Origin of the sequence: Ureibacillus xyleni (assembly GCF_900217795.1) — a bacterium.
Classification (GTDB): domain Bacteria; phylum Bacillota; class Bacilli; order Bacillales_A; family Planococcaceae; genus Ureibacillus; species Ureibacillus xyleni.
This window is the reverse complement of sequence record NZ_OBMQ01000018.1, coordinates 1-81,930: the sequence shown is the minus strand read 5'-3', so window position 1 is coordinate 81,930 and position 81,930 is coordinate 1. Positions and strand designations below refer to the sequence as shown.

At 36.6% G+C, this 81,930-nt stretch carries 85 protein-coding genes and 3 pseudogenes; 57 read left to right on the top strand and 31 right to left on the bottom strand.

Features of this window, described 5'->3' with window-relative positions:
• Window positions 1–232: 232 nt before the first annotated feature.
• Together CRO00_RS18715 and CRO00_RS18710 are read right to left on the bottom strand one after the other, a co-directional pair.
• Window positions 233–415, bottom strand: coding sequence for an aspartyl-phosphate phosphatase Spo0E family protein (locus CRO00_RS18715; protein WP_097075200.1), 183 nt, complete (start codon window positions 413–415; stop codon window positions 233–235).
• An 85-nt stretch (window positions 416–500) separates the two neighbouring features.
• Window positions 501–1,598 carry a two-component system sensor histidine kinase NtrB gene (locus CRO00_RS18710; protein ID WP_237658478.1) on the bottom strand — a complete coding sequence of 366 codons (1,098 nt, stop codon included), beginning with the start codon at window positions 1,596–1,598 and terminating at the stop codon, window positions 501–503.
• Between the two features lie 184 nt (window positions 1,599–1,782).
• On the opposite strand from CRO00_RS18710, the gene CRO00_RS18705 reads away from it, so the two are divergent.
• Window positions 1,783–2,772 carry a hypothetical protein gene (locus tag CRO00_RS18705; protein WP_097075198.1) on the top strand — a complete coding sequence of 330 codons (990 nt, stop codon included), beginning with the start codon at window positions 1,783–1,785 and terminating at the stop codon, window positions 2,770–2,772.
• 50 nt (window positions 2,773–2,822) lie between these two features.
• Here the strand turns inward: CRO00_RS18705 and CRO00_RS18700 are convergent, their stop codons facing one another.
• From CRO00_RS18700 to CRO00_RS18685, 4 genes are all read right to left on the bottom strand, one after another.
• Complete coding sequence (locus CRO00_RS18700; RefSeq protein ID WP_097075197.1) at window positions 2,823–3,086, bottom strand: hypothetical protein; 264 nt, start codon at window positions 3,084–3,086, stop codon at window positions 2,823–2,825.
• Window positions 3,087–3,090: 4 nt separating this feature from the next.
• Window positions 3,091–3,894 (bottom strand): ParA family protein, encoded by an 804-nt coding sequence (locus CRO00_RS18695; RefSeq protein ID WP_161946747.1) that lies wholly within the window; start codon window positions 3,892–3,894, stop codon window positions 3,091–3,093.
• Between the two features lie 154 nt (window positions 3,895–4,048).
• Window positions 4,049–4,429, bottom strand: coding sequence for a hypothetical protein (locus CRO00_RS18690; protein ID WP_097075195.1), 381 nt, complete (start codon window positions 4,427–4,429; stop codon window positions 4,049–4,051).
• Window positions 4,422–5,228, bottom strand: coding sequence for a HipA domain-containing protein (locus CRO00_RS18685; protein WP_097075194.1), 807 nt, complete (start codon window positions 5,226–5,228; stop codon window positions 4,422–4,424). Before CRO00_RS18685 ends, CRO00_RS18690 begins: the two co-directional genes overlap by 8 nt.
• 416 nt (window positions 5,229–5,644) lie before the next feature.
• Between CRO00_RS18685 and efeO the strand changes: the two genes are divergently transcribed.
• The 3 genes from efeO to CRO00_RS18670 are packed head-to-tail and all read left to right on the top strand — an operon-like array spanning window position 5,645 to window position 9,473.
• On the top strand, window positions 5,645–6,508 hold the full coding sequence (efeO, locus tag CRO00_RS18680; protein WP_097075193.1) for an iron uptake system protein EfeO: 864 nt from the start codon (window positions 5,645–5,647) through the stop codon (window positions 6,506–6,508).
• 6 nt (window positions 6,509–6,514) lie between these two features.
• Window positions 6,515–7,771, top strand: coding sequence for an iron uptake transporter deferrochelatase/peroxidase subunit (gene efeB, locus CRO00_RS18675; RefSeq protein WP_097075192.1), 1,257 nt, complete (start codon window positions 6,515–6,517; stop codon window positions 7,769–7,771).
• Entirely contained in the window at window positions 7,746–9,473 is a 1,728-nt protein-coding gene (locus tag CRO00_RS18670; protein WP_097075191.1) for an FTR1 family iron permease, read from the top strand. The genes efeB and CRO00_RS18670 overlap by 26 nt, the downstream gene beginning before the upstream one ends.
• A gap of 66 nt (window positions 9,474–9,539) precedes the next feature.
• On the opposite strand, the gene CRO00_RS18665 is transcribed toward CRO00_RS18670, so the two are convergent.
• Window positions 9,540–9,827, bottom strand: coding sequence for an AbrB/MazE/SpoVT family DNA-binding domain-containing protein (locus CRO00_RS18665; RefSeq protein ID WP_097075190.1), 288 nt, complete (start codon window positions 9,825–9,827; stop codon window positions 9,540–9,542).
• A 279-nt stretch (window positions 9,828–10,106) separates the two neighbouring features.
• On the opposite strand from CRO00_RS18665, the gene CRO00_RS18660 reads away from it, so the two are divergent.
• A complete protein-coding gene (locus CRO00_RS18660) occupies window positions 10,107–11,048 on the top strand; it encodes a tyrosine-type recombinase/integrase (RefSeq protein WP_097075189.1) in 942 nt (313 codons plus the stop codon).
• A gap of 220 nt (window positions 11,049–11,268) precedes the next feature.
• Here the strand turns inward: CRO00_RS18660 and CRO00_RS18655 are convergent, their stop codons facing one another.
• Together CRO00_RS18655 and CRO00_RS18650 are read right to left on the bottom strand one after the other, a co-directional pair.
• Window positions 11,269–11,934, bottom strand: coding sequence for a hypothetical protein (locus CRO00_RS18655; protein WP_161946746.1), 666 nt, complete (start codon window positions 11,932–11,934; stop codon window positions 11,269–11,271).
• Between the two features lie 24 nt (window positions 11,935–11,958).
• Window positions 11,959–12,399: a DUF4879 domain-containing protein gene (locus tag CRO00_RS18650; RefSeq protein WP_097075187.1), complete on the bottom strand. Its 441-nt coding sequence runs from the start codon at window positions 12,397–12,399 to the stop codon at window positions 11,959–11,961.
• Between the two features lie 662 nt (window positions 12,400–13,061).
• Between CRO00_RS18650 and CRO00_RS18640 the strand changes: the two genes are divergently transcribed.
• On the top strand, window positions 13,062–13,565 hold the full coding sequence (locus CRO00_RS18640; RefSeq protein ID WP_097075185.1) for a site-specific integrase: 504 nt from the start codon (window positions 13,062–13,064) through the stop codon (window positions 13,563–13,565).
• Here the strand turns inward: CRO00_RS18640 and CRO00_RS18635 are convergent.
• The 4 genes from CRO00_RS18635 to CRO00_RS18615 all read right to left on the bottom strand — a co-directional run bounded on the left by CRO00_RS18635 (window position 13,463) and on the right by CRO00_RS18615 (window position 16,408).
• Entirely contained in the window at window positions 13,463–14,131 is a 669-nt protein-coding gene (locus tag CRO00_RS18635; RefSeq protein WP_097075184.1) for an SDR family NAD(P)-dependent oxidoreductase, read from the bottom strand. The two genes, CRO00_RS18640 and CRO00_RS18635, sit on opposite strands and share 103 nt — an antisense overlap.
• Window positions 14,132–14,140: 9 nt before the next feature.
• Window positions 14,141–15,526: a sigma-54 interaction domain-containing protein gene (locus CRO00_RS18630; protein WP_097075183.1), complete on the bottom strand. Its 1,386-nt coding sequence runs from the start codon at window positions 15,524–15,526 to the stop codon at window positions 14,141–14,143.
• Between the two features lie 244 nt (window positions 15,527–15,770).
• A complete protein-coding gene (locus tag CRO00_RS18620) occupies window positions 15,771–16,100 on the bottom strand; it encodes an FCD domain-containing protein (RefSeq protein ID WP_097075181.1) in 330 nt (109 codons plus the stop codon).
• The gene (locus tag CRO00_RS18615) at window positions 16,097–16,408 is read right to left on the bottom strand and encodes a GntR family transcriptional regulator (protein WP_097075180.1); all 312 of its coding nucleotides are present in this window, start codon (window positions 16,406–16,408) and stop codon (window positions 16,097–16,099) included. The genes CRO00_RS18620 and CRO00_RS18615 overlap by 4 nt, the downstream gene beginning before the upstream one ends.
• Window positions 16,409–16,638: 230 nt before the next feature.
• On the opposite strand from CRO00_RS18615, the gene CRO00_RS18610 reads away from it, so the two are divergent.
• The gene (locus CRO00_RS18610) at window positions 16,639–17,856 is read left to right on the top strand and encodes a M24 family metallopeptidase (protein ID WP_097075179.1); all 1,218 of its coding nucleotides are present in this window, start codon (window positions 16,639–16,641) and stop codon (window positions 17,854–17,856) included.
• A 318-nt stretch (window positions 17,857–18,174) separates the two neighbouring features.
• Window positions 18,175–18,366: a hypothetical protein gene (locus CRO00_RS20025; protein WP_141396988.1), complete on the top strand. Its 192-nt coding sequence runs from the start codon at window positions 18,175–18,177 to the stop codon at window positions 18,364–18,366.
• Between the two features lie 52 nt (window positions 18,367–18,418).
• On the opposite strand, the gene rpoN is transcribed toward CRO00_RS20025, so the two are convergent.
• Window positions 18,419–19,678: an RNA polymerase factor sigma-54 gene (rpoN, locus tag CRO00_RS18600; RefSeq protein ID WP_097075177.1), complete on the bottom strand. Its 1,260-nt coding sequence runs from the start codon at window positions 19,676–19,678 to the stop codon at window positions 18,419–18,421.
• 201 nt (window positions 19,679–19,879) lie between these two features.
• On the opposite strand from rpoN, the gene CRO00_RS18595 reads away from it, so the two are divergent.
• The 15 genes from CRO00_RS18595 to CRO00_RS18520 all read left to right on the top strand — a co-directional run bounded on the left by CRO00_RS18595 (window position 19,880) and on the right by CRO00_RS18520 (window position 30,322).
• Complete coding sequence (locus tag CRO00_RS18595) at window positions 19,880–20,266, top strand: aconitase X (protein WP_097075176.1); 387 nt, start codon at window positions 19,880–19,882, stop codon at window positions 20,264–20,266.
• 196 nt (window positions 20,267–20,462) lie between these two features.
• Window positions 20,463–20,672, top strand: a complete 210-nt coding sequence (locus tag CRO00_RS18590) for an alpha/beta-type small acid-soluble spore protein (protein WP_097075175.1) — start codon at window positions 20,463–20,465, stop codon at window positions 20,670–20,672.
• Between the two features lie 231 nt (window positions 20,673–20,903).
• Entirely contained in the window at window positions 20,904–21,533 is a 630-nt protein-coding gene (locus CRO00_RS18585; protein ID WP_161946745.1) for a TetR/AcrR family transcriptional regulator, read from the top strand.
• Between the two features lie 191 nt (window positions 21,534–21,724).
• A complete protein-coding gene (locus CRO00_RS18575; protein ID WP_097075172.1) occupies window positions 21,725–22,252 on the top strand; it encodes an isochorismatase family protein in 528 nt (175 codons plus the stop codon).
• A 222-nt stretch (window positions 22,253–22,474) separates the two neighbouring features.
• Window positions 22,475–23,095, top strand: coding sequence for an NAD(P)-dependent oxidoreductase (locus CRO00_RS18570; protein WP_097075171.1), 621 nt, complete (start codon window positions 22,475–22,477; stop codon window positions 23,093–23,095).
• 114 nt (window positions 23,096–23,209) lie between these two features.
• Window positions 23,210–23,632, top strand: coding sequence for a FosM family fosfomycin resistance protein (fosM, locus tag CRO00_RS18565; protein WP_097075170.1), 423 nt, complete (start codon window positions 23,210–23,212; stop codon window positions 23,630–23,632).
• A gap of 63 nt (window positions 23,633–23,695) precedes the next feature.
• Window positions 23,696–24,157, top strand: coding sequence for a 2-thiouracil desulfurase family protein (locus CRO00_RS18560; protein ID WP_097075169.1), 462 nt, complete (start codon window positions 23,696–23,698; stop codon window positions 24,155–24,157).
• Between the two features lie 485 nt (window positions 24,158–24,642).
• The gene (locus tag CRO00_RS18555; RefSeq protein ID WP_161946744.1) at window positions 24,643–25,104 is read left to right on the top strand and encodes a VOC family protein; all 462 of its coding nucleotides are present in this window, start codon (window positions 24,643–24,645) and stop codon (window positions 25,102–25,104) included.
• Window positions 25,105–25,131: 27 nt separating this feature from the next.
• A complete protein-coding gene (locus tag CRO00_RS18550) occupies window positions 25,132–25,884 on the top strand; it encodes an SDR family NAD(P)-dependent oxidoreductase (protein ID WP_097075167.1) in 753 nt (250 codons plus the stop codon).
• A gap of 9 nt (window positions 25,885–25,893) precedes the next feature.
• Window positions 25,894–26,109 (top strand): 2-hydroxymuconate tautomerase, encoded by a 216-nt coding sequence (locus tag CRO00_RS18545; RefSeq protein ID WP_337189427.1) that lies wholly within the window; start codon window positions 25,894–25,896, stop codon window positions 26,107–26,109.
• A 6-nt stretch (window positions 26,110–26,115) separates the two neighbouring features.
• Entirely contained in the window at window positions 26,116–26,874 is a 759-nt protein-coding gene (locus CRO00_RS18540; RefSeq protein ID WP_097075165.1) for an SDR family NAD(P)-dependent oxidoreductase, read from the top strand.
• 18 nt (window positions 26,875–26,892) lie between these two features.
• Window positions 26,893–27,951, top strand: a complete 1,059-nt coding sequence (locus tag CRO00_RS18535; RefSeq protein WP_097075164.1) for a TRAP transporter substrate-binding protein — start codon at window positions 26,893–26,895, stop codon at window positions 27,949–27,951.
• Window positions 27,952–28,066: 115 nt separating this feature from the next.
• Entirely contained in the window at window positions 28,067–28,549 is a 483-nt protein-coding gene (locus CRO00_RS18530) for a TRAP transporter small permease (RefSeq protein ID WP_097075163.1), read from the top strand.
• Entirely contained in the window at window positions 28,549–29,838 is a 1,290-nt protein-coding gene (locus CRO00_RS18525) for a TRAP transporter large permease (protein WP_097075162.1), read from the top strand. The genes CRO00_RS18530 and CRO00_RS18525 overlap by 1 nt, the downstream gene beginning before the upstream one ends.
• A gap of 16 nt (window positions 29,839–29,854) precedes the next feature.
• Window positions 29,855–30,322 carry a VOC family protein gene (locus CRO00_RS18520; protein WP_161946743.1) on the top strand — a complete coding sequence of 156 codons (468 nt, stop codon included), beginning with the start codon at window positions 29,855–29,857 and terminating at the stop codon, window positions 30,320–30,322.
• Between the two features lie 34 nt (window positions 30,323–30,356).
• Here CRO00_RS18520 and CRO00_RS18515 read toward each other — a convergent pair whose 3' ends face one another.
• Window positions 30,357–31,997, bottom strand: coding sequence for a sigma-54 interaction domain-containing protein (locus CRO00_RS18515; RefSeq protein ID WP_097075160.1), 1,641 nt, complete (start codon window positions 31,995–31,997; stop codon window positions 30,357–30,359).
• Window positions 31,998–32,235: 238 nt separating this feature from the next.
• Here CRO00_RS18515 and CRO00_RS18510 point away from each other — a divergent pair, with 238 nt between their 5' ends.
• The 8 genes from CRO00_RS18510 to CRO00_RS18475 all read left to right on the top strand — a co-directional run bounded on the left by CRO00_RS18510 (window position 32,236) and on the right by CRO00_RS18475 (window position 41,411).
• Window positions 32,236–33,168, top strand: coding sequence for a thiamine pyrophosphate-dependent dehydrogenase E1 component subunit alpha (locus tag CRO00_RS18510; protein WP_237658479.1), 933 nt, complete (start codon window positions 32,236–32,238; stop codon window positions 33,166–33,168).
• 15 nt (window positions 33,169–33,183) lie between these two features.
• Window positions 33,184–34,164 (top strand): alpha-ketoacid dehydrogenase subunit beta, encoded by a 981-nt coding sequence (locus CRO00_RS18505; protein ID WP_097075158.1) that lies wholly within the window; start codon window positions 33,184–33,186, stop codon window positions 34,162–34,164.
• 13 nt (window positions 34,165–34,177) lie between these two features.
• Entirely contained in the window at window positions 34,178–35,464 is a 1,287-nt protein-coding gene (locus CRO00_RS18500; RefSeq protein WP_097075157.1) for a dihydrolipoamide acetyltransferase family protein, read from the top strand.
• 4 nt (window positions 35,465–35,468) lie between these two features.
• On the top strand, window positions 35,469–36,857 hold the full coding sequence (lpdA, locus tag CRO00_RS18495; protein ID WP_337189426.1) for a dihydrolipoyl dehydrogenase: 1,389 nt from the start codon (window positions 35,469–35,471) through the stop codon (window positions 36,855–36,857).
• Window position 36,858: 1 nt separating this feature from the next.
• Window positions 36,859–37,605, top strand: a complete 747-nt coding sequence (locus CRO00_RS18490; RefSeq protein WP_097075155.1) for an SDR family NAD(P)-dependent oxidoreductase — start codon at window positions 36,859–36,861, stop codon at window positions 37,603–37,605.
• A complete protein-coding gene (locus CRO00_RS18485; RefSeq protein WP_097075154.1) occupies window positions 37,602–39,023 on the top strand; it encodes an aldehyde dehydrogenase family protein in 1,422 nt (473 codons plus the stop codon). The genes CRO00_RS18490 and CRO00_RS18485 overlap by 4 nt, the downstream gene beginning before the upstream one ends.
• Before the next feature lie 6 nt (window positions 39,024–39,029).
• Window positions 39,030–39,851, top strand: coding sequence for a shikimate dehydrogenase (aroE, locus tag CRO00_RS18480; protein WP_097075153.1), 822 nt, complete (start codon window positions 39,030–39,032; stop codon window positions 39,849–39,851).
• 351 nt (window positions 39,852–40,202) lie between these two features.
• Window positions 40,203–41,411, top strand: a complete 1,209-nt coding sequence (locus CRO00_RS18475) for an MFS transporter (RefSeq protein WP_097075152.1) — start codon at window positions 40,203–40,205, stop codon at window positions 41,409–41,411.
• Window positions 41,412–41,743: 332 nt separating this feature from the next.
• Here CRO00_RS18475 and CRO00_RS18470 read toward each other — a convergent pair whose 3' ends face one another.
• The 5 genes from CRO00_RS18470 to pdxS all read right to left on the bottom strand — a co-directional run bounded on the left by CRO00_RS18470 (window position 41,744) and on the right by pdxS (window position 45,721).
• Complete coding sequence (locus tag CRO00_RS18470) at window positions 41,744–42,139, bottom strand: Fic family protein (protein WP_161946742.1); 396 nt, start codon at window positions 42,137–42,139, stop codon at window positions 41,744–41,746.
• A complete protein-coding gene (locus CRO00_RS18465) occupies window positions 42,108–42,320 on the bottom strand; it encodes a hypothetical protein (protein WP_097075150.1) in 213 nt (70 codons plus the stop codon). The genes CRO00_RS18470 and CRO00_RS18465 overlap by 32 nt, the downstream gene beginning before the upstream one ends.
• Before the next feature lie 94 nt (window positions 42,321–42,414).
• Window positions 42,415–44,088, bottom strand: coding sequence for a beta-N-acetylhexosaminidase (gene nagZ, locus CRO00_RS18460; protein WP_097075149.1), 1,674 nt, complete (start codon window positions 44,086–44,088; stop codon window positions 42,415–42,417).
• A gap of 174 nt (window positions 44,089–44,262) precedes the next feature.
• Window positions 44,263–44,835, bottom strand: a complete 573-nt coding sequence (pdxT, locus tag CRO00_RS18455) for a pyridoxal 5'-phosphate synthase glutaminase subunit PdxT (protein WP_097075148.1) — start codon at window positions 44,833–44,835, stop codon at window positions 44,263–44,265.
• Between the two features lies 1 nt (window position 44,836).
• Complete coding sequence (gene pdxS / locus CRO00_RS18450) at window positions 44,837–45,721, bottom strand: pyridoxal 5'-phosphate synthase lyase subunit PdxS (protein WP_097075147.1); 885 nt, start codon at window positions 45,719–45,721, stop codon at window positions 44,837–44,839.
• Between the two features lie 327 nt (window positions 45,722–46,048).
• Between pdxS and CRO00_RS18445 the strand changes: the two genes are divergently transcribed.
• The 5 genes and pseudogenes from CRO00_RS18445 (at window position 46,049) to CRO00_RS18425 (ending at window position 49,150) form a co-directional block, all read left to right on the top strand.
• Window positions 46,049–46,384, top strand: coding sequence for a PadR family transcriptional regulator (locus CRO00_RS18445; protein WP_097075146.1), 336 nt, complete (start codon window positions 46,049–46,051; stop codon window positions 46,382–46,384).
• Window positions 46,377–46,988: a DUF2812 domain-containing protein gene (locus tag CRO00_RS18440; protein ID WP_097075145.1), complete on the top strand. Its 612-nt coding sequence runs from the start codon at window positions 46,377–46,379 to the stop codon at window positions 46,986–46,988. The genes CRO00_RS18445 and CRO00_RS18440 overlap by 8 nt, the downstream gene beginning before the upstream one ends.
• Before the next feature lie 216 nt (window positions 46,989–47,204).
• Window positions 47,205–48,410 (top strand): class I SAM-dependent rRNA methyltransferase, encoded by a 1,206-nt coding sequence (locus tag CRO00_RS18435; protein ID WP_097075144.1) that lies wholly within the window; start codon window positions 47,205–47,207, stop codon window positions 48,408–48,410.
• Window positions 48,407–48,595 (top strand): hypothetical protein, encoded by a 189-nt coding sequence (locus CRO00_RS18430; protein WP_097075143.1) that lies wholly within the window; start codon window positions 48,407–48,409, stop codon window positions 48,593–48,595. The genes CRO00_RS18435 and CRO00_RS18430 overlap by 4 nt, the downstream gene beginning before the upstream one ends.
• A 113-nt stretch (window positions 48,596–48,708) precedes the next feature.
• Window positions 48,709–49,150: pseudogene (locus CRO00_RS18425) on the top strand (RidA family protein).
• 297 nt (window positions 49,151–49,447) lie between these two features.
• On the opposite strand, the gene CRO00_RS20230 reads toward CRO00_RS18425, so the two are convergent.
• Window positions 49,448–49,615: a hypothetical protein gene (locus CRO00_RS20230; protein ID WP_161946741.1), complete on the bottom strand. Its 168-nt coding sequence runs from the start codon at window positions 49,613–49,615 to the stop codon at window positions 49,448–49,450.
• A gap of 106 nt (window positions 49,616–49,721) precedes the next feature.
• Here CRO00_RS20230 and CRO00_RS18420 point away from each other — a divergent pair, with 106 nt between their 5' ends.
• From CRO00_RS18420 to CRO00_RS18405, 4 genes are all read left to right on the top strand, one after another.
• A complete protein-coding gene (locus CRO00_RS18420; protein WP_097075142.1) occupies window positions 49,722–50,546 on the top strand; it encodes an alpha/beta fold hydrolase in 825 nt (274 codons plus the stop codon).
• A gap of 127 nt (window positions 50,547–50,673) precedes the next feature.
• Window positions 50,674–51,180: an RNA polymerase sigma factor gene (locus tag CRO00_RS18415; protein WP_097075141.1), complete on the top strand. Its 507-nt coding sequence runs from the start codon at window positions 50,674–50,676 to the stop codon at window positions 51,178–51,180.
• Window positions 51,173–52,114, top strand: a complete 942-nt coding sequence (locus CRO00_RS18410) for an anti sigma factor C-terminal domain-containing protein (RefSeq protein ID WP_097075140.1) — start codon at window positions 51,173–51,175, stop codon at window positions 52,112–52,114. The genes CRO00_RS18415 and CRO00_RS18410 overlap by 8 nt, the downstream gene beginning before the upstream one ends.
• Window positions 52,115–52,507: 393 nt before the next feature.
• Window positions 52,508–53,128 (top strand): FMN-binding negative transcriptional regulator, encoded by a 621-nt coding sequence (locus CRO00_RS18405; protein WP_097075139.1) that lies wholly within the window; start codon window positions 52,508–52,510, stop codon window positions 53,126–53,128.
• Window positions 53,129–53,291: 163 nt separating this feature from the next.
• Here CRO00_RS18405 and CRO00_RS18400 read toward each other — a convergent pair.
• The 4 genes and pseudogenes from CRO00_RS18400 to CRO00_RS18385 all read right to left on the bottom strand — a co-directional run bounded on the left by CRO00_RS18400 (window position 53,292) and on the right by CRO00_RS18385 (window position 57,279).
• Window positions 53,292–54,624: pseudogene (locus tag CRO00_RS18400) on the bottom strand (IS3 family transposase).
• 154 nt (window positions 54,625–54,778) lie between these two features.
• Window positions 54,779–55,135, bottom strand: a complete 357-nt coding sequence (locus CRO00_RS18395) for a hypothetical protein (protein ID WP_097075138.1) — start codon at window positions 55,133–55,135, stop codon at window positions 54,779–54,781.
• Window positions 55,110–55,913, bottom strand: coding sequence for a ParA family protein (locus CRO00_RS18390; RefSeq protein WP_097075137.1), 804 nt, complete (start codon window positions 55,911–55,913; stop codon window positions 55,110–55,112). Before CRO00_RS18390 ends, CRO00_RS18395 begins: the two co-directional genes overlap by 26 nt.
• Before the next feature lie 388 nt (window positions 55,914–56,301).
• Entirely contained in the window at window positions 56,302–57,279 is a 978-nt protein-coding gene (locus CRO00_RS18385; RefSeq protein WP_097075136.1) for a threonine ammonia-lyase, read from the bottom strand.
• Between the two features lie 112 nt (window positions 57,280–57,391).
• Here CRO00_RS18385 and CRO00_RS18380 point away from each other — a divergent pair, with 112 nt between their 5' ends.
• The gene (locus tag CRO00_RS18380) at window positions 57,392–58,231 is read left to right on the top strand and encodes a LysR family transcriptional regulator (RefSeq protein ID WP_161946740.1); all 840 of its coding nucleotides are present in this window, start codon (window positions 57,392–57,394) and stop codon (window positions 58,229–58,231) included.
• A 196-nt stretch (window positions 58,232–58,427) separates the two neighbouring features.
• Here the strand turns inward: CRO00_RS18380 and CRO00_RS18375 are convergent, their stop codons facing one another.
• Window positions 58,428–58,805 (bottom strand): hypothetical protein, encoded by a 378-nt coding sequence (locus CRO00_RS18375; RefSeq protein ID WP_097075134.1) that lies wholly within the window; start codon window positions 58,803–58,805, stop codon window positions 58,428–58,430.
• 166 nt (window positions 58,806–58,971) lie between these two features.
• On the opposite strand from CRO00_RS18375, the gene hutP reads away from it, so the two are divergent.
• From hutP to CRO00_RS18345, 6 genes are all read left to right on the top strand, one after another.
• Entirely contained in the window at window positions 58,972–59,415 is a 444-nt protein-coding gene (gene hutP, locus CRO00_RS18370) for a hut operon transcriptional regulator HutP (protein ID WP_097075133.1), read from the top strand.
• A 117-nt stretch (window positions 59,416–59,532) separates the two neighbouring features.
• Window positions 59,533–61,071, top strand: coding sequence for a histidine ammonia-lyase (hutH, locus tag CRO00_RS18365; protein WP_097075132.1), 1,539 nt, complete (start codon window positions 59,533–59,535; stop codon window positions 61,069–61,071).
• Window positions 61,055–62,731 (top strand): urocanate hydratase, encoded by a 1,677-nt coding sequence (hutU, locus tag CRO00_RS18360; RefSeq protein WP_097075131.1) that lies wholly within the window; start codon window positions 61,055–61,057, stop codon window positions 62,729–62,731. Before hutH ends, hutU begins: the two co-directional genes overlap by 17 nt.
• Window positions 62,731–63,987: an imidazolonepropionase gene (hutI, locus tag CRO00_RS18355; RefSeq protein ID WP_097075130.1), complete on the top strand. Its 1,257-nt coding sequence runs from the start codon at window positions 62,731–62,733 to the stop codon at window positions 63,985–63,987. Before hutU ends, hutI begins: the two co-directional genes overlap by 1 nt.
• A gap of 1 nt (window position 63,988) precedes the next feature.
• Window positions 63,989–64,960: an agmatinase family protein gene (locus CRO00_RS18350; RefSeq protein WP_097075129.1), complete on the top strand. Its 972-nt coding sequence runs from the start codon at window positions 63,989–63,991 to the stop codon at window positions 64,958–64,960.
• A gap of 93 nt (window positions 64,961–65,053) precedes the next feature.
• Complete coding sequence (locus CRO00_RS18345) at window positions 65,054–65,410, top strand: hypothetical protein (protein ID WP_097075128.1); 357 nt, start codon at window positions 65,054–65,056, stop codon at window positions 65,408–65,410.
• Window positions 65,411–66,246: 836 nt separating this feature from the next.
• Here CRO00_RS18345 and CRO00_RS18340 read toward each other — a convergent pair.
• A complete protein-coding gene (locus tag CRO00_RS18340; RefSeq protein WP_097075127.1) occupies window positions 66,247–66,795 on the bottom strand; it encodes a hypothetical protein in 549 nt (182 codons plus the stop codon).
• 210 nt (window positions 66,796–67,005) lie between these two features.
• On the opposite strand from CRO00_RS18340, the gene CRO00_RS18335 reads away from it, so the two are divergent.
• The 3 genes from CRO00_RS18335 (at window position 67,006) to CRO00_RS18325 (ending at window position 70,222) form a co-directional block, all read left to right on the top strand.
• The gene (locus tag CRO00_RS18335; protein WP_097075126.1) at window positions 67,006–67,929 is read left to right on the top strand and encodes a LysR family transcriptional regulator; all 924 of its coding nucleotides are present in this window, start codon (window positions 67,006–67,008) and stop codon (window positions 67,927–67,929) included.
• Window positions 67,930–68,117: 188 nt separating this feature from the next.
• Window positions 68,118–69,638 (top strand): succinate CoA transferase, encoded by a 1,521-nt coding sequence (locus CRO00_RS18330; protein ID WP_097075125.1) that lies wholly within the window; start codon window positions 68,118–68,120, stop codon window positions 69,636–69,638.
• A 74-nt stretch (window positions 69,639–69,712) separates the two neighbouring features.
• Window positions 69,713–70,222, top strand: a complete 510-nt coding sequence (locus CRO00_RS18325) for a YfiT family bacillithiol transferase (RefSeq protein ID WP_097075124.1) — start codon at window positions 69,713–69,715, stop codon at window positions 70,220–70,222.
• A gap of 43 nt (window positions 70,223–70,265) precedes the next feature.
• Here the strand turns inward: CRO00_RS18325 and CRO00_RS18320 are convergent, their stop codons facing one another.
• Entirely contained in the window at window positions 70,266–70,952 is a 687-nt protein-coding gene (locus CRO00_RS18320; RefSeq protein WP_097075123.1) for a YjjG family noncanonical pyrimidine nucleotidase, read from the bottom strand.
• Between the two features lie 132 nt (window positions 70,953–71,084).
• Here CRO00_RS18320 and CRO00_RS18315 point away from each other — a divergent pair, with 132 nt between their 5' ends.
• On the top strand, window positions 71,085–72,173 hold the full coding sequence (locus tag CRO00_RS18315; protein ID WP_097075122.1) for a serine hydrolase domain-containing protein: 1,089 nt from the start codon (window positions 71,085–71,087) through the stop codon (window positions 72,171–72,173).
• A gap of 89 nt (window positions 72,174–72,262) precedes the next feature.
• Here CRO00_RS18315 and CRO00_RS18310 read toward each other — a convergent pair whose 3' ends face one another.
• Entirely contained in the window at window positions 72,263–73,027 is a 765-nt protein-coding gene (locus CRO00_RS18310; RefSeq protein ID WP_419865891.1) for a sulfite exporter TauE/SafE family protein, read from the bottom strand.
• 168 nt (window positions 73,028–73,195) lie between these two features.
• On the opposite strand from CRO00_RS18310, the gene CRO00_RS18305 reads away from it, so the two are divergent.
• Complete coding sequence (locus tag CRO00_RS18305; protein WP_097075120.1) at window positions 73,196–74,080, top strand: LysR family transcriptional regulator; 885 nt, start codon at window positions 73,196–73,198, stop codon at window positions 74,078–74,080.
• Between the two features lie 160 nt (window positions 74,081–74,240).
• On the opposite strand, the gene CRO00_RS18300 is transcribed toward CRO00_RS18305, so the two are convergent.
• Entirely contained in the window at window positions 74,241–74,783 is a 543-nt protein-coding gene (locus tag CRO00_RS18300; RefSeq protein ID WP_097075119.1) for a cysteine hydrolase family protein, read from the bottom strand.
• A gap of 112 nt (window positions 74,784–74,895) precedes the next feature.
• Here CRO00_RS18300 and CRO00_RS18295 point away from each other — a divergent pair, with 112 nt between their 5' ends.
• Window positions 74,896–75,336, top strand: a complete 441-nt coding sequence (locus CRO00_RS18295; RefSeq protein ID WP_097075118.1) for an Lrp/AsnC family transcriptional regulator — start codon at window positions 74,896–74,898, stop codon at window positions 75,334–75,336.
• 589 nt (window positions 75,337–75,925) lie between these two features.
• Here CRO00_RS18295 and CRO00_RS18290 read toward each other — a convergent pair.
• Complete coding sequence (locus CRO00_RS18290) at window positions 75,926–77,473, bottom strand: primase C-terminal domain-containing protein (protein ID WP_237658476.1); 1,548 nt, start codon at window positions 77,471–77,473, stop codon at window positions 75,926–75,928.
• Between the two features lie 1,124 nt (window positions 77,474–78,597).
• On the opposite strand from CRO00_RS18290, the gene CRO00_RS18285 reads away from it, so the two are divergent.
• The 4 genes and pseudogenes from CRO00_RS18285 to CRO00_RS18270 form a co-directional block, all read left to right on the top strand.
• Complete coding sequence (locus CRO00_RS18285; RefSeq protein WP_097075117.1) at window positions 78,598–80,352, top strand: RNA-binding protein; 1,755 nt, start codon at window positions 78,598–78,600, stop codon at window positions 80,350–80,352.
• A gap of 499 nt (window positions 80,353–80,851) precedes the next feature.
• Complete coding sequence (locus CRO00_RS18280) at window positions 80,852–81,109, top strand: hypothetical protein (RefSeq protein ID WP_097075116.1); 258 nt, start codon at window positions 80,852–80,854, stop codon at window positions 81,107–81,109.
• Complete coding sequence (locus CRO00_RS18275; RefSeq protein ID WP_097075115.1) at window positions 81,106–81,489, top strand: retropepsin-like aspartic protease; 384 nt, start codon at window positions 81,106–81,108, stop codon at window positions 81,487–81,489. Before CRO00_RS18280 ends, CRO00_RS18275 begins: the two co-directional genes overlap by 4 nt.
• A gap of 77 nt (window positions 81,490–81,566) precedes the next feature.
• A pseudogene (locus tag CRO00_RS18270) lies at window positions 81,567–81,776 on the top strand (hypothetical protein); the annotation flags it as partial.
• Window positions 81,777–81,930 lie beyond the last annotated feature (154 nt).

Genomic DNA, 81,930 nt, shown 5'->3' with positions numbered 1-81,930 from the left:
CAAAAATTAATCAAAAGTCAACTACAGCAGTGGATTAACGGTCTGCCTAACTATATCAAGGCTTATTTGTCGATTTCAGTCTGCGAAGTTTGAGTAAATTATATAAATCTTATATAACTTATATATTATACTTAAATGATATATGGGAGTTATCCATATATTCGTATATCCATTTCGCCGATAAAAAACAGTGCATAGAAATTCCTTATGCACTGTTTATATATAATAATCGTTACTTTTCTTCAGTAAAATGACTTATTTTTTGAAAGCTGTTCATGATCATGTCGAGTTCTTGACTGTATTTGATCGTTTCAGGATGTGTGAGACCTTTTGAAAGCCCAATATGTATCATGCGTGTTTGCAGTTTATGATATTGATCTTTAAAGTCTAAATCCGTGATATATTCTACCTCCATACTTTTTCCTCCAACTTAATAAACTTAGACTATTATAGTATAGAGTGACAATTAATGGAATAATTTCTTTCACTAAATCACTAAATTATTCTTTAAGAGCAGGCAGCTTCACATGAAAGGTCGTTCCTTTTCCAACTTCACTTTGAACGGAAATATCGCCACCCTGATCATAAATAGTTGTATACACTTGGGTAAGGCCTAAACCCGTCCCATGGTCTTTTGTCGTGAAAAAGGGTGTCCCAAGCATTTTCAGCTGTTCTTGCGATACACCTACTCCACTATCCGACACTTTGACATGGACCCACCCGTTCTGGTAGTAGTGCTCAACTTTAATTGTCCCTTCTTCTGAAATTGCCTCAATCGCATTTTTAATCAGGTTAAAAATTGCTTTTAACAAAGAATTTCTTTTTCCAACTACTTTTTTATTTGAATCCCTGATTTGTATGACCAGTTTCACGTTCTCCAGCTTTTCTTGAAATAAAGATAACGTTGATTCTATTTCCTTAGATAACTCGATGGAAACAAAAGGCTCGTCGGTTAAATCCGGTTTTGATACAAACAATAAGCTGTGTAAAATGGTGAGCGCCTTTTCTAATTCTGAGTCCATTGTATCTAAAAAATTGTGGGGTTGGTCTTGTTTTAATAATTGTAAAAACCCTTTAACTCTTGTAAGTGGATTTTTCACTTCATGAACAATACTCGCAGCTATTTGGCCAAGTGAAGCTAATTTCTCTCTCTCGCTAAAAAGCTTCACCGCCAACTTCCGATCCGTAATGTCTTGAATCACAACTTGTGCAAACACCTCGTTCCCCAGTTTTAAAGGGGCGGTTTTCACTTCAACATCAATGATCTCCCCATCTTTTCGAATCATTTGTGCTTCGATGCAATCAATGGCTTGTTGGTTGAGTAGTACATTATTTAACCGTTCTTTACATACCCCATGGATATATGTCGGAATAAAGTTGTACAAACTGTTATGTAAGATTTCTTCAATGGAAGTTAGCTTTAGTAATCGTAGAACTGCTTTATTACAATAATGAATCTTGCCTTCTTCCCCGAGAATAAAAATCGCATTCAGAGAATTTTCGATTAACTTATGAAAGTCTATATCAATGGAGTCTATTGTCTCAATCATTAAAATCACCTGTTCTTCCTTGTAATTATATATTCTAGCAGTATTCATATTTCTTACAAGTAAGATAGTTTTAAAGGTGTTATTCATGGTAGAAATAATGTATATTAGTAAAGTACTTGTCACTTAAGAGCAAGAAAAGCCGAGGCGATTTGGTTTGCTTCGGCTTTTCCTATATAATTTTATATAAAAGTTATATAAGAACTATATAAATCTATTTTAAGGAGGGGGCTAAATGATTGAACCTCTTTCACAAAAAGAAAGAAATGAATTGTTAAAACTTGTTTCGGATGAGCAAAAAGAGTTTCTTCTGAATCAGTTAAAACGTAGCCGGGAAACAATTTTTGGCAACTTTATGTTATCCGAAAAAGTTCATGCGATTCAATCCGCAGATGAAATTGAATTGCTTGATGATGAACAAGATGTGGTCGATTGGATGATTGTCGAATACGTTGATCACGGTTTAGGGAATCGCCACGGAAAGTGTGCATGTGGCCGTTCTTTACGATACGAATTTACTGTGCAACATACGAAAACGAAAAAGACCATTATCTATGGGAAAGATCATCTAGCGGAATTTTTAAATTTAAATGTTCGTGATATTGATGGTGTGATCTACGAATTAAATACAATCGATTTTGAACTAGATGAACTGTTAATCAAAATAAAAGAAGCGGATTATGGCTACGAACTTTTAAACGGGCTATCCCAATACCCAAAAGATATTCAAAACCATGTAGAGCATCACATTCCTCTATTGAATCGCCAAATGAAACGACTATTTAAAATGATTGAAGAGATAAAGATAGTAGAACAATTAGAAGCTTATAAGAAAGCAAATACGCAAATTATGAAGCGGTTTGAAAAAGAGAAGAAGGTAAAACAATCCCGAGAACAAGAAATCATGGAAATTGTCCATGCCAGGCTCCCTACAAACGCATCATTAGGCGAGATTGCTTTTCGCTTTGTACAAAATGGCCTCTCTAGCGCAACTGAAATTAGTCACCACATCCGAAATCATTTTCATGTGGAGAAAAGAATGTCTACTGGAGTCATGGAAAGACCTTATATTTACATCGATGTGGTCTCGTCTTTAATGGAGTATGTGAAGCAAGATTATTTACTATTTGATGAGGAATCTTCTGGATTAGAGGATTGTTTATTTTTCATCAATCCCCACGCACAGCTAGAGAACTGTACTGAAATTCAAGAAACCCTTTTTTAGAAAATAAAAGTTATATAATTCTTATGTAAAAATTATATAACTTTTAACTATTAATATTCAGTATCTAAATCTTCTCGTTTTAGCTTTTCGCGAGCTGCTTGGGAGAAGAAGGATGCTTTTGAAATGCCCGTTTTCTCGCAATAATCATTAATTGCACGAAGAAGTGGGGTTGGAACAGAAATGGACGTAACGGTTTTTCGTTTTTCCTCTTTGAAACGATCTGTGACATTGCGTCGTTTCTTCTCAAGTTTAGCCTCCGTATGTTCTACTTGATCTAATGCATCTAACGCATTTAAGTCAATTTTTTTACTCATTTTCTTACACCCCTACTTTACTTAAAACTGCATCAATTTCCGTTGCGACTTGTTTAAAATCGCCCATAATTTTTTTGGCATATTTATTTTCTTTGTAGTCCGATAACAAAGTTTTTTCATTTTTTGAGCTCGAAATTACATCCGAATAGCGGATTGTTGATAAAAACTTTTCTTCCGGAATTCCTTCTTCTTCTAATTCTTTTAAAAAGTTTTTCAATTGTCTTTTCAGTTTGAAGTTCGTTTGAGAAACTTTGTTTGGCACAATGCCGTAATCCAGTTCTTGCAGGTCCATAAATTCTTTTATAATTTCGACGCTGCGTTTTGTTCCGAGTACAGAATCGAGATCTGTCTCTAGTGGGATTAAACAATAGTTGCTCGCTGCAATGGCATAGGACACCAAATCACTATTTTCAGATGGATGGGTATCAAAAATGATGACATCAAACATTTGTTTTAGTGGGATGACTTTTTCTTTAATGGCATTTAATCTTTTCGCTGCGGTGAATTTCTTTTCCGCATATCGTTCAAAGTCATCGATTGTTTCATTACTTGGGATATAGTAAATACCCGATTCCTCAAATTGTTGAATAACTTCAGAGGGTTTACAAGCGCCTGTTAACCAATCGTATGTTGTATGTTCAAAGGAATCACGGTCTCTTAAAAAACCTGTTGAAACACTTCCATTTTGGCATAAGTCAATCACACACACACTTTTGCCCATTTCTTCAAAGGTAATCGCTAAAAACTTCGATACGGTGGACTTCCCCACACCGCCTTTTGTACTCATGATGGAAATGATATAACTCATTCTCATTCCTCCTTGGTTGTAAACTCTCTATTTTATATATAAAATCTATATATTTATTATATAACTTTTATATTTTTTGGACAACATTGTTAGACTTTCCAATAAAAAAAGGCTTCCTACATGAGTTTGTAGAAAGGCCACTAGTCTAGCAATATTAATCTTCCGGATAAAAATATTCCTTACGCAAACAAACATCACGATGGGTGAGCGTTTCTCCTTTAAAGCGAAGCCAAATTTCATCATCCGCCATAACGCCATGGGTTTTGCGGACAATGCCCCATCTGTTATACGCATTTAGTCCTAGTGAATCAAGTAACTCATCTGCATTTACACGGGTAGAAGGAAATACGCGCCATTTCAGCCAAGCTTCAAGTTCTTCTAACGTAATATGACCCTCCATATTCGGTGAAAACTGTTTATTAAACCCCGTAATATAGTTTTTCACATAAGGAGTACCGCCATTTTCAGGTTTTAGATCAACCGTTGCAATGACTTCATCAAACAACATTACATCAAATTGCATATAATCAATCATGGTTTGTACCTCGTATCAAAATTTTTTCATACATTGGATCATTAAGCTGCAGTTCTAAAAGTTCTGGAATCCGACCTAATGGATATGGGGATGAGAGAATGTCTTGTTTAAGGGACTCTACTTTGATAAAAGGAGGTCCATCATATACTGCAAGTTGTTTTTTAAAACTTGAATTAAATGGTTTCGCTTTAATTTTTCGTTTCAGAATCTGTAAGTCCATGTTCATCGGATAATCTTTCACATCAGATAATAGGCTTAGGCCATGGTCGAACAATGGAGCGAGTTTCCATGAATTTTCCCTTATATCATAAAGAAATACAATATTATTTGTATGGCGATCTTCATTTAAAATGAATGCATCAAATGCTAACATTCTCTTAAGTGGTATGGCGATATCAAGATTTGTGAACTCATACACTTTTTCAATAATATGTGTTACTTTTTCTGATGTAGACAACTTAGCATTATTTATAATACTACTTGTTAATGTAAAATTTTTCTCAAATAACCGTTCAAGAGAGATTTCCTGCTCGTACTTCCCTCGAAAGTCAGATGATATACAACCATCTTCAATTTTCCCATTGCTAAGACCAATTTTACAAGGTGTGTATGTCACATATTCTGTTAATGGTAGAGTAGAATTGACTAAAATCAAAGAAGCTACATATTCAGCGATTCCCTCATAACCTCTTGCGTTTTGTTTTACCCATTTGTTTCCGATCTGCCACTTTGATTGATCGCCTTTACTAGAGGTACTAATAATACGTTCGGCTCCATTTGGAATATTAACTATTTCCATCTCATCACATCCATTTATACAGTTTTTTCCATCCGTCGCACAGAAAGTCGTACATTCTTCTTCACAGTACATTTTTTAATAGACTCTGAGATTTCTTTTATATTGTTTTCAGCGTCACGTGGTTTAATTGTAAGTTTAACTCTTTCCCCTTCTTCTATTATTGTTCATTTAAAACATTAAATTAGAGTTTCTACTTATTATATTGTACTATCCATTAAGTGTTTTTTCACTTCTCCTGTTATTTTGCCAACGTTTTCCCCCGCCCTTATTTCCAATATGAACCATAGTTTGTTCCTATTTTATCTTCAATTGGCTACTGATTCAAAAGTCATACTACTTTTAAAAATATACATTGAACTTGAAGATGATAATCGTTATCATATGAATATAAAACTATTCGGAAGTAGGTAAAGATTTTGAAAAACGCATCACTATACGCTGCATTAATCGCTGGAGGCATCCTATTAACTGGGTGTGGAAATACAGAGAAAGTCAAAAATGAGGAGTCCCCTGCAACAGAACAAAATGAAGCACCAGAAGTGGATTTAACTACTGAACTATCAAGCTATCAACAATTTGCATTAGCGCAAATGGACCAATTTTTAATTGAAACGGAAAATTTTGTCAACCTCTTCAAAGCAGGCGACATTGAAGGAGCAAAAGCCGCTTATGCACCTGCTCGTATGTACTTTGAGCGTTCAGAACCAATCGCAGAAAGCTTTGGAGACCTTGATCCACGTATTGACGGACGTTTAGCAGATATTCAAGAAGAAGGTAAAGGCGAAGAAGAATGGACGGGCTATCATAAGCTTGAATACGCATTATGGGTAGAAAATAAAACAGAGGGCTACGAAGCAATTGCAGATCAACTACTAGCAGATGCGAAAGAATTGCACGCACTAGTTCAAACCGTTGAAGTAACACCGGACTTAATGATTACGGGTGCTGTTGACTTATTAAATGAAGTTTCAACATCGAAAATTGCGGGTGAAGAAGAAATCTATTCTCACACAGACCTTTATGACTTTAAAGCAAATATTGAAGGGGCCGAAAAAATCTTTGAAATTCTACGTTCAAAATTAGAAGCAAAAGATAAAGACCTCGTAGCAACAATCGATGAAAAATTCAAAGCAGTAGACGATTTATTAGCACAGCACGAAACAGCTAATGGTGGATACATTTCATATGAGGAATTAACAGAAGACAACACGAAAGCACTAGCAGCAGCTGTAAACCAACTAGGCGAACCATTAAGTCGACTAGGCATTATTTTGGAGTGAGCATAGATGAAAACACCAAATGATGAAAAATGGACGAACAAAAAAATTTCTAGACGTGATCTTTTAAAGTATACAGGAATTGGAGCTGCAGGTGTCGCCATTGGTACATCTGGCTTAGGTGGTGTTATGAAAGCAATGGGTTATGATGTTTTTGAACCTTTTGCAGATAACAACATAGCGAACAAAGTTAATTTCTATGGCAACCACCAATCTGGGATTACTACCCCCGTACAAACCAATATATATTTTGCTTCCTTGGATGTTTTATTCTCATCTAAGGAAGAACTTCAAGAGTTGCTTCAGCTTTGGACACCTCTTGTTGTGCGTTTGATGAATGGTGAATTAATGGTTAATTCTTCAACGAATACTCGAATTCCAACAGGCGATACTGGTGAAGCAGAGGGATTAGGTGCTTCTAATTTATCAATTACGATTGGTGTAGGACCTTCTTTATTTGAAAAATTAGGGATGGAGCACCTAAAGCCTGCAGAGTTAAAGGACTTACCACATTTCCCGAAAGACCAGCTTCAAAAGGAATTTACAGGTGGCGATTTATGCATTCAAGCTTGTGCGGATGATCCACAAGTCGCGTTCCATGCTGTGCGCAATTTAGTACGTGCAGCATCTGGTAAAGTAGCAATCAAATGGTCTCAAGCTGGGTTTAACTCGTTCCCTGTTGACGGAGGAACACCACGTAATTTATTTTCGTTCAAGGATGGTACAGTAAACCCATCCATAACGGATGAAGAGGATTTAAATAAGGTTGTTTGGGTGGATAAAGGTTGGTTAAAGGGTGGCACTTACTTAGTTGTTCGCAAAATTCAAATGCATCTTGAAACATGGGATCGTACATCTTTAAAGGATCAAGAAGCTACGTTTGGACGTTACCGGGATAGTGGCGCGCCATTTGGGAAAACAAAGGAATTTGACGATTTCGATGTCGAAGTAAAAGATAGTAACGGCGAATACATCATGCCAGATACGTCACATGTTCATTTGGCACGCAAATCAGGTGCTCGTATGTTGCGTCGCTCTTATTCTTACGCGTCAGGTGTGATGTCAAATACTGGCGTACATGACGCGGGGTTAATTTTCATCTCGTTTCAAAAGGACCCTTTACAATTTACAACGGTTCAAAACAGTTTAGGACGTATGGATAAAATGAATGAATACATTACACATCGAGGCAGTGCAGTGTTTGCTTGTTTCCCTGGTGTACAAAAGGGGAGTTATTTAGGTGAAGCACTTTTTAAGGCGCTGTAGCATCATTTTTTGTTTAATCCTTACACTTGCGATACCAGTGCAGGCATCGCAATCTTATAGTCACTTATATATTTCAATTAGTGATGCTTTAATCAATACAAAGCAGGATAACGTCGATGCGGCAGAGCTAGCACTTGAACAGTTTGCGAAGGATTGGGCAACTGTTTCATCCGAACAACAGGAAGCAAAAGAACATGTGGATAAAATTCTTGCTCAAGCAATGGAAACATCGTCTAAAGAAGAACGGTTACAAGCACTTTCTGACTTATCCAATGCATTACGAGCATTAGAAAAGTTAGAAAACCCTGTGGATGAAGCGGCACAGAGAACTGAATTTGGTAAACAATTTACCCCTACTATGAAAGCTTTTGAAGATGCTTTAGAAACAGGAGACATTGCGAAAATTGATTTAGCCTATAAAGACCTCAATACCAAATGGACGAAAACCGAACGTCCAGTACGGGAACAGAGTATTGCCATGTATGGACAAATTGAAACGCAAATGGCATTTATACGGATAACCCTTTCGTCTGAAGAGCCTGATGTTAGCGTCATGAAAACTCAATACGCAGACTTAAAACAAACGATTGATGATTTCTTAGCAGGAAATGATACGGCTGCGGTGGTTGAGGGTGAATATTCTTTATCGACATTAATCACTTATATCGATGAAGCAAATGATTTTATCGAAGCAGGAGACTACCAAGCAGCATCTGATAAAATAAAGGATTTTATTAAAATATGGCCAAGTGTTGAGAGTGATATTTCCACACGGAATGGTAGTCTGTATACAAGAATTGAAAGTGACATGCCGATCATTGTCAGCGATTTATTGAAATCGAACGTAGACGGTGAAGCGATTCGTAATGAGTTAAATACATTCCGTAACGAAATTGAATTAATTCAAAGTAATACAGACTATACACTGTGGGATTCAGCGCTTATATTATTACGTGAAGGTTTAGAGGCATTACTCATCATCTTAGCATTAGTGTCGTTTTTAGATAAATCAGGACAGAAATCTATGCGTAAATGGATTTATCTTGGCGCATTGGTCGGAGTATTTCTATCGGCACTTGCAGCGATTTTAATGTCTACTATATTTAACACGGCATCGGTTGATTCGAATCGAGAGCTCATGGAAGGATATGTTGGCTTAATAGCGGCTGCGATGATGATTGGGATCGGCATCTGGCTACATAGTAAGTCAAATGTGAAGAGTTGGAATCGCTATATCTCCAAACAAATGGGTAATGCGATTTCAAGTGGTTCGGTATTTACAATGGCAGCGATTAGCTTCTTATCTGTTTTTCGTGAAGGAGCAGAAACGATTGTTTTTTACTCAGGGATTGCACCAAAAATGGAGACTTCTCAATTTGTGCTTGGGATCGTTGTGGCACTTCTAATTTTAGTGATCTTTGCTTTTGTGTTATTTAAAGCAAGTGGAAAAATTCCGATTCACAAATTCTTTGCAGTGGCAACCGTATTGATTTATGTACTGGCCTTTAAAATTATTGGCGTGAGTCTACATACGCTACAACTAAGAGATTCCGTTTCAACTACGATTGTCGACGGCTTGCCAATCCTAAGTATTATTGGTTTCTATCCAACAATCGAAACCATGATAGGCCAACTCGTATTACTGGCACTCGTTGCAGCAACAGTTGTTTATAAAAGGAAACAAAAAGAAGTATTAGGTTAATCCCAAAAGCCCCTTTCTACTAAAGAGAGGGGCTTTTTCTTACCTACTATCAAGAGTTTCTTCCTATTATATAGTGTTTTCTTCATCGGTTGCACGGAAAGTCGTCCAGCCTACTGATTGCGTTGCTTCTTTAAATTTCTCTACTAATTCTTGACCACTAAATCCTTTTTCAACTAAGCTCTGTAATATTTGTTCCACAAAACCATCTGGTAGTTTATGAATGGGTTTGATTAGTATCCCACCTTCAACCAGTTCCACCGTTACTTCATCTTGCATTTGTAGTGCATCAAAAAATTCTTTTGGAATCGTCATTTGACGTTGCTTCGATACTTTTATTTTTTTCGGTGTGTCCATCGCTCAACCCTCACTTCTTTATCTTGTAATTTTATTATAAATTACCAATTTTAAAGAAAAAAGAAATTTATTATTAATATAAAGAAAACATCCAACATTTCTAACATATCATTTTTAATTACTAAAGAGCGTAATTTTTTAATTTTGTTTTTGTTAAATTTAATCTGAAAAATGTTAAATTAGATGAAAATGAATGCTCCTTCAAAGACAAAAAATCTTCCTTTTTAGACGTATAAAATGCTAGAATGAGAAAGACAAATATTTCTAATTAAGTGAAGTATGAAAAGGGAAATATTGTATGACAATAGTGAAGGATACCAAAAAATGCAAAATGAAAATATCATACCATTAAATAATATAAAGACAGACAAAAAATTGGAAGCTACTATCCAAAGTGTCTTACAACATAAAATTGATATGTATCAGCCTGACTTTTCGAAATTTCTAAGATTTTGTCAGGAAGAATATCGAGAGCCTGATTTTGATGCAATGGAAAAGTATTTGCATAATTCAATCGTCGATCAAAGAATCAAACTATCTACATTTAATAGAAGAGTAGCTGGCGTTCAATTTTACTTAACCCATATCTTGAATCTATCGCAAACTGAGGAACAAAAGAAACGGATCAAGTTAATTCGTGAATTGTACAATACAGAAGAATATATTCGACTTAAAGCAATGCGAGGGGTTCGTGCTGAACGGCAAGAAGAAGTGCTTCAACTCATTAATAAATACGATACCCCTAAAAAAGTGGACATACGTAAACGAGCAATTTGTTTTGTGAATTTGATTACGGCCAATCGTCCATCCGAAATGGTGCGCTTGAAAGTATCTGACTTTGACTTGGAACACCGAACAGTTTTAGTTATGTTGAAGAAACAAGGGGAAATGAAGGAGAAGCGTCTTACCCTTGAATGTGTAAAAGTAGTTGAAAAATACATTAAAACGTGTGAACTGCAACCAACTGATTATTTTGTTGGTGGAGCGGATCGGTGGGGGAACTATCGAAATCACATGATTACTGAACGTAGCTACAATCGATTAATCCATGAATGGTTAGGATTTGCGCCCTATACCTTACGGAAAACACAAATTACGCATATGCATCGGAAACATGCGGATCTACCAACAATCGCGAAACAATCTGGTCATAAATCGCTGCAGACCATTTCTCAGCATTATCTCGAAGTGGATTATAGTGAAGTGGATGAGTTTTTATAGCTAGGGAGAAACATAGCGAACCATGCTCAGTTAAGGTGAAGGAACAATAGTCAAGAAATGAATTGTATAAAGTCAATGTTAGATGAGCACAACCTTTATCTAGGGGTTGAAAATAACAACTATATACATTATAAAAGACGTATTTATAGCTATCTAGCAGGTAAATACGTCTATTCTTTAATGTTTATTAAAGAAAATAAGTTAACTTCCAAGAGTTAAATTAAATGGAATTTTGATAAGCACTGATTATACGTTTTGAATTATATAGTTGATTAAGATTTTGTTTTTGTTCATCTAAATTTTGGATAACTGTTTTTGTTAGTATGGATTGTTGTTCTTCATACTTTTTAACTAAATGGATTTTAGATAACTCATCTGGTAAAATAAGAGAGTTATTCTTAGTCATCATGCCAAGTTCGTAGCATTGATTAATAATGTCTAAAATTTTTTGGCTTTTAATTATATCGCTTTGTTCATTTTCATAAGTCGCTAATCTCAAGCGATCTTCCCAATATGCATTTTCATAGTTAATATTATTACTTCTTGTATTTTCGGCACTAATTACTTCGCCTCTCTCAAGCATAGAACAAAATTCATAGAAATGAATGGATGTTGTACCTGCTGGAACAGCGGCAGTCCCGAAGCCCTCAGTTGCTACAATACCAAAGGCAAGAAAAGTCGGATGCAAATCTTTAATATAGCTATCCCAACGTTCAACATCCTCAGAGTTATACTCAATCCCATTTATCACTACGTTTTTTGTTTGTTCATCATTCTCATTAACTTCAAGATTGTTTTGAAAAACCACTTCAGATGTCTTTTTAGTGCCTTGTGCTTGGAAGCTCCTTGAATTATCAGACGAATTTATAGCTTGAAGCATTTCCATCATCCTTTAAAAGTATTCATAATCTTATTCTACATCAAAATTAATTGTATTTCCGTAAACAAACTTACCTAATTGATCAATACCTACAATTGTTATAGAGTTTGCAGTTAAATTAGATAAATCTGTTTTGATGTAATAATCCCAACCTACAACAATCCCACCTGATACAACTGGAACTGTACTATATTTAGTTGAAGAAATATTGACACCATTACTATATGCTAAATAAGTTTGAGGATATCCTGTAAATCTTACCTTTAAGTAAACCGTATCAGAAGTAATTGGGTTATTTGCCTTAACTTGATTTACACCAATACTTTCCCAAGTAGAACCATCTCCTGAAATGGCGGTAATTGTAACCTTCGTTAGATTTGGTGCTGGACCTGCTGACGCTTTATCTGTTCCTAAAAATGCTAAAGAAATAAATAAAACTACTACTGATAAAATTGATAGAATCTTTTTCATATTAATCCTAAATAATTATTAAATTATGATTTAAAGTGAATGTATAAATCAATAACCATTATATTAATAATATGTAAATATAATGGTTATTTTACTTTTATTTACATTAAATTACATAGTTATTATCGTCTGTATAAACCTTCTTTTTAGTATTTTTGATAAAAAATAATTGAGTGATTTTATTTCAAATGAGAAACACTATCTTTCTACCATTTGATTTAACGATATTAATTGAATAATGCTAATTTAAAATCACAGGTGTTACTCAAATTATGTAGAATTTTTGAATATCACCATACAAATAATCTATCTTTTTTACTATCAATCATATTCAAATGCCGGTAGAATTCAAACATTTAATAGATGTTATTAAAAGTTAATATTGCTTAAAGTCCATTTTATAAACTACAAAAAATCTTTACCAAAAAAGTGGTAAAGTTTTAAGATGTAACATTATAGCTTTCATACCAAGCTTCCATTTTCTCCATGCTCGATTTGTTATGGCATTTTAACTCATTCTTAAAGTAGCGTGATAAGGTATTATGAGAAATCCCCATTTCCGAAGCGGCACCCCGAATACTTAATTTTTTGTTATCAATGATTTCCGATAAGGTTTCGGGTGATAAAGGTTGTTTTGGTGAAGGTATTTTTCTTTTGGTTGCATGTCAGTAACTGCTTCTATTCCTTTAAAGCCGATGCGTGGGGTTAGAGCTGAGAAACAAGAAGAAGTTCTTTCTATTATAAATAAGTACGATACGAATAAAAAAGCGGATATTCGTAAGCGTGCCATTTGCCTCGTTAATCTTATTACGGCTAATCGGCCATCTGAAATGGTGAGGTTAAAGGTATCAGATTTGGATTTAGAAAGCCGTACCATATTGGTAATGTTAAAGAAGCAGGGCGAGATGAAGGAAAAGCGTTTGACGTTAGAATGCGTAAAATCAGTGCAGAAATACATTCAGTCCTCGGGGCTAAGTGGTGATGATTACTTTGTAGGTGCAGCAGATCGCTGGGGCAACTATAAAAACCGAATGATTACAGAACGCAGCTACAACAGGCTTATTCACGAATGGCTCGGCTTCGCACCATATACTTTGCGTAAAACACAGATTACACACATGCATCGAAAAAAAGCAGACTTAGCCACAATTGCTAAGCAACAATAACCTGCAAAATATTTATAGCCTCTTTTTCCATACCAAGAACCTGTGTTAATGATGGAACAGGATTTTTGCTTTTTCATTTGTCTCGCAGCGTATTTTGAACCAAGGAATACCCCTTTAAAGTTCACATCCATCACAAAATTAACGACCTCTAAAGGAAGTTCCGTGATGGCTTGCATACTTTGAATCACCCCTGCATTATTCACCATAATGTCGAGTCTTCCTAATCTTTCAACGGTTTGATTCACGAGGTTCTCCACTTCCGATTCTTGCGTAAGGTCAAGCGTTACCGCAAAGCCTTTATTTTCAGGGTACTTCGTTTTAAAATTTTCATAGATTAGTTCTAAGTTCGGTGATTTATCCGCCATTACGACATGGATCCCTTGTCCTGCAAGAACGTCACAAATTTCTTCCCCGATGCCCCCAGCTGCACCTGTTACAATGGCAATTTTATTTTCAAATTCACTCATCTTAATCACTCCCATTTCGTTATGATTAAACACTTCTCCATCTAACACTAGTTCAATGCAAAAACTATGCCAAAATGGAACCCCTTCAATTGTATACATCTTAAACAGTTATCGAATGGAAGAAATTTCGTTGATGTTGTACTCGGTTAATTTTTTATATAAGGTTTTCCGTGTGATGCCTAACGCTTTTGCCGAACGTGATATATTTCCGTTAAAGGTATCTAACGTTTTCACAATGGTGTCTTTTTCTACTTTTTCTAATGGGGATAAGACAGAAAGCGTTGTCGTGACAATGCTGTTTAAAATATGCTTTGGAAAATGTTCGAGCTTTATTAGTTTTCCTTGAGAAAGGACCACTACCCTTTCAACATAGTTCTCCATTTCTCGGATATTTCTAGGCCAATCGTATTGAAGGAGAACGGGGATGATTTCTTCTTCGTATTCGATTTTGTTGTGTCCCATTTTTTCACAATATTTTTCTAGCAAATGTTCAAAGAGTAAAAGGATGTCTTCCTGACGCTCTCTCAGTGGCGGTAAAGATAGTTCAAACACGCTTAAACGATAATATAAGTCTTCTCGAAACTTTTGTTCTTGCACGAGTTTTTTTAAAGGGACGTTTGCCGCTGCGATAACTCTTACATCAATTGGAATACTTTTATTACTTCCAATTGGCACCACCTCGTTTTGTTGTAAAACACGCAAAAGTTTAATTTGCATTTCGATCGGCATACTATTAATTTCATCTAAAAATAATGTCCCTTTATCGGCAAGAACGAACTTTCCGACAGCTCCACCTTTTTTCGCCCCAGTAAAAGCACCCTCTGCATAGCCAAACAGTTCACTTTCGATTAAATTTGCTGGAACTGAGCCACAATTAATCGCAATAAACGGATATATTTTTCGACTACTATGATTATGGATGGATTGGACGATGAGCTCTTTTCCGGTGCCACTTTCTCCTTCCACAATGACTCTTACATCAGAATTGGCGATGATTTTTGCTGTCTCAATTACTTCAGTTAAAGATGAACTTTTTCCGATAATATCATCAAAGGTGAATGTGTTTTTGTTAAATTGATGGGTATTCTTTTGGATGTCTTCTTTTAGTGCTTCTTTATACACCTTTTCAATATCTTTTGCTAACGAAGTAATTAACGGCAATGTATGGAAATGGCTGTTTTCCGAAAGGGTTGTAAATGTTGCAACACCTACCACTTTCTGATTGATATCAACAATTGGGGCACTTGAGCATGTCCACTGATGGAAATTTTGATTATAATGCTCTGCCCCCACTACCTCTACTGGTTTTCCTTCTTTTAATGCGAGCGAAATTGAATTTGTGCCGACAACACTTTCCGAATAAATACTGCCCACTACAAAAATTTTCCGATTATGCACTTTACTTAACGTATCCACGTCGCCCCGAACATCAATTAACACACCATCCGCATTTGCGATGCTAAAAATATAGTTTTTCCCGAGGGTGTATTCCATAATTTGCTTTCTAAATTGGTATACAGAGTCTAGCAAAATACGATTTTCTTTTGATTAGCCTCTGTATATTAATTGACGGATCAATCGGTGGAATTAAAGTGTAATCAAGGTTTTTATTTTTACATCTCTTCCAAGACTCTAAAATGATTGGATGAATATCTCCTTCTTTAGAATCCAATATAAAATCCTTCCATACCTTTTCATTGCTATAATTCCCCATTCCCTCTTTCGCCTCCCAAACGTGTTATATCAGTTCTTTTAGTTCAAAGAAGTGCGCTTTAATTAAGTCACAAGCTAATTGCTTATCATTTGCTTCGATTGCCTCTACGATTGGGTAGTGTCGGGGAACCAAATCTTCTTTTTGACTATTAAAGAGTTGCGTTCCAAGATAGGTCCAAAACGGAATACACATCGTTTCCCACACACGAATTAATGCATCCTTTTTACAAGCATAAACAATTTTCCGATGAAACTCGTTATCTAGTTCAATTTGATTTTTTATATTATTGGAATACCCTGCATCAAGCATGTTTAAATAAATTCCTTTTAATTCATCAATGTCTTCTTGTGTCATGTTGTCCACGGAAACGACATTGCTAACCCTTTAATTTCTGCCCGAATCGCATACATAATCGCTAAATCATCTTCATTTAGCTTTTTTAAAAATACCCCCTTAAAAGGAATGTATTCCACGATCCCTGCTTGCTCTAATTCTCGTAGTGCTTCACGAACGGAACCTTGACTAATGGAGAGGAACTTAGAAATCTGTGTCTCAATTATGCGATCTCCTGGCACGTACTCCTGTTCATAGATTTTTTGTATTAAATGTTCATGTACAGTATCTCTTGAAATTTTTCGCTTCAACATTATCACCCAATTCATTTTTATGAATATTAAGGTAAATAATAGTTTACTGTTTAGAAAATTACAATTATTGGCCCGTTTTTGATTCTTTCTTGTATAAAAAGTAAACAATTTTCTAATGAGTGTTTACCCATATATACAAAATAAAAACTATGAAGTTAGTATTTTATGTGTTTTTATTGTTGGCACGGATTTTGCATTTAAAAATACTGAATATTAAAAGTTATTAAAAAAGGGAGTGTTAATTTATGAAGTATGGACTTATGGGAGTAGATTTTGAAGATCGCGTGAATTACGAGCGTTTACGTAAAGATCGTTTAGAAAAAGCAAGAACGCAAATGATTAAAGACGGCTTAGGGGCTGACTTCGATAACATTCGCTACATTACTGGTACAACAATTGGAGAATGGGCTCGTAACAAAATGGCGCGTTATGTCATTTTAACAGCTGAAGGAGACCCACAATTATTCGACCCAGCAACTCCATCCAAACGTATTACGAGCCCGTGGATTTCCGATAGCGTGCATCCTTCTGTAGGTTCGATGCGTGGCGCGATTCCACCAGAAGAAGGAAATGTGGAAACGGTTGCAAGTGAAATTAAAAAGGTATTAGAAAAGTACGGTGCTGAAAAGATGCCAGTAGGTGTAGATATTATGGACGTACCCCTTATCCGTGCATTAGAAGCTGAAAATATTGAAGTAGTCGATGGCCAACAAACAATGCTCGATGCCCGAATGATTAAAACACCTGATGAAATTGAACTATTAAAAACAGCCGCTGCAATGGTTGATGCAACGTACAGTGAAATTGTTCGCGCAATTCGTCCAGGGATGCGTGAAAACGATCTTGTTGCGATTGCGAATAAATGCTTATATTCCATGGGTTCTGATTTAGTAGAATGTGTCAATAGTGTATCTGGTTCACGATCTCAACCACATCCACACGTGTTCTCAGATCGTATGATTCGTCCAGGAGATATGGTTTACCTTGATATCATGCACTCATTTAACGGCTATCGTACGTGTTATTATCGAACTTTCGTATGTGGTCACCCAACAAAAGCGCAAGAAGAAGCGTACAATAAAGCGTACCAATGGCTTCAAGCTTCCATTAAAGCGGTAAAACCTGGTGCAACAACTGCTGATATAGCCGCATGTTGGCCAACAGCTCAAGAAATTGGGTTAAAAGATGAAAAAGAAGCGTACTTATTACAATTTGGTCATGGTATTGGCATGAGTATTTGGGAAAAACCAGTTGTTTCAAGATTATTTATGGACAAACCATTCGAACTAAAAGAAGGCATGGTATTCGCCCTTGAAACATATTGCCCTTCTGCAGATGGAAAAGGCGGCGCACGTATTGAAGATGAAGTCGTCGTGACAAAAGACGGCTGTGAAGTCATTACAAAATTCCCTGCTGAAGAATTAATTTCTTGTGGCTTACCGGGAACAAAAGCATTTATTTAATCGAACAAAAGTCAAAATCCCCCGTAACTATTAGGGCACTGAAAAAGTCGATTTTAATAAATTTTTATAATAAAAATACGCTCAGATCTTTTAGGAAGTGGGATTCACGAAGACTCCTACGGGAACAGCTTGAGCTGAAGACCCCGCAGGAGCTTGCGACGAGGAGGCTGAAGCCAAGCCATGGAAAGCGAAGTGAATCCCACCTTCTATTTAGAAGCAAATAATTACTATAAATTTTTATCGGTATTTAGTTTTTCAGTGGCTTCCGTAACTATCGGGGGTTTTTTTAAAATAATTTTCGTGATTGGTGGGAGATTTATGTCAGAGTCATTTATTAAAGTATCTGCCCTTGGGAATTTTGTGAACTGTGAGATTGTTCATGATAAGGACAGCACAAGAAGCAGTGATGAAATCTATTTAAATGCGAGAGCTTCTAAAATGTTGCTCAATCGTTTAGAAGAAGCGTTACTCCATCTTGAAGGCGCAGTGTGTGATTGTCATAAACATTAATGATACGGTCTAAGATTCTAGATAATCTTAGGCCGTATTTTTTTGAATGTCTTCATAATTCTTTCCTTTTGGTAGAGGATGGGATTTGTAACTCTTCGCGATATTTGGTTATCGTTCGTCGTGAAATATCTAAATTTTCATTCAAGCGTATTAATTCTGATAATTTTTGATCTGATAAGGGTTGTAACTTATCTTCATTATCGATTAACTCTTTCACCAAATGCTTAATTCTTTCTTTTGAAAGATTCTCCCCATCTGAGGTTGCGATTTTGGAGGAGAACAGTTCTTTCATAGAAAATACGCCCCACGGAGTTTGGATATATTTATTCATCGTTGCGCGACTTACGGTAGATTCATGGCGATTCACAACAGCACATATATCCTTTAACGTAAGCGGCTTTACATAGTTCAAGCCATTTAACAAAGCTTCATATTGATAATCAATTAGAAATTCCATAATCTCCATCATGGTTGCTTTTCTTTGTTCGATGGCAGAGATAAGCCATTTCGCCTCTTGAGCCCAATCTGTCACCTGTTTATTTTCTTGATGAGATAAGGTAAACCCATTCATATTCTGGATCGCAATGTTTGGCGCAAACCAATCACTTAAGGAATAAGAAATTTGTTTATTTTCAATTTCGAGAACGATATCTGGTTGGATGATCTCCGTTTTTAGTGTTGATGTATGAAACGGACGGGGATTAAGCGTTTTAATCTTTTCAATGGCTTGTTTTAAATGCACGTCTGAAATTTGATATTGTTTCATCAGCTTGTTCCATTTGCGCTCGGCAATTAGCTCTAGGTTTTCGATTAACTCTAGCAGTAAAGGTTCATTAGGGTAATAATACTTGGCTTGAAGGATTAAAGAATGTTTTAAATTTATTGCCCCTACCCCAACATAGTCATTACTTTCTAAAATCTTCAATATCCGATCATAGTCATCCTCTGACATGAGTTGTAGTGCATTGGGCAAATACCCAAATTCATTTAAATTCAAGATGAGTTTATATAGTAGCTGTAAATCATAGGCATTTCGGATCGATAAACGAATGTGGTGAAGCAACTTTTCAACTGGGAAGGTTTCGCTTTTGATGTTTAGGTTGCTGAAGTCGATACTAGTTGTTGTTTGTTTAAAAATACGTTCTTTATATGTATGCTGTTCGGGTACTTCAATTAATGGATTTGAGTGTTGCATTTCCTCTAAGTAACGTTCCAATTCATCTGAAGACATTTCCATAATCTTAATTGCTTGACCCAGTTGTGGAGTCATCGCTAATTTCATTTCAAGACTATGGTTCATCGAAAGCCACAAAAATAATCCCCCCTTAAAACAAGTTTAGTAATATTATAGCGTAGTGACAGTAAATGGTATACTGCTTAAGAAATATTTGTTATACGATCTCTCTTATTTTTTTCTATCTTATTACCTAAAAAAGTAGCAGAGGCCATTCAATTAAGAATGTCTCTGCTACCTTCGCTAAATTACATCATATGCTTTAATAATCCAATGTAATTGAGAAATCCAAACGAATGCAGAGAATTAGCACGTTTAATAAAAGGAAAAACGCTACATCCTAACGTAGACTTCCTAATCACAACAAATCAACTCGTCTATGCACAAGCTGAAGATGAAGGCCTGATTGAAAAAATTGAACAGTTCGGTGCCCGTTTTAGCACAGATATTTGTTTATGTATGTTAAATGAAAGCATGTTCCCTGAAAGCACGAAAACTGTTATGACAAATTCCGGGAAATTTGCCCACTACGGACCTGGACTTATCAATAAAGGTGTTTACTTTGGTTCAATGGAAGATTGCGTTCACTCAGCAGTATTAGGTGAGCCAACCATTCAAAAGCCTCATTGGTTAGCAAGTGGTGTAACGACTTCTAACGGAATCTGAGGTCCTTATAAATAGTATAACCCCCCATTGATACTATATAAGAACGAGACAGATTCTATTGAAATGGTCTGTCTCCTTTTTTATTAGTAATTTCACCAAAACTTCCCTCGTTTAAAAATCCATGATTAAAGAATAATATAAATACACTGATAGCAATTATCAGTGATTACTCAGAAGAAGAAGGAGGCAATTTATTATGGCAAGCAACAGCAGTAACAACAACAAGTTATTAGTACAAGGTGCCGAAACTGCTTTGGATCAAATGAAGTATGAAATTGCATCTGAATTTGGAGTACAACTTGGTGCAGAAGCATCCTCTCGCGCAAACGGTTCAGTTGGTGGCGAAATTACAAAACGCCTTGTTTCAATGGCCGAAAGTCAATTAAGAGGTCGTAATTCACAATAAAAAATATAGTGACAAATATAAAAAGCCGACGCGATTTGCCTCGGCTTTTTATATTGAAACGATACATATATTCCAATCAAATACTTACCCCAATTACTACCATTATTATTCCAACTTTACCTTGCAGCGTGTAAAAGTAAAAATAGAAAATAGGTCTTTACAATTTCCATTAAATAGAATAAATTTAAATTGACATTCGTGTTAGTCAAAAAATTTAAAGGAGAATTAATTTTGTCACCTCGAAATTCAGAACAAAATGAACAAATTCGCAATGAAAGAATACATCAAATTTTATATGCTGCTGTAGGTGTTTACGTTGAAAAAGGCTATAAAGGAACCGAAATGGGAGAAATTGCAGAAAAGGCCGGGATTGCAAGAGGACTCATATACTACTATTTCAAAAATAAAAAGATTTTTTTTCGCGAGTTTTTTAAATTTTTCATGGAAATGGCAGCTGATTCGATCCAATCAAGATTAGCAGAGGATATTGAAGCATTAGAAAAACTGAAAATGAACACACGATTTTATCTAGAAATGGCTCTTAATCAGCCGACTTTCCTAAAGTTCTATGTGAAGTTGGAGCAGGATTTAGAGCTCGTATTTGAAGAGGATACACCAGGAGTCCGAAGTGAATATTACAAACATGCGAAACAACCTTTAGTTGATGTATTTAAACAGGCAATGTATGAAGGTAAAATCAAACAAAGTGATCCGAAAGTCATCGTTAACGTTTATATGGGCGCCCTAACCGGTACGCTTGATTTGTTTGCTGATGGAAGAATACCTAAAGAAGCATCTGAACAGGCGACGGAACAGATTATTAATCTGATATTTACCGGTATTCAAAATAAAGAAAGGTGAGGTTAATGGATAGCCGAATTTTTTATCATGTAACCTGTGGCAGCTGTAAAAATACATTCCGACTTTACGAGGATACAAGTGACTACCTACGTTATAAAAAAAGTAACTTTCGCTTTTTTACTTGTGAGGATTGCCAGCATAAAATCCGTTATGAAGCAATAAGGAAATTTATAAAATAAAGGAGGACGGTTATGATCGAGAAAAAGTCCGCTTTACTTGTGATTGATATGCAGTTGGGACCAATATGGAACACGTATAAACAAGAGGAAGTGTTTAAGGTTGTGCAAAAAATGATCGCAAAAGCTGAAGCTGATGGTGTTCATATTTTTTATATTCAATTTGAGGATCTTGACATGTTGAAAAAAGGTACACCGTTTTGGCAATTTGCACCTGGTATTGCACCACGCGAGCAGGACGTTATCATACAAAAACAAGCTGCAGATTCCTTTTATCAGACGAAACTCCACGAAGAATTACAAAAACAGTGCATTACGGATCTATCCATCGTTGGCGTTCGAACTGAGTACTGCATCGATACGACTTGTCGCTCTGCATTGTCTTTAGGTTACCAGGTGACTTTAATTGAGGACGGCCATACGACAGTAGATGATGTGCTACGAGCTGAACAAATTATTAAACATCATAATGTGAATTTAAGTAAATTGTCTACGCCAGATGCTAAAATACGAGTAATTCCTTTATCTGAGCACATTTATTAAGACCCGTCATTAATGAGTACAATTTACTCGTGCGCTATTCTTGAGTAAGTGGCGCTCTTTTTTCATTTTGACCATACTATATTTACCAATTATGAAATACCACGCTTTATTATTACATTTTTTGTAATACCTCACTATTCCCCTTTAAGTAAACCTTCTTTAGTCAAAAGACGATCTCATTTATATAGTGTATTATTGTATGGAAAAAGGAGGTTCGTTCTGATGAGGATATTCATTTTAGGTGGAACTGGACGAGTTGGAAGCCAAATCGTCACTCACGCCCTTCAAGACAGACACCATGTTACGGTACTCGTTCGCACACCAGAGAAGATACAAATAAAAGATAATAATTTAACGATAATACAAGGCAATGTTTTAAATAAAGACGATATCAACTACACAATGCAGGGGATGGATGTCGTAATAAGTGCGTTAAATACGGATGGGACAACCACTTTATCTGAAAGTATGCCACACCTTATCAAAGCGACGGAAAACGAAGGGATAAAACGAATAATAACTATCGGAACTGCAGGGATCCTACAAAGCAGAACCAATCCAAACTTATTGCGATATCAAACAAGTGAATCGAAGCAAAAAATTACCCGTGCTGCAGAGGAACATCATAAAGTTTACGAGATGCTCAAACAATCCACACTTGAATGGACGATTGTCTGTCCGACGTATTTACCGGATGGAGAACGTTTATGTACATATCGTGTAGAACGTGATTTTTTGCCAGTGGATGGCGTTAAGATAAACGTACCGGATACAGCAGCGTTTACATATAAGCAGGTTACAAGCACCCAGTATATAAAATCACGTGTTGGGATCGCCTACTAATAATTTTAGTATTTATTCTACTTTTTGATTAAGAAGAGATTTAACTTTAATGGCCCCACAAAAACAGAACCGTCCTCATGTGCATTTCGTCAATACTAGCTGAGGTGGTAGAGAATGTCGATAAAAGGGATTAATCATTTATTATTTTCAGTGTCTAATTTAGAAATCTCGATTCAGTTTTATGAAAATGTATTGGATGCTAAGTTGCTAGTGAAAGGGAGAAATACAGCCTATTTTGATTTGAATGGGCTATGGCTCGCACTTAATGTAGAGAAAGATATACCCCGTAATGAGATCCATCAATCCTATACCCATATAGCATTTTCAATTGAAGAAGAACAGTTTGATGAAATGTACAAAAAGTTGAAAAAGTTAAATGTAAACATCTTATCAAGTCGTAAAAGAGACGAAAGAGATAAAAAATCCATTTATTTTACAGATCCAGATGGTCATAAATTTGAATTCCATACAGGGACGTTACAAGATCGATTGGATTATTATAAACAAGAGAAACCACATATGGAGTTTTTTGACTAGAGATATTGTTTCTTCAACCATTCCATTGCCGTAATGTGCAAATGTTATTTTGGAGGGGTGTTAATGATATTAGTAAGTTCTTGTTTAGCAGGATTCGAGGTAAGATATAACGGCACACATTGTTTAAATCATCAAATTATGAAACTAATAGAAGAGAAAAAGGCAATACCCGTATGCCCCGAAATCCTTGGTGGCTTTTCGACTCCTAGAGAACCTGCAGAAATCATAGGTGGTAACGGTGAAGACGTATTAGATGGAAAAGCGAAAGTAATCGAAAAATCAGGTAGAGACGTTACAGAATTATACATCAAGGGAGCTTATATGGCGCTAAACAAAGCGATTGATGTTCACGCAACAATCGTTGTACTGAAGGAGTATAGCCCGTCTTGCGGAAGTTCAATGATTTTTAATGGCGAATTTAAAGATAAGAAAATTGCTGGGAATGGCGTTACAGCTGCTTTATTAAAAAGAAATGGGATACAAGTACTTTCAGAAAAACAGTTTGCGGATCATTTATATAGATAATTTCTTCAGTTAAGAGGCGCGTTTCATTAGGAAATGCGCCTTCTTTTATTGATGAGACCCTTTGCAAATGCCCTTTCAACTGGATTTTCCATTTTCTATAATACCCTACTATTACATCTTTATATTACATTTTTTGTAATACCCCTATTATTACATCTCCATATTACATTTTTTGTAATACCCCCACCCTAGCGATTTTCTTTAAATTTTCAATATTTGCAAAAATATGATGAAAAATAACATCATATGATGTCATTTTTCACATTTTTCATAGGAAATATGGAGAATTTAGCGTTAAAAAGTTGGCATATTTTTTGCTCTTATAAAAATGACTAACGGAAACTGAATATTTTGTCTAAATTTCTTCAATGATCAAGGTACAACTTTTCAACTATGAATCTACAGAAATTTGCTGCTAAGACAAAATGCCGTTAATAAAAAAGATATCTGCTTGTACAAAATCTCACACAAAGGAGGAAGGAAGAATGAGCCAAGGGAAAGTCGTTGGATTTATTCATAGTGGCATCACAGTAAAAGATTTAGAGATATCTTTAGACTTTTATGTCAACAAATTAGGATTCGAATTGTTATCAAAACAAGTTTCCAAGCAAGAGTATATTTCGAGAATCGTCAATTTCAACGATTTAGAAGAAGTAAAAATTGCTTTCCTTCAAATACCAGGTGGAAGCCAAATTGAATTGTTGGAGTATGTTGGAGTTGAACGACTTCCTGGAAATGTACGACCTTGCGATTATGGTTCTGGCCATATTTGTATACAAGTCGAAGGAATCGAATATCTATACGAACATCTGAAGGAACAAGGCGTTCAATTCCGTTCTCCTCAAATAGTCGACATTACAGCAGGTGCAAATAAAGGCTCAAAAGCAATTTATATGTATGATCCAGACTATTACATTATTGAGCTCATGCAAAAATCCACGCTTTAATGAAAGCGAATTCAAGGAGGAATGTTTGTGCAAAGTCTTCAAGGTAAAAAAGCCATCTTAACTGGTGGTGCACAAGGGTTAGGTTTAGCTTTAGTACGTGGTTTATGTAAGAACGGTGTGGAAGTTTGCATCATTGATTATTCTGACCAAGTTCACACGACAGTAAAAGACTTAGAAAATATGGGATACATTGCCTCTGCCGTTCAAGCAGATTTATCCCAACTAAAGAATATCCCTGAAATCTTCCATCAAGCATTAGAAAACCTAAATGGAGAGGTGGATATTCTTGTCAACAATGCAGGAATACATAAACCGATGCCTGCAACGGAACTTCCTATTGCCGATTTTCAAAAAATCATTGATGTCAATGTGACTGCCATTTTTGAATTAAGCCGTCTCTCCTATGCGGAAATGAAGAAAAAAGGCAGAGGGAAGATTGTAAACATTGCTTCTGTTCTTTCGGTACAAGGTGGCTATAATGCGTCAGCGTATTCTGCAAGTAAAGGTGCAGTTAGTCAACTTACAAAATCTTTATCGAATGAATGGGCAAAAGATGGGGTCAATGTGAACGCGATCGCACCAGGATATTATACAACTGCTTTAAATCAATTTATTTTTGATGATCCTGAAAGAAGTCGCTCCCTACTAGATAGAATCCCGGCCGGACGATTTGGTGACCCAGAAGAATTAGCAGGTGCTCTACTATTTTTATCTTCAGATCTATCAAACTATGTAAATGGCATTCTCCTTCCAGTAGATGGAGGATTTTTAGGAAGATAAATTAGGAGGTTGAACAATATGCCCTACGTAAAAATGAAGTTAGTTGAAGGCAGAACATTGGATATGAAAAGAATGTTAGTTGAAGAAGTAACCACAGCAATTACAAATGTATTAGGTGTTTCAAAAGATGACGTTCGCATTGAATTAATTGAATTGAATAAGGAGCTCTTTAGTATTGGTGGTCAATTGGTTACGGATAAACGCCAAGCTAAAGGGGGGGAATAGACAACAATGGATTTACATCTAGAAAAGAAGAATGTTTTAATTACAGGCGGATCAAAAGGGATTGGATTAGAAATTGCCAAACGATTCGTTGAGGAAAAAGCAAATGTTTCGATTGTTGGTCGAGATATTGAATACCTAAACAAAGCAAAAGATCTTTTGGGGAATATCACCATCTACCAATCAGATATTACGAACCATTATGAACGCTCAGGCTTAATTGATAAGTACTTGTTAGATCATGGACATATCGACATTCTTGTCAATAATGCTGGGGGTAGTAATGGTGGCGAAATACTCGAAACTCCAATGGAAAAATTTTATGAGGCCTTTGAGTTAAATTATTTTTCAGTTGTCGACCTTTCGAAACAAGTCATTAAAAGTATGAAAAAGCAAAAGTCTGGAAGCATACTGAACATTTCTTCTATTTACGGAAGAGAAAGTGGAGGAAAAGTGACGTATAACAACTCAAAAGCTGCCTTAATTAGTTTTACCAAAGCCTTATCGTCAGAAGTCATCCAGTACGGGATACGTGTCAACAGTATCGCCCCTGGAAGCATCATCCATGAAAGCAGTATTTGGGAAAAGTTAAGCCAAGAAAAACAAATGGAAATTGAAACTTTCTTAGATACCCAAATACCAGCAAAGCGCTTTGGTACACCAGAAGAAATTGCCAATGTAGCAGTATTTTTAGCATCCGATCAAGCTTCATGGATTGTAGGCGCTACGATCAATGTCGATGGTGGTCAATCAAAAATGAATTTCTAAAAAACGGAGGAAACTTATATGAAGAAAAACCTAAAGAAAATCGTGTTCTCATTAATGGCTTTATCATTAATCTTCCTAGCTGCATGTTCATCTGACAACTCAGGTGAAGCGGATGCCACTGGAGGTTCGGGTTCAAGTGGCGACAAACTAACAATTAAAATGGCCAATCAAGTAGATGCCAACAACTTCTTAAACTTAGGCTATGAACACTTCAAGAAAACAATTGAAGAAAAAACAGATAATGTAGCAGTCGAAATCTATAACGGTGGTACGCTAGCAACTTCAGATGAATCAGTAGTAGATTTACTGAAAAACGGTACAATCCAACTTTCTACATCATCTGCATATGGTATTGCCAATTCTCTTGATATTAAAGCATTTAACCTATTCGATGTACCTTTCTTATTCGATAGCCGTGATCAATATTATGAATTCTTAAATGGCGAGTATGGTGATTTACTGAAGAAAGAAGTATCAGAAAAATCAAACCTTTATCTTTTAGGCTTTATTGACTTAGGATACTACAGCCTTTTAAACGGTAAAAAAGCAGTTGAAGAGCCAAGCGACTTATCAGGTTTAAAAATTCGTAGTTCTTCAGCAGACCTACATTTAAGTGCATTAAAAGCAATGCAAGCAAATCCAACTCCAATGGCTTATAGTGAAGTATTTACAGGGTTACAACAAGGAACAATCGATGGTGTATCCACAACAACTCCTTTAATTTATGGCGACCGTTTCTATGAAGTAAATAAATATTTCACAGCAACAAACCACGTTTTATTATTACACGGAATTCTTGTAGACAAAAAGCTTTATGACGGATTAGACGAAGCAACAAAAACAGCTTTAGATGAATCCATTGCTTCTTACGTGGAAGAAGCGAAAAAATTAGTAACTGACGCTGAGTCAAAAGCAATCCAAGGGTTCAAAGATGCAGGTGTTGAAGTTGTGGAATTATCTGAAGAACAACGCGAAATCTTTAAAGAAGCAACAAATAAAGTTGCCGAAGAAAACATGGATGCAATCGGTCAAGAAAACTACGATTTAGCAATTAAACTACTAAGCGAAATGAAATAGTACTAGTTTTTGAGCTAACTTAATGTGGAGCAGCAGGGACGATTTTTAAAATCGTTTCCTGTTGTTTTTCCCAATCAATCTTACATCACGCCACATCCCCTAGGAGGTATTTTCTATGGCAAAAATCACAAAACGACCGATAGAAGCTTACGCATGTTTTGCCATTCTCATAGTAATGACTGTAGTTATGTTTGCAGGGGTTATTTGGAGATATGTTTTTAATTCTTCATTAGTTTGGGCAGAAGAATTAGCAAGATATTTATTTGTTTGGTTTGTATTTATAAGTGCAAGTTATGCGGTGATTTCTAAGGCACATATTCGAGTAGAAGCTTTAAATGGGCTAATCCCGTTAAAAATTCGCCCATATATTAACCTTATTGGTAGTGTTGTCTGGTTATTATTCAGTCTTTATATTGCGTATTTAGGTTTTCAATATTCATTTGATTTATGGAGTCAAAATACAAATTCAGCAGCTTTAAAATTACCGATGGGCCTTATTTATATGGGGATTCCCCTTGGTTATCTTTTAATGGCCATTCGTGTAGTTGTTGTGGAAATTTATCAAACACTTGCTAGTAGAAAAGAAGGTGAGGCATAGTGGGCAGTACTCTATTAATATTAACTTTAGTTTTTGTCGTTTGTTTGATTATCAACGTTCCGATTGCCATTTCCCTAGCAATCGCCGCATTAACAGTTGTCTTAATTGAAGGAACTATACCTGTCTCCTTTCTTATCCAAGCTACGTTCACATCGAATGACTCATTTGCCTTACTAGCCGTTCCATTCTTTATTCTAGCCGGTGAATTAATGAGTACGGGTGGGATTTCAAAGAGATTAATTGATTTCTTTAGATCGTTAGTTGGATCTTGGACAGGCAGTTTAGGATTAATCACGATCCTTGCAAGTTTAATTTTCGCAGCCATCTCTGGTTCAGGTGCTGCAACCGTGGCGAGTATCGGTGGGATTATGATTCCTCACATGCTTAAAGGCGGATACAAAGCGCCATACGCAGCTGCCTTATCTGCGAGTGCAGGAGCTTTAGGACCAATCATTCCACCAAGTCTTGTGTTCATTTTCTACGGAATTATGGCTGGCGTATCCATTAGTGACATGTTTATCGCTGGGATTGTCCCAGGGTTATTAATTGCCGTGACGTTAATCATTATTAACTACATTGTTTGTAAAAAAGAAGGCATTGTAGACGTTCAATCTGCAGAAGACAAGAAAAGCTTCTGGAAAGCACTGAATGAAGCAAAGTTTGCTTTATTAACTCCCGTGATTATTTTAGGTGGGATTTACGGTGGGATTGTGACACCAACAGAAGCAGCAGTACTTGCCGTAGTGTACAGCTTAATTGTAAGTTTATTTATCTATAAAGAATTAAAATTCAGTGATTTAATGGATGTATTTTTACGAACAACGATTACATCTGGTACCGTAATGATTTTCGTTGGAACAGCTACGTTCTTTGGACGAGTGTTAACACTTGAACAAATTCCGCAATTTGTTGCGAATTCCATTTCTGAACTCACAACGAGCCCAATCATGGTTTTACTGTTAATTAACTTGTTCTTACTCGTTGTAGGGATGTTCATTGAAACAGTTGCCGCAATTTTAATTTTCATTCCAATCCTTTTACCAATCGTCATTCCATTAGGTATTGACCCATTACATTTCGGTATGGTTGTATGTTTCAACTTAACGATTGGATTATTAACACCGCCATTAGGATTAAACCTATTTATCGGTGCCAAAGTAGCCAATGTAAAATTTGAATCCACATTTAAATACTTAACGCCGATGTTAATCGCATTGTTAATCCTACTAGGCATTATCACATATGTACCTGAGATTACACTGTTCTTACCTGAATTATTAGCGAAATAATAGAGGAGTGAATCCATTGATAACTGGACACTGGCATACAGCTTTTACAGTAAGCGATATCGAAAAATCGGTTAAATTTTATACAGAGCTATTAAACTTTGAGATCGTTCATAGACAAAGGCAATCGAATGAATATACACGCAAATTTGTTGGCTATGAAGATGCGGATTTAGAGGCAGTGATGTTAAAAATTAAGGATGACCCTATCGTTGGTGTTTCCGGTCATTTATTAGAATTAAACCAATATTATCGTCCGAAAAGTGAAAAATTGGAAGTTCAAACAAAGAATATCGGTGCAGCTCACTTAGCACTCGTAACGGATGATATCCATACGACCTATGAATTTTTAAAAGAACATGGGGTGACGTTTAAATCGAGCCCCGTTTCGATTCAAGAAGGTCGCAATAAAGGCGGCTACACGTGTTACTTTTTAGACCCCGACAATATCACATTAGAGCTTTTCCAACCCCCTATTTATAAATAAAAGGCAGAAGCATTCAGTTGCTTCTGCCCCTTTTTTATTTCGCTTTTTCTGTCCCTTCAATATTATACTTTTGCAATTTCCTTACTAACGTCGATTGATCAATTTTTAAAGCAACCGCAGCTTTTCGAATACTAGGGTAATTTTTAATCACATCCCGGATTAGCTCTTCTTCAAACGATTCTACTTGTTCCTTCAAGGAAGTTTGAACATTCGAAACCTCTTTCGTATCACTAACCAATGGGATATTACTCATATTAAGCTCTTTATGTAAGTCTTCAATCGTAACGACCGAACTTCGGCTCATTAGTACAACTCGTTCTACTATGTTTTGTAGTTCCCTTACATTTCCAGGCCAATTATAATTAACAAAACGATCTAATACTTCTCGAGAAAAGCTTTTATTTAACCCGTATTTTACATTTAAACCATGGATAAAGTGGTAAATTAACGGAATGATATCATCTTTTCGTTGTTCTAGTGGCGGAATTTCAATCGGTACAATATTTAAGCGATAATATAAATCCTCTCTAAATGTACCGTTTTCAATCATTTCAAGTAAATTTTTATTCGTTGCGGCCACAACCCGAACATCTACTTGAATTGGCTTTTTCCCACCGATTCGAACTACTTCTCTTTCTTGAAGTATTCGTAGTAACTTTACTTGTAATTGCAGCGGCATTTCCCCGATTTCATCTAAAAAAATCGTTCCTTTATCCGCCACTTCAAAGAGGCCGGCTTTCCCACTTTTAACAGCACCCGTAAAGGAACCAGACTCATATCCAAATAATTCTGACTCTAATAAAGACTCTGGGATTGCGCCACAATTAATTTTAATAAGTGGACCGTCTTTACGAATGCTATATCGATGAATTAAATCTAAAATCTTTTCTTTCCCTACCCCTGAAGGACCTTGGATGAGTACACCTGAATCAATTTGTGCAATTCTCAGTGCCCTATCTAAGACCTCTTTCATTTGAGAGGAATGGGCAATGATTGAGTATTTTGGATCTTTATTTTGTTTTAATTGTTGTAACTCTTCACTAATTTTTTTGTTTTCAATTTCTAATTCATGAATTTCAACTTCAAGTTTACTCAATTGCGTTAAATCACGGACATTATTCACGATTTTTGTGATTTCCCCTTGTTTATTGGTGATTGGCACTGCAGTAACTAGAACATTCCTACCAGTCTCAATTTTCTGACTTATTGTGACAGAGCGTTTTTCTTTAATGGCTTTTAAAGAAGCAGAAATGTCAATGACCCCGATATCCACTAATTCTTGTAAACTTTTACCTATACAAAATTCCGTTGAAAGTCCCGTAATCCGTTCATAAGCAGGATTTTGGTATAAAATGATCCCTTCCGCATCCGCAATAACAATCCCATCAAAAGATGAATTAATCACTTCTTCTAATTCTTCTGCAAATTCTTCTTTTAAACTATTATCAATTGGTAAGATGAAAATCGTGTAATGGTTAGGGTTTTCTTGTGAAATGATGACATTGACTTCGATTGATGCATTTATGAAACAAAAATAATAATACCCCTGATTGATGTGATTCTTAATTTCATCAAGTAAATCGCTGTATTCCTCTGCAGTTTGATTACATCTTGTTCGTTCTTTTTCCTTGTCCCACTCTACAACTCCGATTAACTTCACTTGTTCGACAAACATTGTATACCCCCCTTATCGAAAATGATGTAATACAACATCATTATTTAAATAATACATCATTTTTTTATATAAAACGCGAAAATATTGCAATTTTTTAAGCAATAAAAGTTGGCATGGTTTTTGCTTTATATAGGATGAACAGATTTTTAAGGAGGTCTAGAGTATGTCAAATCAATTAAAAGGTGTATCCAACCAATTAATCAACGAATTAAATCTAGAAAAACATGATCTTACAAAAATGATGTATGACATGATTCTTATTCGAAAATTTGAAGAAAACTTAAAGCAACTATATCAACAAGGTAAAATACACGGCACCATGCATCTTTGCATCGGCCAAGAAGCAACAGCAGTTGGAGCGTGTTTCCCACTAACGAAGGAAGACAAAATCACAAGTACACACCGTGGCCACGGACACAGTATTGCAAAAGGTACAGACGTTAATAAAATGGTCGCTGAACTTTTAGGGAAAGTAACGGGCTACTGTAAAGGAAAAGGTGGCAGTATGCATATTGCCGATATGGAAGTTGGTAATCTTGGGGCAAATGGGATTGTGGCAGCTGGTCTACCATTAGGCACAGGTGCAGCACTAACATCCCAAATGAAAAAGTTAGGCTATGTGGTTCTTTGTTTCTTTGGAGATGGTGCGACAAATGAAGGCGCATTCCATGAATCTCTTAACCTCGCATCTGTTTGGAATTTACCAATTGTATTCTTCTGTGAAAACAATCTCTACGGTATGTCAGGCTCTATTAAAGAGATGACAAATATTGAATCCATTGCCGTTCGTGGAGCTAGCTATGGTATTCCAAGTGAAACAATCGATGGCAACGATATTTTAGAAGTCATTAAAGCAACGACTGCAGCAGTAGAGCGTGCTCGTCACAACAATGGGCCAACATTGATTGAGGCCAACACGTATCGTTGGGAAGGTCATTCTCGAAGTGATGCCCGTAAATATCGTACGCGCGAAGAAGAAAAAGAGTGGAAAAAATCAAACGATCCAATTGAACGCTTTAAAACGGTTTTACTTGAAAATGGCATCATCACAGAAGATGACTTTGCCGAGCTAAATGAAAAAGCAATCAAACAAATTCAAGACGCGGTGGAATTTGCGGAAAGCAGCGAAAGCCCAAGTTTAGATACATTAATGACAGATATTTATGTCTAGAAAGGAAGAAGGCAAATGAGAGAAATTAGTTATTCAGAAGCAGTAAGAGAATCTATGTCGCAAATGATGCGTGAAGATGAAGACGTATACATTTTAGGAGAAGATATCGGCGTTTATGGCGGTGCATTTGGTGTAACAAGCGGGATGATCGATGAATTTGGCCCTGAACGCGTTCGCATTACCCCCATTTCAGAAGCGGCAATCAGTGGCTGTGCTGTTGGTTCTGCCATGACAGGGATGCGCCCAATTTTAGAAATCCAGTTTTCTGATTTTGTTGTGATCGCGATGGACAACATCGTTAACCAAGCAGCGAAAATGCGTTATATGTTTGGTGGAAAAGCGAAAGTGCCAATGGTCGTCCGTTTACCAAGTGGCTCAGGCGCTGGCTTTGCGGCTCAACACTCACAAAGTTTAGAAGCATGGATGACGCATATTCCTGGATTAAAAGTAGTTCAACCTTCGAACGCTTATGATGCGAAAGGGTTATTAGCTGCAGCCATTAAAGACGATAACCCAGTAATGTTTTATGAACACAAAATGCTTTATAACGTAAAAAGCGAAGTACCCGAAGAACTATACGAAATTCCATTAGGTGTCGCAGATATTAAGCGTGAAGGAAAAGATGTCACAATTATCGCGACAGGCTTAATGGTAAATAGAGCCCTTGAAGCAGCAGAACAATTAGCAGCTGAAGGGATTGATGTGGAAGTGATTGATCCACGTACATTAGTGCCACTCGATGAAAAAGCAATCTTACAATCTGTTAAAAAGACTGGTAGAGTGTTAGTCGCATACGAAGCGGTAAAACGTAATGGATTTGGTACGGAAATCGTGAGCTTAATCGCAGAAAGTGATGCGTTTGATTATTTAGATGCCCCAATTTTACGATTAGGTGGCGCAGAAGCACCAATTCCTTATAACCCAGAACTTGAGAAAGCGGCAATCCCTCAAGTACACGACATTTACCAAAAATGTTTAGAACTCTTAAATCGATGAGAGGTGAAAAATAATGGCGACAGAAGTACTGATGCCAAAATTAGGCGCAACGATGGAAGAAGGAATTATTGTTAGTTGGATGGCAAACGAGGGCGACTTAATTGAAGAGGGTGACCCAATTGCGGAAATTCAAACCGATAAAATTGTCCTTGAAGTAGAAGCAGAAACAACAGGTTATTTACTAAAAACATTATTCGAACCTGGCACAACCGTTAATGTACACGAAGTAATCGCTTACATGGGGGATGAAAACGAACCTGTTGAAATCTCTAGCACGGCGGTAAGTGAAGCACCAGCACCACAAGTAGTACTAGAAAATGATGCTAAGCCAAGAAAAACGCCAGCTGCTAATAAATTAGCGAAGGAAAACAAGATTTCCCTCTCCTCCATTCAAGGAACAGGACCGAACAATCGTATCCAACGTAAAGATGTAGAGGACTATTTAAAACAACAATCATCTTCTATTACACCGTTAGCGAAGAAAATGGCAGAAGATTTACACGTTTCACCAAACGAAATCACGGGCACAGGGCACAATGGCAAAATCACAAAACAAGATGTGCTTGCTTCTACACAAGTACCAACAATTGTAAAAGAAGAAACACAATCAAACGTGACAAAAACACCTTTAAAAGGCATGCGAAAAGTGATCGCAGAACGAATGGCGGAAAGTTATTATACTGCCCCACACGTGACGTTAAGCGTAGAAATCAATATGTCCGAATGTGTGGCTTTACGCAAACAGTTAATCCCAATCATTGAAAAAGAAACAGGTCATCGCCTTTCCTATAATGATTTGATGATTAAAGCGGTTGCGCATACATTATCAAAAAATAAATCGTTAAACATCTCCTTACAAAAGGATGAAATTTACCAATATGAAGATGTGAATGTTGGATTTGCGGTCGCTTTAGACGAAGGGCTAGTTGTTCCAGTGATAAAGAATGCCGACAAAATTGGGCTATCAGGCATTGTGAACTCTAGTAAACAACTAGTCTCGAATATTAAAAGCGGCAAACTACATCCAGAGTATTTCGAACAAGGCACGTTTACGATTAGTAATTTAGGAATGTATGCAGTGGATACATTTAACCCAATTATTAATCAACCGCAATCCGCCATTTTAGGCGTTGGTCGAATTGTTGAGAAACCGGTTGTGAAACATGGCGAGATTGCGATTGACCCAACGATGCAACTGTCTCTATCTTTTGACCACCGCATCATTGACGGAGCACCAGCAGCACAATTCTTAACGGATTTAAAAGATTACCTCGAGAATCCAATGAAAATGTTAGTTTAAAGGGGTGAAAAGATTGACGACTTATGATGTAACCATTATTGGTGGCGGACCGGGTGGCTATGTGGCTGCGTTGCGGGCTGCTAGTGAAGGTCTAAAAGTGGCACTAATTGAAGCGGACCATTTAGGAGGGACATGCCTAAATAAAGGCTGTATCCCTTCTAAAACGTATTTAAAAAACGCAGAACTCCTTGAAGACATGAAACATAGTGAATCAAGAGGAATTTTCGTAAAACATGTGGAGTTATCACTAGACGGCTTAGTTGGCTTTAAAAACAACGTCCTGAACAATTTAAGAGGGGGAATCAGCTCCTTACTTAAGGCAAAAAAAGTAGATGTCTTCAATGGATTCGGGACAATTAAAACCCCTACTGAAGTTGAAATCCAACAAGCTGATACAGTAAATTCCATCTCCACAAAACATATCATTGTGGCAACCGGCAGTAAACCTTCCATTCCTAAGATTGAAGGATTAGAAAATGTTCCGTATCACACTACCGATACCATTTTTGAACTCACACAAATCCCATCTTCCCTTGTGATTGTTGGGGGTGGTGTGATTGGTGTTGAATTGGCCAATGCATTTAACAGTTTCGGCTCAAACGTAACGATTGTGGAATATAGTGACCGAATTATCCCAATGGAAGACCCGGAAACTTCCAAATTACTTCAAAAACATCTGAAAAAAAGCGGAATCAAGATTTTAACGAACGCACTACTGAAAAAAGTAGAAAACAATGGCGCTACAACCTCTTTAACAATCGAGGAAAATGGCACCAAACAACAAGTGCTCGAAACGGAAGAGTTACTTGTCGCAGTAGGTAGAACTCCAAATCTATCTGCTACACAAAACGTAAATATAGAGCAAAATGGCCCGTTCTTAAAAGTAAACGACCACTTACAAACAAATATCGATACTATCTATGCGATTGGCGACGTGATTGGTGGTTATCAACTTGCCCATGTGGCGAGTGCAGAAGGCTTAAATTGTATTGAAAACATCCTGGGTAAGCCAAAAAAGATGGATTATAGCATCATCCCACGCTGTATTTATACCAATTTACAGATTGCAAGTGTCGGCTACTCGGAACAAGACTTAAAAAACCAAAACATCGATTATAACGTGTTTAAATATTCGTTCCAAGGAATCGGAAAAGCGCAAACATTAGGTAAAACAGATGGCTTTGTCAAACTATTTACGGATCCGAAATATGGAGAAATATTGGGTATGTGCATGATAGGTCCGAATGTAACAGAATTAATAAGCCAAGGTTCTGCTTTTATGCACCTTGAGGGAACTGCCTTTGAAATGGCGGAAATGATCCAACCCCACCCTTCCCTATCAGAGATTTTTATGGAAGTGGCGAACTTAAGTATTGGGAAAGGGGTGCATTAACATGAGCCAACATTTATTCGATTTACAAAATCAAAACATGATTATTACAGGCGGCGCTCAAGGCATTGGATTTGAGTTTGTTAAAGCATTTAAAGAAGCTGGTGCCAACATTGTCGTTCTTGATATTTCAGACAAAGTGGAGAATCTACAAGAGCTAAACGTTGACTATATTCAATGCGACTTAATGGAAATCGAAAAAATCGAAGCAACGTTCCAACAAGCCGCTAAAAAGCTAAATGGAAAAGTTGATATTTTAATCAACTGTGCAGGCATTATTAAACGTAGCCCAGCAGTAGATGTTCCGTTAGATACATGGCAAAGAATCTTTAATTTAAATGTTACATCCTTGTTTGAATTAAGCCGATTAGCTGCACGTGTAATGAAAGAACACGGTCGAGGGAAAATCATTAATTTAAGCTCGATTGTATCCGTAATTGGGGCTTATCATTCATCCCCATATTCTGCGAGTAAAGGCGCCGTCCTGCAATTAACAAAGTCTTTATCCAATGAATGGGCATCTTACGGAATCCAAGTAAACGCCATCGCTCCAGGATACATTTTAACCGATATGAATACAGACATTTTAAACAATCCAACGAGAAAAGCAGAATTTGAAAAACGCATCCCTGCGAATCGTTGGGGAAGTCCTCAAGATATCGTTGGTACAGCACTATTCTTAGCAAGTCCAGCGTCTGACTATGTGACAGGCGTCTTAATTCCAGTGGATGGAGGGGTATTATCACGATGAGAAAAAACCTATATATTAATGGCCATTGGGAAGAGGGAGAAAACTATAGCGAATTAAAATCTCCGTATTCTCGTGAAGTCATTGCAGAAATCGCTCAAGCAAGTACAGTACAAGTGAATAAAGCCGTGGATTCAGCTCAAGAAGCATTTAGCAAAATGAAACGTCTCTCTTCTTTTGAACGCTCCACAATATTAGATCAACTAGTCAATCTATTAACGGCAAATAAAGACAAAGCTGCTGAAATCATTTCACTAGAATCGGCGAAACCTTTAAAGTTCTCGATAGCTGAAGTAGACCGAACAATTGAAACATATAAATTTGCGGCTGAAGAAGCAAAACGCATTTCGGGTGAAGTGTTACCGATTGATGCGGCGAAAAATGGGGTCAATAAAATTGGCTTTACCATCCATGAACCAATTGGCGTGATTGCGGCCATTACACCGTTTAACTTCCCAATGAACTTGGTGGCACATAAAGTAGGTCCGGCGATTGCGGCTGGAAATACAATCGTATTAAAACCTGCATCCCAAACACCACTATCTGCTATCTTTTTAGCGGAATTACTTGCTCAAACAGATCTGCCAAAAGGTGCTTTTAACTTAGTCACTGGTAGTGGAAGAGTGGTTGGGGATGCATTAGTTGAACATGAAAAAGTGAAAATGGTGACCTTCACAGGAAGCCCTGAAGTGGGGAAAAACATTAAAACGAAAGCTGGACTAAAACGCGTTTCACTAGAACTTGGGTCAAATGCTGGACTTATTATCGATAAAGAGGTGGATATAGATTCCATCATTGATAAATGTGTCAACGCAGCTTTCTCAAACCAAGGGCAAGTTTGTATTTCACTACAACGCATTTATGTTCACGAACAAATTATCGAAGAGTTTACTCGTAAATTTAAAGAAAGAACGGACCAATTAGTGCTTGGTGATCCACTTGATATCAACACAGATATTTCCGCATTAATTAGTGAAGGCGATTTATCTCGTGCAAAAACGTGGATTGATGAAGCGATTACGGAAGGTGCCGTTTTAACAACAGGTGGAGTCATTGAAAATCAAGTGTTAAGACCAACGATTCTATCAAACGTTGGCAACACGTCAAAAGTATCTTGCCAAGAAGCATTTGCGCCGGTTGTAACGGTCAACAAAATTTCAAGCGTTGATGAAGCCATCCAACAAATCAATGATTCCATTTTTGGCTTACAAGCGGGTATCTTCACAAACAACATTGCCAATGCCTCTCAAGCGATCAAACATTTAGAAGTAGGTGGTGTCATCATTAATGATGTACCAACATTCCGAGTAGATCACATGCCTTATGGTGGCGTAAAAGAAAGTGGCAACTGCCGTGAAGGGATTAAGTACGCAATCGAGGAAATGACAGAGCTTAAGCTTGTTGTTTGGAATCATAATTAAAAGTAGGTGATTAATATTAACATCTATGGCATTTTGGGTAACCCTTTAGAACATTCATTATCACCATTATTGCAAAATGATACGTATAAAAAGAATTTCATAGATGCCGAGTTTCAGAAATTCCAAATCCAAGAAGAACATTTCGAGCAAGAAATGGTAAAGTTAAAAGCTCAAAATGTAAAAGGGTTAATCGTCACAATACCATATAAAGAAAAAATTCTTCCTTACCTCGATGAATTAGATAATACTGCGAAAAACACGGGTGTTGTCAATATCGTTCACAACATCAATGGCAAATTCGTTGGGTTTAACTTCGATGGGAAGGCGTGGTTATCTGGGTTACTGCAATACTTCCATTTAGAAACCATAGATCACAAGAATGTACTTATAATTGGGTTTGGTGGAGCCGCAAAATCCATCTATTTCGAGCTATTGCAGTTTAACAATCTCACTATTGATATTGCAAATAGATCAATTGACAAAGTGAAAAATAGCATCAGCACATACCGTCAGATTTTCACCTTAGAAGAAGCAGAAAATCATATGGCAGATTACGATCTGGTCATTCAAACAACACCTATTGGGATGTGGCCAAATATTGACGAATCCCCCGTCCATTTTTCTAAAATCAAACAAGGCGCGATATTCTCAGATATCATTTACAACCCGCCTCTTACTACTTTTTTAAAAAACGCAGCCCAATTAGGTGGTCACGTACAAAACGGATTAAGTATGTTGGTCCAACAAAATCATAAAGCCATAAAGATGTGGTTTCAAAAAGAAGTCAACTACGATGAAATGCTAAGTTTAGTTAAAAAATTAGATTAATGCCTTCACTCCCCCTAATGTGAAATAGATAATCTAAAAAATATTGATAAATCGCTTACTGTCATAAAAAATTACCCTATGAATATAGAAGAAATCCCCATCGCAAAGGTAGATCCCCCTACTTTTGCGATATCTTTTTTATGCAATATGTAAACGTAATACTGAACAGTAATACTTAAATGTAATACTTAGATGTAATACTTAAACGTAATACTTAAATGTAATACTAGATTGAAATACTTACCTAAAGTGACTATGGAATTAACCTCCAATCCTTTTCTATTTTCAGTAACTTTTTTTGGTCATTCACTCATTTTAAGAATTCTTCATGATGAAAAGGAAGGGATTTTGATGGAGAAAAATCATGGAAAAATATGGACAGGCCCATTTTTTGTAGCACTATTTAACAACTTCTTTTTATTTATTGTTTATTATGCCCTACTAACCATTCTACCGATCTATATTCTGAACGACTTAAACGGCACAGAAGGACAAGCTGGGCTAGCCATGACCATTTTTATGCTTTCTGCGATTATTGTCAGACCTTTTTCAGGTAGAATCATTGAGGTTTTTGGAAAACGAAAAACGCTTCTCATTTCCGAGTTACTATTTTGTCTATCAACGATTTTATATGTTTTTATCGATTCTCTCTCTTTACTTCTTGCCCTTCGATTTTTTCATGGTATTTGGTTTAGCATTGTCACAACAGTGTTAATTACCGTTGTAAATGATATTATTCCAGATAGCCGTAAAGGTACCGGACTTGGTTATTTTGCGTTGTCTATGAATTTAGCGGTAGTATTTGGCCCACTGATTGCACTGACGATTTTCCAGCTATATTCGTATAAAGTATTAATTCTCGGTTTAGCTACTGTTATTGTCATTGGCTACCTATCTGCCTTTACCTTAAAAGTTTCGGAGTATTCAATAGAAACCTCAACTGCGAAGTGGTATCGAATGTCCTTACATGATCTCTTTGAAAAAAAGGTTATTCCATCTGGGGTTGTAGGGTTTCTAACCGCCTTTGCTTATGCGAGTATTATGTCCTATATTTCTGTGTATGCAGAGACAAGAGGTGTATTTGAATCTGTTAGTTTATTCTTTATCGCCTTTGCGATTGCAATGATGGCGGTTCGTCCTTTTACAGGGAAAATGTATGATACGAGGGGTCCTAATGCGGTCGTTTATCCTTCCTTTATCTTTTATGCGGCCGGATTAATTCTATTAAGTACCATGCATACGGTTTCGACCTTACTAATCGCAGGCGTACTCATTGGCATCGGTTACGGTTCGGTAGTTCCTTGTTTACAAGCATTAGCCATTCAATCGGCACCAAAACACCGAAGCGGTCATGCAACGTCAACGTTCTTCACCATTTTTGATTCAGGGATTGCCATAGGTGCCTTTGTGTTAGGGATTGTTTCCGCAAAATGGAGCTATTCCTTGTTGTATATTGTATGCGGTGTGATCATCTTCTTCACTATTCCAGTGTATTGGAGATTAATAGGTGGAAAAAAAGGGATACGATATAGCGAATCTGTTTGTAATCATCAGGAGTAAAGTTTATGGGACTTCAGTTTAAAGTTTCTCGCTTTATAAGATAGTTTACATAGAAAGGTATTCCTTCAAACTTATAATCTATACAAAAGGGGGCTGTCTTGTAAGTCCTAAAAAAATAGGTTCTAGGGTGCGGCACCTATCGGACAGTCCCTTTCTTTTTTAAAATTCCTTATTTAAACAGTTAGGAATCGACTTACCATTCTTATACATCAAAAATATAATCCATAAAACGATCATTTAATTCATATGTTTTTGGTCTTTGTTTGACTAACGTTACAATCCCTTGCTCTTTATATAGTTCCATCGCTTTATTAATCTTATGGTCAGAGAAATTAGTAATTTCCTTGATTTCTATATACACTGACACTTTTCGCTCGAAAGTATTGTCCATCAGGTTGCTTATCTTTTGGAATTTCATCAGCTACCAAATCATCATACAACTTTCGGAAATCCTCTACTTTTGTGAATGGCTCCAATTGGTCTATATACTTGTATAGCTTCATCATTCCAATAAAACGTTTCTTTGAAGCTGTTTTAGACTCCCTAATATGCTCAAGTACATTCGTTAATTCTTCTTTCGTACTACGTATACCCTCAATCTCATTATTACTTTGTGCTTCATTGACAATTAACTTTTGGAAGTATGGTTCTACCGCAAAGGGTGGTAATTGGCTAATATAACGTTGGATTTCGCCACTATTCATTAATACTTTTTCGTATAATTGCAAACGGAGGTATATTGACAAAAAATAACGTTTCTTCTTGATTCATGACATTCCCTTTTCGGAATGGCCTAATCGTTAAATCCGTTACATAACTTCCATAATCGTCAATACGTTTTTTATATTCTTCCAAAAATTTTTCTTTTCCGTATTTATAAAAAAACTTCGATAATTTCTCATAAGCCACGTTAAATACCCCCCTTAATCAAAAAATCCACCTTTTTTTGATTTAATATTAACAATAAGGATGAATTATAATTTTTTAAGGAAGGCCACTCCTATCAATTTAGGAATTGATTGATTAATTGATTTAGTGCATTCACATCAGGATTTTCCACTTTCTCATTATTCACGCCATATTGCTTTTTCAGCGCCATAATTCGTTCAACACTTTGATTTACTTTTTGTTGTGAAATTTCGCCATTCTCAACAGCGGTTTTTAAAGAGGTGAACACTTTTTCCACATTTCGATAATCATGCCCTACTAAAATGATGTCGCTTCCTGCCTTTACTGATTGTACTGCAGCCTTGCCAATATCATAATGATTGGTAATAGCGCCCATCGTCATATCGTCCGTGATAATGACACCCGTGAACCCAAGCTCTTTTCGCAGAACATCCGTCATAACCGCTTGTGACATCGACGCTGGTTGACTTTTATCTAACTCAGGCAATAAAATATGAGCCACCATCACCACATCTGCCCCTTCACGAATTGCACGTTCAAAAGGAATTAACTCTAGTTCTCTAAGTTCCTCTAAGCTTTTATTCACAATCGGGAGTTCGAGATGAGAATCCACCGATGTATCGCCATGGCCCGGAAAATGTTTAATGGTAGGGATGACATTTTGCGACGCTATGCCCTTCATCGTTTGAATGCCGAGGTTACTAACGATTTCCGCATTGTCCCAAAAGGAGCGATCCCCGATAACTGGGTTGTTTGGGTTGCTGTTAATGTCAAGAACAGGGGCAAAATTAAGATTTAAGCCAAATTCTTTTAGTTCATGTCCTAAAAATGTTCCTATTTTATAAGAAAACTCAGGATTATTTATCTTCCCAATCTGTTTATTTGTAGGAAAATGAACAAGTCCCCCCGGCAATCTTGTGACCCGTCCTCCCTCTTGGTCCGTACTTAATAACAGCGGTAAATTCGATTGGTTTTCCGTTTTTATTTGATTCACCAGTTGAACAGTTTGTGTTGGTGTTTCGAAATTATTTTCGTAAAAAATAATTCCCCCAACATGGAATTTACCTATTAAGCTTTTTGTATTGGTGTCCATTGTGGTACCAGAAATGCCTGCAAGAATCATCTGCCCAATTTTTTCTTCTACGCTCATTTTAGAAATGGCTTCTGAAAATTCCGACCGTGTATAGAGTGAGATATGGTCAACTTTCGGATTTGGTTGTTGCTCGGTTACTATTGGCAAAACCCACAACAATTCCGTGGATGCCGTTACTTGATAGACAAGTATCATTTGGTCATGTGTTGAATCTTTATAATAACGAATTTGGTCAGGCTCTCCGCCAATTTTCTTCACATCCATGAAAGAGATTGTTTGCAAGTTTGCATCATAAGACCGTATATCATTCACAATGTCACCTGCATAGCCGATTGTTGAAGAATGGCTTTTGTATTCCTCATACCTACCTTTATCCGTTTCTGAAATATTTTGTGCTGTTCCCCACGCTTCATTTACTTCCATCCAGCTGGTTTTGCCTGAAACAAAGGGAATGTTCGGAACCTTACCTTCCTTAGATAGGAAGAACGTTTCCTGAACGAATTTTTCCGGATTGTGATCCAACGTTTCTTTATCAGATGGAGATGTGATACTTGGATTTTCTACCTTCCCGCTACTGTTTTCTTTCAATAGATAAACGCCAATGAGCAAGACTAGAACGATCAGTAGCATTATAAAAAGAAGGAACTTATTACAGGGTGTGGTTTGTTTTTTCATTTTCGAGTTCCCTCTTTCCTTTATTATCTAGTCTTACTATAATACAACCGATTTAAATGTAATACTTAACATCGGAACGTTTCAAAGTTTTTTTGGCGACGTAATTTCCACCTAAAAAAACCGATTCCTTAAAAAAGGAACCCACTTTTTTCTTTTATTATCAGCTGAATTTAATTAGTGATTTCTAATCAGCTCAACAAAATATTGCATAATCGTAACATCCTTCGTTAACTCAGGATGAAACGAACAACCTAAAAAATTCCGGTCCCGTGCTAGCACAATTCGCTCTTCATACTTCGCTAGTATTTCTACATGTTCGTCTACAGAAATAATATGTGGAGCCCGAATAAAAACTGCTGGAACCACCTTTTGTAACTTCGGAAGGGTTATGTCACATTCAAAACTATCCACTTGTCGACCAAATGAATTACGTTCAACCACAACATTCATTACCCCAAGATGTGGATCCTCATACCCAACAATCTCACGTGCTAGTAAAATAAGGCCTGCACAAGTCCCGAACATCGGTAACCCTTGTTTAGCTAAGTTTTGGATAGGCTCTAGTAAATGAAAACGATCTAATAATTTTCTTATTGTTGTACTTTCTCCACCAGGTAATATGAGTCCATCAATACCTTCTAAATCGCTCGGTTTTTTGATGGCAATCGCTTCACAACCAACTGCTTCAATCTGATAAATATGTTCTCTTATCGCACCTTGTAATGCAAGGACGCCAATCTTTTTCATCTTACCAACCTCGCTCTTGCATACGTTCTTCAGCCGGAAGTGTTGCAATCTCAATCCCTTTCATCGGAGTGCCGAGTTCTTTGGAAATTTCAGCGATTAGCTTATAATCCTTGTAGTGTGTTGTGGCTTCGACAATTGCACGTGCAAATTTTTCAGGGTTTTCGGATTTAAAAATACCTGAACCAACGAATACCCCATCTGCTCCAAGCTCCATCATTAAAGCAGCATCTGCTGGTGTTGCCACTCCCCCTGCCGCAAAGTTCACAACCGGTAAACGTCCTAATCTCTTAATCTCACCTAATAATTCGTAAGGTGCTCCTAATACTTTGGCTTCTGTCATTAATTCATCTGTACTCATACCAACCACTCTTCGGACTTGTGCATTCACTTTTCGAATATGACGAACGGCTTCTACAATATTTCCTGTACCCGGTTCGCCTTTTGTCCGAAGCATCGATGCCCCTTCTCCTATACGGCGAGCCGCTTCCCCTAAGTCACGGCAACCACAGACAAATGGAACCGTATAATCACTTTTTAATAAATGGAACTCTTCATCTGCCGGTGTTAATACTTCACTTTCATCTATGTAATCTACACCCATTGCCTCTAACACGCGCGCTTCGACAATATGACCAATCCGTGCTTTGGCCATTACTGGAATGGACACTGCATTCATTACTTCTTCAACAATTCGGGGATCTGCCATACGCGCTACGCCGCCAGCTTTCCGAATATCTGACGGAACCCGCTCTAGCGCCATTACTGCTACAGCACCAGCTGCTTCTGCAATCTTTGCTTGTTCTGCGTTCACAACATCCATGATAACGCCGCCTTTTTGCATTTCTGCCATCCCACGTTTTACTCTTTCAGTACCTAGTTGTTTCATAAAATTTACCTCCCTTGTAATATTTCCTAGTATATGGAATGTTGACTATATTAAAATAGTCAATTTTTTAAAAAATAACATGGTCAGTTTTAAAAAATAAGGGCACTTCGAGGGTTTTCTAGCAATTTAAAATTGCATTCCCTTTACTCGCAAAAGTAGAGTTTTGAAAGGTAGAAATATGCGAAGTAGAACTTTGTTATTTCTACCTTTGCAAAGAAGTGACCTGGGACCTAAAAAATGAGCCATTTTCTTATTGATTTATACAGTTCGACTTTATATAATCAAACTATATAGTTGAACTGTATAAATATTTTGGAGTGATTCATAATGGAGTTAACTAAATATTTACCATTAACAGAAACTACGTACTACATTTTATTATCCTTACTCGAGCCTGCCCACGGTTATATTATGATGCAGAAGGTTGAACAACTAAGTAATCAAAAAGTGAAGATTGCGGCTGGTACCATGTATGGCGCAATTGAAAATTTACTGAAGCAGCAACTCATTCAAGCCGTAGAAAGCACAGATAAACGACGAAAAACCTATGTCATCACTGAAAAAGGAAAAGATGTATTGCAACTCGATTGTGAACGAATGAAACATATCGTCAATGTGACTGAAAAATTGCTTTCGCCAATTGGAGGGATTGAAGATGTATAGGTTAAAATTTTTCATCGACTTTGAAAAAGAGGAACAATGGCTCAATCAAATGGCAAAAAATGGTTACCATCTACAAAGCACCTCTTTTGGATACCACTTTCAACGAGGGAAAGCTGAAAATGCCATTATTAAAATCGATTTTAGGAAATTCAAGAAGAAAGAGGATTTTATTGATTATTGTACATTGTTTGAAGATAGTGGTTGGAAACATCTCGCAGGTACAAAAAATTCAGGGATCCAGTACTTTCAAAAAGTTGATTCCTCCTATGAGGATGATATTTTTTCTGATGCTTATTCGAAAGCTAGTCGCTATAAACGCTATGCCAATACGTTTTTTGAATTGGCGATCAGTTTTATTCCGCTGTTAATTGTATTTTATTTGACTGATATCATTGATCCTAAGGCACTCATAAATCCAAAAGAGCTGTATTTAACGCCTGGTCTATGGGCGAAAACCGGAACCTCTTTTTGGTTCTCCTTCCTATTTGAAACACCCTTTGCCTTAATGAGAGGGATCGCCTGGTCATTTATACCGGTGACCATTATTTTATATTTATTCTTTGGCTATAAATCAAACAAACTTTATTTACAAAATAGAGAATAGTGACATGATTAAACGAGATAACAATCCTCCTGTTATCTTGTTTTTTTTAGATTCCGCATAATTTTAATCGCCCCCCCCCCGGAATTCTCTAAAACCAAGTATAGGTTATATCACACGAACCAATAATTTTATCGATTGAGTAATCTCAAACTTTTTTTCGCAAATTTCGATAAAAAGTGGCATAATGAACAGATTAAACATATGAAGGATGACTAAATGAAACAGTTAAGAAAAGTACAATTACAATCCAAATCCATTAAAGATATTACAAACGGCTATCCATTAATTTTAAAAGATGCCATTGAAACGCCAGACATTCCGTTAGAAGAAGGAAACTTATTGCATTTGGTCGATAAAAGTGGCGGCTATATTGCAACAGGGTATTATGGTACACAAAATAAAGGCATTGGCTGGGTGTTAACACGTAAAGAAAAAGAACAAATCGACAAGAAGTTTTTTGCGAAAAAAATTAGAGAAGCTGTAGAAAAACGGGCCAATCTGTTTGCATCAGAAGATACAACGGCTTTTCGAGTATTTAATGGGGAAGGCGATGGAATTGGGGGGTTAACCATCGATTTCTTCAACGGCTTTTATATGGTGAGTTGGTATAGTGAAGGGATTTATTCATTCCAGGAAGACATCTATCATGCACTAGATGAAGTCGTACAGACACGAGGAGTTTATGAAAAATTACGCTTTAATACCAATGGCCAATATGTAAAGCAAGATGATTACGTATCGGGGGAAAAAGGCGAATTCCCGTTAATCGTGTTGGAAAACAAGATGAAATTTGCGGTGGACTTAAATGACGACGCGATGACAGGTATATTCTTGGATCAACGAAATGTTCGAAAAGCATTACGCGATAAATATTCTGAAGGAAAAACGGTGCTCAATACGTTTTCTTATACAGGCGCATTTTCGGTCGCTGCCGTTCTTGGTGGCTCTACCGGAACAACAAGTGTTGACTTAGCGAAAAGAAGCTTACCGAAAACGATTCAACAATTTGAAGTAAATGACATTGACTATCATACCCAAGACATTAAGGTTATGAATGTTTTTGATTACTTTAGTTATGCAGCACGTCATGAGTTAAAATTTGATGTTGTTGTATTGGATCCACCAAGCTTTGCACGCACGAAAAAAATGACATTCAGTACAGCGAAAGACTATCCAAAGTTATTAAAAGATGCCCTCAAAATCACCAATGAAGGTGGATTAATTATTGCATCCACAAATAATGCGAGCTTTAACATGAAAAAGTTCAAAACATTTATTGATAAAGCCTTTAAAGAAACAAATACACGTTACAAAATTGTAGAAGAGCATCAGTTACCTGAAGATTTTACGGTCCCACACAACTTTCCTGAATTTAATTATTTAAAAGTTGTGTTTATCAAAGTAATGGATGTGAACCTATGAAATATAGTAAAAAAACAATGACGAAATTAATTAATGAGCACCGTGAACTGCATGATGAGTTAAAGAAAATAAAAAAAGAAATGGGCTTAGAGAAAAATTTAGCGATTAAAGCACTCTATCACTCAGCCGTTGCGAATAGTGGTCCATTTATGCAAGAATATCAAGACCTCGAGCGCTTGCAATAATACGTGTCCCCACCTAAGAGGCGCTATCCTAGAAAATGGGTTAGCGTCTTTATTTATGGGGAAAGCATTATCACCCGCAATTTGAAAAAATAATGCCGCAAAGGATGAGTAAAATGAAAATTTCAAGAAATCCAGCAGACAATTCATAATCCAGTAGCTCCCTATGTACACCAAATAGAAGTAACAGGTCCAAATCGATGGCTGAATTTATCGGGACAAATCGGCATGCGACTAGACGGCACTGTACCAGAAAACCCTTTAGAGCAACTACAATTGGCATTAGAAAACATCAAGAAAAATCTTGAGACGGCTGAGATGGAAATTGAAGATTTAACTAAAATGGTCTTCTACTTAGTTGGTGACTTTGAAGCCGAACAACGAAGAAAACTAATTGGCGATTTTCTTGGGAACCATCTCCCATGTACAACAATGATTTATGTAGTCGCACTAGCAGCTCCAACATTTAAAGTAGAAATTGATGCATGGGCTTGTAAGGAGATCGGATTGGACGTGAATCAAGGTAATATCGATAAATTTAGCCCAAAAATCACTTAATTCCCCATCTCCACTAACGTAATAGTTAAATGTAATACTTAGCTGTAACACTAATACGTAATACTGAATTGTAATATTTGGATGTAATACTAATACGTAATATTGAATTGTAATACTTAGATGTAATACTAATATGTAATATTAAATTGTAATATTTGGATGTAATACTAATACGTAATATTGAATTGTAATACTTAGATGTAATACTAATATGTAATATTAAATTGTAATATTTGGATGTAATACTAATACGTAATATTGAATTGTAATACTTAGATGTAATACTAATATGTAATATTAAATTGTAATATTTGGATGTAATACTAATACGTAATATTGAATTGTAATACTTAGATGTAATACTAATATGTAATATTGAATTGTAATATTTGGATATAATACTAATACGTAATACTGAATTGTAATACTTAGATGTAATACATTACCAAGTCCTTTATATTGCAATCAAGCGCTTTTCTGAAATAATAAAAGTGTCTTTTCTAAAGGAAGAATCCCTTTCGATACAGAATTCTTCTTTATGAATTATTATTAAAAAATAACGAGGTAAACTATGCCGAAAGTGGAATTTGATAACGTCCAAATACATTATGAAGTAAGGGGGCACGGGGTTCCAATTTTGTTTCTCCATGGATTAGGAGCCAGTTGGAAGATGTGGGCACCGCAAATAGACTTTTTTTCCCCCAAATATAAAATGATTATGTTGGATTTGCGGGGACACGGAAGTTCTACAAAAACCTTCCCTGACAATAAATTTACCGCAAGAGTCATGGCTGAAGATGTAAAAAATGTTTTAGACGCACTCAAGATAACGAAAACTCATCTTGTTGGATTATCTTATGGTTCCGTAACAGCTCAACTTTTCGCGTCAAAGTACCCTGAATATATTGATAAATTAGTGTTATCAAATGGTTACAGCGAAGTCCCGACAAAGATATCCGGCTGGGTATTGAAGGCGTCCAATATAATTTTCAAAATGATGTCCTATGATACAATTATTAACTTGATGCTGAAAGTCTATGGTAAAGATGAATTCACGAAGAAGATATTACGAGATTCGTTTACCTTTGATAAAGAAATGTTGATCCTAGCTAAGAACTCTGAATTTCCGACTCATACAAACGAATTAAAACAGATCACTGTCCCAACTTTGGTCATGGGTGGCGATCGAAAAGTGATGGGTGTAGATGAACGAATAGGTTCGCAAATTCTCTTTAACCATCTACCCAATGCCACGCTTGCTTTAGTTAAAGATGCGTTTGATCCAATAAGCGCGATGGAAAAGGATATATTTAATGAGATGATTCTTGATTTTTTTGAGGGACACCCCATTAAATCATATGAAGGCGTATCGCTATTTGAGAAGCAAATAAATTGAATGATTATTCGGGGGCTATTCTTCAATGGAGAATAGCTTTTTTAATTTACCATAATTTTTTCTGTTGCTGTAAACTTTTTTAAGGTAAAGAACTCTATATTATTGAAGACGTTAGAAAGGAGGAGCTATGGATTCAAAGCTTTTATTGGAAATATACAATAAACAAGCCAAAATGATTTATTTTTACTTGAAGAAGAACGGCTGTACCCATGAAGATGCAGAAGATATTGTGCAAGAAAGTTATACAAAATTCATCGCTTATAGTAGCGGCGTTTCTTCAGATAAAGCTCTTGCTTACATATTCTCCATTTCAATGAATGAATTTAAAAAAATGTTAAAGAAAAAAGGAAAAGAACAAGCAATCCAAGTTGATGATGATCGCTTCTGGGGAAATTTTGCAAATGACCAGGATACCGAACTAAGTGTATTACATATCGAAATGAACCATGAAATTGCAATGACTTTAGAGCGTATTCAAGAAATCTATAAGCAGCTTTTACTATTAAAATATGAACTTGAACTTAGTTATAAAGAAATCGCACTATTACTAGGAATGAAGGAAGAAACCATTCGAACGTATTTATTTCGAGCAAGAAAAGAGTTTCAAAAGAAGTGGAGGGATCTTCATGAATGAATTTCCAGATGAAATGTTTGATGAGAAAAAAATTAAAAAGGCGATAAAAAAAGGGAAAATAAAAACGCTCATTACCATTATCCTAGTATCTTTAGTGGTCTTTATTGTGTTAAGCTTAGCCAATTTCGCCATTTCTGCACATTATAGCGAAAAGGCCTTTAAAAAGTGGGATGCCTATGTGCGTCTTAGCACCCCGAATGGCTATATTAGTGAAACCGTCGATTCAAGAGGACTACTCGGAGGAACAAGCAACTATAAAATTTCAAAAGACTTTAAATACAAATCCATCGTCATCGAACAAAAACAATATTCATTTGGTCTACTTCCATCAGTTTTGATATCAAGAGGTTCAGGTGGCGGCATCGGAATTACCGGAGAGGATTGGCAATTCTCTTATAAAGAAAATGGTTGGCGAGAAATGATGTTTTTCCATCCAAATGTTCAATATAAAAAATACAAAAACGATGAGGAACTGTTGAAAAATATGCAAGGAGATAACCTATATGAAGTCGCACTCTCCTTTGATAAACCCTACAAACTAAATGATTTGCCTTTGTTTAAGCTACCAGAAATGACCTGGTTTTGGTTAAACACCTACAGCAAGAGCCAATTAAACACGTTCCAACAAGAAGCAAAAGAAAACGATTGGTCTTCAACATTTATTCGGGAACATCATGCGTTAGGCTTTTCAATCAATTCTCCATATTTATCTAACACTGATTTGGAATTTGAATATGAGAATTTCTTAAAGTTACTACAAACCAGTCTTTCTGAAGATCACCAGAACGCTTACAACACGATGAAAAATAAAAAAATAGAGGATGTAGAGATTTTAGGGATAGTCGTTTATGGAACGAGGGATGAACTTTTAGACATCATGAAAAACCCTATTATAAAAGCTTCCTCATTAGGAGGAGTTATTGACAATTATTAAGGTCGGAAGCTACTATCACGAATTTTGTCATGGCTTCCTCTTTAAATGGTTAACCTTTTCTAAATGGATGTGAAGTTATTTCTATACTTTTCTCCCCTTTTCTTCGCCAAACTTTTTTAATCTATTCTAGTCTTTTCTGTTCTACTCGCCCCCGAAATACTCATAGATGGAAGAATCGTTTCAAACGATCTTCCGAAACTCTCAGGTTACTATGTTAAGTAGAATATAATTCCTAAAGCTAAGAAAGTCTGAACTCGGTAATATACAGCGTTCAGGCATTTTAGTTTTATTTGATAGATAATTTTATACACTCCAATAGTTACAATTCTATCTTTTTGTTAGGGATTTAATATAATTAGTTGAAGGAATACGCAGAGAAAAAGGAGTGACATGATGTTTATCCCAAAGTATTTTCAAGTAACCGACTTTGATGAAATTAGCGAATTTATTCGAATGAACTCTTTTGGAACCATTGTAACAACAGAAAATGGAAAGCCGATTGCTACGCATATACCGATGGACTTAATTAAAAACGGGGATGATGATTACATAGCTGGACATATGGCTTATGCCAATCCTCAATGGAAAACGTTTGGTGCGGGACAAGATTCGACCCTTGTCATGTTTCAAGGCCCACACGCTTACATTTCCTCCTCCTGGTATAACCATGAAAACGTCCCAACTTGGAATTACCAATCCGTTCATGTCTACGGAACGGCAAGTGTTATGAGTGAGCAAGAGTTAGAGGATTACCTTACTTTGTTATTAAAAAAATACGAAAGCCATCGTGAAAATCCAGTATTATGGGAAAAGCTCTCATCAGAAACGAAAAAGCAAATCAAAGGCACTATTGGATTTAAAATTAAAATAGAAGAAGTTCAAGCATCCTATAAATTAAGTCAAAATCGAAATGAAGAAGATTATCACAATATTATTAAGAAGTTGAATGAGGAAGAAGATTTAAATTCGATTCAACTAGCGGTAGTAATGAAAAATAGAAAGCCGTTTAGTTAATACAAACAATCGAAGAGCAAGTTTCCTATTATATTCTCCCCTTTTTTTCTCACTTTTCTTTTCTACTCAACAGATTTAGGATTAGATAAAGAATCAAGAAAGAACCCCCATCAAATGTTGCAATAAAGTGTACCCTTTGTAAAGGACATTTTAAAAAAGACTCTTAAGCCACTTGAAGAAGATGATGTCTGTATTGTGCAGGCGTCATCTTATTTAATTCCATTGACCGCGATAATGATTATAGTAGGTCATATAACTCTTAATCTCTTGTTTTACATCTTCTAATGTTTCGCATGATTTCAAATCTGATTCATCTTTAAAATGTCCAAAAAAGGATTCTTGTGGGGCATTATCCCAACAGTTCCCGCGGCGTGACATTGACTGACCTATTCCTATTTTCTTCACAAGTTTTTGGAATTGGGGACTGGTATAATGAACTCCTTGATCTGAGTGGATGAATGCACCCTCAGCTAGTTTTCTACCATTCTTCTTTAATTTCTTTACTGTGTTTAGAGCGATATCTAGTGTTATTTTGTCAGACACTTCGTATGCTAGAATTTCATTGGTTTGGGCATCTTTTATGGTAGATAAATAGGCACGTTTCCCTTTTCCGTAACTTAAATAAGTGATGTCTGTTAATAATACTTTTCCAGCGATTCCTTGCTTGAATTCACGATTTAATAGGTTAGGTAATGTTCTATGTTCTTTCGTTGCTTTCGCCATTCTTCGATAAGGATTTGCTTTACGAATAGGGCAAACAATATTAAATTTTTTCATAATGCGACGAATTCGTTTTAAGTTATATGTAATCTGATACTGGTTTTCTAACGTCATTTTAATTTGACGTGCACCTTTCTTACGACGACGGAAATTGTACGCTTTTAATATAATTTCCTTTACTTCTTCATCTGCTTGATTACGGGCTTGTCTATTAAGGTGTCCTTCTTCTGAAAAATAACGATAATAACCTGATCGAGAGACCCCAACTAATTCACAAAGATAACTCACCATGCGATTTAAGCTGTGCTTTTCAATGACATAATGAATTAAGAGAAATTTCTGTTCTGATGTTAATGTTTCTTTTTCTTCACCAACAACCTTTCTGCTAAATCTATCTTTTTTAATAATTCATTTTCAGCACGTAATAAAGCGTTTTGTGCTTCTAATCTTGCATACTTTTCTTCTATGCTTAGTTCACGTTCAAGGGGACGTCCAGAATGATATTTACGTGAATCTTCAAGCCCTTCTAACCCATTTTCTTGATAGGCTGCACGCCATCTTTTTAAAGCTGATTTAGCACGCTCTATCCCAACGATTTCAATATCAAATCCTGCATCTTCAAAAATTTGACGTGGAAATTTTCCTTCTTTATATTCTTTAATCGCCAACGCTTTAAATTCATCTGTATAAGTAATTGCTTTATCACTAACCGCTTTGACATAAGGGTGTTTCTTGAGTAAATTCTGTTCGTGATCAGTAAATAATATTTTTGACATAAGTTATGCTCCATTTAGTTGTAGTTGTTTTCATTATAAATAAAAGTACCCCATAAGAGAGACTTTTTTTAAGTGTCTATCTTATAGGGTACATTTTACAATTTGATGGGGGTTTGTTTTCTATCGATTATTCAATAAATTACACCTTTGATAATTACTTCTTCTCCATCTCTTCCAATAACGCCTCGATTGCTTTATTCATAAACATCGTTTTGAAGCCTCTTTTATTTTTAGCGAGCATGTCCAATCTGTTCGCTAAGTCTTTTTTAAATAAAAAGGTCGTTCGTATATGCGTATCTTCCACTTTTTCCTTGTTTGTTTTTTCTTCATACATGCTTAGCAGATCTTGTTTGATCCCTTCAATTGTTGGCGTGTTAAGTGTCACTTCTTCTTGTTCAACTTGAGTTTCATTTGCAATATTACTTTCTAGTGCATTACTTCCCTCTTCTACTTTATGATTTTCATTAAATTTATCAAACACATTACTAAGACTTTTGCTTTGTCTTGCCATATTCAAACACCTCATCCATTAATTCAAAATAAGCTTTCACAATTGGGTTACTAGAAGGAGTTAACGTTGCGGGTTTCCCGTCATAGGCCGTACTGTTCGCAAATCGAATGGAACGTGGAATAATCGTTTCGAACATTTGAAGTTCATTTTCTAGACAAAATCGTCGTGCTTGTTGCAGCATTTCAGAATGAAGAATCGTCCTGCTATCGACCATCATCCCGACAACCCCCAAAATTTCTAAATTCGGGTTTTCACGATGTTTCAGATCATTGATTGCACCGATAATTCGAATCAACCCTTTCACACCAAATGTTTCCGGGACAAACGGAATAATGACCTTGTCTGCGGTTGCTAAGACATTTCCGACAACTAACCCCATACTTGGTGGTGTATCGATAAAGACGTAATCATAGTTATTTATAATCCCTTGTATGGAACGCTTTAATAATGTAAACGGTTTGTCGTAATGTTGAATGTCTGGCAAAATATCAAATTCTAAGAAATTCATATCTTCGTTAGCTGGGATAATATCAATAGATTCATTTACATTGACGATCACTTGCTCCACTTCAATATGACCTAAGAGCACATCATAAATGGTGTTTTCGAATTCACTTGGATTTAACCCAAAAGCAATGGACGAATTCCCTTGCCCATCCGTATCAATAATAAGAATTTTCTTTCCTTCTTTTATGGAAATCGCCCCTGCGAGATTTGAAACAAGCGATGTCTTCCCCACCCCACCTTTATTCATGGCAACTGCATAAACTTCCGTCAAAACTATTGCACCACCTTTTTAAATGATATGTAAAAATTAAATGCATCATATTAGTATGTATGTTTAAGTGTTATGTAATAGTACAAAGGAATATTTAAACGTAATACATTTATGTAATACTGAATTGGAATATTTGTATGTAATACTCTTATGTAATACTGAATTGGAATATTTATATGTAATACCCTTATGTAATACTGAATTGGAATATTTATATGTAATACCCTTATGTAATACTGAATTGGAATATTTATATGTAATACTCTTATGTAATACTGAATTGGAATATTTACATGTAATATTCTTATGTAATATTCTTACGTAATACTGAAGAAATGGTTGGCATTAATTCAACGCCAACCATTCAATGCGGTTGCTCTTTTATTAATTATTGATTATGACGATTTTCATTGACGATAGAAAGAAATCTAGACCATGAAATATTTCTACCAGTTACTACGATCGCTACTTTTCGCCCCTTTAATTCATCTCCACATTGACTTAATGTTGCAATACCTGCTACTCCTGAAGGTTCAATAATGTATTGGGAATCTAGCATTGATTTCATTGCATTTACAATCTCCTCTTCTGTCACGGTTAAAATCCGATCAATATATTGATGAATGATTGGGAAAGTAATTGTATTAGGATCAATTGGACCACTTAGACCTTCAGCTATCGAACTTTTTAAATTAACTTCTGACACCTTTCCTTCACTATGCCAAGTAGCGATGGACGGGCTATTTTTAGGTTCCACAGCCCAAACTTCAATTTTGGGATTAATAGATTTTAAGGCTATACAAATACCAGCAGTAAGGCCTCCGCCACCTAAACAAGTTATCACCACATCGACGTCAGCCAAATCTTGTATAATTTCTAGAGCAACTGTGCCACCCGCTGAAATGATGGCAGGATCATTGTAAGCAGAAAGAAACGTTTTACCAGTTTCATGTGCTGTATTGATGGCGGCGATTCTAGCATCCTCAATTGTTTCAAAAAACGATAATTGCGCCCCATAGTTACTTAAAGCTCGAATTTTACTTTGGTCTGCATCTTTTGGTAAATAAACATGAGCAGGTACATTCAATTTCCTTGCTGCATAGGCTAAGCCGATTCCATGATTTCCTGCAGAAGGAGCGATTACACCAAGTTGACGTTCAGTTTCATTTAATGTTAACAACTTGTTGAGAGATCCTCTTGCTTTAAAACTTCCCGTTACTTGAAGGCTTTCTAATTTTAAAAAGATGTCCGATTTATATAGCTGAGTAAACCTTTCACTATACTCTAATGGTGTGTGGTGAATATAAGGCTGAATTCTTTTTTGAGCTTGGATAATATCTTGTAACGTAATCGAAAATGGTTTCAAATAAACATCTCCTCTATATTAAGTCTCCTGTTAATTTTATGATTTTCCCATATTTTGAGATAATACCAACTTGTCATAATGTTATAATCTGAAGTTATAAGGGGGGATGAATTTGAATCTTCAGCAAATGAATTACGTGAAAGTAATAGCCGAAACGAAAAGTATCAATAAAGCTTCAAAATCACTCCATATTTCACAGCCAGCTTTAACGAAGCAGTTAAAATTATTAGAAAAGGAGTTAGGTACAACTTTATTTAAGAGGAGTAAAAGTGGAGTATTGTTAACTTCTGATGGAGACATTTTTCTGAGAGAAGCGGAAATAATATTGGATCATGTTACAAGATTAAAACAAAGATTCACAAAAAAAGATGTGAAGAAAACGATAAAAATTGCAGCCCTACCTAGTATTGCGAATAATTTATTACCAGAAATCATACAAAAGTTCAATTCCTTAGAATATAAAGTAGTTCTTCATGTTGTAGGAACAAGTCAGGAGATCGAAAACTTATTACTAGCAAAAGAAATAGATGTTGGATTTGGACAGGATGTTAAAGAGAAGGATTATGTCTATACTTTTTTAAATGAACCATACTTTGTGATTGCCTTGGCTTCAAGTGAGTTTTCAAAAGTTCCTTCCATTTCATTAGCTCAACTAACGGAACAAAATTTAATTTTGCCAACCTCTCCTTGTGATATTCGGAATTCGTTAGATCAATATTTGAGACAAGAAGACATTGTATTAAACAACACGATGGAAATTGGAGAAAATGATGTAATTTTAAAACTGGTCAAAAATGGTGTTGGCGTAACCATTCTCCCTGAAATGAGTATTAGACGCTTAGAACAAGGTTTAAAAGCAATCCCATTAATAGATAATGAATTTAGTAGAAAAATTTCTTTATTAACCTATTCAACTAACATCTTCACTCTAGTAAATGAAAGTTTGCGTTGAGATACACTGTAGTTGAAGGTAAAGATATTTAGACTATGAGCGCATTTTCAAAAGATGAATTTGCGCTTTTTTACATGGATGGCTACTTAGGGTTTTCACAAATTTTAAACACGAACGCAACTTGTTTAAGTATTATGTAATACTGAATTGGAATATTTAGATGTAATACTCTTATGTAATACTGAATTGGAATACTTTAATGTAATACTTTTTCGTAATACTGAATTGGAATACTTTGATGTAACACGTATACGTAATACTGAATTGGAATATTTGGATGTAACACGTATACGTAATACTGAATTGGAATATTTGGATGTAACACGTATACGTAATACTGAATTGGAATATTTGGATGTAACACGTATACGTAATACTGAATTGGAATATTTGGATGTAACACGTATACGTAATACTGAATTGGAATATTTGGATGTAACACGTATACGTAATACTGAATTGGAATATTTGGATGTAACACGTATACGTAATACTGAATTGGAATACCTAAATATAATACCGAATTGGAATGACCACCTAGAGCATGTATTTCTTTAATTTGTCGAACTGGCACATGAAAGTAATGGAAATTTTACCTATCTGACAATTGTCAAAATAATATTAAACTTTCAAAAATACTCGTTGACACGTATTTTTGAAGCGTTTACAATCAAGTTAGCTATTAGACATTAGAAAATTCAACTTGTTGTGCTACTTAGAAAATGGAAAGAGTTGTTTAAATGGCATTAAGTAACGATCGTCGTATAGGTAAACACGCTATCTTACTTTTGCTTTCTGATGAACCTACTGAATATCTTGCAACACTCGAGCAGTTGAACTGGAAGAGTTGCACGGGAAAAGTTGGGTCGATGGATGCACATAAGGTAGTTGCTGCGATTGAAACCGCCGCTAAGAAAAACGGGGTTATTCACTCAGATATCTATCGCGAATCACACGCATTGTACCACGCAATTATCGAAGCGTTAAATGGCATAACACGAGGCCAAGTGCAAATTGGGTCTGTCTTAAGAACAGTTGGTTTGTCCTTTGCTGTTTTACGAGGGAACCCCTATGAAGATGAGCGCGAGGGAGATTGGATTGCGGTTTCCTTATACGGGACCATTGGCGCTCCAGTTAAAGGTTCTGAACATGAAACGATTGGTTTAGGCATTAATCATATATAAATTGCCCATAGTATTTTAGATAATAGGGGGCTATATCAAGAAATCACTTTTTTAGTGATTCTCTTTGGTATAGCCTCCTTTTCTATTGTCATAAGAATTTTGAAGGAGGACATACAGATGGTTACATTAGATGGTCAAACACTTACTTTTTCAGATGTACGAAAAGTTTTATTCGATGGAGAAAAAGTTATTTACTCTGAGGAAAGTATGAAAAAAGTTCAAGAAAGTCGGAAAGCGGTAGAAAAAATCGTTTCCGAGGGGCGTATTGTTTACGGTATTACAACAGGTTTTGGAAAATTTAGTGATGTGTTTATCGGTAAAGACGATGTGGAGGCGCTACAACTCAATTTAATTCGTTCTCATGCTTGCGGCGTTGGAGAGCCCTTTCCAGAGGTTGTATCCCGTGCGATGATTCTCCTACGTGCAAACGCATTATTAAAGGGCTTCTCAGGGGTACGCCCTGTAGTTATTGAAAGATTGCTAGAGTTATTGAATGCTGGCATTCATCCGGTTATCCCTCAGCAAGGATCACTCGGTGCTAGCGGTGATTTAGCGCCACTTTCTCATTTAGCCCTTGTGTTGATTGGTGAAGGGGAGGTCTTTTATAAAGGGGAAAGAACCTCTGCCAAAGATGCTTTAAAGAAGGAATCCATTTTCCCAATCACCTTAACCGCAAAAGAAGGGTTAGCACTTATTAATGGAACGCAGGCAATGACCGCAATGGGCGTTATTGCATACCTTGAGGCAGAAAAATTAGCTTATCAAACAGAACTTATTGCATCCGTAACGATAGAAGGACTACGTGGAATTATTGATGCATTTGATGAAGACATTCAACTTGCCCGTGGTTATAAAGAACAAGTAGACGTAGCAGAACGCATACGTTGTTACTTATCAGATAGCTCTTTAACAACAAAGCAAGGCGAACTTCGTGTGCAAGATGCCTATTCCATTCGTTGTATCCCACAAGTTCATGGCGCTACTTGGCAAACATTAAATTACGTAAAAGAAAAATTGGAAATTGAGATGAACGCTGCAACAGATAATCCATTAATTTTTGACAACGGGGAAAAAGTTTTATCAGGTGGGAATTTCCACGGGCAACCGATTGCATTCGCGATGGATTTCCTAGCGATTGCGGTAGCAGAACTAGCTAACATTTCTGAACGACGAATTGAACGCCTTGTCAACCCACAACTAAATGATTTGCCTCCGTTTTTAAGTCCTGAACCCGGCTTACAATCAGGAGCGATGATTATGCAATATGTGGCGGCATCCCTTGTATCGGAAAACAAAACGTTAGCACACCCAGCAAGTGTCGATTCCATTCCGTCATCAGCGAACCAAGAAGACCACGTTAGCATGGGAACAATCGGATCAAGACACGCATATCAAGTTATCACGAATACACGTCGAGTGTTAGCGATTGAGGCAATCTGTGGGCTACAAGCGGCACAATACCGTGGAGTTGATAAAATGGCGTCACACACGCGAAGTTTTTTAGAAAATGCAAGAAATATTGTTCCATCAATTCATGCCGATCGCGTATTTTCAAAAGATATTGAAGCGATGAATGCTTGGTTAAAAATTGAATCGTTCGAGTTTGGAAAAAAAGTATCTCAATTAGGAGGAAATGAAAATGAAAACAACAACTAACCAAAAAGTAGTACGTTATGTAGGGACAAATCTTAATACAAAAGGCTGGCAACAAGAAGCCGTTCTTCGGATGTTAATGAATAATTTAGATCCAGACGTTGCAGAAAGACCAGAAGACTTAGTCGTTTATGGTGGAATCGGAAAAGCTGCTCGTAACTGGGAGTCTTTCGATGCAATCGTGAAATCACTGAAAGAACTAGAAAACGATGAAACTTTACTTGTGCAATCAGGAAAGCCTGTCGCGATTTTCAGAACACATACGGATGCACCACGCGTTCTTCTTGCAAATTCCAACATTGTACCAGCTTATGCAAATTGGGAAACATTCCACGAACTCGATAAAAAAGGGCTAATGATGTACGGGCAAATGACAGCAGGTAGCTGGATTTATATTGGTTCACAAGGAATTGTACAAGGCACGTATGAAACCTTTGCGGAGTTAGCGAAACAGCATTTTAACAGTACACTCAAAGGCACAATCACTGTAACAGCTGGATTAGGTGGAATGGGTGGTGCACAACCACTTGCGGTAACGATGAACGGAGGCGTATGTATCGCCATTGAGGTGGATGAAACAAGAATCGACCGCCGAATCGAAACGCGTTACACCGATGTAAAAGCGTATACGTTAGAGGAAGCCATTCAATTAGCTGAAGCGGCAAAGAAAGAAGGCAAAGCGTTATCGATTGGTTTATTAGGGAACGCAGCAGCCATTCTTCCTGAAATGATTGCAAGAAACTTCATTCCTGATGCATTAACTGACCAAACATCAGCTCATGATCCACTAAACGGTTATATTCCTTCAGGGATGACGCTTGAAGAAGCAGCGAAGTTACGAAGCGAAAACCCTACAGAATATGTGAAACGTTCAAAAGCATCGATGGCCACACATGTAAACGCAATGCTTACGATGATGGAAAAAGGATCCATTACTTTTGACTATGGGAACAACATTCGTCAAGTTGCGAAAGATGAAGGCGTAGAAAATGCCTTTGACTTCCCTGGATTTGTTCCAGCTTATATTCGCCCACAATTTTGTGAAGGAAAAGGACCTTTCCGTTGGGTAGCCCTATCAGGAGATCCTGAAGATATTTATAAGACAGACGAAGCCATTTTACGTGAATTTAGTGACAACGAACATTTATGCAACTGGATTCGTATGGCACAAGACAAAATTCAATTCCAAGGTCTTCCTTCTCGAATTTGTTGGTTAGGCTATGGCGAACGCGCTCGATTCGGAAAAATCATCAATGATATGGTGGCAAGCGGCGAACTAAAAGCGCCAATTGTCATCGGTCGTGACCACTTAGATTCAGGTTCCGTTGCTTCACCAAACCGTGAAACAGAAGCGATGAAAGACGGTTCAGATGTTGTAGCAGATTGGCCGATTTTAAATGCGATGGTCAACGCAGTTGGAGGTGCCACTTGGGTTTCTGTACACCACGGTGGTGGCGTCGGAATGGGTTACTCCTTACATGCAGGAGTCGTGATTGTGGCGGATGGAACGAAAGAAGCCGAAGCACGTATCGAGCGAGTATTAACAACAGATCCAGGAATGGGAGTTGTGCGCCACGCTGATGCAGGATATGAACTTGCCAAGAAAACGGCTCGGGAAAAAGGAATCAAGATGCCAATGCTTGATCAAGGAGTGGATCAGTGATGACAAAACCGATTTGGATTAAACATGCGGCCCAATTAGCAACACTTGCTTCTAATGAATTAGGTCCACGCACCAAAGAAGCAATGTCCAATCTTGGTTTAATTGAAGACGGCAGCTTATGGATTGAAGATGGCATAATTCAAGCTGTCGGAACAACAACAGAGCTTGAAAAAAAGTATTCAGATAAGCCTCATGAAGCAGAAATTGTCGATGCGACAAATCATTTAGTCACGCCAGGATTAGTGGACCCCCATACGCATGTAGTTTATGGGGGAAGCCGGGAGCATGAATTTGAAATGCGCCTAGAAGGGGCAACGTACATGGACATTATGAATGCAGGTGGCGGCATTCATGCGACAACCCGTATGACAAGAGAAGCAACAGAACAGGAGCTTTTTGAGCAAACAACACGGCGATTGGATTCCTTTCTAGCTCACGGAGTCACAACAATTGAAGGGAAAAGCGGTTACGGCATGAATCTTGAAACCGAGCTGAAGCAGTTACGCGTCATGAAAAGACTACAAGAACAACATCCAATTGATATCGTGCCAACGTTTATGGGTGCCCATGCCGTCCCACCAGAATATAAGGGGCGGGAAGATGAATTTGTCGATTATTTAATTAACGACATGTTACCAATCATCGCTGCGGAGAAACTCGCAGAATTTAATGATGTGTTCTGTGAAAAGGGCGTTTATACACCAGAACAAGCAGAGCGGATTTTAGAAGCGGGAAAACGATTTGGGTTGATTCCAAAAATCCATGCCGATGAAATTGAGCCCTATGGTGGAGCAGAATTAGCCGCAAAAATCGGGGCCATTTCAGCTGAACATCTGTTAAAAGCATCCGATGAGGGGATTAAGGCTATGGCTAAAGCAGGAACAATCGCTTGTTTACTACCAGCGACCGCCTTGTATTTACGGGAAGAAGCCGCTGCAGGAAGAAAAATGATTGATGCAGGTGTGGCTGTCGCGATTTCCACCGATTGCAATCCCGGCTCTTCACCCACAACATCCATGCCACTTGTGATGAATTTGGCTTGTATCTCGATGCGTTTGACTCCTGCTGAAAGCTTAATCGCCGCAACCTATAATGCCGCTTGCGCAATCAATCGTCAAGATCAAGTGGGGTCACTTGAAGTCGGGAAACAAGCCGATATCGTGATATGGAAAACGAAAAGTTATCAAGAACTACAATATTTATTTGGTGTCAACCATGTGAAATCTGTATGGAAAAAAGGCATAAAGGTGGTGTGATATGGGGAAACTGTATCTTCAAATTCCGGAATGGTCTTGGAATCTTCCAGAAGAAAATCAACCAACTTATGTGCATCATTGGGTGCAACCACTTCAAAACAGCAAAAGTACACCCGACTTAATTCTTTACGGTGCACCCATCTCGAGGTCTTCCATAAGTGTCTCAGGCGCTTCCCTATACCCAACAGAATTTCGCCGATCATGGAAAAGTTTTGCGACCTATAATTTGGATGAAAATGTTGATTTAGTTCAATATACTGTAGCTGATGCTGGGGATGTGACCATGCACACAACCGATATTCTTTTATCACATCAACGGATTCAAGAGTCCACGGCATATTTAGTAGAAAACTATCCTAACGCAACAACGTGTATGATAGGCGGTGACCATTCCACAACGGCATGTGCAGTTCGTGGAATTAAAGAAGCTTATTCAAATGAAACGATTGGAATCCTACAGCTTGATACACATCTCGATGTAAGAGACCCGAAAGAATTAGGACCGGCAAACGGAACACCCATTAGGCAATTAATTGATGGGAATATCGTCAAGGGTGAGCATGTGATTAATATTGGTTTGCATGGCTACTTTAATGCAAAACCACTCATTGACTATGCGAACAAACACAAAATACAAATGGTGACATTAAAGCAAGCCCGTAACCAAGGATTAATTAGGACAATTCAAAAATCACTAAACCAATTATCATCTAAAGTTGATCGGATCTACGTCACAGTCGATATGGATGTTCTGGATATATCTGTTGCACCAGGCGTACCTGCCTCTACTCCAGGAGGGATGACGACGATTGAACTGTTTGAGTGTTTACTTGAAATCGGACGCCACCCCGTTGTCAATCATATCGATTTTGTTTGCCTTGACCCCAGTAAAGATTCCATTGTGGCTGAAACCGTAAAAACCGGGGTGTACGCATGGTTACAATTTGTGACAGGGCGTATTTTACAAACCTAAACACTAACTCAACGACGCTTTTCTAAATAAAGAAAAGCGTTTTTCTTTTTGAAAAGGAGCGTTATGGTACAATAATAGTAGGAGGATACAACCTTGAAATTTATTACTTTACTTATAGTCCTTGGTTTTACAATCTTATTTGCATATGATTATTTTCCAAATGCCCCCCATGTTGTTCACCTTCCAAAATCCTTCATCGCCTTTTTAATTCTCGGATTAATTTTGATTGGTTTGCTTTTTAAACGGAATAGAAAGGTTGATGATAAAGCTGTTTTTAAGTGGAAAGTATTTATCACAGTTTATATCATTTTTCTAATGGTCGTCTTTACTCTTTTGGGAGGAAATTCAGCTTCGGGAATCTCTTTTAAAAATAGCTTTTTTTGGGTCGTACTGCTACTTGCTGTGGTGGATATCTTTTCTCATTTCAGGAAGATTAAGAATTCCCAGTAAGTATTAATTGTTATGTAATACTTAAATGTAATACTGTTACGTAATACTATAAAACATAAAAAAAACCCGGATTAACTCCGGGTCTGATTACACTTACTTTTCATCCTCCATGACACCCTGCCTCGCTTTTCGCATTTAGACTTAAGATCTCCCTAAGACAATCGTGCTTTAGCGTACTCAGTTTCGATGGGTTTTCTTGAGCTAACGATAATTCGCACTCATCGGGTTAACCCTCCTAGTCACTTGGATTGGAAGTGAAATCTTTTATAGTATAGATGGATTTCACTTTTTTATACACATTTTATAGCATCGTTTCAATTCTTTTAGTTAAATGTAATACTTAAACGTAATACTTAAATGTAATAGTTAAATGTAATAGTTAAATGTAATCCTTAAACGTAATACTCAAATGTAACACTTAAACGTAACACTTAAACGTAATACTCAAACGTAATACTCAAACGTAATACTCAAATGTAACACTTAAACGTAATCCTTAAACGTAATCCTTAAACGTAATCCTTAAACGTAATCCTTAAACGTAATCCTTAACATGGTATAAAGAGTGTGATTTTCGCCAAAATAAAAACCCGGATTAACTCCGGGTCTGATTACACTTACTTTTCATCCTCCATGACACCCTGCCTCGCTTTTCGCATTTAATCTTAAGATTTCCTTAAGACAACCGTGCTTTAGCTTACTCAGTTTCGATGGGTCATCCTGAGCTAACGATCAATCGCACTCATCGGGTTAACCCTCCTAGTCATTTGGATTGGAAGTGAAATCTTTTATAGTATAGATCAATTTCACTTTTTCATACACATTATCTTAAAAGGCTATTCTAAAGGTCTAATCGTTTCAAGTTTTCCTTCGTTAGGGTTCCGTTTATTCCAAAGAAAATTAATGAGGTACTGTTGATTTTCTTCAACTAATTGAAATTCATTTTGAGAAACTCTCACCATTTTGTCATTGATTATCAAGTAAAATTTCCCGTTCTCATTTCGTTTCTGTTCCACTATAAATACGCCACCTGTCGAAACTTCTTGGAATTGATGCTCTGTAATAGTCATGATAACGGCTATAGAAGTTATGATGACAATGGCTTTAGCAATCGTTTTTAATTTTAACGGTTTTATTCCTCTTTTTCTTACATATTTCGTAAAGAGGAAGAGATAAATCAGGAACAAAACAGGTACGACAACTATCGCAATGTTAAAAGGTAAATACATCATTTCGTGGAGATTGTAATTATAATCTGCAATGGATTGAATTCTGCCGAGCTGTAATCCTACAAAAGCTAAATAAAGAAGTGCTAACAACGAATACAACACCATTTGTTGAGCTTCATATAATTTTTTAATTTCTTCTTTATTATTTTGCTCCATTGTCCCACCTCCCAAAAAGATTCTTCCTTAAAAGTATATTATACTATCGCTCAAAACTACCCGAAGCAAATCTATTTCGTTCTTATATAACAATTATATAACTTTCAACCACACTATAGCGTCTTTAGGAGGTATTTTCCAAAATGAATAGAATAGTAGAATATAGAGAAGATTTCCGCAGTAAAAGTCATTTGAAAGGATTGAAGCAGCATGGAATTACGACATTTAGAATATTTTCTAATGCTTAGTAAAGAACTCCACTTCACGAAAGCAGCTGAAAAATTAGGAATCTCCCAGCCTACTTTAAGCCATCAAATTAAGATGCTTGAAAAAGAAATCGGTTATTCCCTTTTTAATCGTGTTGGCAAGAGAGTAGAACTGACAAAGGTTGGGGAAATTGTACAACAGGAAACATTAAATATTCGAGATTCTATCCAAAGTATGTCTTCTCAAATTACAGCTTTATCCAAAGTAGAAATCGGTGAATTAAAAATTGCGGTGTTGCCGGGTGAAATAACAGATTTGGTTTCCACTTTGTGCATTCAATTTAACCAGCTCTACCCAAACATTAAAGTCATCATAGAAACAACAGATCAAGTTGAAAAGTCCGTTTTACAAAATAAAGCTGACTTCGGAATTGATTTCCAGTTAAATCCAAATGATTTATTAGAAGTGACCAAATTGTATGATGAAGAGTTTTATCTCATTAGCAATGAAAAAAGTGATACACAAAACATATCATTTTCTTCCGCTTTAGATGGCCCACTTATTTTATTTCCAAGCATTCATCAATGTAGGAAATTACTGAATAAGACGAGCTGTGAGATTGGGAAGCCATTTGAGCCGATTGTTGAAACGTCTAGCATCCGATCTATTTTAAATTTAGTTCGCAATGGTGTTGGTCGGAGTATTGTTTCCCGTACGTTATATGAATTTTATGAAACAGAAGATTTGTTTTTCCAACATATTGATAAACCGTCTTTAAATCGGGCCGTCTACCTCGTCATGAAAAGGAACTGTTTTATCAATTATGCTGCACGAGAATATATTAAATTACTAGTAAGTGAAATTGAAAAGCTCCATTTTCACATAGAGAAGGAGGCAATTGATTCCTTGCATAGTGTTGTATTATAGATTTTTTCTATTATTATCATAGAAATCATATGATAGACGAACGCTTAAGTCATCTTTACAATTATATACAAGAAACTCATCCAAAAATATGTAATGAGAGTTTTGATTGGCAGTAATGTTTTGAATTTTTACCCTAAAGATTTTACAAAGTAAGACAGTTTTACAAAACTACTACGAGGTGATTGTTAATGGGAAAAGATTTAAGCCAATTCATCAGAAATGAGGCGTTTTTAAACAAGGTTGTTTCAGCAGAGGAAGCAGCTTCTTGGATTGAAGACGGAATGAACCTTGGAATGAGTGGATTTACACTATTTGGTGAGCCAAAAGAATTTCCACTTGCCCTTTCTAAGCGTGGAGAGAAAGAAAACTTCAAAGTCAACTTATATACTGGTGCTTCATTAGGGCCAACTGCTGACCAATCAATGGCTGAGGCGGGTATTATTAATTTACGTGTTCCTTACCAAGGCAACGCTACAATGCGTGGGAAAATTAATGCTGGTGAAATGTATTATATCGATCAACACTTATCACATGTAGCTGAAGAGGTTCGTAAAGGAACATTAGGAAAAATCGATTATGCGATTATTGAAGCAGCTGCAATTACAGAGGATGGTTGCATTATTCCAACAGGTTCAGTAGGTAACTCGCCTATTTTTGTGGAAAAAGCTGAAAACGTTATCATTGAGCTAAATACAACTGCTCCAAGTGCATATGAAGGCCTACACGATATTTATGTTTTACCTGAACAAGGGGATCGTCGAGAAATTCCATTGTACAAAACTGGAGATCGTATCGGTGAAATTGGGATTAAAGTCGATCCTGCCAAAGTAAAAGGGATTGTGTTATCTGAACAGCCAGACATTCCTTCACCATTATTTGAGCCAAATGAAGAAACACAACAAATTGCGAATAATTTATTAGATTTCTTCGCGAAAGAAGTAGAGGCTGGCAAATTACCTTCATCCTTAGCTCCTTTACAATCCGGTGTAGGTTCAGTTGCAAATGCCGTATTAAATGGTATGAAGACATCTCAATTTAAAGATATTGAAGTTTACTCTGAAGTATTGCAAGATGGTGTGTTTGATTTAATTGATGCAGGTGTCGTGAAGTTTGCGTCAGCTACTGCGTTCTCACTATCGAAAAAGCGTGTAGATTCATTAGCAGACGACTTAGAAAAATATAAAGATAAAATTGTATTTAGACCACAAGAAATTTCGAACCATCCAGAACTGATTCGTCGCTTAGGTATTATTTCATTTAACACGGCGCTGGAAGTAGATATTTATGGTAACGTAAACTCTACACATGTAAGTGGTACAAAAGTGATGAATGGTATCGGTGGTTCTGGCGACTTTGCACGTAACGCCCGTATTACTATTTTCGTAACGCCGTCTTTAGCGAAAAATGGCGCCATTTCAGCGATTGTTCCATTCGTATCACATATTGACCATACAGAGCATGATGTGGATGTGATCGTAACAGAGCAAGGATATGCGGATCTTCGTGGACTTCCACCAGTGAAGAGAGCAGAAAAGCTAATCGAAATCGCACATCCAACATACCGACCACAATTACGTGCTTACTTTGAAGAAGCAAAAGAAAAAGTCGGCGGTCAAACACCACATATTCTTGAAAAGGCGTTTTCTTTCCACACTAGCTTAAAAGAAAAAGGGACAATGTTATTTCAAGAAAATGAAGTAACAAATTAATTTTTGATACGATAAAAGGGTTACATTTTTAGTGTGTAGCCCTTTTTATTATAGTTTAATAGGGGGATTTAGAAATGGATGTACGATACCCAATTGGCCAACTAGAAGTACCTGAAACGGTAACACGTGAGACCATACAAGAATGGCTAAAGCAAATCGAAACGTACACAACTCGATTACGCGAAACGGTCAGCGCCTTAACCGAAGAAGAATTCACGAGAACGTATCGGGAAGGCAGCTGGAACGTCCGTCAACTCGTTCACCACATTGCTGATTCGCAGTTAAATATGTATCAACGTTTGAAGCTCGCTTTAACGGATGACAATCCAACCGTCCCAGCGTTTAACGAAGAAAAATGGGCTGTTCAACCTGATACGAACCTTCCAGTAGAAACGTCCATTAAAATGCTAGATGGGATCAATGAACGCATTGTATCTTTAGGACATACGTTAACGGACGAGCAATTAGAGCGATTCTTCACGCACGAAACAAACGGGAAAATTACCGTGGCAAAAAAGATCGCCAAACTAGCTTGGCACGAAGAACATCACTTAGCTCATATCAAAATCGCTTTGGCACAATAATGTCCAAACCGGCTTATCGAACCTTGATAAGCCGGTTTTCACTTTATTTTATCATCTCGATTAAACTTTCTAATTGATTTATTTCATAAGTAGGTGTTAGAGATGTTTCATTTTCCTTGCGCTTTGGATTAAACCAACAAGTATCAATCCCGTAGTTCATCCCACCTTGAATATCCGAAGTCAACGAGTCCCCCACCATTAATACGTTTGATTTATCGTATATCTGTAACTTATCAAAGGCATAATCAAAAATACCGGTTTGTGGCTTTTGAAATCCAGTAGATTCAGAGATAATCAAATGTTCAAAAGCTCCATTAAACGGGGAATTGCGAATTCTAGCTGTTTGTACAGCCGTATAACCATTCGTAATCACGGCGAGGCGTTTATGCGAAAGGGCGCGAATGACGTTTTTGGCTCCTTGAACGAGGTGTGATTGTTCGCCCAGAAAGTTCAAATACTCTTGATTGAATACGACTGCATCTAGTTCAAGGTCGTGTGCTAAAAATAATCTCCTAAATCTTTCAGAACCAAGCTCTAGAATGCTCAGTTTGCCGTTTTCTAAATCTCTCCACAATTGTTTATTAATTTCTTCGTAACTCTTTTTGTACAGCTCTAAGTTACTTACAAGCTGATATTTTTCAAAAACCTGATGAAAAGCTAATGGCTCTGATTTAGTAAAGTCAAAAAGCGTGTCATCTATATCAAAAAATATAATTTCATAATTCTTCAAGTTCCTCACTACTTTCTACTGCTTTATGATTCAATAAATTGGAATATATGGAATATAACTGTTACAATTTCACCTATTAATCTATAAAATGGTGGAGTGTCATGAATTTATTTAAAGAATAGGAGATGTCTGATGAAGAAATTCCTTAAAGTTCTTCTAATTAGCTTGATTTCTATCGTACTAATCGCCATTATACTACTATTATTACTAGGGCGAGACAGTCATAAAGACCTTAAAGGGACAATGCCTGAACAATTAGATCAATATCTTAAAAACCAAGGATTCCAAGGAGTAGTATTAATCTTAAAAGATAATAAGGAAATATTCAAAAAAGGCTACGGGATGGCTGGATCGAATATTCAAAATACCCCAAGTACTCCATACCAAATTGCGTCTTTATCGAAAACATTTACTGCAATTGCCATTCTGCAGTTAGTTGAGAAGAAATTGTTGTCCATTGATGAGCCAATCGATACATTTTTCCCTGAATACCCGAATGCAGAACAAATTACGGTAGGTCACCTACTTAGTCATAGTTCAGGAATTCCAGATTACCTGAATCCAGAGTTTAATTTTGACTATAGTAAAGAATGGAAACCTGAAGACATTATAAACGTTACAAAAGATGCCAAGTTGCAGTTTACCCCAGGAGAAAGCTTTCAATATAGCAATACGGGTTATGTGATGTTAGGAATGATTATCGAAAACGTTAGCGGATTACCCTATGCCGAATATATTGAAGAGCACATCTTTAAACCAAGTGGAATGGAAAATTCAACGTTCTCTTTAGAAGATGGAAATCTTGCAGCCATTGGACATGTGGAGGGTGTAGAGGGACCAACCATGAATAACACAGCTGCATTTGCTGCGGGGGATATAATCTCTACTGTTGAGGATCTCGCTCGTTTTGATCAAGCAATCCGAAACCATGTGATTATTTCAGCTGAATCAGATGATTTGATGGGTACTACTCAGGTCAAAAAGTTTCCCTATCAATATGGTTACGGGTGGTATACACAGAACGTCATGGGGCATGATGCGGTAGGACACTCTGGTGGATACCCTAGTGGTTTCCGCCACTATATTGCTCGTTTACTCGATGAAGGAATTACCGTTATCGTATTAAGCAACGAAATGACCACGAATTCAAAGAAAATCAACCGTAACCTAACGTCAATTATGTTACAAGAGCCCATTTGGATTTGGGAAGAACTATTATAATACTAAACTCGCTTAAACCACCTAAAATGTCGATAATATCACGTTTAGGTGGTTTAAACATTTAACCCTTCATCAAGACCATACGCGAGTTATATTAATTTAAAGCCCATCTGCATAATCAAAAAGAACATGATCGTCATTAATAATCCTTTGGCCATTTTCATCGGCACTTTAGGCAAAACAAGTAAGCCTAGTTGTGAGCCTAAAATAGAACCAAAAGCCATCCCTAACGCATATGACCATTGAATGAATCCACTTTGATAAAAAATGATAAAGGCGCCTGAGCAACTGCCAAAAATTAATACCCGTGTTAGTTGAACGGCTTTTAAATACGTTTCCTGTTTTTTCATGTAATACAAAATGCCAAATGTAGATGAGCCGGGACCAAATCCTCCGTCATACGCTGCGATTGAAAAAAGAACAAAAGACGTCCTTCTTCCATGAATCGACTTTTGAGGATCCCCTTGAGTCTTCTCAATCCATCCCTTATTTTTTACCGACACCACAAAGGCGAAAAATAGAAGTAGCATGGCAATCACATTCATGGTCTTTTCCGAAAGATGTGTTGTCACTAACGCTCCTGCAACCCCTCCTAAAATGGCGATTACTACGTTTTGACTTATTGTTTTTAAACTAAGCTGCTTCTGATGTAGTAGATAAAATACACTCGAAAATGCAGCCACCCCGGAGGAAAATTTATTGGTCGCAATACTTGTTTGGATCGGAATGCCCGTTAACATCATCGCCGGAAGTGTAATCAATCCTCCGCCACCAGCTAATGTGCCAATAAAGGATGAAATGATTCCGATGAAAACGATGATGATTAGGTGAACGTTTAAAGCGACAACACTCATCGAAAGTAGGCCTATACTTAGTACCACCGAAATGATGATGATTATTTTTTCTTTCATCCTGTTCTTCCTTTCGTACATTGATGATGAAAGAATATATTATAATCATTAATAAAACTAATATATCTTTTTAGCAAATTCATAAATCTATTTTATGAAAGGAACCTGATGATGAATCTTCATGCCTTGCGTATTTTTATCAAAGTAGCTGAACTAAATAGTGTCACAAAAGCAGCAGATGCCCTATCAATTAGCCAGCCTGCCGTAACCATTCAAATTCGAAATTTAGAAAAAGAAACCGGATTAAAACTAATCGAAACAGCGGGAAGAGGAATAAAGCTGACAAAAGAGGGAGAGTTTTTAGTTGAACGTGCCGAAAGTTTATTTGATATGGAAAAGGACATTGAAACGAAACTTCTTCAAATAAAAAATGGGGAATTACAAGAACTTCGAATCGCCTCTACCTATTTTCCAGCCAATTTTTTATTACCTGTGTGGCTCGCAAAGTTCAAAACGGATTTCCCTTTCGTTCATGTGAACCTTTATAGTGGCAATTCCAACCAAGTAGTAGAACACTTACTTCACTACAAATCCGATATTGCTTTTATTGTGAAAGAACAGTGGGATCATCCGGATTTACAGATTAAGCATTTAATGGATATCGACTTTTGGTTTATTGTTCCACAAGGCCATAAATACGATGGGCAAGAAGTTCCGTTAAGTGATTTAATGATGGAACCCTTTTTATTTCGGGAAAAAGGGAGCTCAACAAGGGACATCCTATTTTCCCTTTGTAAAATTCATAGTGTCCTTCCCCCGAAAATTGGCTTGCAGTTTCATGGACTAAATGAATCCATTCGTTCTGTCGTTGCAGGATATGGCACGATGCTCGCTCCGGCACTTGCCGTTAAAGACTACCTAGAACGGGGAGAAATCGGGCGAGTGATGGTAAAAGGAATTGAGATCAAACGCCCTGTTTATATGTGCACACGGAAAAATGAAAAGGATTTTACCAGAAATTTAACTAGTTTTCTTCACTATGTAAAAAAAACATGACCTCGAAAAGATATGCCACTTTCGAGGTCACCTTCTTTTAGGAATCTCTAAAAAAATAATCAGACCGTTTTCCCGGTGTCTCAACACTCTTGTAAAGGAGAGGGAGGCAATATAAAGAGGTGCCCAGAAGTTTTTTTCTAAGACACCCTTTATGAACGTGTTATTTTAAAAAGGACTCTGTTGTTTTCACCGTTGCATACATTCCATTTAATGCAGCCATGAATGCATAATGAACGTGCTCAGCAGGAATGACCTTATCTTCAATTTGCAATGTGGTTGTTGCACAAGCATCTTCCATCACTTGACATATATAGCCGTGTTCTGCTGCTGAACGAACGGTTGCATCAATACACATATGCGACATCATACCGCAAATGATCAATTCTTTCACGCCTTGTTCTTGTAATTGATCATGTAAATCTGTATTGAAAAAGCTATTGGGGTAATGTTTGACAATCACTTTCTCACCTTCTAATGGGCGTACGTACTCATGAATTTCGACACCTTCTGTATTTGGATGAAAAAATGGAATATTTTCACCTGTTGCAATATGCTGTACATGAAAAATTGGTTTTCCTGTCTGTCTGAAGTGTGCTAACAATTTTGCTGCATTCTGTGCCGCTTTCTCGGGATTCGTTAACCTCATCTTCCCATTTGGAAAATAATCATTTTGAATATCAACTAATAATAAAGCTGTTGCCACTTTCCTCACCTCTTGAAATTTAATAACATAAGTGTAAAGAAAGTTCTCTTAAATTTCGATGGTCTCATGAAACACTTTCCGCCAAAACAATTTCACAGTGAAAGGAATTACTATGCAAATTGATTCAATTGATTTTCAAATTCTCCAATTATTAAATAAAAACGCTCGCATCCAATGGAAAGAAATCGGTGAAAAGATCCATATGACAGGACAAGCTGTAGGCAATCGCATCAAAAAAATGGAGGATCAAGGCATCATTCAAGCTTATTCCATTGTGATTGACGAATTAAAGTTAGGACTTCCTTATACAGCCTTTGTCATTTTCTTTATGAATGCAGATAAGCATGATCGTTTATTAAAGTTTATTGATTCACGTAATGAAGTTTACGAAGCTCACCGTGTTTCAGGAAATGCATGCTATCTCCTAAAGATAAAAGTTCATTCACAAGAAATCTTAAATGAATTTTTAAATGATTTATTGCAGTATGGAAACTACCAGCTTTACTTATCGATTAAGGAAGTGAAAAAGAGTTTTAATATGTCATTGAGTTAAAGTTATATAATTATTATATAACTTTCATATGATAATTGATGTCGAAGCATAATCAATTAAGTACATTAAAAACTAGAGTTTTTCTTGTTTTTAATGTACTTTTTTAACGTTGATAATTCTGATTAGATTTTTTGCACTAATTGCGTCCGGTTTACCTAACTATTTTTAAACACAAATTCTTTTACTACTCCAATTAAAACATAATTTCTCTTTAGTTATTCTCCTTCTTCATACACCATTCAAATAACTATACCTGATATAAGTGTTATAACGCCTGTAACATCACTCTATCCAAATATATCACCGCCTGGCAGGGGCCGAGATGTTCCCCAGGGGGGGGGCTGGGCTAAAGCCCTTCAGCCCCTCTTAACAGTAATATTTATTTAAATTAAAATAATTATTTATTCATAACATATACCAAGCATATCGTCAGACTACAGCACGATATACTGTTCAAACCTATGCTGTGCTGTATGTTTATAAGATTCTTAGAGATGATATAACTGTTATAACACCCATAGCCAGAACAGCTCCCTCAATCTAGAAAACTACGTAACTAGAAATATGTAAGGCAGAGTGGAGTATTTAATTAGCCTATGTCCCTTTCGATAAGTTCGTGGGTGGTTGATGGCGGGCTGACGTTTAATTTGTGTAAGTACTCGAGTAATAACTCGTAACCTGCGATGGGTTCTAATTCGTTGATCCATTCGTTTACAACTTCTTGTAAGCCTAGACGGTATAGGCCTCTATTTTGGGCAAATTCTTTTGCCTTTTTTAGGGCGTACTGAATAAACAGGCTGATGGTTGTCCAACCCGTTTTGGCGTTGCGGCCTTTGCCTTTTGTTGTTTTTAAGAGTCTTGTTGATCTTTTTAATACGACGTTTAGTGTGCTTTGGGGAATGCCGATTGCTTCGCAAAGCTCTTTTTGGGAACGCCAAAGAAACATTTCGGAAGCTGATTTTTCAGCCGAAATGTACTGGATGATGTCTTTTTCCCATTCTTCATAATGACTGCGAACGCGATCTTTGCGTTCTTTTTTGAATTTGTACCAAACCCCTTTGTAGCCTAAGCGCACTGGAATGGATGACCCACCAGGTACATATTGCGCTAATAATTCCTCGATGTATTGTTTGCTTGCCCCATTGTATTTTCCTGAGTAAGCAGAGTCTAAGATTGTTTCGATTTCTGTCATGGATAGCGGGAAGCGTAAGTTTGTATTGTATTCGTCAAGGAAGTTGAACGTACGCTCTTTCTCCCACCCTTCTGAAAAGCATATTAAAGCAAGGGTAAACATGGCGTTATTTCGCCCAAGTTGACCCTTTTCGCCTTTGATATCTACTGCGTGAATAAGCTTTGTAAACCATTCGGATTGTACGACAGAAGTTTTTGTGAGTTTCGTAGGCACCACAAATAAAGGTCGCTCTAAGTCGTCATCTTGACGACGGGACCACTCAATGAATTGTGCCATTGTATATGTTTGATCTAGTTGATGCCAAACGATGTTGTCTTGCTTTGGAAGACGGAAGAAACCAAAGTCGTTACAGAAGATATCTGCATCGACCGATTGTAAGCTACGTTTTAAGTTATCGGCAATGCGTTTTGCCACGGTTAACCCACGATAGTTTTGTTTGTTTGAAATAAATAAAGGCTCTGAAAGTACGAAATACACTTGATAGCCACGGTCGGATTCCACGATGAATGTAGGCGTACCAATGCTTTCATCCATGCATGTTAAAAGGATGTCTTGGACGCTGTGGCGTTTTGTATCGATATCAACAACGAATGTATTGATTTGAAGCAGGTTCTTTTCTTCAAAACCACGGATTTTCGTGCGTTTGTCGTCTGTGTAGCCGAATTCACGATAAACGTTTGGTGTGAAGTGAGAAAGCCCCGCTGCGTCCTCTAGAAGCGTTTCTTTTGATGTGATGATGTAGCCCTTCACACCGTTCGAAGTGAAGTCGGCTTTTGAGCGCACGACAAAGACAGCTCCTTTTTTATGGCGCTGATCCGCCTTTTCAGCCTCTACACGTGCTGGGAGAGTCGCTTTGGAGTGTTTCGCTTTATATGTAGTTAATCCTTCATGAAGGATTATATTGTATATATCTAGTAATTGATTAGTAGACACAAAAATAGCCACTGGTATCACCTCTACAATTCTTTTGGTGAATGTCAGTCGCTTAAAAAGTAGATATTTTGAATAATAAAAGCATCCATATTTTAATTTTCAGCATAAAATATTGAAAATTAAAATTTGAATTGTTATAATCTATTCATTCAATATCATATATGATATATATAGCCATTTGTGTTGCAAGCACTATGGTTATAAATAGCTGACATTCACTTGTTTATTCATTCACTTGATTATTCATTTGATTGTTAAGCAAACTTCTTTAAGTCATTCCAGTCCGGCCAAAGACTAGGGGAATGGCTTTTTTATATTCCTTAAAACGAAGCTATTATAATAAAATCCTGAAAAATTCTTAGCCTTACTCATTAAGGTATTTTAGAGAGTTTGTTATCTTCTAAATTAGTAGATTCAAACTTTAGCGCCATTGCCTAATTAAACCAATTCCTACAAATAAGTATAATACATGGACAATTTTGAAATCACTCTCTTCTAGAGGAAAATGCACCACTTTGAAAGGGCCACTCCGCCTTACAGCCACAAGACTTTGAAAATTTTTTAAAAAATTTTTTCTATATGGGTTGGGAAAATTAAATGCACCATTTTTTATAAAATGCACCACTCAATCGGGCTTTAAAATTCCCAACAAACCCTTGGTATATCTGGGTTTGTTTTAATTCTATAAAAAAAGTTACTACACGGGTTGGGACGGATTATTTGCTACCTTGGTGCATTTTTTGTACACGGGTTGGGACAATGCACTAAAATGCACCACTTTAAAATGCACCACTTTTCATGAAAACCTTTTAAAATAAGGGATTTTTACTACACGGGTTGGGATAATCTACACTATTTGATACATTTCGACACCTGTTTGTACACGGGTTGGTCCTGTTCATATTTGTACATGCGTTGGTCTAGTCGTGTAAATGCACCACGTATTATCCAAACTACTAAAACGAAATTCATCATTTGCTAGTTAAATTTCGTATCTCTATTTATACACGGGTTCGTCTTAGTAAAATTAAAAAGCAACATCTCTCATATTCAGAGCGCAAAATGCACCATTTAATAAAATAGTGGTGCATTTTTTGTTATAATAGATAAAAAACCATCGCAAGGTGATGCATTATATGGATTATAAAAAAATATCTGACACCATATTGCTAGATTACAAGACTTTAAAAATTTCATTGTACGAAGAGTGTAAGCCTTTGTTCAAAAACTACCCGACACTCCTTGACCTATGGGAACGTGATGCCTATACGACGTCGAATCTAGAAGCAGAACGTCAAGCACCAGATCATCTATTAAGTGACAGTTTCACAGCACTCTACAAGCTGTTTACAGAATCACTATTTCATAACTACAAATTGACCAAACGCCTGATAAAATTTGCCGTTGAAAATTATCGAGATACCATTATTGAAAGTCAAATGGAGCATATAGAATCGCTTATCATTTCAAGTGATGAAGGAAATCACCTGAAGATTCTTGAGGCAACAGACCGAGAATTTATCTATACAAATACTGGAACTGAATATCATTTAATGCGAGATATCGTGACAAAGAAGACGGATTTTAGTGAAAAAGGGACAGGTTATCTTGGTGCAGATTTAATCGATAATCAAGGGTTATTACACGGATTTGCCGAATTACGACCAGTTCCGTTAATTCCATCAGAAGAAACTAATGAACAAGCGTATTGGCTAGATTTAGTCGAAAACACGCTCAGTTCATTAGATGAATTAACCGCTGATATTTTTGATTTAATTTCTTATCTATGGATGTCTTCGGAAAAAGACGATGAAGGATTCATTGAGTTTCATAGTGATGATGCCCTCATGCTTCGTTATTTTGATAAATCGATTGCCCCTAAAGAAATCAAGTTTAAAGAACGTGAACGGTTTAATATCATGCGCCGAGTAGCTGCACTTACAAGCGTTTGGGTTGCATTAACGGAAGGGTCAGAACGAGTAAAACTAATTAATACGAAAGATTTTGAGAAAGATAAGCTATACAACTTTCAAGACTTTAAACGGATGTTTGAAGTAGGGAGTGTTCGTATTGCATTTGATAAAAAAACCAACCAACCTAAAGGAATCTATTCGCTTCAAATAAAGCCGTCTTCACTACTTCAACCATATCTTGATGGAACGAGGTCTTCATTAGGTGTGTTAGATTTAAAAGTATTTCAATACAACCACTTTAAACAACGGGAACATAAGCGACTAACTCGATATCTTAGTAGGCAATTTAAAATACGTTCCATTCGAAATACTCTGCAACAACCCTTTAAAATTTCTACCCTATTAAAAGAGATGAATTTTGCGAGTCGTTTAAATGGGATCCAAATACGTGATCGATTTGAGGAAGTTTTGGATGATTTAATGCGCGATGATGTCATTGAGAGATGGTACTACAATGAAGATATTGATGAATCGAGAGTAGGTACACGTGGGTGGGTGAAAAATTACTGGGGGAATATTACGGTTACGATTATGCCACCTTCAGAAGTCATTGATGAAAACAAACGTTTACGAATCGGAAAATCTTTACCAAGACCTATACCATCGATGACGAATCATAAAATGGACGAACCAATTGTACAAGATGCTGATTTTATTGATATTAAAGAGGTACCTGTTTCTGCTGGGAATTCCAAACAAGAGACCTTTGTATTTGACATTCCTGTTGAAACAACAATCGAATTGTCTCCTGAAATCATGAAACAACGAATTGATTATTTAGGATATTCCGTTCGAAAAGCTGCTGATGAAATCGGAATATCCCATAGTACCTTATCTCGTTACATAAACAAACAAACGAAACGTCAAAACAAGGACAACGATCATAAAATGACACACTGGTTGATGATGAAAAGTTAAAAGATGTGGTGCATTTTACTCTCATTTTGTACACGGGTTGGTCCAGTTAGAAACAAAATGCACCATCTCCTGATGAAACAAAGTCTAATATGCACCACTTCATAAATTTTTGGTTTGGGAAACTATATAATTCTTATATAACTTTAATATGAAATTTAGTTGTATTTATATCGCTACAAAATTGTAAAAGAAACGCTTGTATATTAATGGACATGCGTTTCTTTTTATAATACAGCTTCTACGATTTCGATCATTGTTTTATTTTCTAGTACCGCAACTGATTTTAATCTTCTAACCGAGTAAATCCTATGTACTGATTAATCCACAAAGTAATTTATACATCACTTACTTAGGAATTAGCAAAATGATAGAGGAACTATTCGTCGTTCCTATGGATTAAAAGCAACGAATAGGTTAAGAAGTTAATTATCTTATTCGTAGAGTAAATTATTCTCATGTTATAATAAGACAAACAATTATACATGAACGGAGGGATGAGATGCGTTGGCAAGAAGTACAAAAACGCTTTCCAAATGAATGGGTTGTTTTAGAAGTTATAGTGGCGCACTCAGACGACGGGTATAGGTATATTGATGAAGTAGTAGTTGTAGATAAATTTGAAAATTCTTTAGATGCAATGGAACGCTATGAAAAGTTACGAAAAGGTCAACCGCAACGTGAATATTGTTTTTTCCATACTTCACGGCAAGAATTAGTTGCTCGTGAAAGATATATGGGGATTCGAGGTCCAAGATGAAAATTAATATTAAGTATGGGCTACCTTTCATAGAACTTGAAGTAACGTTTCGTGGAAATAAGCTATTGTTAGAGAACGTGTTATTAGACACAGGATCTGCAGGAACGGTTTTTAATGCAAACATAGTCGAAAAAATAGGTGTTGTGCCCGAAGAAAATGACACAGTCGATACGATTAGAGGGGTCGGCGGTGTGGAGTATGTCTACGTAAAAAAATTCGAAGCAATACAATTTGGAGAAAGTAGGCAAGAAAATTTTGAGGTTGAAATTGGTAATATGGATTATGGAATGGAGATTGCTGGTATACTAGGATTTGACTTTATCAGTGCAGCAAAGCTTGTTATTGATATGGAAAATATGATGGTCTATTCAGCAAAGTAACGCTCAATGGGTGATTAAAATGTATCTCCTTCCTATCTGACTATTGGTACTAACAGAAGCTTTTTGAACTTGGATTAGGAATAGGAATTCTCCCATACTCAGATGTGAAAAGTGAAATTTTAAGTGGGGAATTTGAAGAGATTAGGATAGATGAGATTGAGTTACCACCAAGACCAATATATATGGCTACTTATCATGACCATAGAAAATCGGATATTATAAAAAAGTTTGGCCAATTGATGGTTGAAAATTTAAATAAAGAACAGTTCCATACAAGAGTCACCTAATTGGTAACCCATCCATATTAGGGTGAAGTGAAAAACAATAAAATTATATAACTTATAAACTCAAACTTCGCACATAAATAATTAGGTTCAATAGTTGATGCTATTTGGTTCTTCTCGATTTCAATAAGAACCTTGACATACTTTTTTTAGATAC

Bases quoted from the DNA above. Each gene is read 5' to 3' on its own strand.
- CRO00_RS18715 (WP_097075200.1), bottom strand. From the start codon at position 415: ATGGAGGTAGAATATATCACGGATTTAGACTTTAAAGATCAATATCAT.
- CRO00_RS18710 (WP_237658478.1), bottom strand. From the start codon at position 1,598: ATGAATACTGCTAGAATATATAATTACAAGGAAGAACAGGTGATTTTA.
- CRO00_RS18705 (WP_097075198.1), top strand. From the start codon at position 1,783: ATGATTGAACCTCTTTCACAAAAAGAAAGAAATGAATTGTTAAAACTT.
- CRO00_RS18700 (WP_097075197.1), bottom strand. From the start codon at position 3,086: ATGAGTAAAAAAATTGACTTAAATGCGTTAGATGCATTAGATCAAGTA.
- CRO00_RS18695 (WP_161946747.1), bottom strand. From the start codon at position 3,894: ATGAGTTATATCATTTCCATCATGAGTACAAAAGGCGGTGTGGGGAAG.
- CRO00_RS18690 (WP_097075195.1), bottom strand. From the start codon at position 4,429: ATGATTGATTATATGCAATTTGATGTAATGTTGTTTGATGAAGTCATT.
- CRO00_RS18685 (WP_097075194.1), bottom strand. From the start codon at position 5,228: ATGGAAATAGTTAATATTCCAAATGGAGCCGAACGTATTATTAGTACC.
- efeB (WP_097075192.1), top strand. From the start codon at position 6,515: ATGAAAACACCAAATGATGAAAAATGGACGAACAAAAAAATTTCTAGA.
- CRO00_RS18665 (WP_097075190.1), bottom strand. From the start codon at position 9,827: ATGGACACACCGAAAAAAATAAAAGTATCGAAGCAACGTCAAATGACG.
- CRO00_RS18660 (WP_097075189.1), top strand. From the start codon at position 10,107: ATGAAAAGGGAAATATTGTATGACAATAGTGAAGGATACCAAAAAATG.
- CRO00_RS18655 (WP_161946746.1), bottom strand. From the start codon at position 11,934: ATGGAAATGCTTCAAGCTATAAATTCGTCTGATAATTCAAGGAGCTTC.
- CRO00_RS18650 (WP_097075187.1), bottom strand. From the start codon at position 12,399: ATGAAAAAGATTCTATCAATTTTATCAGTAGTAGTTTTATTTATTTCT.
- CRO00_RS18640 (WP_097075185.1), top strand. From the start codon at position 13,062: ATGTCAGTAACTGCTTCTATTCCTTTAAAGCCGATGCGTGGGGTTAGA.
- CRO00_RS18635 (WP_097075184.1), bottom strand. From the start codon at position 14,131: ATGTATACAATTGAAGGGGTTCCATTTTGGCATAGTTTTTGCATTGAA.
- CRO00_RS18630 (WP_097075183.1), bottom strand. From the start codon at position 15,526: ATGGAATACACCCTCGGGAAAAACTATATTTTTAGCATCGCAAATGCG.
- CRO00_RS18620 (WP_097075181.1), bottom strand. From the start codon at position 16,100: ATGACACAAGAAGACATTGATGAATTAAAAGGAATTTATTTAAACATG.
- CRO00_RS18615 (WP_097075180.1), bottom strand. From the start codon at position 16,408: ATGAATTGGGTGATAATGTTGAAGCGAAAAATTTCAAGAGATACTGTA.
- CRO00_RS18610 (WP_097075179.1), top strand. From the start codon at position 16,639: ATGAAGTATGGACTTATGGGAGTAGATTTTGAAGATCGCGTGAATTAC.
- CRO00_RS20025 (WP_141396988.1), top strand. From the start codon at position 18,175: ATGTCAGAGTCATTTATTAAAGTATCTGCCCTTGGGAATTTTGTGAAC.
- CRO00_RS18590 (WP_097075175.1), top strand. From the start codon at position 20,463: ATGGCAAGCAACAGCAGTAACAACAACAAGTTATTAGTACAAGGTGCC.
- CRO00_RS18575 (WP_097075172.1), top strand. From the start codon at position 21,725: ATGATCGAGAAAAAGTCCGCTTTACTTGTGATTGATATGCAGTTGGGA.
- CRO00_RS18570 (WP_097075171.1), top strand. From the start codon at position 22,475: ATGAGGATATTCATTTTAGGTGGAACTGGACGAGTTGGAAGCCAAATC.
- fosM (WP_097075170.1), top strand. From the start codon at position 23,210: ATGTCGATAAAAGGGATTAATCATTTATTATTTTCAGTGTCTAATTTA.
- CRO00_RS18560 (WP_097075169.1), top strand. From the start codon at position 23,696: ATGATATTAGTAAGTTCTTGTTTAGCAGGATTCGAGGTAAGATATAAC.
- CRO00_RS18555 (WP_161946744.1), top strand. From the start codon at position 24,643: ATGAGCCAAGGGAAAGTCGTTGGATTTATTCATAGTGGCATCACAGTA.
- CRO00_RS18540 (WP_097075165.1), top strand. From the start codon at position 26,116: ATGGATTTACATCTAGAAAAGAAGAATGTTTTAATTACAGGCGGATCA.
- CRO00_RS18535 (WP_097075164.1), top strand. From the start codon at position 26,893: ATGAAGAAAAACCTAAAGAAAATCGTGTTCTCATTAATGGCTTTATCA.
- CRO00_RS18530 (WP_097075163.1), top strand. From the start codon at position 28,067: ATGGCAAAAATCACAAAACGACCGATAGAAGCTTACGCATGTTTTGCC.
- CRO00_RS18515 (WP_097075160.1), bottom strand. From the start codon at position 31,997: ATGTTTGTCGAACAAGTGAAGTTAATCGGAGTTGTAGAGTGGGACAAG.
- CRO00_RS18510 (WP_237658479.1), top strand. From the start codon at position 32,236: ATGATGTATGACATGATTCTTATTCGAAAATTTGAAGAAAACTTAAAG.
- CRO00_RS18505 (WP_097075158.1), top strand. From the start codon at position 33,184: ATGAGAGAAATTAGTTATTCAGAAGCAGTAAGAGAATCTATGTCGCAA.
- CRO00_RS18500 (WP_097075157.1), top strand. From the start codon at position 34,178: ATGGCGACAGAAGTACTGATGCCAAAATTAGGCGCAACGATGGAAGAA.
- CRO00_RS18490 (WP_097075155.1), top strand. From the start codon at position 36,859: ATGAGCCAACATTTATTCGATTTACAAAATCAAAACATGATTATTACA.
- CRO00_RS18485 (WP_097075154.1), top strand. From the start codon at position 37,602: ATGAGAAAAAACCTATATATTAATGGCCATTGGGAAGAGGGAGAAAAC.
- CRO00_RS18475 (WP_097075152.1), top strand. From the start codon at position 40,203: ATGGAGAAAAATCATGGAAAAATATGGACAGGCCCATTTTTTGTAGCA.
- nagZ (WP_097075149.1), bottom strand. From the start codon at position 44,088: ATGAAAAAACAAACCACACCCTGTAATAAGTTCCTTCTTTTTATAATG.
- pdxT (WP_097075148.1), bottom strand. From the start codon at position 44,835: ATGAAAAAGATTGGCGTCCTTGCATTACAAGGTGCGATAAGAGAACAT.
- pdxS (WP_097075147.1), bottom strand. From the start codon at position 45,721: ATGAAACAACTAGGTACTGAAAGAGTAAAACGTGGGATGGCAGAAATG.
- CRO00_RS18445 (WP_097075146.1), top strand. From the start codon at position 46,049: ATGGAGTTAACTAAATATTTACCATTAACAGAAACTACGTACTACATT.
- CRO00_RS18440 (WP_097075145.1), top strand. From the start codon at position 46,377: ATGTATAGGTTAAAATTTTTCATCGACTTTGAAAAAGAGGAACAATGG.
- CRO00_RS18435 (WP_097075144.1), top strand. From the start codon at position 47,205: ATGAAACAGTTAAGAAAAGTACAATTACAATCCAAATCCATTAAAGAT.
- CRO00_RS18430 (WP_097075143.1), top strand. From the start codon at position 48,407: ATGAAATATAGTAAAAAAACAATGACGAAATTAATTAATGAGCACCGT.
- CRO00_RS18420 (WP_097075142.1), top strand. From the start codon at position 49,722: ATGCCGAAAGTGGAATTTGATAACGTCCAAATACATTATGAAGTAAGG.
- CRO00_RS18415 (WP_097075141.1), top strand. From the start codon at position 50,674: ATGGATTCAAAGCTTTTATTGGAAATATACAATAAACAAGCCAAAATG.
- CRO00_RS18410 (WP_097075140.1), top strand. From the start codon at position 51,173: ATGAATGAATTTCCAGATGAAATGTTTGATGAGAAAAAAATTAAAAAG.
- CRO00_RS18405 (WP_097075139.1), top strand. From the start codon at position 52,508: ATGTTTATCCCAAAGTATTTTCAAGTAACCGACTTTGATGAAATTAGC.
- CRO00_RS18395 (WP_097075138.1), bottom strand. From the start codon at position 55,135: ATGGCAAGACAAAGCAAAAGTCTTAGTAATGTGTTTGATAAATTTAAT.
- hutP (WP_097075133.1), top strand. From the start codon at position 58,972: ATGGCATTAAGTAACGATCGTCGTATAGGTAAACACGCTATCTTACTT.
- hutH (WP_097075132.1), top strand. From the start codon at position 59,533: ATGGTTACATTAGATGGTCAAACACTTACTTTTTCAGATGTACGAAAA.
- hutU (WP_097075131.1), top strand. From the start codon at position 61,055: ATGAAAACAACAACTAACCAAAAAGTAGTACGTTATGTAGGGACAAAT.
- hutI (WP_097075130.1), top strand. From the start codon at position 62,731: ATGACAAAACCGATTTGGATTAAACATGCGGCCCAATTAGCAACACTT.
- CRO00_RS18350 (WP_097075129.1), top strand. From the start codon at position 63,989: ATGGGGAAACTGTATCTTCAAATTCCGGAATGGTCTTGGAATCTTCCA.
- CRO00_RS18340 (WP_097075127.1), bottom strand. From the start codon at position 66,795: ATGGAGCAAAATAATAAAGAAGAAATTAAAAAATTATATGAAGCTCAA.
- CRO00_RS18335 (WP_097075126.1), top strand. From the start codon at position 67,006: ATGGAATTACGACATTTAGAATATTTTCTAATGCTTAGTAAAGAACTC.
- CRO00_RS18330 (WP_097075125.1), top strand. From the start codon at position 68,118: ATGGGAAAAGATTTAAGCCAATTCATCAGAAATGAGGCGTTTTTAAAC.
- CRO00_RS18325 (WP_097075124.1), top strand. From the start codon at position 69,713: ATGGATGTACGATACCCAATTGGCCAACTAGAAGTACCTGAAACGGTA.
- CRO00_RS18315 (WP_097075122.1), top strand. From the start codon at position 71,085: ATGAAGAAATTCCTTAAAGTTCTTCTAATTAGCTTGATTTCTATCGTA.
- CRO00_RS18310 (WP_419865891.1), bottom strand. From the start codon at position 73,027: ATGAGTGTTGTCGCTTTAAACGTTCACCTAATCATCATCGTTTTCATC.
- CRO00_RS18305 (WP_097075120.1), top strand. From the start codon at position 73,196: ATGAATCTTCATGCCTTGCGTATTTTTATCAAAGTAGCTGAACTAAAT.
- CRO00_RS18295 (WP_097075118.1), top strand. From the start codon at position 74,896: ATGCAAATTGATTCAATTGATTTTCAAATTCTCCAATTATTAAATAAA.
- CRO00_RS18285 (WP_097075117.1), top strand. From the start codon at position 78,598: ATGGATTATAAAAAAATATCTGACACCATATTGCTAGATTACAAGACT.
- CRO00_RS18280 (WP_097075116.1), top strand. From the start codon at position 80,852: ATGCGTTGGCAAGAAGTACAAAAACGCTTTCCAAATGAATGGGTTGTT.
- CRO00_RS18275 (WP_097075115.1), top strand. From the start codon at position 81,106: ATGAAAATTAATATTAAGTATGGGCTACCTTTCATAGAACTTGAAGTA.